At 61.7% G+C, this 115,343-nt stretch carries 79 protein-coding genes and 1 tRNA gene (1 of these 80 running past the window's edge); 31 read left to right on the plus strand and 49 right to left on the minus strand.

Annotation, left to right across the window (positions count from 1 at the left end; genetic code table 11):
* Positions 1–82: 82 nt before the first annotated feature.
* Complete coding sequence (locus tag HX783_RS26795) at positions 83–1,717, minus strand: methyl-accepting chemotaxis protein (protein WP_177018868.1); 1,635 nt, start codon at positions 1,715–1,717, stop codon at positions 83–85.
* Between the two features lie 225 nt (positions 1,718–1,942).
* On the opposite strand from HX783_RS26795, the gene HX783_RS26800 reads away from it, so the two are divergent.
* The 3 genes from HX783_RS26800 (at position 1,943) to HX783_RS26810 (ending at position 4,559) form a co-directional block, all read left to right on the plus strand.
* A complete protein-coding gene (locus tag HX783_RS26800; protein WP_177018869.1) occupies positions 1,943–2,773 on the plus strand; it encodes an undecaprenyl-diphosphate phosphatase in 831 nt (276 codons plus the stop codon).
* The gene (locus HX783_RS26805) at positions 2,770–3,153 is read left to right on the plus strand and encodes a DUF1294 domain-containing protein (RefSeq protein ID WP_177018870.1); all 384 of its coding nucleotides are present in this window, start codon (positions 2,770–2,772) and stop codon (positions 3,151–3,153) included. The genes HX783_RS26800 and HX783_RS26805 overlap by 4 nt, the downstream gene beginning before the upstream one ends.
* A gap of 119 nt (positions 3,154–3,272) precedes the next feature.
* A complete protein-coding gene (locus HX783_RS26810; protein WP_177018871.1) occupies positions 3,273–4,559 on the plus strand; it encodes an amidase in 1,287 nt (428 codons plus the stop codon).
* 5 nt (positions 4,560–4,564) lie between these two features.
* Here HX783_RS26810 and HX783_RS26815 read toward each other — a convergent pair whose 3' ends face one another.
* The 3 genes from HX783_RS26815 to HX783_RS26825 form a co-directional block, all read right to left on the minus strand.
* Positions 4,565–4,912 carry an MmcQ/YjbR family DNA-binding protein gene (locus tag HX783_RS26815; protein ID WP_177018956.1) on the minus strand — a complete coding sequence of 116 codons (348 nt, stop codon included), beginning with the start codon at positions 4,910–4,912 and terminating at the stop codon, positions 4,565–4,567.
* A gap of 2 nt (positions 4,913–4,914) precedes the next feature.
* Positions 4,915–5,823: a LysR substrate-binding domain-containing protein gene (locus HX783_RS26820; protein ID WP_159956832.1), complete on the minus strand. Its 909-nt coding sequence runs from the start codon at positions 5,821–5,823 to the stop codon at positions 4,915–4,917.
* 185 nt (positions 5,824–6,008) lie between these two features.
* Positions 6,009–7,388 carry an NAD-dependent succinate-semialdehyde dehydrogenase gene (locus tag HX783_RS26825; RefSeq protein ID WP_177018872.1) on the minus strand — a complete coding sequence of 460 codons (1,380 nt, stop codon included), beginning with the start codon at positions 7,386–7,388 and terminating at the stop codon, positions 6,009–6,011.
* A 158-nt stretch (positions 7,389–7,546) separates the two neighbouring features.
* On the opposite strand from HX783_RS26825, the gene HX783_RS26830 reads away from it, so the two are divergent.
* The gene (locus HX783_RS26830) at positions 7,547–8,473 is read left to right on the plus strand and encodes an AraC family transcriptional regulator (protein WP_177018873.1); all 927 of its coding nucleotides are present in this window, start codon (positions 7,547–7,549) and stop codon (positions 8,471–8,473) included.
* Positions 8,474–8,516: 43 nt separating this feature from the next.
* Here the strand turns inward: HX783_RS26830 and HX783_RS26835 are convergent, their stop codons facing one another.
* A complete protein-coding gene (locus HX783_RS26835; protein WP_177018874.1) occupies positions 8,517–9,689 on the minus strand; it encodes an MFS transporter in 1,173 nt (390 codons plus the stop codon).
* A 234-nt stretch (positions 9,690–9,923) separates the two neighbouring features.
* Here HX783_RS26835 and HX783_RS26840 point away from each other — a divergent pair, with 234 nt between their 5' ends.
* Positions 9,924–10,535 (plus strand): FMN-dependent NADH-azoreductase, encoded by a 612-nt coding sequence (locus tag HX783_RS26840; RefSeq protein WP_177018875.1) that lies wholly within the window; start codon positions 9,924–9,926, stop codon positions 10,533–10,535.
* A 241-nt stretch (positions 10,536–10,776) separates the two neighbouring features.
* Positions 10,777–11,814: a dienelactone hydrolase gene (locus HX783_RS26845; protein WP_159956822.1), complete on the plus strand. Its 1,038-nt coding sequence runs from the start codon at positions 10,777–10,779 to the stop codon at positions 11,812–11,814.
* Here HX783_RS26845 and HX783_RS26850 read toward each other — a convergent pair.
* The 3 genes from HX783_RS26850 to HX783_RS26860 form a co-directional block, all read right to left on the minus strand.
* Positions 11,808–12,983 carry an MFS transporter gene (locus tag HX783_RS26850; protein ID WP_177018876.1) on the minus strand — a complete coding sequence of 392 codons (1,176 nt, stop codon included), beginning with the start codon at positions 12,981–12,983 and terminating at the stop codon, positions 11,808–11,810. The two genes, HX783_RS26845 and HX783_RS26850, sit on opposite strands and share 7 nt — an antisense overlap.
* A 261-nt stretch (positions 12,984–13,244) precedes the next feature.
* A complete protein-coding gene (locus tag HX783_RS26855; protein WP_106577981.1) occupies positions 13,245–14,831 on the minus strand; it encodes an ABC-F family ATPase in 1,587 nt (528 codons plus the stop codon).
* A 142-nt stretch (positions 14,832–14,973) separates the two neighbouring features.
* Positions 14,974–16,212 carry an MFS transporter gene (locus HX783_RS26860; protein ID WP_159961471.1) on the minus strand — a complete coding sequence of 413 codons (1,239 nt, stop codon included), beginning with the start codon at positions 16,210–16,212 and terminating at the stop codon, positions 14,974–14,976.
* A 239-nt stretch (positions 16,213–16,451) separates the two neighbouring features.
* Here HX783_RS26860 and HX783_RS26865 point away from each other — a divergent pair, with 239 nt between their 5' ends.
* A complete protein-coding gene (locus HX783_RS26865; RefSeq protein WP_177018877.1) occupies positions 16,452–17,930 on the plus strand; it encodes a M10 family metallopeptidase C-terminal domain-containing protein in 1,479 nt (492 codons plus the stop codon).
* A gap of 119 nt (positions 17,931–18,049) precedes the next feature.
* Here the strand turns inward: HX783_RS26865 and HX783_RS26870 are convergent, their stop codons facing one another.
* Positions 18,050–18,436, minus strand: a complete 387-nt coding sequence (locus HX783_RS26870; RefSeq protein ID WP_177018878.1) for a TIGR03067 domain-containing protein — start codon at positions 18,434–18,436, stop codon at positions 18,050–18,052.
* 290 nt (positions 18,437–18,726) lie between these two features.
* On the opposite strand from HX783_RS26870, the gene lpxO reads away from it, so the two are divergent.
* Positions 18,727–19,626: a lipid A hydroxylase LpxO gene (gene lpxO / locus HX783_RS26875; RefSeq protein WP_159956812.1), complete on the plus strand. Its 900-nt coding sequence runs from the start codon at positions 18,727–18,729 to the stop codon at positions 19,624–19,626.
* A gap of 18 nt (positions 19,627–19,644) precedes the next feature.
* Here lpxO and ligD read toward each other — a convergent pair whose 3' ends face one another.
* Both ligD and HX783_RS26885 read right to left on the minus strand, forming a co-directional pair.
* Positions 19,645–22,119, minus strand: a complete 2,475-nt coding sequence (ligD, locus tag HX783_RS26880; RefSeq protein WP_177018879.1) for a DNA ligase D — start codon at positions 22,117–22,119, stop codon at positions 19,645–19,647.
* 24 nt (positions 22,120–22,143) lie between these two features.
* A complete protein-coding gene (locus HX783_RS26885) occupies positions 22,144–22,995 on the minus strand; it encodes a Ku protein (RefSeq protein WP_177018880.1) in 852 nt (283 codons plus the stop codon).
* Between the two features lie 184 nt (positions 22,996–23,179).
* Here HX783_RS26885 and HX783_RS26890 point away from each other — a divergent pair, with 184 nt between their 5' ends.
* Together HX783_RS26890 and HX783_RS26895 are read left to right on the plus strand one after the other, a co-directional pair.
* The gene (locus HX783_RS26890; protein ID WP_177018881.1) at positions 23,180–23,494 is read left to right on the plus strand and encodes a hypothetical protein; all 315 of its coding nucleotides are present in this window, start codon (positions 23,180–23,182) and stop codon (positions 23,492–23,494) included.
* A gap of 12 nt (positions 23,495–23,506) precedes the next feature.
* A complete protein-coding gene (locus HX783_RS26895) occupies positions 23,507–24,664 on the plus strand; it encodes a PQQ-dependent sugar dehydrogenase (protein WP_177018882.1) in 1,158 nt (385 codons plus the stop codon).
* A 126-nt stretch (positions 24,665–24,790) separates the two neighbouring features.
* Here HX783_RS26895 and HX783_RS26900 read toward each other — a convergent pair whose 3' ends face one another.
* Together HX783_RS26900 and HX783_RS26905 are read right to left on the minus strand one after the other, a co-directional pair.
* Positions 24,791–25,270 (minus strand): nuclear transport factor 2 family protein, encoded by a 480-nt coding sequence (locus HX783_RS26900; protein ID WP_159956804.1) that lies wholly within the window; start codon positions 25,268–25,270, stop codon positions 24,791–24,793.
* Between the two features lie 53 nt (positions 25,271–25,323).
* Entirely contained in the window at positions 25,324–25,887 is a 564-nt protein-coding gene (locus HX783_RS26905) for a TetR/AcrR family transcriptional regulator (protein WP_177018883.1), read from the minus strand.
* A 124-nt stretch (positions 25,888–26,011) separates the two neighbouring features.
* Here HX783_RS26905 and pssA point away from each other — a divergent pair, with 124 nt between their 5' ends.
* The 3 genes from pssA (at position 26,012) to HX783_RS26920 (ending at position 34,998) form a co-directional block, all read left to right on the plus strand.
* Positions 26,012–27,355, plus strand: coding sequence for a CDP-diacylglycerol--serine O-phosphatidyltransferase (gene pssA / locus HX783_RS26910; RefSeq protein ID WP_177018884.1), 1,344 nt, complete (start codon positions 26,012–26,014; stop codon positions 27,353–27,355).
* A 149-nt stretch (positions 27,356–27,504) separates the two neighbouring features.
* Positions 27,505–30,984 (plus strand): hypothetical protein, encoded by a 3,480-nt coding sequence (locus HX783_RS26915; RefSeq protein WP_177018885.1) that lies wholly within the window; start codon positions 27,505–27,507, stop codon positions 30,982–30,984.
* A gap of 408 nt (positions 30,985–31,392) precedes the next feature.
* On the plus strand, positions 31,393–34,998 hold the full coding sequence (locus HX783_RS26920) for a hypothetical protein (protein ID WP_371317714.1): 3,606 nt from the start codon (positions 31,393–31,395) through the stop codon (positions 34,996–34,998).
* A 47-nt stretch (positions 34,999–35,045) separates the two neighbouring features.
* Here HX783_RS26920 and efeO (HX783_RS26925) read toward each other — a convergent pair whose 3' ends face one another.
* From efeO (HX783_RS26925) to efeU, 4 genes are read right to left on the minus strand one after another with little or no spacing between them, the layout of a single operon-like run.
* The gene (gene efeO / locus HX783_RS26925) at positions 35,046–35,864 is read right to left on the minus strand and encodes an iron uptake system protein EfeO (protein ID WP_177018886.1); all 819 of its coding nucleotides are present in this window, start codon (positions 35,862–35,864) and stop codon (positions 35,046–35,048) included.
* Positions 35,865–35,889: 25 nt separating this feature from the next.
* Positions 35,890–37,194, minus strand: a complete 1,305-nt coding sequence (gene efeB / locus HX783_RS26930; RefSeq protein WP_159956792.1) for an iron uptake transporter deferrochelatase/peroxidase subunit — start codon at positions 37,192–37,194, stop codon at positions 35,890–35,892.
* 14 nt (positions 37,195–37,208) lie between these two features.
* Positions 37,209–38,411 carry an iron uptake system protein EfeO gene (efeO, locus tag HX783_RS26935; protein WP_177018887.1) on the minus strand — a complete coding sequence of 401 codons (1,203 nt, stop codon included), beginning with the start codon at positions 38,409–38,411 and terminating at the stop codon, positions 37,209–37,211.
* A gap of 10 nt (positions 38,412–38,421) precedes the next feature.
* Positions 38,422–39,267 carry an iron uptake transporter permease EfeU gene (efeU, locus tag HX783_RS26940; protein WP_159956788.1) on the minus strand — a complete coding sequence of 282 codons (846 nt, stop codon included), beginning with the start codon at positions 39,265–39,267 and terminating at the stop codon, positions 38,422–38,424.
* 167 nt (positions 39,268–39,434) lie between these two features.
* Between efeU and HX783_RS26945 the strand changes: the two genes are divergently transcribed.
* The gene (locus tag HX783_RS26945; RefSeq protein ID WP_177018888.1) at positions 39,435–40,445 is read left to right on the plus strand and encodes an AraC family transcriptional regulator; all 1,011 of its coding nucleotides are present in this window, start codon (positions 39,435–39,437) and stop codon (positions 40,443–40,445) included.
* A 97-nt stretch (positions 40,446–40,542) separates the two neighbouring features.
* Here HX783_RS26945 and HX783_RS26950 read toward each other — a convergent pair whose 3' ends face one another.
* On the minus strand, positions 40,543–41,445 hold the full coding sequence (locus HX783_RS26950; protein WP_177018889.1) for a lipase family protein: 903 nt from the start codon (positions 41,443–41,445) through the stop codon (positions 40,543–40,545).
* A 366-nt stretch (positions 41,446–41,811) separates the two neighbouring features.
* Between HX783_RS26950 and HX783_RS26955 the strand changes: the two genes are divergently transcribed.
* Positions 41,812–42,759, plus strand: coding sequence for a hypothetical protein (locus HX783_RS26955; protein WP_177018890.1), 948 nt, complete (start codon positions 41,812–41,814; stop codon positions 42,757–42,759).
* Positions 42,749–43,126, plus strand: coding sequence for a hypothetical protein (locus tag HX783_RS26960; protein WP_159956780.1), 378 nt, complete (start codon positions 42,749–42,751; stop codon positions 43,124–43,126). Before HX783_RS26955 ends, HX783_RS26960 begins: the two co-directional genes overlap by 11 nt.
* Before the next feature lie 115 nt (positions 43,127–43,241).
* On the opposite strand, the gene HX783_RS26965 is transcribed toward HX783_RS26960, so the two are convergent.
* The 18 genes from HX783_RS26965 to HX783_RS27050 form a co-directional block, all read right to left on the minus strand.
* The gene (locus HX783_RS26965) at positions 43,242–44,657 is read right to left on the minus strand and encodes an efflux transporter outer membrane subunit (protein ID WP_159956778.1); all 1,416 of its coding nucleotides are present in this window, start codon (positions 44,655–44,657) and stop codon (positions 43,242–43,244) included.
* Entirely contained in the window at positions 44,654–47,833 is a 3,180-nt protein-coding gene (locus HX783_RS26970; RefSeq protein ID WP_177018891.1) for an efflux RND transporter permease subunit, read from the minus strand. Before HX783_RS26970 ends, HX783_RS26965 begins: the two co-directional genes overlap by 4 nt.
* A gap of 15 nt (positions 47,834–47,848) precedes the next feature.
* Positions 47,849–49,090 carry a multidrug efflux RND transporter periplasmic adaptor subunit MexE gene (mexE, locus tag HX783_RS26975; protein ID WP_177018892.1) on the minus strand — a complete coding sequence of 414 codons (1,242 nt, stop codon included), beginning with the start codon at positions 49,088–49,090 and terminating at the stop codon, positions 47,849–47,851.
* A 208-nt stretch (positions 49,091–49,298) separates the two neighbouring features.
* Positions 49,299–50,642, minus strand: a complete 1,344-nt coding sequence (locus HX783_RS26980) for a TolC family outer membrane protein (RefSeq protein ID WP_177018893.1) — start codon at positions 50,640–50,642, stop codon at positions 49,299–49,301.
* Between the two features lie 21 nt (positions 50,643–50,663).
* Complete coding sequence (locus HX783_RS26985; RefSeq protein ID WP_177018894.1) at positions 50,664–52,181, minus strand: DHA2 family efflux MFS transporter permease subunit; 1,518 nt, start codon at positions 52,179–52,181, stop codon at positions 50,664–50,666.
* A complete protein-coding gene (locus tag HX783_RS26990) occupies positions 52,178–53,245 on the minus strand; it encodes an HlyD family secretion protein (RefSeq protein WP_177018895.1) in 1,068 nt (355 codons plus the stop codon). The genes HX783_RS26985 and HX783_RS26990 overlap by 4 nt, the downstream gene beginning before the upstream one ends.
* Positions 53,246–53,272: 27 nt before the next feature.
* Complete coding sequence (locus tag HX783_RS26995) at positions 53,273–54,079, minus strand: DUF3050 domain-containing protein (protein ID WP_177018896.1); 807 nt, start codon at positions 54,077–54,079, stop codon at positions 53,273–53,275.
* Between the two features lie 61 nt (positions 54,080–54,140).
* Complete coding sequence (locus HX783_RS27000) at positions 54,141–55,094, minus strand: fatty acid desaturase (protein ID WP_177018897.1); 954 nt, start codon at positions 55,092–55,094, stop codon at positions 54,141–54,143.
* 10 nt (positions 55,095–55,104) lie between these two features.
* Positions 55,105–55,932 carry an SDR family oxidoreductase gene (locus tag HX783_RS27005; protein ID WP_177018898.1) on the minus strand — a complete coding sequence of 276 codons (828 nt, stop codon included), beginning with the start codon at positions 55,930–55,932 and terminating at the stop codon, positions 55,105–55,107.
* Positions 55,929–57,071, minus strand: a complete 1,143-nt coding sequence (locus HX783_RS27010; protein WP_177018899.1) for an acyl-CoA dehydrogenase — start codon at positions 57,069–57,071, stop codon at positions 55,929–55,931. The genes HX783_RS27005 and HX783_RS27010 overlap by 4 nt, the downstream gene beginning before the upstream one ends.
* A complete protein-coding gene (locus tag HX783_RS27015) occupies positions 57,068–57,517 on the minus strand; it encodes a type II toxin-antitoxin system RatA family toxin (RefSeq protein ID WP_177018900.1) in 450 nt (149 codons plus the stop codon). The genes HX783_RS27010 and HX783_RS27015 overlap by 4 nt, the downstream gene beginning before the upstream one ends.
* 16 nt (positions 57,518–57,533) lie before the next feature.
* Positions 57,534–58,793 carry an aspartate aminotransferase family protein gene (locus HX783_RS27020; protein ID WP_177018901.1) on the minus strand — a complete coding sequence of 420 codons (1,260 nt, stop codon included), beginning with the start codon at positions 58,791–58,793 and terminating at the stop codon, positions 57,534–57,536.
* A complete protein-coding gene (locus HX783_RS27025) occupies positions 58,790–59,854 on the minus strand; it encodes an SDR family oxidoreductase (protein WP_177018902.1) in 1,065 nt (354 codons plus the stop codon). The genes HX783_RS27020 and HX783_RS27025 overlap by 4 nt, the downstream gene beginning before the upstream one ends.
* A 181-nt stretch (positions 59,855–60,035) precedes the next feature.
* Positions 60,036–60,764, minus strand: a complete 729-nt coding sequence (locus HX783_RS27030) for an AraC family transcriptional regulator (protein WP_177018903.1) — start codon at positions 60,762–60,764, stop codon at positions 60,036–60,038.
* Between the two features lie 84 nt (positions 60,765–60,848).
* Complete coding sequence (locus HX783_RS27035) at positions 60,849–62,246, minus strand: isochorismate synthase (protein ID WP_177018904.1); 1,398 nt, start codon at positions 62,244–62,246, stop codon at positions 60,849–60,851.
* A complete protein-coding gene (locus HX783_RS27040; RefSeq protein WP_159956748.1) occupies positions 62,243–62,548 on the minus strand; it encodes an isochorismate lyase in 306 nt (101 codons plus the stop codon). Before HX783_RS27040 ends, HX783_RS27035 begins: the two co-directional genes overlap by 4 nt.
* Positions 62,548–63,303, minus strand: a complete 756-nt coding sequence (locus tag HX783_RS27045) for a thioesterase II family protein (protein WP_371317715.1) — start codon at positions 63,301–63,303, stop codon at positions 62,548–62,550. Before HX783_RS27045 ends, HX783_RS27040 begins: the two co-directional genes overlap by 1 nt.
* Complete coding sequence (locus HX783_RS27050; protein ID WP_177018905.1) at positions 63,300–64,955, minus strand: (2,3-dihydroxybenzoyl)adenylate synthase; 1,656 nt, start codon at positions 64,953–64,955, stop codon at positions 63,300–63,302. The genes HX783_RS27045 and HX783_RS27050 overlap by 4 nt, the downstream gene beginning before the upstream one ends.
* A gap of 223 nt (positions 64,956–65,178) precedes the next feature.
* Between HX783_RS27050 and HX783_RS27055 the strand changes: the two genes are divergently transcribed.
* The 12 genes from HX783_RS27055 to HX783_RS27115 all read left to right on the plus strand — a co-directional run bounded on the left by HX783_RS27055 (position 65,179) and on the right by HX783_RS27115 (position 100,917).
* Positions 65,179–66,072 (plus strand): helix-turn-helix transcriptional regulator, encoded by an 894-nt coding sequence (locus HX783_RS27055; protein WP_159956744.1) that lies wholly within the window; start codon positions 65,179–65,181, stop codon positions 66,070–66,072.
* Positions 66,073–66,227: 155 nt separating this feature from the next.
* Positions 66,228–70,496, plus strand: a complete 4,269-nt coding sequence (locus HX783_RS27060; RefSeq protein WP_177018906.1) for a non-ribosomal peptide synthetase — start codon at positions 66,228–66,230, stop codon at positions 70,494–70,496.
* Positions 70,493–75,847, plus strand: a complete 5,355-nt coding sequence (locus tag HX783_RS27065; RefSeq protein WP_177018907.1) for a non-ribosomal peptide synthetase — start codon at positions 70,493–70,495, stop codon at positions 75,845–75,847. The genes HX783_RS27060 and HX783_RS27065 overlap by 4 nt, the downstream gene beginning before the upstream one ends.
* Entirely contained in the window at positions 75,844–76,893 is a 1,050-nt protein-coding gene (locus tag HX783_RS27070) for a Gfo/Idh/MocA family oxidoreductase (protein ID WP_177018908.1), read from the plus strand. The genes HX783_RS27065 and HX783_RS27070 overlap by 4 nt, the downstream gene beginning before the upstream one ends.
* On the plus strand, positions 76,890–78,611 hold the full coding sequence (locus HX783_RS27075) for an ABC transporter ATP-binding protein (protein ID WP_177018909.1): 1,722 nt from the start codon (positions 76,890–76,892) through the stop codon (positions 78,609–78,611). The genes HX783_RS27070 and HX783_RS27075 overlap by 4 nt, the downstream gene beginning before the upstream one ends.
* Complete coding sequence (locus tag HX783_RS27080) at positions 78,608–80,293, plus strand: ABC transporter ATP-binding protein (RefSeq protein WP_177018910.1); 1,686 nt, start codon at positions 78,608–78,610, stop codon at positions 80,291–80,293. The genes HX783_RS27075 and HX783_RS27080 overlap by 4 nt, the downstream gene beginning before the upstream one ends.
* 102 nt (positions 80,294–80,395) lie before the next feature.
* A complete protein-coding gene (locus tag HX783_RS27085; RefSeq protein WP_256347328.1) occupies positions 80,396–82,534 on the plus strand; it encodes a TonB-dependent siderophore receptor in 2,139 nt (712 codons plus the stop codon).
* Positions 82,534–82,815 carry a hypothetical protein gene (locus HX783_RS27090; RefSeq protein WP_177018911.1) on the plus strand — a complete coding sequence of 94 codons (282 nt, stop codon included), beginning with the start codon at positions 82,534–82,536 and terminating at the stop codon, positions 82,813–82,815. The genes HX783_RS27085 and HX783_RS27090 overlap by 1 nt, the downstream gene beginning before the upstream one ends.
* Positions 82,794–84,293 carry a PepSY domain-containing protein gene (locus tag HX783_RS27095; protein ID WP_177018912.1) on the plus strand — a complete coding sequence of 500 codons (1,500 nt, stop codon included), beginning with the start codon at positions 82,794–82,796 and terminating at the stop codon, positions 84,291–84,293. Before HX783_RS27090 ends, HX783_RS27095 begins: the two co-directional genes overlap by 22 nt.
* A gap of 12 nt (positions 84,294–84,305) precedes the next feature.
* The gene (locus HX783_RS27100; RefSeq protein ID WP_177018913.1) at positions 84,306–85,532 is read left to right on the plus strand and encodes a RhtX/FptX family siderophore transporter; all 1,227 of its coding nucleotides are present in this window, start codon (positions 84,306–84,308) and stop codon (positions 85,530–85,532) included.
* A 374-nt stretch (positions 85,533–85,906) separates the two neighbouring features.
* Positions 85,907–100,411, plus strand: a complete 14,505-nt coding sequence (locus HX783_RS29825; protein ID WP_218175388.1) for a filamentous hemagglutinin N-terminal domain-containing protein — start codon at positions 85,907–85,909, stop codon at positions 100,409–100,411.
* Between the two features lie 2 nt (positions 100,412–100,413).
* Entirely contained in the window at positions 100,414–100,917 is a 504-nt protein-coding gene (locus tag HX783_RS27115; RefSeq protein ID WP_177018914.1) for a hypothetical protein, read from the plus strand.
* A gap of 485 nt (positions 100,918–101,402) precedes the next feature.
* On the opposite strand, the gene HX783_RS27120 is transcribed toward HX783_RS27115, so the two are convergent.
* A complete protein-coding gene (locus tag HX783_RS27120; protein WP_177018915.1) occupies positions 101,403–102,599 on the minus strand; it encodes an MFS transporter in 1,197 nt (398 codons plus the stop codon).
* A gap of 118 nt (positions 102,600–102,717) precedes the next feature.
* On the opposite strand from HX783_RS27120, the gene HX783_RS27125 reads away from it, so the two are divergent.
* Positions 102,718–103,626 (plus strand): LysR family transcriptional regulator, encoded by a 909-nt coding sequence (locus HX783_RS27125; protein ID WP_177018916.1) that lies wholly within the window; start codon positions 102,718–102,720, stop codon positions 103,624–103,626.
* A 116-nt stretch (positions 103,627–103,742) separates the two neighbouring features.
* Here the strand turns inward: HX783_RS27125 and HX783_RS27130 are convergent.
* Both HX783_RS27130 and HX783_RS27135 read right to left on the minus strand, forming a co-directional pair.
* A tRNA-Leu gene (locus HX783_RS27130) sits at positions 103,743–103,829 on the minus strand.
* Positions 103,830–104,238: 409 nt separating this feature from the next.
* Complete coding sequence (locus tag HX783_RS27135; protein WP_159956728.1) at positions 104,239–104,520, minus strand: hypothetical protein; 282 nt, start codon at positions 104,518–104,520, stop codon at positions 104,239–104,241.
* A 182-nt stretch (positions 104,521–104,702) separates the two neighbouring features.
* On the opposite strand from HX783_RS27135, the gene HX783_RS27140 reads away from it, so the two are divergent.
* Positions 104,703–105,161 (plus strand): GFA family protein, encoded by a 459-nt coding sequence (locus tag HX783_RS27140; protein WP_177018917.1) that lies wholly within the window; start codon positions 104,703–104,705, stop codon positions 105,159–105,161.
* A 2-nt stretch (positions 105,162–105,163) separates the two neighbouring features.
* On the opposite strand, the gene HX783_RS27145 is transcribed toward HX783_RS27140, so the two are convergent.
* Entirely contained in the window at positions 105,164–105,691 is a 528-nt protein-coding gene (locus HX783_RS27145) for a DinB family protein (RefSeq protein ID WP_177018918.1), read from the minus strand.
* A gap of 125 nt (positions 105,692–105,816) precedes the next feature.
* Between HX783_RS27145 and HX783_RS27150 the strand changes: the two genes are divergently transcribed.
* Complete coding sequence (locus tag HX783_RS27150; RefSeq protein WP_177018919.1) at positions 105,817–106,527, plus strand: tellurite resistance TerB family protein; 711 nt, start codon at positions 105,817–105,819, stop codon at positions 106,525–106,527.
* 143 nt (positions 106,528–106,670) lie between these two features.
* Here the strand turns inward: HX783_RS27150 and HX783_RS27155 are convergent, their stop codons facing one another.
* From HX783_RS27155 to HX783_RS27195, 9 genes are all read right to left on the minus strand, one after another.
* Complete coding sequence (locus HX783_RS27155) at positions 106,671–107,492, minus strand: hypothetical protein (RefSeq protein WP_177018920.1); 822 nt, start codon at positions 107,490–107,492, stop codon at positions 106,671–106,673.
* Positions 107,493–107,510: 18 nt separating this feature from the next.
* Entirely contained in the window at positions 107,511–107,858 is a 348-nt protein-coding gene (locus HX783_RS27160; RefSeq protein WP_159956718.1) for a DUF2493 domain-containing protein, read from the minus strand.
* 64 nt (positions 107,859–107,922) lie between these two features.
* On the minus strand, positions 107,923–110,637 hold the full coding sequence (gene mgtA, locus HX783_RS27165; RefSeq protein ID WP_177018921.1) for a magnesium-translocating P-type ATPase: 2,715 nt from the start codon (positions 110,635–110,637) through the stop codon (positions 107,923–107,925).
* Positions 110,638–110,872: 235 nt separating this feature from the next.
* Positions 110,873–111,166 carry a hypothetical protein gene (locus tag HX783_RS27170; protein ID WP_177018922.1) on the minus strand — a complete coding sequence of 98 codons (294 nt, stop codon included), beginning with the start codon at positions 111,164–111,166 and terminating at the stop codon, positions 110,873–110,875.
* Positions 111,167–111,482: 316 nt separating this feature from the next.
* Positions 111,483–112,094: a LysE family transporter gene (locus HX783_RS27175; RefSeq protein WP_177018923.1), complete on the minus strand. Its 612-nt coding sequence runs from the start codon at positions 112,092–112,094 to the stop codon at positions 111,483–111,485.
* Positions 112,095–112,166: 72 nt separating this feature from the next.
* The gene (locus HX783_RS27180; protein ID WP_177018924.1) at positions 112,167–112,958 is read right to left on the minus strand and encodes an AraC family transcriptional regulator; all 792 of its coding nucleotides are present in this window, start codon (positions 112,956–112,958) and stop codon (positions 112,167–112,169) included.
* Positions 112,959–113,008: 50 nt separating this feature from the next.
* Complete coding sequence (gene arsH, locus HX783_RS27185; protein ID WP_177018925.1) at positions 113,009–113,695, minus strand: arsenical resistance protein ArsH; 687 nt, start codon at positions 113,693–113,695, stop codon at positions 113,009–113,011.
* A gap of 12 nt (positions 113,696–113,707) precedes the next feature.
* Positions 113,708–114,178 (minus strand): arsenate reductase ArsC, encoded by a 471-nt coding sequence (locus HX783_RS27190; protein WP_177018926.1) that lies wholly within the window; start codon positions 114,176–114,178, stop codon positions 113,708–113,710.
* Between the two features lie 11 nt (positions 114,179–114,189).
* Positions 114,190–115,343 carry the 3' portion of an arsenic transporter gene (locus HX783_RS27195; protein ID WP_177018927.1) on the minus strand. 130 nt of this gene lie beyond the right edge of the window, so only the last 1,154 of its 1,284 coding nucleotides appear in the window; its start codon lies off the right edge, out of view; it ends in the stop codon at positions 114,190–114,192.

Consider the following 115,343-nt stretch of genomic DNA (forward strand, 5'->3'; position numbering starts at 1 on the left):
CCGCCGTAAGGGCGGAACCCTAAGCCGCCGTTACCGCAGCAACGGATATGTACTCAACCCCATCTAAAAAACCAGCCCCCAGCTAAACCTTAAACTGACGCAGCAACCCACCCAACTGCTCACTCAATCCACGCAAATGCTCACTCGCCACGCTTGACTGCTCCGCCGCCAACGCAGTGCTGTGAGACAGCCCGGCCGCCTGGGTGACGTTCTGGTTGATGTCCTCCACCACATGCGCCTGCTGCAAGGTCGCGCTGGCAATCGACGCATTCAGCCCGTTGAGGTTACGCAGCGCCTGCCCAATGGCAGTCAGGCTCGCACCGGCCTGGCCGGCCTGTTCAATCGTCAGTTGCGAGGCGCTATGGCTGTCGCTAATCACCTTGACCGCCGCCTCCGAGTGCCCTTGCAGACGCTCAATCATCACCTGGATCTCAGCGGTGGATTTCTGCGTACGCTGAGCCAGCAATCGCACCTCATCGGCAACCACAGCAAAACCACGCCCCTGTTCACCGGCGCGCGCAGCTTCAATCGCGGCGTTAAGCGCCAGCAGGTTAGTCTGGTCGGCAATCGAGCGAATCACCTCCAGCACACCACCAATCTGCGTGCTTTCGCTGGACAGGGTGCGGATCACTTCCACGGCCTGGCTGATGGTGCTGGAGAGCTGGTCGATCTGCTGCAAGCTGCCGTCGATATTCACCTGGCCCTGCTGCGCCTGGGCCTGGGCATCGCGCATTTCGCTGGCGGCGTGTTCGGCGTTTTTCGCCACGTCCTGCACGCCGTAGGTCACTTCATTGATCGCCGTCGCCACCAGCTCCATCTGCTGCGACTGTTGCTGGCTGCGGTCATGGGCCTGGCTGGCGTTGGTGCCCAGCTCCGTCGACGACTGGCCCAAGGCGTTGGCGCACACTTGCAGTTGGCCGACCACCTGACGCAGCTTGGCGGTAAAACTGTTGAAGTGCTGCGACAGCTGGGTGACTTCGTCACGCCCGTGGGTGTCAAGGCTGCGCGTCAGGTCGCTTTCGCCGCTGGCGATATTGGCCATGGCATTCACCGCCGCCTGCAACGGGTGCACGATGCTGCGGGCGATCAACAGGACCAGCACGGCCATCACCAGCGCAATGCCCAGGCCGATCAGCGAGGCGTTCCACACCTGGCCTTTGAACTCGGCCTGCACGTCATCCACGTACACGCCGGAGCCGATGATCCAGCCCCAGGGTTCGAACAGTTGGATGTAGGAGGTTTTCTCCACCGGCGCTTCGGCACCCGGCTTGGGCCAGCGATAGTTGACGATGCCGGCGCCCTTGGCCTTGGCCAGGATCACGAACTCGTTGAATACCGCAAAACCGTCCGGGTCACGAATCGCCGAGAGGTTCTGGCCATCGAGCTTGGGGTTGGCCGCGTGCATGATCATCACGGGCGTCAGATCGTTGATCCAGAAATAATCGTCGTGGTCGTAGCGCAGGCCACGCACGGCGCTGAGGGCCTGCTTTTGCGCGACTTCGCGGGTCAGCACGCCGGTTTTCTCGAGGTTCTGGTAATAGGCCAGCACGCCACTGGCGGTCTGCACCACGTGTTGGGTCTGCAGGCGCTTGGCCTGGTAGAGGTCGCCATGGATCTGCTTGAGCATCAACAGCCCCAAGGTCAGCAGCATCAACACGGCGACTATCAGGATCAGCCACAGACGGCGGCTGATCGACATGTTGCGCAAACTGTTCATCGTCCTGTCACTCCCTGCTTTTTATAATTGTGTGCCGCATCGACAATTCCGGCTTGTCTGATAGGCTTTCGGCCTGTAATCGAAAAACCTTAGTACTCCCTGATTTTTCACGAAATTTTTGCAGGCCGATGGTGAAAATCAGCCGCGGAAATTGAGTGCGCTTGCGTCAGTGAACATTAAAAAGACAGTCAAGGCATGCCACAGCGCGTGACCTTTGGGGGAAGCATGGATTTTTGGACCGCCATACAGGCATTGATTCTTGGCGTTGTGGAGGGGCTGACCGAGTTCCTGCCGATTTCCAGCACCGGCCACCAGATCATCGTTGCCGACTTGATCGGCTTCGGCGGCGAACGTTTTGAAGCGTTTAACATCATCATTCAATTGGGCGCGATCCTGGCCGTGGTCTGGGAGTTTCGGCGCAAGATTCTCGACGTGGTCATCGGCTTGCCGACCCAGCGCAATGCCCAGCGTTTCACCGTCAACCTGATGATCGCGGTGCTGCCGGCCATTGTGCTGGGGGTGATTTTTGCCGACCTGATCAAACATTACCTGTTCAACCCGATCACCGTGGCCACCGCGCTGGTGGTAGGCGGGGTCATCATGTTGTGGGCCGAACGTCGGCAACATGCGGTGCACGCGCAAAGCGTGGACGAGATCACTTGGAAAGACGCGCTGAAGGTCGGCCTGGCCCAATGCCTGGCGATGATCCCAGGCACCTCGCGCTCCGGCGCCACCATCATCGGCGGCCTGTTGTTCGGCCTGTCACGCAAGACCGCCACCGAATTTTCGTTCTTCCTGGCCATGCCCACCATGGTCGGCGCGGCCGTGTATTCGGGCTTCAAGTACCGTCACCTGTTCCAGCCGGATGACCTGCCGGTGTTTGCCATCGGCTTTGTCACCTCGTTTATCTTCGCGATGATTGCGGTCAAGGCCTTGCTCAAGTTCATCGCCAGCCACAGCTATGCGGCGTTTGCCTGGTATCGCATCGCCTTCGGCCTGGTGATCCTGGCGACCTGGCAGTTCGGCTGGATCGACTGGTCGGCGGTCAAGCCGTGAACATTCAGCACCCGCGCCTGAAGGCGCTGATCTTTGTCTTGCTGTGCGCCGCGCCGCTGCTGGGGGCGGCACTGGTGTGGCAGCGCGGTGAGACGGTGATTCCGCTGGCGGCTTATGGCGTGGTCAGCGTGGTGGCGTTTTTCCTGTACTGGGGCGACAAGCGCAAGGCGCAATCAGACGGCCCGCGCGTGCGCGAAAACATCCTCCACGCCGTCGAGCTGGCGGGCGGCTGGCCGGGGGCGTTGATCGCCCAGCAAGTGTTCCGGCACAAGACGCGCAAAGTGTCGTACCAAGTGCTGTTCTGGGTGATTGTGTTGCTGCACGAGGTGTTCTGGCTGGATCAGTTGTTCCTCGGCGGCACGTTGCTGTCGGTGATTTAGGGAAGGGGTAAGGGATATTCTCTCCAACTTTGCGGGAGGCCCCCGGCCCAACCTTCGATATGAACTCGCGACACGCTGGCGGTATGCTTGCGTCACTTGAATACATTGGAACAGCACGGATGTCTTTATCGGATTCATTGCTACGCCATTCAGCCACTGAGCTTGCGGCACTGATTCAACAGCGCAAGCTCACCTCCACCGGGATTGTTACCACCTACCTTGCCCGTATCGAGGCGCTCAACCCATCGATCAACGCGTTGGTGCAAGTGTGCGCCGAGACCGCGCTGGCCGGGGCATGGGCGGCAGACCGGGCAATCGCTCAAGGTGAGTATGGCGGTGTGCTGCAAGGCGTTCCCTTTACCGTCAAAGATGTCATCGATACCCAGGGCGTGGTGTCGGCGGCGGGGTTGACCGACCGGGCCGGTTTTATACCGGAGCAGGACGCCGTGGTGGTGACGCGGATGAAGGCCGCTGGCGCCATCTTGCTTGGCAAAAGCAACTGCCCGCCGGGCGGCGGCGGCGGGGTTACAGACAACCCGGTTTATGGCGCCACAGGTAACCCACACGCGCTGTCCCATAGCCCCGGAGGCAGCAGTGGTGGCGAAGCGGCCGCGATTGGCGCGAGCCTTTCGCCCTTGGGGCTGGGCAGTGATTCGGGTGGCAGCTTGCGTGTACCGGCGCATTTTTGCGGTGTTTGTACGCTCAAGCCCACCAGCGGCCGCGTACCCAATACGGGTGTTTTCGATCATCCGGGCGGGTTGAGTGACTGTCGCAGCCAGATTGGCCCGATGGCCCGGCATGTTGAAGACCTGGCCTTGGCGCTCCAGGTAATCGCCGGCGAGGATGGTCAGGACGCCGGGGTGATTCCAATGCCACTGCGCGCTGTGGAGGCTCAAGCACTTAACGGATTGCGGGTCGCTTGGTACAGCGACGGCGGCATTGCGCCCGTTGACCCGATAACCCAAGCGACGCTGCAAGTCGCTGCCGAACTGTTGGAGCGCGCGGGAGCCGTTCTCCGTCCAGCGTTCCCGGCGGCATTAAGCCGTTCGCGCGACATCACCGAACGCTATTGGGCAATGAGCAAGGGCTCCGGGGCGCAGTCGATCAAACTGCTGTCAGACTGGGATCAATTTCGCTCTGCGATGCTGGGCTTCATGGCCGACTACGACCTTATCCTGTGCCCGGTTGACGCCGCGCCCGCGCCACGCCTGGGAGAGCCAAGGCCGGGGCTGTTCAGTCACACCTTGCCGTACAGCCTGACGGGTTGGCCCTGTGTGGTGGTGCGTGCGGGCACGGATGCGACGGGGTTGCCGGTTGGTGTGCAGATCGTCGCGCGACCGTGGCACGAGCATTTAGCGCTGGCGGCGGCGATGGCCATTGAGCGCGCCCTGCCTTTCACTCGATAGAGGTGTCAGTCCAGTTTCAGCCCCACCTGCGTGCGCTTGGGCAGCTTGCTCACCACCAACTGGTGCGAGCGTTGCAACAGCCCCCGCAGTTCCTCGGCGCCCAGCGGGTAGGGCGTGTTCATGATGACCCACTGCGCGCGCGCCAGGTATGGCGCCGGGTGAATGCCGGGGCGGTCCACATGGCCGAGGAACAACTCTTTGTCGACCTTGAACGCCAACGACTCGCCCCGCAGGTTCTGCAGGGCGAACATCTTGTTGCCGGCAATCGAGAAGACGCGCACGCCGCCCCATTTATAGTCTTCCCGCGCGCCGGGCAGGCTCAGGCAGTAGGCGGCGACTTGGGCTTCAGTCATGTTCATAGCAAGCGGTCTCCGCAGCCCTTGAAGGCTTCTTCCAGGTAGTCGATCCAGGCTCGAATGGCCGGCAGCACGCCGCGCCGGTGCGGGTAGACTGCCTGCAACCAGCCTCCCGGCGATGACCATTGCGGCAGCAGTTGCACCAACTGGCCGCTGGCCAATTCTGCTTCGCAATACATCATCGGCAGCACGGTAAAGCCCAGGCCTTTCATGGCGCAGGCCTTGCGCACGATGAAGTCGTCGATGCCCAGGCGGGCTTCCAGTGCCAGGTCTTCGCTCTTGCCTTGTGGGTCGATCAGGCGCAGGTGCACCAGGCGGTCGGCTTCCAGGGCGCCAAGCACCGGCAGTTGCTTGAGGTCGTCGAGGGTGTTGATGTGCCGCTCGCGGATGAATTCCGGGCTGGCCACCAGGAGGGTCTGCGCCTGGCGCAGGCGCTTGGTCACCAGCAACGGGTCTTCATCGCCCGACTCGCGCACTCGCAAGGCCACGTCGATGCCCTCGGCGACCAGGTCGACACGGCGGTTGACCAAGGTCATCTCCAACTGCACCAGTGGGTGAGCGGCGAGAAACCCCGCGACCATGTCCGGCAGCATGTGCTGGGCCATGCCCACCGGGCAGCTGACCCGCAGTCGCCCGCGTGGTTCGCTGGACATGCTGGCCACGGCCTCGTCGGCCATTTCCGCTTCCAGCAGCATGGCCTGGCAATGGCGCAAATAGCGCTCGCCGACGGCGGTCAGGGTCAATTGGCGTGTGGTGCGTTGCAACAGGCGTGCGCCGAGGCGTTCTTCCAGCTCGGCAATACGGCGTGACAGCCGCGACTTGGGAATCCCCAGCAGCCGGCCCGCCGCCGCAAAGCCGCCGGCTTCGACGACTTTGGCGAAATAGTAGAGGTCATTGAGGTCTTGCATGGGCAACCTATTGTCCTGTCAGTGGGACGAATCATCCGCGTCTGGCGAGGGCAAATCCACTAAAAATAGTGGCGGCCTTTGTGGCGAGGGAGCTTGCTCCCGCTGGGGTGCGTAGCGCCCCCCAAAAAGCGGGAGCGCTGCGCACTCCAGCGCAAGCAAGCTTGCTCGCCACAAGGGGCAAGTTTCTAAAGGTGCGCGCCGGCCATCAGCACATACTTCACATGCACGTACTCTTCGATCCCGTAATAGCTGCCTTCGCGGCCATAACCGGACTGCTTGATGCCGCCAAACGGAATCGACGCAGTGCCCACCGAACCCGAGTTGAGAATCACCATGCCGGCCTCCAGCTGGCGCGACAGGCGCAACGAGCGCCCCAGTGCGCTGGTGTAGGCGTAGGCAACCAGGCCGAACTCGGTCTGGTTGGCGCGGGCAATCACTTCCTGTTCATCCTTGAACGAATAAATGGCGAACACCGGGCCGAAAATTTCTTCGGTGGCCAGCGGTGAGTCGTCCTGCAAACCGGTCAATACGGTCGGCTCGTAGAACAGCCCACCTCTGGCGTGGGGCTTGCCGCCCATCAGCACCTTGGCGCCCGCTGCCCTGGCGTCTTCGACCAGGCGCACGACTTTGTCGAAGCCCAGTTGATTGACCAGCGGCCCGACCACAAAGTCTTCGCGCAGGCCTTGATCCACGTCGATCTTGGCGACGGCGGCCTTCACGCGTTTGATGAAATCTTCGAGGATACTGTGCTGCACAAAGATGCGGTTCGGCGAGATGCACACCTGGCCGGAGTTGCGCAGCTTGGCGCTGACCAAGCCCTTGACCGCCTCATCGAGGTTGGCGTCCTGGAACACGATAAACGGCGCGTTGCCGCCCAGCTCCAGGGTCATTTTCTTGAGGGTGGCCGCGCATTGCGCCGCGAGCAATTTGCCGACGCCGGTGGAGCCGGTAAAAGTGATTTTGCGAATGCGTGGGTCACCGGTGAAGATCAGGCCGATCTCCTTGGGGTCGCCGACCACCACTTCCAGCACGCCGGGTTCGATACCGGCCTTGCGTGCGTATTCCAGCAGCTTCAAGGCGGTCAGCGGCGTGTCTTCGGCAGGCTTGATCACCATGGTGCAGCCGGCTGCCAGGGCCGTGGCGACTTTGCGCGTGATCATCATGAAGGGGAAGTTCCACGGCGTGATCGCCGCGACCGGGCCGACGGCTTCCTTGGTCACCACCACGTTGGCGTTGCGGTCGTGGGTGGGAATGGTGTCGCCATACACGCGCTTGGCTTCTTCGGCGTACCACTCGATAAAGCCCAGGCCGTAGTCGATTTCGCCGCGGGCTTCGGTCAGGCACTTGCCGTTTTCGCGGCACAGCAGTTCGGCGAAGGCTTCCTTGTCGGCCTTCACCGCGTCGTGCCAGCGGCGCAGGATCTCGCTGCGCTCCCTGGCCAGCCTGGAGGACCATGCAGGGAAGGCCGCGCAGGTGCGGTCGACCGCCGCCTTGACCTCGGCTGAGGTGTTCTTGGCAACGCGGCCGATTTCTTCGCCGGTGGCGGGGTTGTAGACGATAAGCATGAGGCAATCTCCGGGGGCTGAATGGGCTGTTTCAGGCTACGGAAACGGGCTTCGCGAGCGAATATCCATTCCAATGTGCTGATTGCCTATTCCTATGAGCGCGTAGCCACGGCGACGTTTGCGCAGTAACGTGCGGTTTTCCCCAGGAGCCTTGCAGCATGGGACGCACGCAACGAATCATCGAGTTGATGGGCAGCTTGGCGCCTGTCGAAGGCTATAACCTGACCGCGCTGGACGACGTGCGCTTCCTGCGTTCGAATCGGCCTTTGCACCGGGTGCCGGTGCTCTACGACCCAGGCATTGTGATTGTCTGCCAGGGGCGCAAGCGCGGTTACCTGGGCGACGAGATTTACCTGTATGACGCCCAGCACTACCTGGTGGTGTCAGTGCCGGTGCCATTCACCATGGAGACCGAGGCCACCGAAGAAGAACCCATGCTGGCGGTGTACCTGCGACTGGATTTCACCCTGGCGGCCGAGTTGATGCTGGCATTGGACGACTTCCCGGCGTCTGTCGAGGCCAAGCCTCGCGGCATGTATTCATCGCCCATGGATGACAAGCTCAGTGAGTCGCTGCTGCGTTTTCTGGAGGCCATGAATACGCCGATGGAGGCGCACATCCTCGGCCCGTCGCTGGTGCGCGAGATGTACTACCGCATCATCACGGGCGAGCAGGGCGGTTCGATGCGCGCCGCGCTCAACCGCCAGGGCCAGTTCGGCAAGGTAGCGCGGGCGATCCGCAAGATTCATGGGTGTTACCACCAGCACCTGGACGTGGAGGCGCTGGCGGCGGAAGCGATGATGAGCGTGCCGAGTTTTCATGCGCACTTTCGCACGGTTACCGACACCTCACCGATGCAATACCTCAAGTCCACGCGCCTGCACCAGGCGCGCTTGTTGATGCTGCGCAACGACATCACCGCCGCCACGGCGTGTGCCCAGGTCGGCTATGAAAGCGCCTCGCAGTTCAGCCGGGAATTCAAGCGTTTCTTCGGGCGTACACCACAGGAAGAGATCCAGTGGATGAAACGCACGTACGCGTTGCCGGCGCCTACGTCGGCGTCGATTTATGTGTCGTCGCATTGATTGCGAGGAGCCCGCTAGACACAACAGGCCCGCTGCCACAGGGTTACTCTCGTGCTTTGAACAGGGTCAGCAGCAATGCCGCCCCGGCAAACGCCGCACCGGTCAGCGCCTGGCCTTGCCAGCCGTAATGCTCCGAAGCGAACGCCCCGGCGGCCGAACCCAAGGCGCCGCCGATAAAGTAGACCACCATGAACACCGTATTCAGGCGGCTGGTGGCTGACGGTTCCAGCGCCAATACGCGGGTCTGGTTGGCCAACTGGTTGGTGCGGTTGCCGAGGTCGAGAAAGGTCGCCGCGATCAGGATCGGCCACCACCAGCCGCTGAGGCCCAGGGTGTAGATCAGCACAAACGCCACCAGCACCGTGGCGATGCCGGCGCGCTCCAGCAAACGCCCATGGCGCCGAGTTTGTTGGCCGATGGTCGATGCGCAGAGGATGCCGACGATGGCCGACAGGCCCAGCAGCCCCGCCTGGGCGCTGGAAAACCCATACGGCGGCAGCGCCAACAAGGCCGCCATCGAGCCCCAGAACACATTCAACGCGCCGAACACCAACGCACCTTTGATGGCCGATTGGCGCAAGGTCGGGTACTGGCGGGCCAGGCCCCACAGGGATTTGAGCAAGGCGCCATACGCCAGTTTGCTGGTCGAGATCGACACCGGCATGCGCGTCAGGATCGCCATGAACAGCAGCACATCCAGCGCCGCCGCCACGGCAAACATGCCGCGCCAGCCCAGCCAGCCGCTGACCACGCCGCTGACGGTGCGGGCCAGCAAACCACCGGCCGACAAACCGCTGACCATCAAGCCGAGCACCGCGCCTTTCTGTTCAACGGTACTCAGGTCCGAAGCGGCGGGGATGATCACCTGCGCACTGATACCCGACAGCCCCAGCAGCACGCTCGCCACCAGCAGCCAGGCATACGACGGCGCCGTGGCCGAGGCCAACAGAGCAAAGAAGTTGATGCACAGCACGGCCAGGATCAGCGTGCGCCGGCTGATGCGGTCGCCCAGCGGCACGAACAGCAGCAGGCCGCTGGCGTAGCCCAATTGCGTGAGCATCGCGATTTGCCCGACATGCGCGGTGGATACCTCGAAGGTGTTGGCAATCAGCGGCAGCATGGCTTGGTTGTAGTAAATCGTGGCGACCGAAAACCCGCAGCAGATGGCGAGGATAAGGGTCAGCCCCTTGGTGAGGGCGGGCGTGTGTGGGTGCATGGCGTGGCCGCTGGCTGTAGGAACTGCCGGCGAGAATGAAGTGAAGCGTGGGGGAAATCCAGTGCGGCAGAGGATTGGGCAATACGCGTGTTGGATCGGGTTTTCGCCCATTTGTAGATTGTCCTGCTGGCAGGACGAAAAATCACATATGAGCTGTCTAATCGGCTATTGGCTTCATGTGTAGGATTAACCTCACTCGGTCGCCTCATCGCGATCCTCACTTGGAGATTCCGCATGAAACTGTTGCATATCGATTCCAGCATCCTCGGCGACAACTCGGCTTCGCGTCAGCTCAGCGCTGGTGTGGTCAAGGCCTGGCAAGCGGCGCAGCCGGGTGTGGAAGTGACTTACCGTGACCTGGCAAGCGAAGGCATCAGCCACTTTTCCGGCCTGACCCTGGGCGCCCTGGGCACCGCTGCCGAATTGCGCGACGCTGTGCAACAGCACGAGGCTGAACTCAGCGCTTCGTCGCTGGCCGAATTCATCGCGGCCGACGCCGTAGTCATTGGCGCGCCGATGTACAACTTCTCGGTGCCTTCGCAGCTCAAGGCCTGGATCGACCGCATCGCCGTAGCCGGCCAGACGTTCCGTTACACCGAAGCCGGCCCTGAAGGCCTGTGCGGTGGCAAGAAACTGATCATCGTGTCCACTGCCGGCGGCCTGCACGCCGGCCAGGCAAGCAACGTCGGCCATGAAGACTATTTGAAGCTGGTGTTTGGCTTCCTGGGCATCACCGACATCGAGTTCGTCCGCGCCCAAGGCCTGGCCTACGGTGAAGAAGTGCGCAGCAAAGCCCTGAGCGACGCCAACGTGGTCATCAACGAACAATTGTTCGCCGCCGCGTAAGGCTTGTGTAAATTTCGCCATTGCCCGGTTCCAATCTGAAACCGGGCGCCTAAACTCTGTATTGTGGTCGCCTGAAAACGACCGGAGTACGGAGTTTTTTCGTTTGCCCGCTGTCACTACCTTGGCCCAGGTTATGCACGTATGGGTTTATCAACCGGTGCGAGCGCCTTGAACCATGGACTTTTCATATAGACATGCCGCTGGTGTTGAACGTAGCCGCGCAGCAAAGGTGGACATCCCCATGATGCGTCTTTGTGCTGTTTTGGTTCTCTCCCTGCTCGGCGGCCTGATTTCAGTGCACGCCGCCCCAGCGCCGCACCCGCATTGGAGTGTGGGCTTCCATCGCATGACCTTTCTCGACCCGCTGGATTCACAGCCGATGAAGGCCATCGCGTTTTATCCGTCGACCGACGATGAGCACAGCACCCAGCTGGGCCCCTATCACGTCGCCGCCAGCGAAGATTCCAAAGTCGCCATTGGCCGCTTTCCGATGTTGATGCTGTCCCACGGCAACACCGGCACACCGCTGGCCCTGCACGATTTGGCGACGTCCCTGGCGCGCAAGGGGTTTGTGGTGGTGGCGGTGCTGCACCCTGGCGACAACTACAAGGATCACAGCCGCCTGGGCACCGTGAGCAACCTGTACGGGCGGCCGATCCAGATCTCCGAAGCCATCACCGCCACCCTCGGCGACCCGATGCTGTCACCGTTCGTCAACGTTAATCAGGTGGGCGTGATCGGTTACTCGGCCGGTGGCGAAACCGCGTTGATCCTGGCCGGCGCCAAGCCGGACTTTGACCGCCTGCGTCGCTATTGCCAGGAGCGTCCGGAAGACCGCGATGCCTGCACCACCAAAGGTGAGCTGGTGGTCGACCGTGACGACCTGCAACCCCAGGCCGACCCGCGTATTCATTCGTTGATGCTGATGGCGCCGTTGAGCTTGATGTTCGGCCGCCACACCCTGGCCGATGTGCATGTGCCGGTGCTGCTGTACAGCGGCGATGGCGACAAATTGGTCGCCGTGGACAAGAACGCCGCCGCCCTGGCGCGCAAACTGCCAGAGCCACCGGACTTCAAACTGTTGGCGGGGGCAGGGCACTTCGTGTTCATGGCGCCGTGTGACAGCGACCAATTGGTGGCGATGCCCGCTATTTGCACCGACGCCGACGGTGTTGACCGTGAAGGCATCCACCGCGACCTGATTTCAGAGGCGGGGCGCTTCTTCTCCCACACCCTGGGCCAATCGACCCGTGCCGGTTTACAGACCGCCGATCAGTAAGCGCGGCGCTTGAGCAGCACGGTCAGGGCCAGCGCCGTGACCGACAGCAGCGCGGCGCAAAAGAAGATCCAGCCGTAGCCCAGGTTCAGCGCTACGGCGCCCATCAATGGCCCGGCGATCGCCAGGGCCAGATCAAAAAACACCGCATACGCACTCAACCCGGCGCCACGGCTGCTATTGGGTACCTGTTTGATGGCCTCGACGCCCAGCGCCGGGTACACCAGCGACAAGCCGAACCCGGTCAGCCCGGCGCCAATCAAGGCCACGCCTGTTGAGGGCGCCAGCCACAGCAGCGTCAGGCCCAGGGTTTCGATGGTCATGCAGGCAATCGCGGCAGTGAACCCGCCAAAACGGCTGATGGCCGAGATAAACACCAGGCGCGACAGGATAAAACACAGGCCAAACACCGTGAGGCAGTACGCCGCGCCGGCCCAGCCGCGATTGAGGTAATACAGGGTGATGAAGGTGGTCAGCGTGCCGTAGCCAATCGACGCCAGGCACAGGCTGGTGCCAAACGGCGCGATACGCCCGAACACCGCCCAAAACGGCAGCCGCTCGCCGCGTACCACCGGCACCGAGGGCTTATTGCGGATCAGTACCAGGCCCAACGCCGCCAACACGGTGAGGGCGATGCCGAGGCTGGTGTAGCCATAGTCGGCGACCATCACCACGCCCAGCGGCGCGCCGATGGCGATGGCGCCGTAGGAGGCGATGCCGTTCCACGAAATCGAGCGCGCCGTGTGCTCGGCGCCGACCGCGCCCATGCACCAGCTGATGGTGCCCACGCCGATCAAGCCTTGGGCCACACCCAGCAGCAGCCGGCCGATGATCAGGATACCCAGGCTCAAGGCGGGCAGGCTTTCGAACAAGGTGGCGAAAAACGTCAGCACGCCACTGACCAGAATACCGGCCAGGCCCAGCACGATGGCGCGCTTGGTGCCGACGTTGTCGGACATACGCCCGGCCATTGGGCGGCTGAGCAGGGTGGCCAGGTACTGCGAACCGATGGTGACCCCGGCGACCACGGCGCTGAAGCCCAGCTGCTCATGCACATAGCCTGGAATGACCGCAATCGGCAGGCCGATGCAGATGAAAGCGATGAAGGTGTAGAAGACGATGGAGACGATCTGCAGGGTGATCGACAGGGAACTGGGGGCGGCGGCAGGCATGGTCACTCGTTCGCGGGCGGGCGGTGACGGCATGATGGCAAGGGCGTGGGGGAAAAGGAAGCAGGCTAACTAGTTTGTTTGATCAGCGAGCAGGCTTGATGTGGCAGGGGGGTTGTTGTGGCGAGCAGGCTTGCCCTGCGTTGGGCTGCGCAGCAGCCCCAATAAAAAACACCGCGTTCTGCCAGGCAAAACGCGGTGTTTGATTTCAGGGCCGCTTCGCCGCCCAACGCAGGGCAAGCCTGCTCGCCACAGTGGCGTTACTTAGAACACCACGCCTTGGCTACGCAGGTAGTCGTCATAGGTGCCGCTGAAGTCGATCACGCCGTTGGCGCTCAACTCGATGATGCGGGTGGCCAGGGACGATACGAACTCGCGGTCGTGGCTGACGAAGATCAGCGTGCCCGGGTAGTTTTCCAGCGCCAGGTTCAGCGCTTCGATGGATTCCATATCCAAGTGGTTGGTCGGTTCGTCCATGATCAGCACGTTCGGCTTTTGCAGGATCAGCTTGCCGAACAGCATGCGGCCTTGCTCACCGCCGGAGATAACCTTGACCGACTTGAGGATCTCGTCGTTGGAGAACAGCATGCGGCCCAATGTGCCGCGAATCATCTGTTCGCCCTGAGTCCACTGACCCATCCAGTCGAACAGCGTGACGTCGTCTTCGAAGTCGTGCGCGTGGTCCTGAGCGTAGTAGCCCAGTTCGGCGGCGTCGGTCCACTTGATGCTGCCGGCGTCCGGGGTCAATTCATTGACCAGGGTGCGCAGCAGGGTGGTCTTGCCGATACCGTTCGGGCCGATGATCGCAACACGCTCGCCGGCTTCAACCTGGAAGCTGAAGTCTTTGAACAGTGGCTTGCCGTCGAAACCCTTGGCCATTTTTTCGACCATCACTGCCTGGCGGTGCAGCTTCTTGTTCTGATCGAAACGGATGAACGGGCTCACGCGGCTCGAAGGCTTGACCTCGGCCAGCTGGATCTTGTCGATCGCCTTGGCACGGGAGGTGGCCTGCTTGGCTTTCGAGGCGTTGGCCGAGAAGCGGCTGACGAACGATTGCAATTCGGAGATCTGCGCCTTCTTCTTGGCGTTGTCCGACAGCAGTTGCTCGCGGGACTGGGTCGCCACGGTCATGTACTCGTCGTAGTTGCCCGGGAACAGGCGCAGCTCGCCGTAGTCCAGGTCAGCCATGTGGGTGCACACGCTGTTCAGGAAGTGACGGTCGTGAGAGATGATGATCATCAGGCTGGAACGCTGGGTCAGGATGTTTTCCAGCCAGCGAATGGTGTTGATGTCCAAGTGGTTGGTCGGTTCGTCGAGCAACAGCACTTCAGGGTCGGAGAACAGCGCCTGGGCCAGCAACACCCGCAGTTTCCAGCCTGGGGAGACTTCGCTCATCGGGCCGAAGTGCTGTTCCAGGGGAATGCCCAGGCCCAGCAGCAGCTCACCGGCGCGGGATTCGGCAGTGTAGCCGTCCATTTCGGCGAATTCGGTTTCCAGCTCGGCCACGGCCATGCCGTCGTCTTCGCTCATTTCCGGCAGCGAGTAGATGCGGTCGCGTTCAGCCTTGACCTTCCACAGCTCTTCGTGGCCCATGATCACGGTGTCGAGCACGGTGAATTCTTCGTAGGCGAACTGGTCCTGGCGCAGCTTACCCAGGCGTACGTTCGGCTCCAGCATGACCTGGCCGCCGGACGGATCGAGGTCGCCGCCAAGGATTTTCATGAAGGTCGACTTGCCGCAACCGTTGGCACCGATCAAACCATAACGGTTGCCGGCGCCGAATTTGACCGAGACATTCTCGAAGAGCGGCTTGGCGCCGAACTGCATGGTGATGTTAGCTGTGGAGATCAATTACTTTACCTATCAATGGGTTGCGAGCGTGGCGGCAGGAGCCTTCAGGCATGCGTCAACAGCGACATCAAGGCGCGAAACCCGGTCGCTGAGCAGAAAATTTTGGATGTGTGTTGGAATTTGGCGCGCATTGTCGCATATGTCAGGTGACAGTTGTAATGCGTGCGAACGATGGTTTTGCCAATGTCTCCGGCATGGCCAGCCATAACAGCGCCAAAGCCAGCGCCGCAACGGCGGCCAGGGTCAGGAATGCCGCGTTGTAACCGGCCTGTTGCACCACGAATCCGGCCAGGCTGGTGCTCAGCGCCGCGCCCAGGCCAAACACCGTGGACAGTGCGCCCAGGCTGACGTTGAAGCGGCCCGTGCCTTGGGTCAGGTCCTTGACGATCACCGGGAACAGCGCGCCGAAAATCCCTGCGCCGATGCCGTCAAGCATCTGCACGGCCACCAGCCAATAAGGGTCGCTGGACAAGGTGTACAACACGCCGCGCAGCGGCAAAATCATGAAGCCGGCCAGCAACAGTGGTTTGCGCCCCCATACGTCGGCTTTGCTGCCCACCAGCCAGGCCATCGGCACCATCACCAATTGCGCCGCGACAATGCATGCCGAGGTCAGCGGCGTGGCCATTTGCAGGTTGATCTGCGAGAGCTTCTGGCTGACCAGCGGCAGCATCGCGGCATTCGCCAAGTGGAACAGCGCGCAGCAGATGGCGAACAGCAGCAGCGGGCGGTTGGCCAGCAGCACTTTCACGCCGGAAGGTTGTTCATGCTCACTGCTGTGAGCCGGGTCGAAGCCGCGCGCGACTTCGTGGTCAATCGCCGAGGCCGACACACAACTGACCGCGACGATACTGGCCAGCGCCATAAACGCCATCAGGTAAAACACCACCACCGGGCCGAACAGGTAGGCCAGGCCGCCCGCCAGCAGCGCGGCCACGGCGTTGCCGGCGTGGTTGAAGGTTTCATTGCGCCCGGTGCGGCGGGTGAAGGCGCGCGGCCCGGTTATCCCAAGAGAGATGGCCGAAATCGCCGGGGCAAACACCGACGCGGCGACAGCACTGGCCGCCTGTGTCACGGCCACCCAACTGAATGAGCTGACAAACGGCAGCACCAGGCAACTGACGGTTACCAGGATGGCGGCCACCGCTATCACCGCACGCTTGCTGCGCGTGCGGTCGATCAATGCGCCCGCCGGGCCTTGGGTGAGCAACGCGGCGATACCGGCCAGAGTCATGACCACGCCGATGCTGGCCGGGTCCCATTTGTGCACGGCCAGCAGGTAGATCGCCAAATAAGGGCCGAGGCCGTCACGCACATCCGCCAGGAAGAAATTCAGGCTGTCCAGGGACAAGGTATTGCGCAGGTCGGAGTGATTAGCCACGGCGATATCTTCGGCAAGGGTGTCCAGGGGCTGAACACTCATTGGCTTAGTGACCTGCGGGCCTGGCTGGAAGTTTCGCGCCCCGGAAGGTTTCATCCGAGCGGTATGCATCTAGGCCTACGTCTGCGGTCTACCCGTCCGACACTGCGTGCTGATAACGCTGATAAATTCCTGGCTTGATTCGTGGAAGGCTGTTCCTCCCTTCCACAATCTCTGCGGAATCACAGGAGTATCCAGTCATGGCGCAAATCAAACCGGCACTGCCTTCCACGGGGTACGAGGTGGTCCAACGTGTTCTCGACGATAGTCAGCGCGGCGGTGGGAAAACATCGGAATACGGTGATCCTTCTCTGAACGGCGCAGAGGTTGCTCAACGGCTAAACCGATATGGTAAACACTGGCCCGACAGCAATCACAATGGCAAGACTGAGCTGACTTTTGAGTTTTCCACCTCGATGCCACCGGCGTCAGACGAAAACCAGGAAGAAATGGGCGAATACAAGGTCGAGCGAACCGTACCCTTAACCCTGGGGCAGAAAGCGTTTGTCGGGAAGGTGCACCAGGAGTATGCCGATGTCGCTAATGTTACGTTCACTGAAAAAACCGCTGGCGCCAGTGAGGGGCATCTGACCTACAGAGGCTACAGCACCGGCGACCAAGTCAGTGAGTTCGCTGGGTTTGCTCACATGCCGGAACCGAAGGATCCTGCGCAGGGTACGGTTTGGATGCGCCATCTGGATCAGACGACCAAATTCGGCAACTGGGCGGATGATGACAAACGTCAAATCAGCGACGAAAAGTGGCGTTCGACGCTGATTCATGAGGTGGGTCATGGCCTTGGCCTGGGGCATTCGCACGCAGAGGGCGAGGAAGAGCTTGAACCTTATTATTATGCGGAAGATACGAAAAACTACACGGTCATGAGCTACAACGTACCCTTGCTGAGTGAGGCTGGAGAGACTGTCTATCCAGCCAGTCTGATGATGGACGATATGGCGGCAATTCAATCAGCCTACGGCGCCAATTACGCCACTCGTAACGGTGATACGACCTACGGTTTTAACTCCAATACCGAGCGCGATCAATACAGCCTGAAGTCGGCCGAAGACAAGCCGCTATTTGCAGTGTGGGACGGCGGCGGTTGGGACTCGCTCGACTTTTCCGAATTCAGCCAAAACCAGACGATAAATCTTAATGCGGGTTCCTCTTCTGACGTAGGGGGGTTAATAGGAAACGTCAGCATCGCCAAGGGTGTGACCATCGAAGAGGCCAAAGGCGGCAAAGGTGAGAATACTCTGATCGGCAATAACGCCTTCAATGTTCTGCGGGGCGGCCCGAGCAACGATATCCTGTTTGGCGGCAGTGGCGGGGCACAGATGTGGGGCGGCAAGGGTGCAAACACCTTTGTCTTTGATACCAGCTCCAGCGGTAAAGCGAACTGGGTGATGGATTTTGTCAGCGGCAAAGACAAGCTCGATTTCTCTGGCTTGCGCCAGCAGTTGGGCCCTCTGAACTTTGTGTCCACGCTGCCGCATGACCACAGTAAAGCGCAAGATCCGCTCAGCCCGACGTTTATCACCCGCCCGGGTGATGTGTTGGTGACCTACGACGCAGCCTTTCAGCGAACGCACTTCAGGATGGATACCACGGGGAATGGCAAAATGGACATGCACATTGATGTGCAAGGAAGAGTTGCTCGCGAAGATATCGTCGTATAAAAAAAAAGCCCGCCAGGAGAGGCGGGCCAAATGATTCACTGGAGTAGGTAGGCCTTACCCTATAGGCCAGAAAGTGAAGGCCGTGTGAAAACCGTGTCGCACATTCGGATGCGCGCGGCTCAGCCCCTGCGTACAAACGTGCGCATGGTTTGCCCAGGCCCGGTGCTGAACACCGTCGGGCGGGGCATACCCGCATCGGCGGCAATAAACACAAAATCATCGCCTTCAAGGCGGTAGCTGGCGGGCAATGGCTTGCCGGCGTCTTCGCCTATCGCGTCAACCCAGGTAATGCTCTTGGGCGTGGTGGTGCTGTCGAGGGTAAATCGACCGGCGAGCAGCAACTCGTCGTCTGTCGTGCGCACTTCAAAGCAGTCGCCGGTGATGGTGGTCAGGGCGCCCGGTGCGCTGTGGGCATCAACCGGGTTGAGTACGCCGCTGTCTTCGAGCGCGGTTTGCTCCCAACTGCCTTGAAGTGCCTGGTAATCGCTGTTTGAAAGGAATGACATACAAAATCCATTTTGCTGAAGGAAAGTTCTTGCAGTGCAGCATGGCGCGCCTGGCAAGACAAGTGCGGGTGTTGATCCAGCACAATGAGTGGACAGCTTTTCACAATTCTTAGTTAACCTTTGGTTACAAACTGTGGCTAAATAACTGCCAATGGTCATGAACCGGTGCTCCCATCGCCGGTCGTGCCGCGTATTTGTGAATTGTGATTTCAGGTGCTGCTTATTCAATCCTCGGCCGTTGTGGGCACGCAGGAGCAGCCTGTTCTCTCTACTGACGTGTGACGAATCCCTTGAAACTCATCATTGTTGCTCTCTACGTTGCCTCCATCGCGTATGTTCACCTGCGTGGTCGGGTGCGACACAAGCTGGGTCGCCAGCTTAGCGACCACTCGACGTTCCTGGCGCCGATCAACTGTTTTCTCTACTTGTTCTCCAGGCAGCCAAGCCGCCCGTTCCTGTCGCCTGCCGACTTTCCGGACCTGAGCCCACTGCAGGAACACTGGGAGGAAATCCGCCAGGAAGGCCAGAACCTGATGCGCATGGGCGAGATCAAGCGCTCGGAGCAGTACAACGATGTGGGTTTCAACTCGTTCTTCAAGTCAGGCTGGAAGCGCTTTTACCTCAAGTGGTACGGCGACAGCCACCCGTCGGCGATGAAGCTCTGCCCGCGTACCACCGAGCTGGTGCAAAGCATCGGCTCGATCAAGGCGGCGATGTTCGCCGAGTTGCCACCGGGCTCCAAGCTGGTGCGCCACCGCGACCCGTACGCGGGTTCCTACCGTTATCACTTGGGCCTGGACACGCCTAACGATCCTGGCTGCTATATCAATGTGGATGGCGAAAGTTACTACTGGCGCGACGGCGAGCCGGTGATGTTTGATGAGACATACATTCACTACGCGGAAAACACCACGCAGCAGAACCGCATCATCCTGTTCTGCGATATCGAACGGCCGATGAAGTACCGCTGGGCGGCGGCGTTCAACCGCTGGTTCAGCCGTAACGTGATGGCCGCGGCGGGGTCGCCGAACGATGATGGCGACAAGACCGGCGGCCTGAACCGTGCGTTTACCCGCCTGTACAAGATCCGCCTGCGTGGCAAGGAGCTGAAAAAGCGCAATCGTGCACGTTACTACCTGGAAAAGTGGGCGATTTTTGCAGGTTTGGCGCTGATCTTCATCCTCATCTAAAGCCCGCTTGGGCGCGACTTACTGCGGTGGTGTCGCGCCCAGCTTGTCCCACATCTTCTTGCTGATCTTCTGCCGGTTGGCATAACCGGCCCACGGGTCGCCTTTCAACGTGTCCAAACGCTCGTGCAAGTTGGCGACTGTCCACTGCTGCGCGCCGCGCAAGCCTTTTAATTCCTCCCGACTGACCGGCACTGACACCGGCAGGCCAGGTCGCGCCCGTACCGAGTAGGCCGCCACCGTGCTCGCGCCTCGGGCGTTACGCAGGTAGTCGATAAAGATCTTGCCCACGCGGTTCTTGGGGCCGGAAGTGGCGGTAAAACGTTCGGGCAACTGCACGGCCATGAATTGCGCGATGGCTTTGGCGAACGCCTTCACCGTGTCCCAGTCATCCCGGCGCGCCAAGGGCACGACCAGGTGCAGACCTTTGCCGCCGCTGGTTTTTACGAACGCCTCCAGGCCCAACTCGTCGAGCACCGACAACGTCAGTTGCGCCGCCTCCAGCATGGCTTTCCACGGCAGCGCCGGGTCCGGGTCGAGGTCGAGCACAAACAGGTCGGGCGTTTCGATTTTGTCCGAGGTCGCGCCCCAGGTGTGCAACTCGACGGTGCCCATCTGCACGGCGCCGATCAACGCTTTGCTGGTGTCGATCTCCAGCAGGCGCGCATGGCCCGGGTCCAGTGCCTGGTCCAACTGCTTGATATGGGGAATGGCCAGGTGCTCAGAATGCTTTTGGAAGAACTGTTCGCCTTCAATGCCTTCCGGCGCGCGCAGCAGCGACACAGGCCGGTGGCGCAGAAACGGCAGAAGCCACGCGCTGATGCTGGCGTAGAAGTCGGCCAGTTGCTGTTTTTGCGTGCCGCTTTGTGCGTCGATCACCCGGTCCGGGTGGGTGATGGTCACGCCGCTGCCGGCCTTTTTCGCGGGCGCCGGCTGTGTGACGGATTTGGCTTTGCGCGGCAGCTCATGAATGATCTGCGCCACCGGTTTGTCGGTGCGCAGCGCAATAAATGAGGCCTGGCGCACCACGCCTTCACGGGTCCATTCGGCGAAATTCACTTCACCCACCAGCTTCGGTTCAACCCAGTGCACGCCGCGCGCCTGGGTGCTGGTCAGTGGTTTTTGCAGCGGCGAGGTCTTGCGTTCCAGGGGCGTGAGTTGCGCGTAGATGTTCTTCAGCGCCGCCTGATCAAAGCCGGTGCCGACGCGCCCGGCATACACCAGCCCGGAATCGTCATTTACCGCCAGCAGCAGCGCGCCAAAGCCACTGCGCGAACCTTGCGGGCGTGTGTAGCCGACAATCACGAACTCTTGACGCAAACGACATTTGAGCTTGATCCAGTCGGCATTGCGACTGGACACATAGTGGCTGCCGACGCGTTTGCCGATCACGCCTTCCAGCGCCAGGTCGCAGGCACTTTCGAAGATGTCACGCTGGTTGGCGGCGAAGGCTTCGGAGAAACGCAGCAATTTACTGCGGCTACCCGACAACGCCGCTTTGAGCGCGGCGCGGCGCTCCTCCACGGGGGTTTTGCGTTGATCCTGGCCGTCGAGAAACGGCGCATCGAACAGGTAATACACGATATCCAGGCTGCGGCCGATATCGAAGGCATTTTGCAGCGCCTGAAAGTCCGGCAAGCCATCTCCGTTAAGGCTGACCACTTCGCCGTCGAGCCAGCTGTCTTTGAGCTTGAGCGCCTGCAGGGCCTTGACCTGGCGCGGCAGGCGGTCGGTCCAGTCATGGCCGTTGCGCGTGAACAGGCGCACTTCACCGTCGCGAATACGCGCGAGCATGCGGTAGCCGTCGAATTTGATTTCGTACTGCCAGTCGCCGTCGGGGGCGCGGTCGACCAGGGTCGCCAGTTGCGGCGTGAGCTGGTCGGGGAGGGCAGTTGGGGTTTTCTGGCGTTTCGCGGGCTTTTTCGGTTTGCCGACCGAAGCGTCGCTGAGCACGCTTTTGGGCTGGTCCTGGACAATATCGTAATCGCTCGCGGGCCGGGCTTGCTGATCCTTTTCCTTGATCAGTAACCACTGTTCCTTATCGCCGCTGCCCTTCAGGCGCGTGCGCACCAAGGCCCAGTCGCCGGAAAGTTTTTCGCCGACCAAGGTGAATTTGAGTTTGCCGGCCGCATAGGCCTTGTGCGGGTCGTCATGGGGTTGCCAGACGCCACGGTCCCACACGATCACATCGCCGGCGCCGTATTGCCCGGCAGGAATGCTGCCCTCGAAGTTGCCATAACTGAGCGGATGATCTTCCACGTGCACGGCCAGGCGTTTCTGGGTCGGGTCCAGGCTTGGGCCTTTGGGCACGGCCCAGCTTTTGAGTACGCCGTCGAGTTCCAGGCGAAAGTCATAGTGCAGGTTGCGCGCGTCGTGCTTTTGAATCACGAAGGACAATGCCGAGGCTTTGCGTTTGCCGGCAGGCGCGCTGCCGGCGGGCTCGGCGGTGATCTCGAAGTCGCGTTTGCGGTTGTATTCGCTCAGGGGCTTTGCCATGTCGATCTCCAGCAAATGGCAGGCTCAAGAGGCCTTTTTGGTGGACTTTTTCGCCGCAGGCTTTTTCGTCGTGCTTTTAGTTGCGGGCTTGCCGGCCAGGCTGCGTTTGAGCAGCTCGGTGAGGTCGATGACGTCCGCCGATTTGCGCTCCTCGCTGCCTTCCTGGCTTTCCACATCTTCGATTTTGCCGGCCTTGGCCTTTTTCGCCACCAGCGCCATGATCTTCTCCCGGAAACTGTCGCGGTACTCGTCGGGCTGCCAGTCGGCGCTCATGTCTTCGACCAGGCGCTTGGCCATGTCCAGCTCGCCTTTGGCCAGGCTGGGTTTGGTCACGTCGGTACCCAGTTCAAGCTCGTCGAGGCTGCGCACTTCGGCGGGCCAGCGCAGCATCACCAATACCAGGGCTGAATCAAGCGGCATTAACGCGGCCAAGTGCTGCTTGGTGTGCAGCACCACATTGGCCAGCGCGACCTTGGCGGTTTTTTTCAGGGTTTCGCGCAGCAGCGCGTAGACCTTGCCGCCGCGTTTGTCCGGCGCCAGGAAGTAGGGCGTATCGATATTTTGCAGCGGGATCTGGTCGGCGGCGACAAAGGCGATGATTTCGATGGTCTGGGTCGACTTGGGGTGAGCAGAGCGAATTTCGTCTTCGCTCAGCACCACGTAGCGGCCTTTCTCGAAGGCCACGCCCTTGACGATGTTCTCTTTGGTGACTTCCTTGCCGGTGGTCTTATTGATGCGCTTGTAGCCCACTGGGTCCATGCTGCGTTTGTCCAGCCAGTCGAAATCAACGCCTTGAGAGGACGTGGCCGACACCAGCGATACCGGGATATGGACCAAGCCGAAACTGATGGCGCCTTTCCAGATTGCCCTTGGCATAGCTGCGATTCCTTGAGAAGAGACTGTGTGCTGGTGACTCGCAGGCGTGCGCAAAAGTTTCGATGGGCAGATGCGCGGACAGATCGTGTTACACCTGATGAGAAAGTATTTAGTGTCGAAAGCCGAACCCAAGGCGTAGCGTGTTATCGAAAGCTCGTACAACTCGCCCCAGAGAGGCTTTGTGATGAACAGCTGTGTGCGTTACCTCACCGTACTCGCGTTGGGCCTGGCACTTGCGCCATTGGCCCAGGCGCAGAACCTGCCCGGCACCTACGACACCAACAACAGCCCTATTTATCGGGCCAACCCCAACAGCATGCAGGGCACACAGCCCAATGCACCGGCTGGCCGCGGTATTCAAACCGGGCCGACCAGCCCCGCGCCGACCGTCGAAAACGGCGGCATCGGCAATCGCTATCCCACGCGCAACGCCGCGCCGAGCCGCCCTGCGACCGACACCAAAGCACCCACTTACGATGCCAACGGCAATCGCCGGTAAGGATTCTGTCTTATGTTTCTACGCAAAACCCTGCTAGCCGCTATTTGCGCAACCACGCTACTGCCACTCGTTGCGGCGCACGCCGCCGATGCCCAGCAATTCCCCAGTGAACAAGGCAGCATCACTGCCACCCCGATCGCCAAAGGTCTGGATCACCCTTGGGCGGTGGCGTTTCTGCCGGACAAACAAGGCTTCCTGGTGACCGAACGCCCAGGCCACCTGCGTTTTGTCAGCCCGGACGGCAAGCTCTCCGCACCACTGACCGGCGTGCCGCAGGTGTGGGCCAAAGGGCAGGGCGGTTTGCTCGATGTGGTGCTGTCGCCCGATTTCAAAGAGGACCGCATGGTCTACCTGTCGTACGCCGAAGGCGGCGGCGAGGGTGGCAAAGCCGGCACCGCCGTCGGGCGTGGGCGCTTGGCCGATGACTTGAGTGGTTTGAAGGACTTCAAGGTGATCCTGCGCCAGGAGCCCAAGCTCTCCACCGGCAATCACTTTGGCTCGCGCCTGGCCTTCGACCGTGACGGCTACCTGTTCGTGACCCTGGGTGAAAACAACGACCGCCCGACGGCCCAGGACCTGGACAAGCTGCAAGGCAAGGTGGTGCGCATCTTCCCGGACGGCCGTGTGCCGGATGACAACCCCTTCGTCGGCCAGCAGGGCGTACGCCCCGAGATCTGGTCCTACGGCCAGCGCAACCCGCAGGGGCTGGCGCTTAACCCGTGGAGCGGCACGATTTGGGAGAACGAACATGGGCCGCGTGGCGGCGATGAAATCAATATCATCGAGCGCGGCAAGAACTACGGCTGGCCGCTGGCGACCCATGGCATCAATTATTCGCTGACGCCGATTCCCGAGGCCAAGGGCAAGACGGTGGAAGGCACCGTACCGCCGCATCACGTGTGGGAGAAATCCCCGGGCATCAGCGGCATGGCGTTTTATGACGCCGACCGCTTCAAGGCATGGCAGCACAACCTGTTTATCGGCGCGTTGGCCAGCCAGGAGTTGATTCGCCTGCAGTTCGATGGCGACAAGGTGATTCATGAAGAGCGCTTGCTGGGAGGCTTGAAAGCGCGGATTCGCGATGTGCGGCAGGGGCCGGATGGCTTTTTGTACGTGCTGACCGATGAAGATAACGGCGTGTTGTATCGGGTGGGGTTGAATCAGGATTAAGCCGTGACAACAATCTAATGTGGGAGCGGGCTTGCTCGCGAAGGCGGCGGATCAGCCAATATATCGGTTGACTGACACACCGCATTCGCGAGCAAGCCCGCTCCCACATTTTGAATTGCGTGAGATTCAGAGACCCAGTTCAGACAGCCCCGGATGATCATCCGGGCGCCGCCCCAGCGGCCAGTGGAACTTGCGCTCGCTTTCCTTGATCGGCAGGTCGTTGATGCAGGCAAAACGGTTAGCCATCAAGCCATTCTCATCGAACTCCCAGTTCTCATTGCCGTAGGAGCGAAACCAGTTGCCGGAATCGTCATGCCATTCATAGGCATAACGCACGGCGATGCGGTTACCGGTGAATGCCCACAACTCCTTGATCAACCGATAGTCCAGCTCTTTGGCCCATTTACGGGTCAGAAACCCCTTGGCCTCTTCCCGGTTATGCGCAAACTCGGCGCGGTTGCGCCACTGCGTGTCCAGCGTATACGCCAGGGACACGCGTTGCGGGTCGCGGGAGTTCCAGCCATCTTCGGCCAGGCGAACTTTCTCGATGGCCGACTCGCGAGTAAACGGTGGCAGGGGCGGGCGTACTTCTGCGTTAGATGACATGGAGCAACTCCTGAAAGAATTAAGGCTTATCTAAGGTTGCGTGGCCTGTGCGTTCAAAGCGCCAATAAGGTTCGCGCCATGCATTGCGCATTATCCGCAGCGGTTGAATCGCCCATCACCAGGGCAACGGTAATGGCGCCATCGATCAGGATCAGCAGGTGCGCGGCCTGCTGTTCGGGTTCGGGGGTGCCATGTGCTTTACACAGTTCGAGCGCGTACTCGAACAGTTTCTGTTTATGCGCCTTGGCCAACAGGCGCACCGGGTTGTGCGGGTCGCCGGTTTCGCCGCTGGTGTTGATAAACGCGCAGCCGCGAAAGTCCGCCGAGCCAAACCAGGCCTTGAGGGCGCTGAACAGTGCGAGCAGGCGCTCACCACTGCCTTCGCTGCGCTCCACTTCGCTGCGCAGCCACTGCATCCATCGCGCGTCGCGGCGTTGCAGGGCAGCAATCACCAACTCATCTTTATTGGCGAAGTAGCGGTAAATACTTTTGCGCGACACGCCGGCAGTTTTCACCAGTAAGTCCATGCCGGTGGCGGCGATGCCATGCCGGTAGATCAACTTTTCGGTGACGTCGAGGATAATATCGCGGGTGTCATTGCTGGTGATTTCGTTCATGTTGCGTACAGTAGAATGATCGTTCTCCTTGGTCAATTAACTTTTTCCATCCAGGCCGACGAGACCTGAGCAGCCCCATGGTGTAAGCTCGGGGCCTCTTCGGATTCGACCCATTGCGAGCCTTATGCCGTCGTTCTTCAAACGCTCCCTGTTACCCAAACTGCGCGGTTTTCCACTGTCTCCCGAGGCCATCGAGGTGCTGTCCGGCGCCGCTGAGTTTCGTCGTTGCCTGCTGGAGAAAATCCCCCAGGCCACGCGGCGTATCTACATCGTTGCGCTGTACCTGCAGGAGGACGAAGCGGGCCAGGAGATCTACGACGCCTTGCACGCCGCCAAGGCGGCGCGGCCCGAGCTGGATATCGTGGTGGTGGTTGACTCGTTGCGCGCGCAGCGCGGCTTGATCGGTGCCGGCAAGCAGCCGGGTAACAGCGCCTGGTATCAGGCAATGACCCAAGCCCACGCCAGCGAAGTGCCGGTGTACGGCGTGCCGGTGCAAACCCGCGAGCTGTTCGGCGTGCTGCACCTCAAGGGCTTTGTGATCGACGACAGCGTGCTGTACAGCGGCGCCAGCCTGAACAACGTGTACCTGCACAAGTTCGACAAGTACCGCTACGACCGTTATCACTTGATCCATAGCCAAGCGCTGGCGGATTCAATGCAGCACCTGGTGGAGCACGGCCTGGTCACCTCCAAGGCGGTGCATCGACTGGACCTGCCGAACCCGCCCACCACGCGCAGCTTGCGCAATGACATCGGCGACCTGCGCAGCCGCCTCAAGCACGCCGCCTACGACACCACCACCGGGCTGTTGCCCAATGGGCATATGTCGGTGAGCCCATTGCTCGGCGTCGGCAAGAACAACCCGCTGAACCGGGTGATCCTGGAGCTGATTGCCAGTGCCCAGCATCAACTGACCATCTGCACGCCGTACTTCAACCTGCCGCTGCCGGTGACCCGGGAAATCAACCGCGCGCTGGCACGTGGCGTGAAGGTCGACATTGTCGTCGGCGACAAGACCGCCAACGACTTCTACATCCCGCCCAGCGAGCCGTTCAAGGTGATCGCGGCGTTGCCCTATTTGTATGAAATCAGCCTGCGCCGCTTCGCCAAGCGCCATCAGCCGATGATCGAAAGCGGCCAGCTGAACCTGCACCTGTGGCGCGACGGCGACAACACCTATCACCTCAAAGGCATGTGGGTCGACCAGCGCTACACCTTGCTCACCGGCAACAACCTCAACCCGCGCGCGTTCCGACTCGACCTGGAAAACGCCTTGCTGATCGATGACCCGCAAGGCCAGTGGCTGGCACCACGGCGCACCGAGCTGGCGCAGATTTTCGAGCACACCACGCGCATCGAGCGTTACCAGCAATTGCAGACATTGGTGGATTACCCGGCAGCGGTCGGCAAGTTCCTGCGACGGGTCAGTCGGGTGCGCATTGAGCGGTTGCTTTACCGAATTCTGTAAAGCACAGATTTCGTACGAATAACCGTCCGACAACCTTCACAGATTAGCGAGTTTGCCGGGTTTCATGGCGGGCTCAGGTTCGTACAGTTCCTCTCGACAGTTCTTAGGGACAAGAACTCTTACCACTCATTGGTACAGAGGAACTAGAAATGTCGAATATCTCGCCAAGCCATCAGGCCCCTAGGTTCACGCCAGCGTTACTGGCGTTCTCTCCCATTCCCGTCGCCAATCCTGCACCCGATACGGTTGTTCGCAGCAAGCGCAGCCTGGCAACTCAGGCATCCGACGGGCAGCCCTTTAACTGGACGCTCCAACCCTTGGCCACGCCCACGGCTGAGGCGTCGTCAAGCGCCGACCGCTTGCTGCAGACGGCGCTGGCTGGCTCGCCTTTGCGCAGCGCGGCAGACAGAAAAGTGCAGGTCCCACCCAACGCCACTGTGTTCCCGCTTTTCGACGCCTACCGGAGCGCGATCAATACGCCAGAAATTCAAGCCTGGTTGCGCAGCAAAGGCATTGCGCCGTCGACGTTGGTGGTCAAACACGGCTCGGTCAGTGGTAGCGTAACCCGTGACGGTGTGTCCAGCATTCAAACATTTACCACCGGCGATGCATCCGGTTGGTGGCAAGTCAGTGCAAGGCTACGTGCCGCTGCGCAGGCGCTTGACCCTGACGACCACGGCTTGCCGTACGTCAACGATGACAGCGATAGTTTTTCGCGCGACGCACTCCTGCGCTGGTATGGCGTGAAACCACCTGCCGACGCGAGTGACGTAAGCCGGGTCCAGCATGAGTTATCGACGCTCGACGGGTCCACGCTGGCGCCCCTCAAAAAGGCTGAGCTTGAGGGCCGGGCGCAAACGGCCCGGCGCGCCATCGGGGCTTTGGATGAGCGTGCGCACCTGGCTGATATCCTCAAACAACATCTCGCAGGCAAGCCAGACGACGAGCCGGTGGCGCTGGACGGCCTGGAAGTGCAGGTCAGCAGTACCTCGACGCTGGCGCGCAACGTCAACGGCAAGGTTGCGCTCGACGCCGCCCTGCAGTCCCATGGGCAGCCGCTGCCCAAGACCGTGGGTGAGTTGCGTAACGCCATCCGTTGGCTCACGGCCGCATTGCCGCCGCCGCCGGCCCAGGGCAACTATTCCCATCTGTTAGCGTACACCTGGGCACCCGGAAAACTGTCTGCCGCCGATAAGGCCGCTGTGGCTCACCTGAGCCATGACGACGATGATAATGATGAAGGCGAGTCGAGCGGGCTCAACCTCCTGCGTTTGCTCGGTGTTGATGGCATCCTGGGTGCAAACACCCCTGAAGCATTGCGTTCTCAAGCAGATGATTTTCTCGAGCGGATACTTCGAAACCCTGAGGCGTTGTTTTGGGGCGATCTTCTTGCCCAGGATCGGGATTTTCTTGGCGAGAACGGTACGTCACAGTTGTCGGACGCTGAGCGTGCGCAATGGATAATCGCCGCCATCAAGCTGCAGTTTGATCCTGACGCTCCTGGGCGCAAGGGTTCTATCGCCGGCTATGACCTCTATCAGCCTGGCAACAGCGGGCGAACCCTGGCCGAGGTGCGTAGGGATGTCGAAAACCACCTCAAGCAAAAAAATCCACTGCTCGATCCCAGGGCCGCGCCATTGGTGGCCCATCTATTTCTGGCGAGCGCGGCGCCGGAGTTTCTGGTGCCCGGCACGCCAGCGACCCTGCGCATAGGCTCCACCGAGTGGGCGGATTTGCGCCTTGCCGTCACCTTGGCCGAGCGCCAGGGCGGCGCGGGCTGTTCGCGCTCCATGAGTTATCAGGAAATCATCGCCCTCAGTCGGTTGGATCCGCGCACCCCGGAAGAAGCGGCGGTGCTGGACAACTATGGGGTCGACGTCTTGCTCGATTGGGGCCTGATGCGCGGGCTCTACGCCAAGCCGGCGGACGACCGCTACACACCCGAGCACTATCAGCAAGCCGCTGCAGCCTTCAACGCCGAACGCGAGCAAATGCTGCAAGCCCTCGAGCTATTGAGCGCAGCGATGCCGACCCGAGAAGACCTGGCGATCGCAAACCTGCAAAAAGAGTTTCCAGGCCTTGGCGCCAAGCAGATAAAAGCCTTGAGGGTGTTCATCGCCGACCCGCAAACACGTCGAAAAATGAGTCATCTGGAGCCGAAGATGCGTTCTTTGGTCGAGACGTACATGACCGGCGACCTGACCCAGGATCGCTGGATGCTGTTGGGCCCCGGGGAGGACGCGCCGCAACCTGCCCGCAAGAAAACCCCGTATGCGCCTGAGCCCAAACTGAGCCCGGCCCAACAAGCGGCTGTTGATGCAAACGTTCAGGCGTTGAATGCCAAGATCGCCAACTTGCCGGATGTGCAGGCCCAGGTACCCGTTGAAGTCGACCGCTACCTGGCCAATCTCATGCAGGGGTTGAGCAGCACCACGGCACGAATGATTGCGAACCTGTCATTGCCTGTTCGTCAGGCCCTGCAGTATGGCGAGGTCAAACTGTTCGCCCTGCGCGAGCAAACCGATGAAGTCCTCGTACTGGACGAAACGCCCGGTCACGTCGAAGCGCGGCGAGGGCGCAAAGGTACGTTGGTAGAGTGCACATTCCAGGGCGTGACGCGTTTTCTTGAAGTGTTTGCGGACAAGTTTCTGATCGTTGAACGTGACGACTTGGTCGCGCCGTTAACGCTGGGGGGCACGCTTGAGGATCATAGGAAAACCTATGGCCCCTGGGCGCCATCGGACGTACATAAACTGATTGGCAGGGAACAGCCCTATGATTTCAACGCCTACAGTTCCGACGCCAAGCCTGCGCCTGGGGTGACATCCAAGGGCATCATTATCGACCAATTGGGCGACGCACTGCCCGCCGATCCATCTGTGGCGCAAGGTGACGGCGCTGTTCCAGTCCCCAACAGTTTTTCCTCGGAGCGAACGCAGGCGATCGTCAGGCGCATCATGTACGGCAACTTCGTCCATCACCGTGACACGGTAGTAAAGCTCGCCCAGGGCGAGTTGAAGCTGGAGCAACGGCGCGAAATGTTGCGGCAAAACGACCGCATATTGCTCGGCATGATCCCCTTTGTCGGGGCAATCATTGAGCTGGCCAAGGGCAACATTGTTGAGGGTACGCGAGGGCTGATCCTCGATACTGTCGGCGCTTTTATAGGCGGCGCAGGGTCAGCCACAGGGGCTTTGATCAAATCCACAAAAGTCGTTGCGCCTTTCGGTGCCAAGGCTTTTCGTGTTCTGGAAAAGGGCATCGTCGTCGTCAGTGGTTTTTTGAATCCGCTGGATGGCGCGGCGGACCTGCTGCACGGCGCTGCTAGAGGTGTCATCGCGGTGCCCAAACTGCTGAACAAGGCACCGAGGCCCTTGCTGTTGAGCACGCTGGGAGCCGTGGAGGAAAAGTTGCGCCTGTGCCTTGGCGTGCACAGCGGGTTGTTGAACCGTTCGCCGGCCGCTCATGGCGGTAGCAGGCAGCCCCCGACTCAGGCGGTGAACAACCATTCGGTAGCGGTTGACGCAGTGCCGGTCGATGACAAGTTGTATGCGGCCAACCCCCGCAACGGCTTGCCCCTCGGTACGCCGCTGGACGGGGTTCAACTGCTGGGCGCAAAGGCGGCGTAGGAACATGCCCCGCGCCCCCTTGGGGCGCGGGGTGCCGGCTGCTTTAGCTCGGATAATTTCCCTCGATACATTGAGAAACCCCCTACGCCTTAACTTGGCGTTTCTTAATATTTTCGTAATTGACTGTTTTTACGGACAAAAACTCTCATCACTCCAACCGGAAGAGAGACATTTGCAATGTTGCCAATCCCTGCGAACGGTAATGTCACGTTTTTTGGTCAGCCTTTAAGTCCCCGAGTACCGCAACCGCCCCAGCACCGCCCTGATGAACCTGCCGCGTCCACGGCTCCTGCTGTCAACCCGCGTCCCGATCGCTCCCAACCTTTCAATTCCCCATCGCTGCGTCAGCTGCGGCTCCAGGATCAGGCCGGCCGGCCCAAACGTGATACCGCCGCTCAAGGCACAGACGTGCCCGCCACCCGTCAAAAAGAAAGGCGCCGCTACCCCGCCAGGGCCGACGCTGAAAAGGCCGATACCAAGCTGCAGAAAAACCTGGTCCAGTGGCTGAAAACCGGCAAGCCGAACGAAAACGTCATTCCTCAAAAGTCATCCGTTGCGCCTTTCATCGCTATGTACAACCAGGCGCTGAATGAGCCCTCTGTACAAGCCTGGTTCAGCGCTCAAGGGTTGATACCCGCAACCATACGGGTATTCAGCGATTGCGTGGTGGGCACGGTGATGCGCGAGGGTAAAGCAATCATCCAGCGTTTTTCTACCACCGATGGCTCCGGCTGGGGGCAGGTCAGCCACACGATCAATGCGCTGCAAAAAGTGCTGTCGCCGAGTGATCTGGGGCTTCCCGGCACCCCGGATTTCGCTTCAATCGGGCGCGATGTGTTATTGGATTTTTACGGCGTAAAACCACCCCTGAATGAAAAGGCCGCGCCGAAATTGGCCAAGCATCTTAGACAGGAGGGCTGGCCCACGATTGCCCAAACGGCACGCGACGGTTGGGAGGGCCAGTTCAACGCGCTGCTCCAGCATCGTCACGATAGCGCCGTACGCACGCGTCTGGTCGAACAGTTTCAATCGCAGTTCACGACTGAACCCAATGAATACGTGATTGAGCTGGATAATCAGGCCGTCGCCATTGAGCCTGGGTCCAGCCTTGATCGGCGCAGTCATAAAGCACGCCAGTTGTTTCTCGAATTCCTGGCGTCTCCCACATTCCAGGCCTTTGTGAAGAAAGCCGGTTTTGAGCTTCCCGGCAGCGAATTCAGGATGAGCGAATTCAGGCTGTCGGAGGGCGAACTGCAGATGCGCAATCTCGCCGGTGAATGGGTTTCCCTTCAGAACGCGTTCGACGATGAGGTCGAGCGCGCGTCCAGAGTCGACGACCCCCAAGGGCATGCCGCCCGCAAGATGAATGCGGATTTCGACCAGTTGGTGAAAATGAGCGAAAAAACCGGCAATGCGCTGTACAACACGCGCACTTATGACGCGCGTCAGACCCTGGCGTTTTATACACCTGACACGCCGAAAACCGTCGGCCAGTTACGCGCAACCCTGGGATGGCTCGGCAATCAATTGCCAGCCCCTGCGCTGGCAGGTGACTACGCCAGCATGACGCCTTACGGGGAAGATCAGGGAGGCCTGACGGAGCAGGCCCTACAAGCGCTGAAAGGCCAGTCGGCGCAGGTCATGACTGCCTTCAAGGACTTTTCCAGGGCGCCCTCGGGGTTTCAGTCCTACCCGGACCCGGACCGTCAGCTGGCTGAATTTTTTGATTCGCCGCAGGCCGTCGCGCTCGCCGAGCACATCGCCAAGTCCCTCAAGCTGTTTGCCGTGGCCGATGGTCAGGCGCTGCCTAGGGCCGAGCGCCATCAACTGTTGGCCACAGCACTCAAGCTCAATGTGGATGCGCCTGTGCCAGGCCTTCCAGGGAACGTGGCCGGTTACTCGCTGTATCAGCCGGACAATATGGGCCGTACGCTTAAAGAGGTACGACAGAGTGTCGAGCAGCATTTGGAGGGCAAAGGCGTCGACGCTAAGGTCTCGGCCCTGATGGCCCACCTGTTTATGGCTCAGTCGGCACCCGAGATGCTGGTCAAGAGAGACCCGGCCATCGCCGCCGATGCTGCGCAGGCGTTCAATCAGGACCCGGAAAACATCAAGGTCGGCTCCACCGGCTGGATGAACCTGCGCCTGGGGTGTGCAATCGCGGGCGATTCGCGCGTGAATTTTACGCAAGCGCTGGCGCTGGCACGCCAGGACATTACCGGGCCTGAACAGGAAGCGTTGCTCAAGGAGCTGGGCGTGCAGTCACTGTTGGACTGGGGGGTGATGTCGGGGATATTTCCCGCGAGTTCAGATGGCAAATACTCGCCGGGTGACTACGAGGCCGCGGCGACAGCCTTTACCACGCGTGAAAACCAGACGCGTGAGGCTTTTGCCACGTTAATGAGCGAGCCGCCCACCCAGGCAAGCCTGCTGGTCGAACAACTGGCGATACTGTTCCCGGAAATGACCCAGGAGGAAATTCGCAACATCACGCTGGATGGCTACCCCCCGACAAGCATTGCTGCGGCTGCTTTCGAGAAAAGGTCATATAACCTCAAATCGAAAAAGTTGATCGACGTGATTCTGATGAATCAAAGCGAAAATAAGCCGGCGCTGGGCACACTTGAGAAATGGACGGACGGCGCGTTTATACACCCCAAAGTGTCTCTTGCCGAGTTCAGAGAGCGCATCAAGCAATTACCCAGGATCGAGCCGTTGGTGGCGCCAGCTGTCGACACGTACATCGCGGCCACCCGAGCAGCCCAGGCCACCGCATTGAAGCTGATGTTCACGCAATTGACCCTCGAGCAGCGCATGGCGTTGGAGCGATCGCCGCAAATCGAGTGCTTTACCTTAAGGGCGCCGACTGGCGACGATTTGAAGCAGGATAACGGGCCCGAATCGAACGTTGCAAAAAACGAAGGCAGGCATGGCGTCCTGATACGTTACGAAACCGGTCAGGCCAAGCCTAAATATGGTTACTGGGGGATTTACCCCAACTCAATGACGATGGGCGAGATAAAAGGCTTGCCCGATGATTTGAAACTGGGTGGCGAGATACGCGATGGCACTAAACCCCATGTCAAAATTCCTGTAGTAAACCTGACCATTAATGAGGTCGCTACCCAATTCCACCGAGGCACCGTACTGCCCATTGATTTCGAGGCCTTTCACAAGGGAGTGGCCCCGCGCCCCGGCGTATCGTCGGAGGTGATCGTTGAAAAGCTTGGGGAGCCGTTGAAGCGGCCTGCGGCGCATACTCACCATCGCATTCCCAACACCTTTACGTCTTCCATAACTTCCCAGTTAGTGGACCGGTTGCTGGAGCATAGTTTTGATGACAATCGCGCGGGTCGGATTGCATTCGCCAACGAACCGTCAGACCTGCACAAACGGACTTATCCCTTCAAGCCGGGCAAATATTTTACCGCCGAAAATGCCCGCATGTTACTCAACCTTATCCCGTTCGTGGGGGCGATTGCCGACTTGGTGGAGGGCAATACATTGGCGGGCGTCAAGGGCTTGCTGATAGATATTGGATCTTTTCTCATCACCGGTGGGCTGGCTGGCGCAAAGACGTTTGCGAAGGGCCTGACAATGCTGGTGCCTTTCAGCAGCAAGCCATTCACCCTGGCTGGGCTCAAAGGTGGGGCATCCTTTATTCGCGGGCTGTTCAACCCCTTGGAAAACATCCCTGACTTGATGCGCACGGTGCCGCGTGGCCTTAAGGGGGCGAGTAAAGTCGCCAACAACGTTCGGGTTCGCCTGGGTTCAAATATTTACGTGCCGCCGAAAATCTTCGAACAGTGGCGCTGGACTGCAGGCGCGTGGGATACATCGTTTTCAGGAGGGGCACGCACAATTAACCAGTTCCCGGGCGCCCGCAAAGGTTTCAGCGGGACCAAGGAGGTCGTAGCGGTGCAGAAACATGGCTCGTGGTACGCGATCAACCCGGCAAGCCAGCAACCGGATCGCACGCCATTGGAGCACTTCAAACCCCAACCGGCTGCTTGATCCCCGGCACTCGGCCGCTTAGTGCGGCCGAATGCCAGGGCGTTGCATCAGTTCAAGCCCAACTTGCCACGCAGGGTCGACAGGTCTTCAGCCAAGGTGTTGACCGGGCCTACCAGGGCCTTACGGTCGTTTTCCTTCACTTTGTCGTAAGTCTCAAAGCCGCCATCCTTGGTCTTGTACTTGGCCAGGATTTTGTCCACGGCGGCGAAGTTCTTGTCGACTTTAGCCAGGAAGGCCTTGTCTTGTTTCTCGATCTGGCCACGGAACAGGTCGACGATTTTCTTCGCGCCGTCGATGTTGCCCTGGAAGTCATACAGGTCAGTGTGGCTGTAGCGGTCTTCTTCACCGGAGATCTTGGTGGCGGCAACTTCTTCCAGCAGCGCGGCGGCGCCGCCGACGACTTTTTCTGGCGGGAAGGTCAGGCCGTCAACCCGGGTTTTCAGGTCGTTGACGTCGGTATTGAGCTTGGCGGTCAGGGTTTCCAGGCCTTTGGTGGTGTTCTGCGAGAACAGCACGTACTCGATGCGGTGGAAGCCGGTGAAGTCTTCGGCGGTCACGCCTTTTTCGTGGTCGTCGACGCGCGAGTCGATGGAGGCGTCGAGGTCGCTGAACAGCTCGGCGATCGGCTCAATGGACTCATAGTGCACGCGGGTCGGCGCGTAGAGCTTCTTGGCGGTGGCCAGGTCGCCTTTGTTGATCGCATCGGTGAACGCCTGGGTCTGGGTGACCAGCTCACCGATTTCTTCGGTGACGTAGATCTTGTAGTCCGACACCGGGCCTACCAGGTCCAGCGGCGCGGTAGCGGCGAACGCTGCCAGCGGCGAAAGGGTCATTAACAACGACAACGCGATAGTCGACTTCTTCATGGGACGTTTTCCGCTCTGGTTTGTTTTAAGTGTTGGCAGTGGTTTGAGGGTGCGTTGCAGCGAGCAGCGTGCGCCCAATGAAATCCTTGGGCCCGGTGACCCCCGGCAAGGTGAAGAAGTACCCGCCGCCGACCGGCTTGAGGTATTCCTCCAGGGGCTCGCCGTTGAGCCGGGTTTGCACGCTGATAAAGCCTTTCTCCAGGTCAGCCTGGTAGCAGATGAACAACAGCCCCATGTCCAGCTGACCGTTTTTGTTGACGCCGTTGGAGTAGTTGAACGGCCGACGCAGGATCAGGTTGGCCTGAGTCTGCGGGGTGCGCGGGTTGGCCAGGCGGATGTGCGCATCGAGCTTGGTCAACTTGCCTTCCGGGTCCTTGCTGTAATCGGGCACCTGGGTTTCTTTGTCGCCATCCATCGGTGCGCCAGTGGGTTTGACGCGCCCGATGATGCTTTCCTGCTCTTGCAGCGGGGTACGGTCCCAGCGCTCGACGAAGTTGCGGATGATGCGCACGGCCTGGTAGCTGCCATTGGCGGCCCACGCCGGTTCGTCGCTGCCCGGTTGTACCCACACAATCTGGTCCATGGCCTTGTCGTCGTTGGAGTTCGGGTTGGCCGAACCGTCACGAAAACCGAGGAAATTACGCGCGCTCTGCGCCGGCTCGCCAGGTTTGGCGGGTGCTTGCGGCGGCACGCTGCCTTCCTGTTTCCAACGCACCAGCAGCAGGTCCGGCAGGTTTTTCACGATGTCGCGCAGGGCGTGGATATTGGTGTCCGGGGTGTTCGAACTGAACTGCAGGCTCAGGTCGCCGTGGCACTGCGCCGGCTCCAGCGCGTCGTTGGGGAAGCCGACCATGCGGCTCAGGCGCTTGGGCTTGACGGCGGTGAGGCCGAAGCGCTCATCGAACAGTGACTCGCCGACGGAGACGGTGATGGTCAGGTTATCCGGGGTGACCACCGGGCCGAGAATTCCGGAATCGGTGGGCGGCAGTTTCGGGTCGACTTGCGGCACGGTGCCGCCGGTCATCAGGAACGCGATGCGCTCGTTCAGGGTGCGGAACAGGCGCTCCAGGTCTTCACGGTCGCTGGCGAGTACGTCAAATGCGACGACCATGCCGCAGGCCGGGCGCGGGGTGACGATACCAGTCTGGTGTTTGCCGAAAAAGTCGTGGTGGTCCTGGGTCTTGTCACTGCGCGGTGCGGTAGTGACTTGCTCGGCCGCAGCGGCCATGGCCGGGCAGGTCAGGGTACTGCCGGCAATCGCGGCGCCGGTGGCCGCCATGCCCAGCAGGACGCGGCGGCGGGTTGCAGAAAACTGTTCTGAATCACTCATGTAGTAGGTCGTCTTCACTGCAGGCCGGAAAGGCCAAGGGCGGGGTCGATTCCATCGAGTGCAACGGCCAGAGCCTTGGCCTTGTCGGCGATCTGCTTGCGCTGATCGGCCGTGACGCTGTCGTAGCGGCTGTACTGGCCGTCGACTTTCAAACCATTGAGCTGGGTATCGAAGGCGGCGAGGGCGCTGTCGATTTTCGGCAGCAGGTCTGCTGCGGATTTGGTCAGCAGCGGACGCATCAGCTCGACGACTTTGTGGGCGGCTTCCAGGTTGGCGGCAAAGCCATTCAAGTCGATATGGCTGTAGCGTTCCTCTTCACCGCTGGCGGCGCGAACATCCGCCAGGCTGTTGAGGTTGCGTACCACAATGCTCACCAGTTGCTCCGGTGGCAGTGACTGCGCGAGCAACTGTTGCTTGAGCGTGGTGACATCGGTGACCAGGCGCTGGGCAATCGGGTTCAGGCCTTCCAGGCTGTGTTGCTGGAACAGGCTGTATTCGAGGCGGTGGAAGCCGCTGAAGGCTGGGTCCTGCTCGCGTTTTTCGAAGTAATCGGCGCGGGCGTTGATCGCGTTATCCAGCTCGGCCAGGCGTTGCGACGCCGGCGCCAGACGCTGGTAGGCCTCACGGGCCGGCACATACAGCGCCTGCGCCTGGGCCAGGTCGCCGGCTTCAATGGCTTGCTGCAGGGCCGTCACGGCCTTGACCAGTGCGCTGCCTTGGCCGCTCAGGTACACGCGAAACTCCGACAGCGGGCCGATAAACGCCACCATCGACGGCTTGGCCTTGGCCTGGGCGTCGGACTCAGCCGTCGGCGTGACATGCAACGTGCCGAGCGGGTTGCTCAGCAGCCCGCAGGTGATTGCATAGTCGCCGGGCAACAGGTTGGCGTTGATCACCTGGCTCAAACCCGGCGCGATGTTTTCGCGCTCTTCGATCACCAGCACGCCGTCGAGGATTTCCCATTCCACCGCGCGGTCGGAGCGGTTGATGATGCGGAAACTCGCGCGCCCGGCAGGTACCGTAATTTCGTTGGGCTCACAGGCGTGACCATGGATCGTCACGGCGATTTCATTGTGGTTGGTCTGGCGCTTGGCGGCGGCCAATTGCGAGGCGTAATAGAACAGCGCACCGGCGCCGATCATCACGACCACCGAGCCCGCCACCGCCCAGCGCAAGGCGCGGGAAGGCGGAGCCGGTTGAGGGTTTGGGTTGGACAAGGGACGGTCCTTACTGGCTGGAAACGGAAGAGGTGTTGGCGACAGGCTTGGGTGGGGCCGACGGCAGGAAGAACATCACCAGTGCCACCACCAGGTAAATCAGGTAAGCGCCCAGGGTGCTGACAGTCGGCGCATCCTGATAGCCGAACATCCCGGCCAGCACCGAGCCCAACGGGCCATCCATCGGCAGCGTCGCGCTGAAATCGAACAACACGGTTTGCAGGTGGTTCCACACCCCGGCTTCATGCAGGGCTTGGACCGAGTTGGCGAGAATGCCGGCGGCCACCACCAGGATGAACAGGCCGGTCCAGCGGAAAAACGCGCCCAGGTTCAGGCGCATGCTGCCGGTGTAGATCAGGAAACCGACAATGATCGCCAGGATAAGGCCGAGCAGGGCGCCAATCGGCGCGCCGGGGCCTTCGCTCTGCTGGAACACCGCGAGCAGGAAAAACACGGTCTCCAGGCCTTCGCGGGCGACGGCGAAAAACACCATGGCGATCAGCGCGATCACCTGGTGCCTGGAGCCGGCCAACGCGTGGTCGAGGGATTCGTGCAGGGCATGCTTGATGGAACGCGCGACTTTGCGCATCCAGAACACCATGGAACTGAGAATGCCGACGGCCACCAGGCCGACCACGCCTTCGAACAGCTCCTGTTGTTTTTGCGGGAATTCGGCGCTGACCAGCTCCAGGCCGCCGCCCACCAGCAAGGCCAGGGCAGCGGCGAGGAATACGCCGATCCATACGGCGGGCATCCACTGGCCGCGGCCGGTCTGTTGCAGGTAACTGGCGATGATGCCAACGATCAATGCTGCTTCAATGCCTTCGCGCAGCATGATTAGAAAGGGAACGAGCATTCGGCACCGCATCAAGACTGGATAGGATGCTAATTTGTAACATAATGATACTCATTACTAAACAGGCAATGTTGACCTTTGCTGAACTGCGGCTGAACGGTGGTGGCGAATCGCAACCGCCCTTATGATGCACCCTATCTTTTGCAGCATTGAATAGCCCGATTCCCATGGCGGAAAAAGACACCATCTCTATCCATCTTGTGCGCGAAGCCTTGCTGCAAAGCTGCGCGCCCGGCGCGGCCACGGTGGAGGCGTTGAGCAAGGTCGGGATAGACCCGGCGTTGCTCGACCAGCCCGACGCCCGCGTGCCCGCAACGGCCTATGCACGCCTGTGGCGCTTGCTGGCGCGGCGCATGGACGACGAGTTTTTTGGCATGGACCCGCGCGCACTCAAGTCCGGCAGCCTGGCGTTCCTGTGCCGCACCGCGATGGCGCAACCAAGCCTGGGCGCCAGCCTGGAAACCGGCCTGGGTTTTCTGTCGTTGATGCTGGAGCAGATGCCCGCTCAACTGGTGCGCCAGCAAAGCCTGGCGGAAATCGTTTTGCTCGAACCCGAACCTAAACGCGCGTTTACCTATTTCACCTATTGGATGATCGTCCACGGCGTTGCCTGCTGGCTGGCGGGGCGGCGTATCCCGATCCTGGCCATCGAACTACGTTGTTCGGAACCGGACTTCTGTGACGATTACCGGGTGATGTTTTCCGACAACCTGCGCTTTGACCGGCCGCGCACCCGCATGATTTTTTCCGCCGACTGCCTGGACCTGCCGATCAAGCGCAGCCCGGAAGAACTCAAGCGCTTTCTCGCGCATGCGCCGGCCAACATCCTGGTCAAGTACCGCGACCCTGACAGCCTCGCCACGCGCATCAAACACGACCTGCGCCAGATGTCGCCCGACCTGTGGCCCGAAACCGACGGCCTGGCGGCCAGCCTGTGTATTTCCGCCTCGACCCTGCGTCGCCGCCTGGCAGATGAGGGCCAGACCTATCAAGGGCTCAAGGACAGCGTGCGCAAGGAACTGGCGATTGTCTGGCTGGCCGAAGCGAATATCAGCTTTGCCGAAATTGCCGCGCGGCTGGGGTTTGCCGATGCCAGTTCGTTCTACAAGGCATTTCGCAAGTGGTCCGGGTCCAATCCCGGGCATTACCGTAGTTTGATTCTTAACGAGGCAAGTTGAAGCGTAGGTTTCTGTGGGAGCTGGCTTGCCTGCGATGGCATCGGCGGGGTGCCTGATAGTGCAAGGTGCGTGCATCGCAGGCCCGCCAGCGCACCCATCAACCCGTGGCGGGCAGCACACACAATGCGCAGTGCCGGTCATCGGGTGTACAAGCCGGGTCGGCCATGGCTTGCTTGTAAGCCGACGGATCAAGCAGCGCGGTGTAGCAAATCAGATGGTGATTACACAGCGGGTTGTCCTGAACCGCAAAACTTGAACAATCGGCGGGGATTGTCTTGGCCTGCTGCAGCGCGTAGTAGACAGAGAAATGCAGCACGTCACACTTCGGTACGGTCGGTACAACGTCGCGTGCGTAATTGAACAGGTCGTAGTTGCTGACCTGCGTTTCGAAGAACTCCACAAATGTTTTGTTGCCGGTCTTGGGTGAGGCGAACAGGCAGGCGCTCGCCTTGCAGCCTTGCAGGTTGAGGTCGAGGGTAAGGTAGGTTGCCAGCGCCGATCCCAGGCTATGCCCCAACACCATCGGCGGATTTGCCGCCGTCAGCTGGCGGATGCCAAGCGCCAGCGGCACCGGCGGTGCACCGTCCAGGCCATGGAACTGCATCGTGCTGTAGATTTCCCAAAAGCCCTGATCCACCAGGCCTGCTTTCGGGTTGGGGTGGCTCATCATCAGGAAGTCGAGGTCGTCGCCCCATTCCTGCGCACCGTCCGTGCCGCGTATCGCCACCACACACTGGTCCTGGCCCTCGACGGTACGCTGGGCCACATAGCCGTAGCAGACTTGGCTGCGCTGATCGTCAGAGGCGCCGATCATCGTCGAGCGCAATCCAAGGCCAGACACCCAAATGTCATCTGAACCTGAAATGAACCCAACCACATTCCATCCCGCTTCGTTGATGCGTGGGTCGATCTGCGGCGGGATCTGATGCGGGTTGATGTCGCACATGTCCCAGGCATACATCACCAGTAATGCGTAGGGTGCAGCAGTCATTCGATCCATCGGAGGCTCCTTGTGAAGTCATCACTGTGAATGATTGAAGCATACCCACGGTATTAAGCTTGGCGCACGCGGCATAAAAAAAGCCCCGCGCCCGAATGGGGCGTGGGGCTAAAAATTGGCTGGAAGCGACCAACCCAGGGAGCTCTTTACATCACAAGTAGGCTTTGAGCTGTAAGTATTGAAAGAAATAGGCTGCTACTGAGTAGTCTGTTTCCCAAAGTAAGAAATGCCGTCAAATCTACTCGGCGGCAGCAGGACATATAAAAAATAGCTCTCTATATTTCGACGCCATCTCCGTTCGATCAGGAATGCATGGATGGCACGGTATCGCTACGCAACGTTGTTTAAATTGCTGAGGGGCTTCTGATGCCTCAGCCTTATGCGTTTATCAACGACCGGCAACAGACTTCGGTAGAACTCAAGGCCAGCCTGCGCTTGGGTAAACACGCCGAAACCAAGTTCGATGTCCTTAATGCCCATATACGCAATGTTGTGGTGTTGCCAGGGCAACTGGTGATCATGGGGGATGATTCCACTGCCGCCTGTACGCTGGAAGAATCCCGCCTGATGCAAGCCGCCTGGACAATACGGCATGAGCTAATGGCCGAAGGTGGGGATGCCTTTGTACTGCACAACTATGACCTGCTACAAAAAATACTCGGTTATGCGTCACTTGGGATCGGCTCAGCCGGTGATGCCTGGAGTCGACACCTGCAAGACATTGGTAAAACGCTTGAAGAGATTGATGCCTTGCACAAACAATCCCTGCGACAGGGCGGCGGCGTAGTGCGGGACGACTTCCTGGCTCGCCGCCAAACGCTGTTCGCTAAGCTGGAGGCGCAGATGCGCGGGTTCGCCCGTTATGGCACGGGTTTGCGCCAGGAAAGTTCGATCAAGAAAATGTTGGGTATTTCCACTCGCAGTTATCTGCATACAGGGGAAATCGGTCGCTATGCCGAGAGGATTTCGCACATTGCCAGGACGGCAAAAGTGCTTAAGGCGGGAACGCCGTTAGGGATTGCGTTGAGCACGACGTCCACTGCTCTTGAGATCAAGGAAGCGTGCTCGACGGGGAGGGAAGAGCAATGCACGAAGGCGAAATATGTGGAAGTGAGCAAGCTGGGTGGAAGCGTTTTAGGCGGTCTAGGAGGTGGTGCGATTGGATCAGGTTTGTGTCTTGCCATATTGGCGCCCACTACCGGTCCGGGCTCACTGGCTTGTCTATTGATCGGTGGTGCAGCGGGGGGCTTAGCAGTAGGAGAACTTGGAGGGCGTGGTGGACAAATGGTGGGTGAAACACTCTATGAATATTGAAGAATTCCTAAGCCCACATTTCATTTTATCGTTGGGGTTAGCTTTGTTTTTTTCGCTCACTGTTGTCCTGGTGATCTACGCTTTTTTGGCCTATCGCCGACTGGAATACATGGAGCACCTTCTGAATAAATGCAGTTTTATTGCCTTCCACTCACGGTTTTGGGATAACTCGCCGCGCGGAAGAATGATGCGGCTCAATGCGGTTGCAGTTGTCGTGTTATTGCCGAAACGGTTTCTAAAGCGCGGTCTCATTGACTGGCAGCAAGTTCAGGAATTTCCTCGCGTTTTTAAAAGACTTTTCCAAGGCATGTTCTTCGTCGGCCTGTTTTTCTTCGTTTGCGGCGCCTTTATCTGGCTACGTCAATGAAGTACTGCTCGGCAACAAGCCGTTCCTCAACCGCCAAACAAAAAAAGCCCCGCGACCGAATGGACCGCGGGGCTAAAAATTGGCTGGATGCGACCAACCAAAGGAGCTCTTTACATCACTTGCTGCTGGCGACGACCGTGTCCGGCTGCCAGCCGCCACCGAGGGCCTTGTAGATCGCGACAATCCCGCGATACAAGTCCACTTCGGCCTGGGCCTGGGAGTCTTCAGCGGCCAGACGCTCACGTTGCGCGTCGAGCAGCACGAGGAAATCCACCGTGCCTTCGCGATAACGGATCGCCGCCAGGTCGGCAGCCGCGCGACTTGACTCACTTTGACGGATCAGCGAGACCAGGCGCTGCTGGCGTTTGCCGTAATCACTGAAAGCATTTTCCGATTCTTCCAGCGCAAGCAGCACTTGCTGCTCGTAGGTTGCCAGGGCGCCATCGGCCTCGGCATTCGCCCCGCGCAAGCGTGCACGCACACTGCCCAAGTCAAATGCAGCCCAGGTAATGCTTGGGCCCAGGGACCAGGCATTCGCTGCAGCCGAACCGATTTGCGAACCGCGCCCGGCGGTAAAGCCGAGGAAGCCGCTGAGGCTGACCCGCGGGAACAGGTCGGCCTTGGCCACGCCGATACGCGCGGTGGCGGCGGCCAGCTTGCGTTCGGCGCTGAGGATGTCCGGGCGACGTTGCAGCAGTTGCCCTGGGTCGCCGATTGGCAACGCCTTGGCAATCGCCGGCAGGTCTTTGGGGCTCAGGTCCACGGTCAGCTTGTCGGGGCGCTGGCCGAGGAGGGTGGCGATGCGGTTGCGCTCGCGCACTTGCTCGGCTTGCAGTTGCGGCACGCTGGCTTCAACGGCGGCCAGGCGCGCATCGGCGCGTTCCACATCGAGCTGATCGCCGACGCCGGCATCCCGCAGGCTGACGGTGATGGTGCGCGATTCCTGCTGGTTCTTCAGGTTGTCCAGGGCGATACGTTCACGCAATTGCGCACCGCGCAGTTGACCGTAGGCGTCCACCAGTTCGGCAATCATGGTGACTTGCAGTTGGTACAGGTCGGCTTCGGCGACCTGTTGGTCAGCGTCGCTGGCTTCCAGGTTGCGGCGGATACGCCCGAACAAATCCACTTCCCAGGCCATGTCCAGGCCCAGGTCGTAGCGTTCGCTGTTGACGCGCTTGGTGGTCTGGCCGGGAATCTGGCCTTTGCCCACGTCGCTGCTGGCCCGGCTGGTCACCACCGGCATGATGTCGTTGGCGGCGTCATCGCGAATCGCACGCGCCGCACGCAGACGGGCAAAAGCGACGCGCAAGTCACGGTTACCGTTCAACGACTGGGTCACCAGTTGGTTGAGGGTCGGGTCCTCGAACTGCTGCCACCAGATGCCTTCGTATTTGGCATGGTCATAACTTTTGGTGTCGGCGGCGGCCGTGATGTTGGCCGCCTCCAGCTTCTCGGTTTTGTAGTCCGGGCCCACGGCACAGGCGCTCAGCGCCAATACCAGCAAGCTCGGCAGGAATACTTTCACGCTCATTGCTGTGTCTCCAGCTTCAAGGCCTTGGCCGCTTTTCGCGCTTCGCCGCGCTCCACATAGCGACGGATCAGTACGTAGAACACCGGCGTCAGCAACAGACCGAAGAAGGTCACGCCGATCATCCCGGAGAACACCGCCACACCCATCGCATGGCGCATCTCGGCACCGGCACCGCTGGACAACACCAGTGGCACCACACCCATGATGAAGGCGAACGAGGTCATCAGGATCGGCCGCAGACGCAGACGGCAGGCTTCCAGTACCGCAGCCAGCGGATCGAGGCCTTCCTGCTGTTTGTCCTTGGCGAACTCGACAATCAGAATCGCGTTCTTGCAAGCCAGGCCCACCAGTACGATCAAGCCAATCTGGGTGAAGATGTTGTTGTCGCCGCCCGAGATAATCACCCCGGTAATGGCCGACAGCAGCGTCATCGGTACGATCAGAATCACCGCCAGTGGCAGGCTCCAGCTTTCGTATTGGGCGGCCAGTACCAGGAACGCCAGCAGTACGCAGAGCGGGAACACGAACAGCGCAGTGTTGCCCGAGAGGATTTGCTGATAGGTCAGGTCGGTCCACTCGTAGGTCATGCCGTTGGGCAGTTCTTCTTTCAACAGTTTTTCAATCGCCGCCTGAGCCTGGCCGGAGCTGTAGCCCGGTGCAGCGTTGCCGTTGATTTCAGCGGTGATAAAGCCGTTGTAGTGCATCACGCGGTCCGGGCCCGAGGTGTCGCTGACCTTGATAAAGGTCGCCAACGGGATCATCTCGCCTTTGTTGTTACGCACTTTCAACTGGCCGATCTGGTCTTCATCCTGGCGGAACTGTTGCTCGGCCTGCACGTTGACCTGGTAAGTACGCCCGAAGCGGTTGAAGTCGTTGGCATACAACGAACCCAGGTAGATCTGCAGGGTGTCGAAGATGTCGCTGACGGCCACGCCGTGGGTCTTGGCTTTTTCGCGGTCGATGGCAGCGTCAACCTGCGGCACGTTGACCGTGTAGCTGGTGAACAGGCCAAACAGCTCCGGCGTGGTGCGGCTCTTGGTGATGATGTTCTGCACTTCTTTGTACAGCTCGTCATAACCCAGGTTGCCACGGTCTTCGATCTGCAGGCGGAACCCGCCAATCGTACCCAGGCCCTGTACCGGCGGCGGTGGGAAGATCGCCATGTAGGCTTCTTCGATGCTGCTGTACTTGCCGTTCAGTGCACCGGCAATCGCACCGGCGGACATGCTTGGGTCTTTACGCTCATCGAATGGCTTCAAGGTCACGAACACGATGCCGCTGTTCGGGCTGTTGGTGAAACCGTTGATCGACAGGCCCGGGAAGGCTACGGCACTTTCCACGCCTGGCTGTTTCAGCGCGATGTCGGACATGCGCTTGATCACGTCTTCAGTGCGGTCCAGGCTTGCGGCGTCGGGCAATTGCGCGAAGGCCACCAGGTATTGCTTGTCCTGGGCCGGTACGAAACCGGTCGGCGTGTGGGCAAAGCCCAGCCAGGTCAGGACCATCAGGCCGGCGTACAGGAACAGCGCGATACCACTGCCGCGAATCACCCGGCGTACGGTGCCGACATAGCCATGGCTGGCTTTCTCGAAGAAGCGGTTGAATGGACGGAACAACCAGCCACCCAAGAGTTTGTCGAGCACCTTGGAGAAGCGATCCTTCGGCGCGTCATGGCTGCGCAGCAACACGGCGGCCAGCGCAGGCGACAAGGTCAGCGAGTTGAAGGCCGAGATCACCGTGGAAATCGCAATGGTCAAGGCGAACTGCTTATAGAACTGCCCGGTCAAGCCACTGATAAAGGCCGCTGGGATGAACACCGCACACAGCACCAACGCGGTGGCGATGATCGGGCCGGTCACTTCGCTCATGGCCTTTTCAGTGGCCGGGAACGGTTCCAGCCCCAACTCGATGTTCCGCTCGACGTTCTCCACCACCACGATGGCGTCGTCCACCACGATACCGATGGCCAGTACCAAACCGAACAGCGACAAGGCGTTGAGCGAGAAGCCAAACAGGTGCATCACCGCAAACGTACCGATCAACGATACCGGCACCGCCACCAACGGAATGATCGAGGCGCGCCAGGTTTGCAGGAACAGGATCACCACCAGCACCACGAGGATCAGTGCTTCGAACAGGGTGTGAACCACCGCTTCGATGGAGCCACGCACGAAGATAGTCGGGTCATAGACGATGCTGTAGTCCATGCCTTGCGGGAAGCTCTGTTTCAGCTCTTCCATCTTGCCGCGCACTTCGTTGGAAATCTCGATGGCGTTGGAGCCTGGGCGCTGGAAGATCGGGATCGCCACCGCCGGCTGGTTGTTCAGCAACGAGCGCAGGGCGTATTGGCTGGAACCCAGCTCAACCCGTGCGATGTCTTTGAGGCGCGTGATTTCACCGTTTTCGCCGGAGCGAATGATGATGTTCTCGAACTCTTCTTCAGTGACCAGACGGCCCTGAGTGTTCACCGACAGCTGGAAGCTGGTGGCATTCGGAGCAGGTTGCGCACCCAGGGCACCGGCGGCCACTTGGCGGTTCTGCTCGCGGATCGCATTGACCACATCGGTGGCGGTCAGGTTGCGCGAAGCGGTTTTGTTCGGGTCCAGCCACACACGCAGGGAGTAGTCGCCCATGCCGAACAGCTGCACGTCACCCACACCGCCCAAACGTGCCAGCTCATCCTTCACATTGAGCAAGGCGTAGTTGGACAGGTAGAGCATGTCGTAACGCTGATCCGGGGAGGTCAAGTGCACCACCATGGTCAGGTCGGGAGAGGCCTTGTCCACGGTGATACCGATGCGCGTCACTTCCTCAGGCAGTTTTGGCTGAGTCCGGGTCACACGGTTTTGCACCTGCACCTGCGCGTTGTCCAGGTCGGTGCCCAGAGCGAAGGTGATGGTCAGGGTCAGCTTGCCGTCGGCGGTCGACTGCGAGGACATGTACAGCATGTTCTCGACGCCGGTGATCGCTTGCTCCAGCGGCGCGGCCACGGTTTCACCGATGACTTTAGGGTTGGCGCCCGGGAAGTTGGCGCGTACCACCACGGTGGGCGGCACGACTTCCGGGTATTCGCTGATCGGCAACTGGAACAGCGAGATCGCGCCGGCGATCAGGATCAACAGCGACAGCACCGCTGCGAAGATCGGCCGCGAAATGAAGAACTTGGAAAAATTCATCTTGAGTTGTATCCCTTAACCGCGTGGAGTCGCGACGCTGGCAACTTTGGGCGCGGCTTTATCCGGCGCCACTTGCTCCAGGTTGCTGGCTTCAAGCGCTTGTCGTTGTTGTGCCAAGGCGGCGAGGGTTTCCTTGCTGGCCATCGGGATGGTTTCCGGCGCAACCGGCGAGCCTGGGCGAATGCGCTGCAGGCCCTTCACGACGATGGTGTCGTCCTTGTTCAAACCGCTGCGCACAATGCGCAAGCCTTCGATCTTCGGCCCAAGCTCCACCGAGCGATACGCCGGCTTGTCGCCGTCCATCACCAGCACGAACTTCTTGCCCAGGTCAGTGCCGACGGCTTCATCGTTGATCAGCACGGCGGAGTAGGTGCCGCTGCCGACCAGCTTCAAGCGCGCATACAAGCCAGGCGTGTATTCGCCCTTGCTGTTATCGAACACGGCGCGACCACGGATGGTGCCGGTGGCCGGGTTGACCTGGTTGTCGACAAAGTTCATCTGGCCCAGGTGCGGGTTGCCGGTTTCGTTGGACAGGCCCAGGTACACCGGGGTGGTTGCGCCGCGACGGCCTTCGCGCGCCAGTTGGGTGTACTTGAGGTACACGCGCTCATCGGCGTCGAAGTAGGCGTAGACCTTGTCGGTGGAGACCACGCTGGTCAGCGCGGTGACGTCGGCGGTGACTAGGTTGCCGGCGGTGATTTCCGCACGGCTTACGCGGCCACTTATAGGCGAGGTCACGCGGGTAAAGCTCAGGTTCAACTTGGCCAGGTCCAGCTGCGCCTGAATGCCGGCAACAGCGGCGCGGGCTTCCTGGGCGGCGGTGGTGCGCGAGTCGGCCAGTTCGGCGGAGATCGCATTGCTCTGACGCAGGCGGTCGCCACGTTGCGCTTCGTTATCGCTACGGGTGGCGGCGGCTTTGGTTTGGGCCAGCTGGGCTTCGAGGCGGCGCACTTCAGCCTGGAACGGGCGGGGGTCGATCTGGAACAGCACGTCGCCTTTCTTCACCAAGGCGCCTTCGGTGAAGGCCACCTGGTCGATCTGGCCGGACACGCGCGGACGAATCTGCACGGTTTCCGGGGCTTCCAGGCGGCCGGTGAATTCATCCCACTCGTTGACCGGTTGTTCAAGCACCTTGGCCACGCTGATTTTCGCAGGGGGCATGGCGGCCGCTTGTTCCGGGGTCTTGCCGCATGCGCTCATCACCACCACGGCCAAGATCGCCAAGGGGAAGCGCAAATGTTTGAGTGACTGTTCCATGAGGTGCATCCGCCAATGTATTTGAGATGGGCGGATCATGCGCGGCGAGGTGCTATGTCACGAATCGAATGAAACAAAGGTAACTATCATTCGGAATGATATAAGCGCGGGATTAGCCCTCTAGGATGCGGGTTTCGTTAGGGAGCTATCAATAGGAGTGATGACAAAAGACTGTTGCGCGGGCTGCAAGGAACGCCCGCGCGGTTTTTCAGTCCAGCAGGCGGCTGACCTCACGCAAGCGCACGTCATTCAAGTTGCCGGTGGAGGCCAGCAGGTTAAGTTGCGCCATCAGGATCGCATAACGCTGCTGCGCCACACGCTGCTGAGTGTCGGTGACTTTCTGCTGGGCATCCAGCACGTCGGTGTTGATGCGTGAGCCGGCTTCAAAGCCGTGGGTGACCGACGCGAGGTTGACCTGGCTGGATTTGAGCGCCTGCTTGAGCGCCTGGTACTGGCTCATGCCACTGGTGACTTGCAGGTACGCCTGGCGCGCCATCAGCCCAGCGTTGCGGCGTGCGTCTTCGACCTCATCCTGAGCCTTGCTCTGCAGCGCGTGGGCTTCACGCACGCGGCTGCTTGTGCGGCCACCGCCATACAGCGGCACGCTGAGTTTGACCCCGACCACCGTCTGGTTATAGCGGTTTTCCGGCAGCGTGACGTCGTACACATCGCCGCCCACCGAGGCGAAGCGGCCGTGGGCGGCGATCAAGTCGAGGGTCGGCAAGTGGCCGGCCTGTTCCTTGTCAATGTCCATTTCGGCCAGGCGCTGGGCGATCTGCGCGCGCTGCACGGCGAGGTTGCCTTGCTGCGCGGTATTGGCCCAATCGCCGATGGCAGCGGGCACCGGGGCGCTGAACTGCGGCTCCTTGCCCGACCACGGGCGCGCCTGGGCGGCGGTCAATTGGGTGAGGGCTTCGGTGGCGATATCCAGCGCGCCGCGTGCGGCAATCTGCTCGGCAAACGCCTGGTCGTACTTGGCTTGCACCTGTTCGAGCGCGTTGGCAGTGGTGGCGCCGTCGGCGAGCAAGCGCCGGCTGCGGTCCTGGCTTTCCCGCAGGGTTTGCAGTTGCTGGGTGCGGGTGTTCAACAGTTCCTGGTTGAGCAACACATCAAAGTAGGCGCGGGCCACGCGCAGCATCAAGTCCTGGCGCGCTTGTTCGGTCTGCACCTCGCTGGCGCTGATCAGCAGTTTGCTCTGGTCATGGGCGATCACGTTCTGCCAGCGCAACAGCGGCTGAGTGAGCACCACGGCGTAGGCGTTGGTGTTGTTGCGGTTGCGGTGGTAATCGTTGGAATCCTCGGCATCGACCCAGGCCGCGCCGCCGGTGACGGACAGGTCCGGCAACAGGTTGGCGCGGCTTTGCGGTTCTTTTTCCGCCGTGGCCAACTGCTGGGCCTGGGCGGCGGCGAACTTCATGTCGTGGCTCAGTGCTTTCTGGTACAGCTGGTACAAGTCCTCTGCCGACGCGAGGGCCGGGCAGCAGGCGAGGGCGAGCCCACACAGTGAGGTGAGCAAGGGGGTGTGTGTCAGATGCAGCCCTGGAATACGCAAGGGTAGGTCTCCACAAAAAAATTATCGGCTGAGGGTGCTTCTGCGCATCATCAGCACCATGGGTATGCCGATGGCCATGACCGCGCCCAAGGTGCCGAACAGCATGCTGAAGGCGAGCATTTGCGCCTGTTCGCGCGCTTGCAGGTAAGGCATCAAGGCCAACGCTTGTTGATGGCTGGCCAGGCCCAGGGACAGGAACAGCGGGTTGGATTCCACGCCGCCCCAGCCATTGGCGATCAGGCTCGATTCGGTCACGTGCTCGGAGAGCAAGCGATAGCGTTCCCACGAGAACCGCGTGAGCAAGGTGGCAGCGATGGCAATGCCGACGCTGCCGCCCAGCTGGCGCATCAGGTTGAGCACGCCCGAGGCGCCGGAGATCAACGTCAGCGGCAGCCGACGCATGGCCAGGTTGGTCAGCGGCACGAAGATCATGCCCAGGCCCAGCCCGCGAATCACCAGTGGCCAGTACAGCGTGTCCGGGTTGCTGTCGAGGGTGAACTGGGTGTGCAGGAACATCGCGTAGCAGTACATGACGATGCCCAAGGTCACGAACACGCGCTCGTCGATCTTGTTTTCCTGGGACAGCTTGCCGATCACCAAGGTGCTGATGGCGCTGGCCACCGCGCCGGGGAAAATCACCAGCCCGCTCTGGTAGGCGCTTTGCGCCAACAACGTCTGCAAGAACAGCGGCACCATGAATAAGGTGCTGTACAGCCCGAAACCCACGCAAAACGCGCAGATGCAGCCCATCAGGAACTCGCGGTTGTGAAACAGCGCAACGTTGACGATTGGGTTGACCGCTCGCCGTTCCCACCAGAAAAACCCCACCAGGCTGAAGCTGCTGAGCAACAGGCAGGCGACCGTCCAGTTGGATTCCATCCAGTCCCAATGCTCGCCGCGCTCCAGCAGGATCTGCAGGCTGCCAACCCCCAGGGCCAACAGGCAGAAGCCGCTGTAGTCGACACTGCTGGGTTTTTGCTCGTTGACCGAATCGCCGATGCACAACCAGCACAGCAACAGCGCCACGGCGCCGATGGGCACGTTGATCAAAAAGATCCAATGCCATGACAAGGTGTCGATCAGGTAGCCACCGACAGTCGGCCCCAAGGTCGGCCCCATCATCACGCCGACGCCGTACAGCGCCATGCCGCTGCTGACCTTTTCCTTGGGGAACACGTCGTAGATGATCGCCTGGGAAATCCCCAGCAAGCCGCCGCCCGCCAGGCCTTGCAGCACGCGAAAGGCCACCAGTTGCCACAGCTCGGCGGAAAACGCGCAGCCCACCGACGCCAGCACAAACACCGCTGTGGAGACCAGGTAGTAGCGGCGCCGCCCAAACCAGGCGGACAACCAGCCGCTGACCGGCAGGATCACCACGTTGGCCACCACGTAACCGGTGGAGACCCACGAGATCTCATCCACCGACGCCCCATAGGTGCCCATCAGGCTTGGAATGGCGACGTTGACGATGGTCACGTCGAGCAACTCCATCATCGATACCAGCGTCACCGTGAACGCAATCAGGTACGGCGACCTCATAACGTCTGGCTGCCGCTGCGTGGCGTGGCGACTTCGACGAAGGCGCTCATGCCGGGGCTCAACAAGGGCTTGTAGTCAGCCGGCACGTCGGTGAGGGCGATCCGCACCTGGACGCGTTGCACTACCTTGGTGAAGTTGCCCGTGGCGTTTTCCTGCGGCAGCAACGAGAACTTCGCCCCGGTGGCCGGTGCCAGGCTTTCGACCACGCCGTCGAAGGCCTGGCCGGGGAACGCGTCCACGGTGACCTTGGCGTGCTGGCCGACGCGCACGCGGCCGACTTGGGTTTCCTTGAAGTTGGCGGTAATCCACAGCGGCTCGGTAGCGATCAGGCTCAGGAGCTTCTGGCCGGCGACCACGAACTGGCCGGGCTCCACCTCTTTTTTCGACACAATGCTGCGCACCGGCGCGGTCTGGCGGGCGTCGTGCAGCTTGATCCGGGCCTGCTCCAACTCGGCTTGCGCCGCCGCGATGCGGTAGTCCTGCACCTTGAGTTCGGCCTTGTTGGCCAAAGTGCTTTGCGCCGCCGCCTGGGCGTTACTGCGTGCGGCTTCCTGGGCATGGCTCAGCGCGTCGAAACGCGCCTTGGCCAGTTCCAGGTCCTGGGTGCTCAACACACCTTGGGCGCCGAGGCGACGGGCGCGCTGGTAGTCATTGCGCGCCTGCTCAAGGTTGGCGCTCGATTGTGCCAGGGCCGCCTGCGCGGCCTGGCGCATGGCCACCGCCCCGAGGATCTGGCTGTCCAGCGCCCCCGGGCTGCCGCTGCGCCCGGCGGCGGCTAGCAGGGCTTGCCATTGTGCTTCGCGCTGCTGCACCTGGTATTGGTATTCGCTGTCGCGTATCTGAAACAGCAAGTCGCCGCTTTCCACGGTGACGTTGTCCATCACCGGCACGCTCATCACCACGCCTGACAGCTTGGCCCGCACCGGAATAATCACCCCATCGAGCTCCGCGTTGTCGGTGCTGACGTACGCGCTGGAGTACTGCCAGCGCTGCCAGCCGAGCAGCAGCAAACCCCCGACCACGACAGTGCACAGTGTGAGTTTGATTAGCTTGCCTTTGGTCATGTCTTGCTCCCTGTGTTCATGCGCGGCTCAGAAACTGTGTGCAACCCGGCGCACAGGGCGCTCCGTGGCGTGTTGGGCTTTCTCCTGGAGGAAATGGTGCACGCCGTCCCACAGGTCGATGCGGGAGTTGATCGCGGTCTTGGCGCTGTCGATCATGTGTTGGTGTTGCTCGGGCGTGGTGACGATTTCGCCGATGATGCGTTTGGCGGCCGGGCCATGCTCGTCGCCGTCCATTTCGATGTGGCGCTTGAGGTAATAGGTGAGCATCGGCACTTCGGTCTCACTCACCGACCACTGCGAGAGCAGGCGCCCGAACATGTCGGGAATGATGTCTTCGCGGCCAAAAAAGAAGTACGCCAGCACCGCTTCGGTAGAGCCGTGTTGGGCGACATCGAGGGTCTGGCACATGAACACTTTGGCCGCCAGCGGGATCTCGCGGTCGTTGAGCGCCTTGGCCAGCGGCACCTTGGCCTGGATCGCGGCGAGGAAGCGGCGGAATACCGAGCTGTCGGCGCCGATTTCATCCATGGCGGTGAGGTACAGGTCCAGGTGGCTGATAAACCCGCCGCTGGGGTGTTCGTCGGTTTCTTCACCCACCACGATTTCATTGATCAAGCGCGCAGCGGTGATATGCACCGGCGGCACCCACGGCAGCTCGACGCAGGTGAGGTCGCGCTGGATGCGCTTGAGCAAGGTCATGAAATCCCACACGGCGAACACGTGGAATTCCATCAAGGTGCGCACGTCTTCAACGGTGCGGATGTTGGCAAACAGCGGGTGGCCGAATAACTGCGCGCGTTCGGCTTCAATGTGGCTATCAATTTCAAACGGCATACATGCTCCTGCAGCCTGAGGGTTCAGGCGGTCAATCCATTGGGAAATTTAGGGTGTGTGTTCAGTCGTTCACCGTGTCTCCACGGTAAGGGTGGCGGCGGGTGGCGTATTTGAAGGACGCAACGAAGTTTTTTTCCAGCAGGTGCTGCCGGTCGGCGTACCAGCCGGCGTCCAGCAGTTGCCGGTGCACCTTGGGCAGGCGCCAGCACGGCACGGCAGGGTAAAAGTGATGCTCCAGGTGAAAGTTCGCGCCGGCATGCATCAAGGTGCACAGGCGCGACGTGCGCGAACGCGCGGGCGGCTGTTCATCGTCTGCGCTGAAGGCATGTTCCTGGTAGGCATTAAAGGCCGACACCAGAAACGCCACCGCCAGGCTCAGGCCAAACCCCAGCAGCAACCCGTCGACCTGCCACAAGGCCAGCGCGTACACACCGAGCCAACCCAGCTGGCAGGCGATATTGCAGCGCGCCAAGTGTTGAACCTGCGCCGCGCTCAAGGGCAGCGGCGAGGGGCTGGTCAGCGGGCCGAACGCCAGGCGCAAGGTGGCTTGCAGGTAGTTCGAGGTGGCGAGCAAACGTGACAGCGCGATGCGGCTCAGCAAGGTGCGATAGCGCGAGAAATGCCGGTAATCCGGGTCGTTTGCGCTGTTGCTGAAGCGGTGGTGCTGCCAGTGGTCGACGAAGTAACCGGTCACGCAGAACCCCGGCAGCATCGAACTGGTGAATATGCCCAGGTAACAGCTGTGCATCGGGTTACGGCTCAGGTTGAAGTGAAAGCCTTCATGCCCAAGGATCGCTTGCAGAAACATCCCGTATCCGGCCATCACCCAGAGTGGCGCGCACAGCAGCACCACCCACAGGCTGGACGCGGAGTTCGCCACCCACACAAACAGCGCGAGTGGCAGCAGGTAGAGGCACAGGGCGTAACCGATGATCAACAAGGACTCGCCCGTGTGCGCTTTGAACAACGCGCGGTCGAGGCGAACCTGGGGCTTGGCGTGCAGTTGTCTGGCCATTGGTTGCGCGTTACTCGATCAGTTCAGGTTTGAGCGCCAGGTGCCCACCGCGTGTCAGCGTGCGCAGGCGCAAGGCGATAAAGGCGTCGACCACACTCGGCGCAATGCGCGCGGTGTACATGGCCAGGGTGCCCATGAACGTCAGGCCACGGTTGCGCAGGCCGTCTTTGCGGCAGGCGCGCACCAGGCCGTCGGCGGCGGCATCGAGCTTTTCTTCCAGCGACAGCAGGGTCTTGTCGCCCCACATGAAGGTCACCAGGCGCTTGACCGACAGGCCCACGCGCTGGGCGGGCAAATGGATCGCGGTGTCGATGAACCCCGGGTACACCGTGACCACATCGAGCTGCCCGCGATACTGCATGCGCAGCACGTCGGAATACGCACTCAGCGCGCGTTTGCTGGCGGCATACGCGGCCACATACGGCGCATTGACCAGGGCGAACAGCGACGACACATTCACCACCTTGCCGCGTTTGCGCAGCAGCCCCGGCAAGAAGCCGGCGACCAGTTGCCAGGGCGCGAACAGGTTTACGTCCACCGCGCGGGTGACTTCGTCCGTCACGCCGGTTTCGCCACGCTCCAGGGTCAGGGTGCCGGCGTTATTGACCAGAATGTCGATGTCACCGAAGTCAGTGCTGATGGCAGTGATCACCTGGGCCAACGCCCTGCGGTCACACAGGTCGACTTGATAAAACCCGTCGAGCAGCCCCAGTTCCTGCGGTTCCAGGATGTCCAGGCCGATCACCGTGGCGCCTTGCCCCTTGAGCTTGTGCGCGGTGGCATGGCCCAGGCCACGTGCACAGCCGCTGATGACAATGGTTTTTCCGAGCAGGTTCATGGTTTCACTCCGGCGATGCTGAAGGTGGATTGGGACAAGTAGCAGTCGAGGTTGGTCGCCATCGAGATCTTCGCCGGCGGGTGAAATTGCAGGCCACGGCAGGCCATCAACCAATTCGAACTCTGGTTGCTGGTGATAAACGCCATGCCCCCGAGCATCGCGTGGGCTTCGTCCGACAGCTGGTTGAGCAGTTGTTCGATGCCATAACGCACCAGCAACAGGCGGGCGAGCACGGTGTGCAGGTCGTGTGGGTTGCGTTCCACATCCAGCGCCGCGCCTTCCAGGGCGGTGATCGCCAATTGCAGGTGGGCGGCCAGGTCGACGCGGTGATGGGCAGTCCAGCGCGCGGCGTCGGTCACGGTTTCGATCAGACCGGCACAGGTCCCCACGTAGGATGCGCAAATCAACAGCTCGAACCAGATGAAACCCACGGTTTGCACATCGCCCAGCAGGTGCTTGTAACCGGCGGAAAACACCATGCGCTCCGGCACGAACACTTCGTTGAGGCGCACTTCGATGCTTTCGGCGGCGGCCAGCGCGCTGTTTTGCCAGAACGGTGCCCGGCTGATGCCCGGCGCATTCGCGGGAATCAGCGCCACCATCAACTCTTCGCCGTCCACGCCTTGGCGGGAGTAGCTGGCGGTGAGCAAGTCCATCGACTGGCCGAGGCAGCAAGGCTTTTTGCTGCCGCTGAGCAGCACGCCTTCCGGGGTCTGTACTGCCTGCATGTTCGAGTCGAGGATGCCGGCGCCCGTGTTGCCCTCGGCAAAGCCCGAGGACAGCAACAAGCGGTTCTGCGCCACGGCGGCCAGCAACAGGCCTTCGGCGCCGCCGCCGTTTTGGGTCAGCGCCAACAGGCTGGCCACCGAGAATTGGTGCATGGTGCTGGCCACGGCCAGCGATGGCGAGCGCGCGCCCAGGGCGATCTGCACATGCACCGCATCGAGGATGCCCGCGCCCAGGCCGCCGCCGGCGCGGTTGACCAACAGCCCGACCGGGCCGTGTTGCTTGAACAGGGCGACGACGTCGCTGTGCGATGCTTCACGTTCGGCAAAGGCAATGTCCGCCAGGCGCGCGTCAAAACCTGGGGCGTAGTTGTGCAGCACCGCACGTGAGCGGTTCAACAGAGACAGGGTCATGGCTGGGGCCTCACATAGCTTGTGGGAAACAACCCGGTGATGATCGAGTTAATGTTGTCGTGAATGGCGGTCTTGGCCACGGGGTCGAGCATGTCGGCGAGCATCGGCAGGCCCAGGTCAAAGCGTGACTTGAAGGTGATAATCGCGTCCTTGCCGTCCGGCAGCACTTGCCAGGTGCCCGAGAAATGGTCGACATCGCCGGCCAGTTGTTCGAAGTGGATCTCTCGGGTCTCGGCGTTGAACGTATCGCGCTCTTGCCACTTGAGAATGCCGCTGTGGAAGTTGACTTCCCAGGAGGTGAACGACACCTGGTCGCTGACCTTGTTGATGGTGATATTGCGCACCGATTCGCACAGCTCGACGTAGTTGCTGAAGTCGCTGATCACGGCAAAGACTTCATCAGCGCAGGCGTGTGGAATGTGCGCCTGGATATTGACTTCCTGCATGGGGTAACTCCAAAAATCAAAGGGTGGAAACTGAAGTGGTGAGCGCCTGGGCGAACCCCTCGATCAACCAGTTGCAGTCCTGGGCGTTCAGCAGCGGCGACGGCGTCAGCCGCACGACCCGGTGATCATTGAGCGAGTGGCAAACGATGATTTGCTGCTCGATCAGCGCCATGACCATGTTTGCGGCAATCGAGGCGTCGCTGAACTCGAAGCCCAGCAGCAAGCCCGCGCTGCGCAGCTTCACGCACTCGGCCAGGCCCATCTGTTGCAGCAACGCGCTGAAACGCGCGTGCAGGTCCTGGCCCATCAGCCGGGCACGCTGCACCAGGTCTTCCTGCACCATCACTTGCAATGTGGCCTGCACCGCCGCCATGGCCAGCGGGTTGGCGCCAAAGGTCGAGGTGTGCACCGTGGGGTTGCGGTTGAACGGCGCATAGACCGCCGCGCTGGCAACCATGGCGCTTACCGGTACGCAGCCACCGGACAGGCTTTTGCCCACCAGCATGATGTCGGGCACCACTTGCTCCTGGTCACAGGCCCACCAATGGCCGGTGCGGCCCAGGCCGGACTGGATTTCATCGATGATCAGCAGCGCGCCGTATTGGTTGCACAGCTCGCGGACACGCGTCAGGTAACCGGGCGGTGGCAGGATCACGCCGGCTTCGGCCTGGATCGGCTCGAGAATCACGCAGGCTTTGTCCGGCGACGCCAGCAGTTGCTGTTCCAGCGCATCACTGTCGCCGAAGGGCACGAACGCGCTTTCACTGAGCAGGCCACTGAACGGCTCGCGGTAGCTTTCGCGGCCGGTCACGGCCAAGGCGCCGAGGGTCTTGCCGTGGAAACCGCCAAGCGTCGACAGCGTGCGACGGCAGCCGTTAAGGCGCGCCAGTTTCAACCCGGCTTCAGTGGCTTCGGCGCCCGAGTTGCAAAAGAACACATAGTCCAGGTTGCCGGGGCAGCGGGCGGCCAGGGCCTGAGCGGCCAAGGCCTGTTGCGGGTTGAGCAACAATTTGCTGGCCAGTGCGTTCTGCTGCAGCTGCCGGGTCACGGCTTCCACCACGACCGGGTGGCCGTGGCCGAGGAAGAACACCCCATAGCCGCCGGCATCCAGGTACTGGCGCCCTCTGTTGTCATAGATGTAGACGCCCTGGCTGGACTGCTCGATGGGCAGGTTCATCAGCGAGGCCAGGCGGGCGTAGCCCGAATTCACATGCTGGCGGAAATACTGGTCAATCTGTTCGGCGTCGCTTGCGGGTTCGATAAGTAGCGGGTTCATGCCACGGAGGCCTCAGCGAAGGGCGGCGCCGGCTGTTTGAGCATCCGCGTCAGGGCACCCAGCTTGGGCGCCAGGTGGTTGAGCGACAGCAGCAATTCGCGGCTGACATCCCGTGCGTTGAACGCCGCTTCGCCGAGCAACTCGGGCAACGAGGTAGGCAGCGGTGTGCGCAGGCACGCATAGCGGCACAGTTGATTGGCGCGGCCCAGGGCGGCCTGGATATTGCCGGTCAGCGCCGGCAGAAACACCGGGCGGATCAGGCGTTCATAAATATCCGGCGCCATGCAGCGTGGTCGCGTGAACGCTTTGCCCTGGGCTTCCATGGATTGGCACATCAGGTCCAGCAGGCCGGTCAGGTCCAGGGCCTGCGGGCCGCTGGTGAGGAAGTAGTCCTTGCCGATCAAACGCTGGCGCAAGGCATTGGCAATCGCCCGTGCGGCGACGTCGCGAGCGATCAGGTCGATATAGCCGGCAGGCGGGCAGGGCACGATCGGCAGCACGCCCGACATCATCAGGCCCATGGTCATGTGAAAACCCTGGAAGTTGGGCATAAGCCCACTGCCCGAATCGCCGATGATGATCGAGGGGCGAAAGATCGACACGTCAATGCCGGCCGAGCGCACCAGGGTTTCGGCCTGACGCTTGGCCACTTCGTACGGGGTTTGTGCCTGCACGCCTTCGTAGTAGTCGCAGGGGTGAGTGAAGGCGGTGCTGATGTGGTAAAGCGGCACTTTGGCCTGCTGGACAAAGCTCACGACGTTCTCGGTGCCGAGGTAATTCACCGAGAAAATCTGGTCGACATCGCCATCCATACGGGTGACGGCCGCAGCGTGAATCACCCAGTCGACGCGCTTGAGCAGCGCTTCATAATCGGCGGCGTCCAAGCCTAGCCGAGGGCGGCAGATATCGCCTTTGAGGACTTCGACCTGCGGGTGGCGAATGCGACTTTTACGCGCCAGGCAGACCAGGTGAAAGTCCTGCGCCAGGCACTCGATCAGGGACTCACCGAGCACACCTGATCCTCCCGTGAGAAGGACGGTTAATTTTTGCGGTTCTGACATGTAGGACGCTTCCTGCGGACTCATCGAAAGAATTAACGTTGCGTTTCGCCGAATCCCAGGCACGGATGCCCCTGGCGAACACTCTGTATTCACATGCGGTGGCGTTGAAGTGCTTTGGGGGAAGGCAATCAGCGCTTAACGTTTCAGCGAATAAGATTCGATCGATATTGGCGTTTTGACATCACTGCGTCTTGAACGAAACGCTTGTCTTGCGCAAAACCTTGGCAGCGGTGCGGGGCGTCATGCCAAACATGCGGCGCATCATGCGCGCCAGGTGGGCCTGGTCGGAGAAGCCGCCATCGGCAGCGGCGTCCGACAAGCTGGCGCCAGCCGCCAGGGACTTGGAGGCGCGCTCGAGTTTGTTCCAGATGATCCATTGCGACAGCGAAACGCCCATCTGGTGCGTGGCCACGCAGCGCAAGCGCGGGCTCGACAGGCCGACCGCGTTGGCGGCGCGGCTGACGGAACCAGGACCGTCGCGGTCCTGGCGCAGGAGGTTCAAGGCCTTGTACAGGCGCTGATCGATGGGCGGCGTCATTGCCAGCAACCGCGCGAGCGCCTCGACAAACTGCGCCAGGGAGGTGGTGCGGCGGAAACACTCAAGCATTTCCTCACTGGCCAGGGCGATGCCATTGTGATGAAGCAAGGCTTTGAGGTCGCGGCCCAGTGGCGTGTCGGGGTTGATGTAGACAAAGGCCACCGGGTGAATGTCGGCCACCGCGCGGTGCTCGACGTTGGGACCGATGATCACCCCGGCCGCGCGGATCAGCTGGCCGGGCAATTCCAGCTTCACGGGTTGGTGCACGCCGATGCACAGCTGAATGGCGACATGGGAGTGGGCAGTATTTTGATCCGCGCGGCCAATGTAGCCCGCCCATGAATCACCAAAGGTAACGCTGCCGTCCCACATGTAAGGTCTTCCTGACTCAGAGGGTGAGTGTTGCGTGTGCAGGGTAGGCCTGCACAGGTCTGGATTCAAGCACCGGGCGTGCCGTCACCGCTGTAGCGCCGCGCGCATCCCCGCCAGCTTGATGCAGGTTTCGTCGTATTCGCTGGCAGGGTCGGAGTGTTCGACGATGCCGCAGCCGGCGAACAGCCGGGCCTGGTTAGCGTTTAACAGCGCACTGCGCAGGCCGACGATAAATTCGCCATTGCCGTGGGCGTCCAGCCAACCCAGCGGCGCCGCGTACCAGCCACGATCAAAGCCTTCGAACTGGCGAATATGCGCCAATGCCTGCTGGCGTTCGTGGCCGCCCACGGCGGGCGTTGGGTGCAGAATCGAGACCATCTTGAGCAAACTGCAGCCTGGCTGCAGCGGGCCTTCGATCAACGTCGCCAGGTGCTGCACGCGGCTCAGGCGCTTGATATGCGGCGTGGGCGGCATGTGCAGCGCCTGCACCCAGGGCGCGAGGTCGCGTTGAATGATCTGCACCACCACCGCGTGTTCGTGCCGGTTCTTTTCGCAGTCGAGCAGGGCCTGCGCCAGTTGCGCATCCTGTTCAGGGTTGGGGTCGCGACGCGCAGTGCCGGCCAGCGCCAGGGTTTGCAGGCGGCCGTTGTGCAGCTTGGCCAGGCGTTCGGGCGAGGCACCGATAAAGCACGCCTGATCACGTCGGAAGGCAAACAGGTAGGCGCTGGGGTCGTTGCTCGCCAGCGCGCTCAACGTGCGCCCGGCACTCACGGGCTGGGTGTATTCGCTGAGCACTTCGCGCGCCAGCACCACCTTTTTCAACGGGGTGTCGCGCAGCACGTCCAGGGCGTGGGCGATTTTGCTTTCCCAGCAGGCACGCGGCAGGCCTTGGTCACGGATGTGTTGCAGTGCCACGCTCGGGCGCGGGCCGGACACGTAGCGGTCCATCAGCGCGTTCCATTGGTTCAACACGTGCTCGCAGCGCTGTTGCGCCTTATCGCCGGGCGCGATCCGTTGCTGGCACAGCAGCCAGCAACTCTCGGCATCGCGCACCAGCAGCAGCGTCATCAACAGTAGTGACGCATCGCCAAAACCTTGCCAGGCGCCGCTGGCCTTGACCTCAGGATCAAACCGGAAGCCGCCGCAGACCGTCGGCGCCAATGGGCCGTGGCTGACCGCGTGTTCCAGCCAACGCTGCCATTGCGCGTCCACCGCGGCAAAACGCTGCGCGCCAACGCCGCTGAGTTCGGCGGCCACGCCCCAGCCGAACAGGCTTTTGTGGTCTTCCGGCGCGCGCCAGAACAGGCACTCGGCGCTCGGTTGGTCGACGCTGCAAAACAGCTCCAGCAGGTCCAGCGGGGCGAGTTCAATCGAGTAGCTGGCCAACACCGCTTCGCCGTGTTCGACGGCCCGCTCGCGCGCCTGTTCAAACACCGCCGCCAGGCCTTGGGCATGGGCCTCCAACGAAGGAAAGGCCCTCATGCTGGCGTTCTCGTTGCGCGCCAATGCAGCACTTGCTGGCCGATGTACCAATGGATGATCTGGGCGAACAGGGTTTCCATAAAGTGCGGGTCCAGGCCGGCGTGTTCGGCCCATTCGCGGCGTTGCGGCAGCATCTGCGCCACGCGCTCGGGCGCGGCGATGCTGCTTTCGGTCGGTTTGAAGCGCGCAGCGGCTTTGACGTAAGCCATGCGTTGACGCATGAGTTCGATGATCTGGTGGTCCAGTGAATCGATGGCGTGACGGATGTCCGGCAGGCCATCACAGGCGTCGGGTGTTTTCATCAACAGGTTTCCTTGGGGGCAAGCGTAAGGGTCAGCAGCGTGGCGGCGATGGCGTCGAGCAGCGCCTGGCGCTGCTCGATCAGGTAAAAGTGTTCGCCGGGCCAGCGCTGCAGGTGCAGTGGCTGGTGGCTGGCGGCTTGCCAGGCCAGGGCTTCATCCAGTTCGATTTCCGGGTCGTGTTCGGGGTAGAACACCTCGATGCGGCTGTTCAGTGGCCGCGGTTGTGGGCAGGCGTAGGTTTCAACGATGCGGTAGTCATTGCGCAGGCCAGGCAGGAACAGTTCGCACAGCGCCGGGTCGTCCAGCAGCGGGTTGGGCCGGTCGGACAAGCGTCGCACGTCGTCGAGCAAGGCCGCGTCCGGCCCCAGGTGCAACTGCCCGCCGCGCTGGCGATGCGGCGCCGGGTGGGCGGACACGAACAGATGGTCGACGGCGATTGCGCGCTGCTCCAGGCGCGCGGCCACTTCATAGGCCACCACCGCGCCGAGGCTATGGCCGAACAATGCCAGCGGCCGGTCGGCGTAATCCGCCAGCGCGTGGGCGGCGCCGTCGGCGAGGCGCTGCATGTCGGTCAGGCAGGGCTCGCTGAAGCGGTCTTCGCGGCCCGGGTACTGGATGGCCAACAGGTCGATATCGGCGGGCAGGGCATTGACCCAGTCGCGAAAGAAGCTCGCACTGCCGCCGGCATGCGCGAAACACACCAGGCGCCAGCGCGGCATAGGCGTCAGCCGGTAAGCGCGTACCCAACGGTTCACGAGGCGGCCCGCTGCAGCCAGGCCTGGCGCAAGCGTTCGCGCAAGTCCTTGCGGCTGACTTTGCCCACCCCGGTGTGCGGGAAGTGCGCAACAAACTCGATGCGGTCCGGCACCTTGAACGCCGCCAAACCCTGGCCGCGCAAATGCTGCTTGAGCGCAAACGCCGACGGCGCCGGGTCACGGGCGACGATAAACGCGCAGGTGGATTCGCCAAGCACCGCGTCCGGCATCGCCACCAGCGCCGCGTCGTGCACTTGGGGATGGCTGATCAGCAGATTTTCCACTTCTTCAGCGGCGACCTTTTCACCACCACGGTTGATCTGGTCCTTGTCGCGGCCTTCAACCACCAGGTAACCGTCGCGGGTACGTCGCACCCGGTCACCGCTGCAATAAAAGCCGTCGGCAGTGAACGCCTTGGCATTGTGTTCGGGCAGGCGGTAGTAGCCGCGAATGGTGTACGGCCCACGCACTTGCAGCTCGCCGACTTCGCCGTCAGGCACCGGCTGGCCGTGTTCATCGACAATGCGTAGCTCATCGTCGGCACTCAGCGGGCGGCCCTGGGTATGCAGCAGCAGATCCGCGTGGTCATCCAGGCGGGTAAAACACAGCAAACCCTCGGCCATGCCCAGTACTTGTTGCAAGGTGCAGCCCAGTGTCGGTGTGACACGCGCGGCTGCGGTGCTGAGCAGTTTTGCGCCGCCCACCTGCAGCAGGCGCAGGCTCGACAGGTCGGCCTGGCGCTGGGCCTGGGCGTCCAGCCACAGCATCGCCAGCGGCGGCACCAGCGCGGTAACGGTGACGCGTTGTTCGCTGATCAATGCAAAGCAGGTTTCAGGGTCAGCGCGGCGCGTACACACCACGCGCCCACCGGCCAACAAGGTGCCGATAACACCTGGGCAGCACAGCGTGAAGTTATGCGCCATGGGCAGCGCGGTGAGGTACACCGTGTGTGCATCCAGGCCGCACACCGCGCTGCTGGCGCGCACGTTATAGAGGTATTCGGCATGGCGACGCGGGATCAGCTTGGGCGTGCCAGTGGTGCCGCCCGACAGTTGGAAACACGCCACTGCGTCAGCGTGACCGGCGTCCTGCTCCAATGGCTCACTGTTGTACAACGCCTTCAGCGCGGTGAATTCCTCGGCATCGCCGTCGATCACCACCTGGCGCAGGTGTGGATTGGCTTCGGCCAACTGGCGCGCCATCTGGCGGCAATCGAAACCGTCGAGCTGGTCACAGCCGATGTAGGTCGAGGCCTGGGCAAAGCTGCAAAAGCCGCCGATCTCGTGTTGACGGTGAGCGGGCAGGGCGAGGATCGGCCGCGCACCGAGCCGGAACAACGCAAAGCACACTTCGATAAACGCGCTGCCGTTGGGCAAATGCACCACCACGTTATCGCCCGCCGCAACACCCAGGGCACGCAAGCCACCGGCGAGGTGCCGGCAACGCTGCACCAGGTTGCGGTAGTTGAGGTGCAACGGGCCGTCGGTGATGGCGATCGCCGATGGGCTGCGTGCGGCAACCGCATCCAGCGCCTGGGCGAAAGTCTGGTCTTGCCAGTAACCGGCCTGGCGGTAGCGTTCGGCGAACGCGGCGGGCCAGTCGGGCTCGTCGCCACAGGTGTCTGAATCGCGTACGCAGGTGTGCAATGACATGGAATCCCCTATTTGTAGAAATAATTGGCTACAAATGCCCAAATGAGATCTATTATCATTGTCCTTCGCCGAGCGCTTCTCAACGCCAAGGCTTTCGGACCTGTGACTTTTTCATTAGATGAAATACACAGCGGCTTTAAACAGGGAGGTTTACGGTTTAAAAGCCTCCTCCTCATTCAGGTCAGGCCCCGCGTAATGGCCTTAAGGATCAAGGGAAAACCCAATGACTATTACGATCATCGCCCCCAGCCACCAAGAGACGCAGGCCGAACCCAAGGGCAATCAACCCGGCACGGTTTACCTGGAACCGCACATGACGCTGGTCACCGGCACGCTGTGGTCAGAGAGTGAGAATTGGGTCGAAGACCCGCTGGAGCGCGGCCTCAAGCTGATCCTGGTGCAGAGTGGCGAGCTTTCGTGCCGCATCCCCGGGCACAGCGAGCAATCGATCAAGGGCCCCAGCCTGTGCACCATCGTCAATGACGGCGAGTTCACCTCGTCGCAGATCTACGGCACCTCCACGCCGCTGCGTTACACCATCGTGCAATTGGACCTCGAATCCCTCGACCGTCACCTGGGCATGGCCCCGCGCAAACTGTTGGCCAGCAGCGGCGGCGACCCGTACATGATGGTGCGCCCGGCGCCGCGCGCGATGCAGGCGCTGGCCACACAGATTGCGACCTGCCCGATGCAGGGCCCGAGCCGCTCGTTGTATTTGGGCGGCAAGGCGTTGGAATTGACCGCGTTGAGCGCGCAGTTCCTGCTCGGTGAGCGCGGGCAGCCGGAGCAAAAGCTGCGCATCACCTCTTCGGACGTAGAGCGTGTACACGCCGCGCGCGACCGCCTGGTGCGTTCGCTGCTGGAGCCGCCAAGCCTGAATGCGCTGGCCAGCCACGTCGGCATGAGCCCGCGCAAACTCACGGCGGGGTTTCGCAAGGTCTTCGGCACCAGCGTGTTCGGCTATTTGCACGAGCATCGCCTTAACGAAGCCCACCGCATGCTCAGCGACGAGGAAAGCAACGTCTCCACTGTCGCTTATGGCGTGGGCTTCAGCCCGGCGCATTTCTCCATCGCCTTCCGTAAACGCTACGGCGTATCGCCCAGCGAAATCCGCTGAGGGCAGGGGTGTGTCTCTGAATCGAATGAAAAGGCCCGTGCATCTAAAGCCCTGAGCGCTTTCTGAAAACCTGCTTGCGATAGAGTTCCAATTGAGAATGGCTTCCATCTTGGTGAGCCAGGGACTTTATCTAGACGGGTCACAGGAAGCTTTTCATGAGCGAGCTGACAACAGCAGACACCTCCTTATTGCGCACATGGCTGATCGAACACCTCGCCCAGTTGCTGGGCGCCACCGTGGCGGAAATCGACAGCCTGGGCGATGAGGAAAACCTCCTCGGTTGCGGGTTGGATTCCATCCGCCTGATGTACCTGCAGGAGCGTTTGCGCAGCCACGGCTTGCACCTCGACTTTGCTCAGCTCAGTGCGCAGCCGTGCCTGGCAGCCTGGCTGGGCTTACTGCACGGCCAGGTCCCGCAGCACGTGGTGACCGACGCAGCGCCGATGGTTGCGCCGGATGACAGCTTCGAACTCAGCGCTGTGCAGCAGGCGTACTGGCTGGGGCGCGGGCCGGACGAAGTGCTGGGCAATATCAGTTGCCATGCGTGGCTGGAATTCGACTGCCAGGGCATCGACCCGCAACGCCTGGAAGCGGCGGTGAAGTGTGTGCAGGCGCGCCACCCGATGTTGCGCGCCAGTTTCAATGAAGGCCGCCAGCGGATTCTTGCGGCCACCGACCTGCCGGTGTTCGATCATCAGGATTGGCGCCAGCACTCGCAAGCCGCCGCGCAAGAGGCCTGGCGCGCATTGCGTGACTGGCGCTCGCATGAATGCCTGGCGGTCGAAGCCGGGCAGGTGATGCTGGTCGGCCTGGTGCAGTTGCCCGGTGGCCGTGACCGCGTGTGGCTGAGTGTCGACCTGCTGGCGGTTGATGTGGAAAGCCTGCGCCTGTTGATGGCGCAACTCGGCCAGGCCTATCAGGCACCGGCCACGCTTGCGCCGCCGCCTGCTGTGCACTTTGCCGACTACCTGAGCCGCCGTCGTCAACGCCGCGCCGACGCGTATGAGCGTGACCGTCAGCACTGGTGCCAGCGCCTGGCGCAGTTGCCGGACGGCCCGACGCTGCCGCTGGCCTGCGCGCCCGAGTCGATTCGCACGCCACGCTTCAGCCGCCAGGCCTTCGTGCTCAGCCCAGCCGAAGCCGAACGCCTGCAACGCCAGGCGACCGCCCACGGGCTGACCTTGCCCAGCGTGTTCGCCACGGCTTTCAACGCAGTCTTGGCGCGTTGGAGCGAGCAGCCGAATTTCCTCCTTAACGTGCCGCTGTTCGACCGCCACGATGACCAGCAGGCCATTGACCAGGTGATCGCCGACTTCACCACCTTGCTGCTGGTGGCCTGCGAAGACGCGCCGCAGTTGCCCTTTGCCGAAGGCGCCCGGCGTTTCCAGCGTGACCTGCACGCGACCATCGACCACGCCGCGTTTCCCGCGCTGGAAGTGCTGCGCGAAGCCCGTCGCCAGGGCCATCCGCGCTCGGCGCCGGTGGTGTTTTCCTGCAACCTGAGTGACGCAAGTTTTGTACCCGCGAGCTTTCGCGAGGTGTTCGGCGACCTGCACGACATGCTCTCGCAAACCCCGCAAGTGTGGCTCGATCACCAGCTGTACCGGGTCGAAGACGGCGTGCTGCTGGCCTGGGACAGCATCGCCGAGCTGTTCCCGCAGGGCGTGCTGGAGGCCATGTTCAGTGCCTATATCGAACTGGTGCAACGCCTCGCCGACAGTGACTGGAACCAGCCACAGCCGGTGTTGCTGCCGCTGGCCCAGCAAGCGCAGCGCGACCGCCAGAACAGCGTGCCGTCGCTGGCTGCGGGGCGTGGTTTGCTCGACGACTTTTTCCGCCAAAGCACCCAACAGCCCGACGCGGTGGCGTTGATCTGTGGCACCCAACAGTGGACGTATGCGGCACTCGCCAACCAAGCCCTGCGCGTGGCTGCTGGCTTGCTGGAGGCCGGAATGCGCCCCGGCGAAGCCGTGGAAGTCTGCCTGCCGCGCGGGCCTGGGCAGGTTGCCGCGGTGTTAGGCGTACTCGCGGCCGGTGGCTGCTACGTGCCGGTGGACACCGCCCAACCGCACGCACGGCGCAGCCTGATCGAGTCGGCGGCGGGCATCAGCCGCGTGATCGCCGAGCAGCCGCCGGCGGATCCTGCATTGCAATGGCTTGATCCGACCCAACTGGAACACTGCGCGCCATTGGCGGCAGCGAAAAAAAGCTCGCCACACGCCAGTGCGTACGTGATCTACACCTCCGGCTCAACCGGCATTCCCAAAGGCGTTGAGGTCAGCCACGCGGCGGCGATCAATACCATTGACGCGCTGCAAGCCGAGCTGCACGTCACGCCGGATGATTGCCTGCTGGCGGTCTCGGCGCTGGATTTCGACCTGTCGGTCTATGACCTGTTCGGTGTGCTGGGGCAGGGCGCGCGCCTGGTGTTGTTGCAGCCTGAAGAAACCCGCGACGCCATGAGCTGGGCGCAACTGATCCGCCAGCACCGCGTGAGCCTGTGGAATTCGGCCCCGGCATTGCTGGAAATGGCCTTGGGCATCGGCGCAGAACAGTGTCAGTACCAAAGCCTTCGAGCGGTGTTGCTGTCGGGCGACTGGATCGCCCTGGACCTCGCCGCGCGCCTGCGTCGCCACGCCACGTCAGCCTGCCGGGTGTATGGCCTGGGCGGCGCGACCGAGGCGGGTATCTGGTCGAACCTGCAACTTATCGATGCGGTGCCCGAGCATTGGCCGTCGATTCCCTATGGCAAGCCGTTGGCCGGCCAGGCCTATCGAGTAGTCGACGCCTGCGGGCGGGATGTACCGGACCAGGTAATCGGCCAACTGCTGATCGGCGGCGCGAGCCTGGCCCGCGGTTATCGCAATGATCCTGTGCTCACCGCCCAGCGTTTTCGCAGTGATGAGCGCGGGCGCTGGTATCACACCGGCGATCGCGGGCGCTTCTGGCAGGACGGCACGTTGGAGTTCCTCGGGCGCATGGACCAGCAGGTCAAGGTGCGCGGGCAGCGTATCGAACTCGGCGAAATCGAGGCGGCGCTGACGGCGCATCCGCTGATCGACAACGCCTGTGCAGCCGTACTGAATGGCAGCCTGGGCGCGGCCGTGGTGTTCAAGTCGTTGGAGGCTCCGGTGCCGGTTGTGCCAGCCGCGTCGATGCTCGATGACAGCCTGGCAGCCGAAAGCCGCGTCACCGCCGAGCTGCTGCAACGCCTGTTGCAAGACCCGCCGCCCACGCCGTTGCTTGACACCTGGCGCGAGTGGCTGGGCAGTTATGTCGAGTCCATCAGCCTTCATGATGCATTGGCGCAATTGGGCTGGCGCGAAGCCGATCTGCACAGCATGGTCGGTGCCTTGCAGGTGCTGCTGCGCACGGAGGGCGGCACCTCGCAAGTGTTGTTTGACCCGTTGCTGGCGCCACAGGCCATGGCGCTCAACCTGCCCGCAGGCCGCCAAGTGCTGGACGCCATGAACCGCGCGCTGCAACACAGCGGTACAGCGCTGAACGTCGCCGTGCTGGATGTGCGCGGCGGGCAGTTGCTCGACCAGTGGCTGAACCACGTGAGTTCACGCGACCTGCAACTGACCCTGTTCGAGACCAGCCCCGGCCTGCTCGCCGCCAGTGTGGGCAAGCGCCAGCGCGTGGCGGGCCAACTGCTGGTGGACGGCGTGCTGCCCGCTGAGCACTGGTCCCGGTACGACGTGGTGATCAGCTTCGCGGCCCTGCACAGCTACGCGCAGCCGTCCGACGGCCTGAGCCTGGCCCAGGCGCTGCTCAAACCCCAAGGCCGTTTGATACTGGCTGACGTGCTGCGTGACTCGCCGTTGCGGCTGGTCAGTGCGGCGCTGCTGGACGGGCGCACACCGCTGCTGCCGAGTGCCGACGCAGTCGTGCGCTTACTCGGTGAAAGCGGCTTCAACCACCTGGAATGCCTGTGGCAAAACCCTGCGATGCTGTTGGTGAGTGCCCAGGCTGCCGACGAAGCCTTGAGCAGTGAACGCCTCAACCACTGGCTGCAACAACGCCTGCCGCAGGCGATGCGCCCCGAACATCTGTGGTGCGTGCCGCGCTTTGCCTTGAACGCCAACGGCAAGATCGACCGCACGCGCCTGCAAGCCAGCCTCGGCGACGCGTTGCAATGCAGCCAACCCTGCTGCGACGAAGACGCGGAACTGAGCCCCGAACTGCAGGCGCTGGCGACCTGTTGGGAAACTGTGCTGGGCCGCTCGGTGCACAGCGCCCAAGCGAGTTTCTTCAGCCTCGGCGGCGACAGCCTATTGGCCACGCGCTTGCTGGCCAATGTACGTGAACAGCTGGGCGTGAGCCTGCGCATGGGCGACTTCTACCTGCAACCGACCCTCGCCGGCATGGCCGCGCTGCTGGTGCGTAACACCGATGTGGCGATCGAGGAGGGCGTGTTATGAGCCTGGATGATTTGCTGCACATCTGCCGTGAACGCCAGATTGAACTCTGGGCCACCGAGGGCAAGCTGCATTTTCGTGCCCCCGAAGGCGCGTTGGACTCAGCCCTGGCCGAACGCATTCGTGCCCAGCGCGAGGCACTGATGGTGCACCTCTCGCCCCAGGATTGGCGCGCGCAGCCGGAACAGGCGCTGCAGCCCTTCGCCCTCAGCGCGGTGCAGGGCGCCTACGTGCTGGGGCGTAACCCGGCGTTCGACTACGGCGGCAACGCCTGTCACTTGTATGTCGAATACCCGTGGCCGGCGAATGTCGACACCGCGCAACTGACCCAGGCCTGGAACGCCTTGGTGCAACGCCACCCGATGCTGCGCGCGGTGGTGCAGGACAACAGCCGCCAATGCGTGCAAGCCCAGGTGCCCTGGCAATCGCTGCCGGTGCATGACCTGCGTGAGGCCACGCCCGAGGCATTCGACGCTCACCTGCAGGCGTTGCGCACACGCCTGGACCATGCCTGCCATGCCCTTGATCAATGGCCGATCCTGCTGCCCGAAGTGAGCCTGGGCCGCGAGCAGGCGATTTTGCATTGCTCGGTGGATTTCACCTTGCTCGACTACGCCAGCCTGCAACTGTTGCTGGTCGAACTGACCCAGCGTTACCTCGAACCGACGCGCCATTGGCCCGCGCTTGAAGCGATCTTCCGCGACTACCTTGAGCACGAACGCAGCGCGCGCAACAGCGCCGCCTGGCACAGCGACAAAGCCTGGTGGCTGGCCCGCCTGGACAGCCTGCCGGGGCGCCCGGACCTGCCGCTGAGTGAGCACGCCGGTTTGGGCTCCACGCGTTTCCAGCACCACCATGGCGTGTTGAGCAGCGCGCAATGGAACGCGCTGTGTTCCCTCGCCAGCGCCCAGGGCCTGAGCGCAGCGGGCGTGACCCTGGCCGCCTTTGCCGAAGTCATCGGGCGTTGGAGCCAAAGCCCGGACTTTTGCCTGAATCTCACCGTGCTCAACCGGCCGAACCTGCACCCGCAGCTGGGCCAGGTGATCGGTGACTTCACCGCCTTGAGCCTGCTCGCCGTGCACGGCGCCGACGGTGCGAGTTTTGTCCAGCGCGCGCGGCGTATCGGTGCGCAGCTGTTCGATGACCTCGACCACAGCCGCTTTACCGGCGTTGAGGTGTTGCGTGAACTGGCCCGGCTGCAAGGGCGTGGCGCCGACCTGATGCCGGTGGTGTTCACCAGTGGCATCGGCAGCGTCGAACGCTTGCTCGGCGATGCCGGGCGCTTGTTGCAACCGCCCAGCTACATGATCAGCCAGACCCCGCAGGTGTGGATCGACTGCCAGGTCAGCGACCAGTACGGCGGTTTGCAGATTGGCTGGGACGTGCGCGTCGGCGTGCTGCCCGACGGCATGGCCGCGCAGATGTTCGATGCCTACGTCGACCTGCTGCAACGCCTGGCCGCCGACCCGCAGGTGTGGCAGGCGCGTGGCGATATCGTGTTGCCGGCGCAACGGGCCAATCCACAGGTCGAGGCGGTTGCCCCGGCGCGCAATATCGCCGCCGGTTTCGCTCAACAGACACTGTGCACGCCCGACGCCGTGGTGATCAGCGACCGCGATGGCCGCTACAGTTATCGCCAGGTCGCCCAACACGCCGCCGCCGTGCGCGCAGCCCTTGAAGCGCTCGGCGTTGCACGCGGCGAGCGGGTAGCGGTGATGCTGCCCAAAAGCGCCTGGCAATTGATGGCGGTGCTGGGTATTACCCAAATGGGCGCGGCCTATGTGCCGGTGGACATTCGCCAGCCGGCCCTGCGCCGTGAAGCGATCCTGCGTGATGCCCGGATTGCCGCCGTGGTCACCCTGCAAGCGCAGGCATTGCCGGATACGCTTGAGCTGCCGCGCGTTGCCATCGACAGCCTCTACGCCGACCCGCATTGGCCAACCCGCGAGCCGCTGGCGGTGGCCGCCGAGGAACTGGCCTACATCATCTACACCTCCGGTTCCACCGGCACGCCCAAGGGCGTAATGCTCAGCCACGGCGCGGTGGTCAATACCCTCGATGACATCAACCAGCGTTACGCAGTCAACGCCGACGACTGTGTACTGGGCCTGGCGGAATTGAGTTTCGACCTGTCGGTGTACGACTTTTTCGGCGCCACTGCTGTCGGCGCGCAGGTGGTGCTGCCTGATCCGGAGCGCGGCGCCGACCCTTCGCACTGGGCGCAATTGATGCTGGAACACAGCATCACGCTGTGGAACTCAGTGCCCGCCCAAGGGCAGATGCTGGTGGACTACCTGGAGACCGAACCGGCGGCGATGCCGGGGCCGCGTTGCGTGATGTGGTCGGGAGACTGGATTCCCACCACGTTGCCCACGCGCTGGTGGCAACGCTGGCCCGACAGCCAGTTGTTCAGCCTGGGCGGCGCCACTGAAGCAGCGATCTGGTCGGTGGAGCATCCGATTCGCCCGCCGGATACGGCGTTGCCGAGCATTCCCTATGGCCGCGCCCTCAAGCACCAGACCCTGGAAGTGCTCGACAGCCTAGGCCGCCAATGCCCGGTGGGCGTGCGCGGTGAGATTCATATCGGCGGCCTCGGCCTGGCCCTGGGCTACGCCGAAGACCCGCAACGCAGCGCCGAGCGGTTTATCACCCATGCCAGCGGGCGCCGCCTGTACCGCACCGGCGACCAGGGACGCTACCTGAGCGAAGACGGTTTGATCGAGTTTCTGGGGCGCCAGGATGATCAGGTGAAGATTCGCGGCCACCGTATCGAACTGGCGGAAATCGACGCCGCGTGGCTGGCCCATCCGCAGCTGGCCGCGAGCACCACGGTATTGCTCGGCGAGTGTCACGAGCGCTCGCTGTGCAGCTTCGTGACGTTGCAAACCCACGCGCCGGACCCGCAGCGTGTGCGCGACGAACTGCGTGAAGTCACGGCCCAGGCGCGCCACAGCCTTGCGCAGGCGGATTTTGGCGAGCGTGCCGACATCGAAGCGGCACTCGCCGCGTTGGACCATGCGGCAGATGCGTCGCTGCTGCACTGGCTGGCGGGCAGCGGTTTGCTGAACCCAGGGCAAGCCATCGCATTCGCGCCGCTGTGCGCCGCGTTGAACCTCGCACCCGGCCAGCATCGCCTGCTGCGACACTGGCTGGCGTTGCTGGTCGACAGTGGCCACCTGCAAGTCGACGGTGACGGCTGGCGCTGCCTGGCAACAGACTTCGATCAAGATCATGCATGGTCACAGTTTGCCCGGCTGGCGCCGCCAGGCCTGTGGCCGGTGGAACTGGTGGATTACCTGCGCGACAGTGCGACCCGTTTGCCCGAGCAACTCGACGGGCGCCTGAGCCCGGCGAGCCTGATGTTCCCGCAAGGTTCGGCGCATATCGCCGAAGCCATGTACAGCCGTGGCCTGCACGCCCAGGTGCTGCACCGGGCGATGGCTGAGGCTGTTAGCGCGATTGTGTCGCGCCAGGGCCAACGCCGCTGGCGCATCCTCGAAGTGGGCGCCGGCACTGGCGCGGCGAGTGCGTTGATCATCCCGGCGCTGGCGCCATTGGTGGCCGCCGGGGTGCAGATCGACTATGTGTTTTCCGACGTGTCGAGTTACTTCCTCAACGCGGCGCGCGAGCGTTTTGCGGCGTACCCGTGGGTGCGCTTCATGCCGTTCGACATGAACAAACCGGCCTGCGAACAAGGCTTGCCGGCCGGCTCACTGGACCTGCTGCTGAGCTCCGGCGCCTTGAACAATGCGTTGGATACGCCGCGCCTGCTCGCCGGTCTGCGCCAATTGCTGCAGGCCGATGCCTGGCTGGTGGTGCAGGAACTGACGCGTGAACACCGCGAAATCAGTATCAGCCAAAGCCTGATGATGGAAACGCCCGAGGATGTGCGCGCCAGCAACCACCAGCTGTTTGTGCACACCGATCAATGGCTGGCGTGGCTCAACAGTGAGGCGGGCGATCAGGCTGAATCGTTGGCGGGTGCCGACAGCGTGTTGAACCTGCTGGGTTATGACGTGCTGGTCGCACGCCTGAAAACCGATCGGCCATTGCTGAGTTCAGAGGCCTTGCTGGCCTTTATTGCCGAGCGGGTGCCGCGTTATATGGTGCCGGCGCAAGTGCGGGTACTTGACCGCTTGCCGGTCACGGCCAATGGCAAGATCGACCGCCGCGCGCTCACCACGCAGGCGGAGCAACGCCAATTGCAACCGGTGCACCGCGCAAACACCGATGTGGCGGATGAACTGGTGCAGCGCTTGATCGCGCAGTGGGAGCGCGTACTGGATTGCAGCGGGTTGTCGGCGGATCAGGACTTCTTTGCCGCCGGTGGCGACTCGCTGTTGATCGCGCAGTTAATCGCCGGCCTGCGCGAGCACGAACCCTTGGCCCAGGCGCAACCTTTCGACCGCTTGCTGCGCTGGGCCCTCAGCCAACCGACGCCCCATGGCCTGGCCCAGCGCTTGCGCAGCGAGTCGAGCAGCGAGCCCAGCCATGCAACACCGGTGGCGGCGCCCGCGCTGGATACGCGCCGCGCGCCACTGGGCGGGCGCGTGCGCGTGGATGCGTTGACGCAACTGATCGGCGGCGAGGGCACCGCGCGCGTGCTGGTGCACGAAGGGCTCGGCACGCTGTTGCCGTATCGCGGGCTGATCGCTGAATTGGCCGGCAATGGTCCGTTACTGGAGCGGGCTCCGTTGCTGGGGCTGGCGGTGCACAACAGCGACGACTACCTGAGCGTGCCCGCGGAGCATGTCAACGCAACCCTCGGCAAACGCTACGCGCAAGCCCTATGGGACAGCGGCCGACGCAGCTTCGACTTGCTGGGTTACTGCTCCGGCGGGCTGGTGGCCCTGGAATTGGCCAAGGCCCTGCTGCAATTGGGCGCCGAGGTGCGTCAGCTGGACATCGTCTCCAGCTACCGCATTCCGTATGTCGTCGACGATGAAGTGCTGATGCTCTACAGCTTTGCCGCCACCTTGGGGCTCGACGGTGAAGCGCTCGGTCTGCCGACGGCTGAGCAGCTGCAAGCGTCAGCGGCCCTCAACCTGGATGTGGCGTTACTCAAATCCCGTGTACTGGCGGCGGCCCAGGGCATTGCCGATGAACAGCTGTATCGGGTGTTCGCCCATTCCGTGCACGCCAGTCACTACAGCGATGGCGCGCCGTATGTGGGGGCCATCCGCCTGTTTGTACCGAGTGTCGCCAACCCGCTGATCCCCGATCACCAGGCCAGTTTGCAGGCGTGGTGGCAGGCCGCATCGCTGGCGCCACTGACTGTGCACACCCTGCGTGGCAATCACTTCGACTGCTTGAACGCCGGGCTGAGTGATTATTTGCTGGAGAAACGCCCATGACATTGCCATTGAAAACCTTGGTGGTCGGCTCGCGCTTTGGCCTGTTCTATGCGGCCGGTGTTGCCGCCGTCGAGCAGCTGGAATTGGTCGGCGTGCTGGGGCAGGGCAGTCGTCGTTCCCAGGCCTTGGCGCGCTACCTGGAAGTGCCGAGTTTGCAAGCGCTGGAACAGGTGCCTGCCGATACGCGCCTGGCGTGCGTCGCGGTGGGCGGTGCGGCACGCGGCGAGCAGGGCCCGGCCTTGGCGCAGGCGCTGATGGAACGCGGCATTGACGTGCTGATCGAGCACCCGCTGCTGCCCCAGGAGCTGCATGAACTGCTGCGCACCGCGAACCGCCTGCAACGGCGCTGCCTGCTCAACAGCTTCTACCCGCAACTGCCCTGCGTGGCGCGGTTTATCGCGCTGGCGCGGCAACTGCATCGCCAACAGGGCATTCGCCATATCGACGCCCAGTGCGCGGTACAAGTCAGCTACGCAACGCTGGACGTGCTGGCGGCGCTGTTGGAAGCGGTGGGGCCGTGGTCGCTGGACAGCGTGGCGCCGGCGCTGTCGGCCTGGCGCGATATCAGCCTGGTGATGGCGCAGGTGCCGGTGTCGCTGCGTGTGCTCAACGAGCTGGCGGCCAATGATGACGGGCGCATGCAGATGCTGCTGCGCATCAGCATCGCCACCGACAGCGGCACACTGCTGTTGGCATCGCCCCACGGCCCGCTGTTGTGGCTGCCCGCTGTGCGCGCGCCGGTGGAGGATGCCGACGGCGTGTTTGACCTATTCGGGCCGCTGGCGAGTGAGCCCTTGCCGTGCGCCGAAGTGCTGGAAGCTGCCGCGTCGGATTGGGCCCAGGTGTACCGCAAGGTCTGGCCGACTGCAGCGGCGAATGCCTTGCAACCGTTGATTACCGGTGTGGGGCTGGCGCGCTTGCAGCAGCGCAGCGTGGAGGTCGTCGGGCTGTGGCAACAGGTCACGGCCGCACTGGGGTTTCCGCAGCAGCCACCCGTGACGTTGCCTGCGGCCAGCCTGGCCCAGGCTTTGGAGGCCGCTCGATGAGCCAGCTGAGTGAAATGCTGCGCCCGTTTCGTCGGCGCCTGGGGTTGGCGATTGGGTTGCAGGCGGTTGCCGGGATCTGTTCGTTGCTGCCGCTGATTGCCCTCGCGCAATTGGCCGACAGCCTGCGCCAGGCACCGCCGCTGGCGCCTTCGGCCATGGCCTGGGTGGCGCTGGCGGTGGGCGCATCGGCGCTGTGGTTGTGTGGCCAAACCTTGGCGCTGCACCTCACCCATCAGGTGGATGCCGACCTGTGCGACCGCTTGCGCGTGCGCCTGGCCGAGCATCTGCAACGCCTGCCGTTGGGTTGGTTTGCACGGTTGGGGCCCGACGGCGTGACCCGTTATGCCGAGCAGGATGTACGGGCGCTGCACCAGTTGGTCGGGCATGCGCCGACGGATCTGGTCAACCTGCTGCTGATTCCCCTGGCCACCTTCGCGTACCTGCTGTGGAGCCACAGCGCCCTGGCGCTGTGGTGCCTGTTGCCATTGGCCGTGGGAGTGCTCGGCTATTGGCGTTTGGGCTCGGCGCATTATCGCGACGATGTCGAGCAGCGCAACGGTGCGATCCAGCGCCTGTTCAGCGACTACAGCGAATTCGCCGGCAACCTTGGCCTGGTGCGGCAATTCCCGGACGCGGGTATTCATCGCAACGTGCAGGAGGCGGTGCAGCAGTTTGATCAGCGCTTCAGCCATTGGGTGAGCCGCGCCGGGCACCTCGCGGCCTTGATCCAGGTGCTGCTGAGTGCCCCGTGGCTGTTGGCCTGGGTGGTTATCGGCGCGTTGTGGGTCGGTGACGTCGGGGCTGCGCAGATCTGCGCGTTTTTGCTGCTGGTGCGCGCCATGGCGGCGCCTGTTCTGGCCATGGGGCACGGCTTCGATGCGTTGAACAACGCGCGTGAAAGTGCCCGGCGTTTGCAGGCGGTACTGAACACGCCGCCGCTGGCCGAACCCGACGCGCCGCACGCGCCTCGGGACGCCAGCGTGGAGATGCTCGAGGTGAATTTCTCCCACGCTGACGTGCCGATACTCAGGTCAATCAACCTGCGCCTGGAGCCCGGCACCACGACTGCGCTGGTAGGGCCGTCGGGTGCGGGCAAAAGCACCCTGGCCGGGTTGATTGCGCGCTTTATGGACGTGGACAGCGGGCAAGTCCGCGTGGGCGGGGTGGATGTGCGCCAGATCGCCAGCCGTGAGTTGCAGCAGCAGTTGGCACTGGTGTTCCAGCAGGCTGGCGCGTTGCGCCTGTCGTTGGCGCAGAACATCGCGCTGTATCAACCCGAGGCCAGTGAAGCGCAAATCCGCGCCGCCGCCAAAGCGGCCTGCCTGGACAGCTGGATCATGGGCTTGCCCAAGGGCTACGCCAGCGTAGTCGATGAGGATGTGCGGCTGTCCGGCGGTGAAGTGCAGCGCCTGGCGATTGCCCGCGCGCTGCTGTCGCGTGCGCCGATCATGTTGCTCGACGAGCCGACGTCCGCCACCGACCCGCAAACCGAACGCGCACTGCGTGCCGCCTTGCAGGACGACGCGGTCGGACGCACGCGGCTGATCGTCGCCCATCGTCTGCACAGCATCCGCCATGCCGAGCAGATCCTGGTGTTGTGTGAAGGGCGCATCGTGCAGCGCGGGCGGCATGCCGAGTTGTTGGCCGTGGACGGCGTGTACCGGCAACTGTGGAACGAGCAAACCTCGAACGCTGAACAACTGGAGCCTGTGTCATGAGTTTTTTTTCGCCGTTACGGCATTTGCCCGAGTTGGCCCGGCGCGCACTGCGCGGGGCGTTGGTGTGGATGCTGCTGGCCGCCGTACTCGATGGTTTGGCGGGCCTGGCCCTGGTGCCGTTGATTCTGGCCTGGTTCGAAGGCTCGCCACTGCAGTCGAGCGTGCTGCTGTTGCTGGGGCTGACGCTGCTGCAAGTGGTGGTCAGTTACGTCGCGCAGCGACGCGGTTACCTGGCCGGTGCGGGGTTGGCGGCGGGCCTGGTCGCGCAGTTGGTGCAGCACCTGCCGCGCTTGCCGTTGACCCGCCGTGGCCAGCTTGAAGGGCTGGTGCGCGGGCCGGTGTTTAACAGCATGGGCATTCCCGCGCATTTGCTGGCGCCGCTGATGACGGCGCTGGTGACGCCGACGGTGGTGGTGCTCGGGCTGTTCTTCATTGAACCGCGCCTGGCGTTGGTGTTGGCGTTGGCGTATCTGCCGCTGTTCGGCCTGTTGCGTTGGGCCGGGCGGCGCAGCCTGGGCCTGGAGCAACAACGCCAGGCCGTGGATCGCCACGCCGCGCAGTTGTTGCAGACTTTCGCGCAACAGCAGGCGTTGATTCGCAGCGCCGGCGACGCCAGCCAGGGCCAGTTGGCACTGCGCCAGGCCTTGCATGAGCAACACCAGGCAACGCGCCGCCTCAATCGCCGTGCCTTGCCCGCAGGCCTGGGGTTTGCCACGGCGGTGCAGATGGTGTTTTCGCTGGTGCTGGCCGGTGGCGTGTTCGCAGTGGCGACGGGGCATTTGCCCGGTGCGCTGCTGGTGGCGGTGCTGGTGTTGCTGGTGCGCTTTATCGAGCCGCTGTCGCAACTGGCTTACCTGGATCAGGCCTTGCGCATGGCGTGGCACGCGCTGTCGCAAGTGCTGGCGGTGTTGGCGGCGCCGACCTTGCACAGCCCGCAGCCCGGAGAACAGCCGCAGGATGCGAGCCTGCATGGGCACGGCTTGAACAGCTTCGGCGAGGGTGGCGAACACCTGCTCAAGGACCTGGACGTGCAATGCGCGCCCGGCACGTTTACGGCGATTGTCGGCCCCTCGGGCGCGGGCAAAAGCACCTTGCTGGCGCTGCTCGGCCGGGGCATGGACCCGCAGACCGGCGAAGTACGCCTCGGCCATGTCGACATTCGCCAGTTAAGCGAACACACCCTGGCCCAGCACATGACCCAGGTGTTTCAGGACAGCGGCCTGTTTGCCGGCAGCCTGTTGTGGAACGTGAGCATGGCGCGGCCACACGCCACGCCCGCGCAATTGCAGCACGCGGCGCGGGAAGCGGCACTGGATGATGTGCTCACCAGCCTGCCGGACGGCTGGCACAGTGAAGTGGGACCGGGCGGCGCCTTGCTCTCCGGCGGCCAGCGCCAGCGCGTAGGCCTGGCGCGTGCGCTGTTGTCGCCGGCACCGATCCTGCTGCTCGACGAACCCACCGCCAGCCTTGATGCGCACAGTGAAGCACGGGTCAATCGCAGCCTGCAGGCACTGCACGGCAAGCGCACGTTGGTATTGGTGTCGCACAACCCGACGCTGGTGCGCGACGCCGACCAGATCCTGGTGCTGGAAGACGGCAGCGTGAGCGGCTGCGGCAGTCATGAGCATTTGCTGGCGACACATCCGTGGTATGCGCGGTTTGCTGAGCAACAACACGGGTGATGGAGTGCCGGGCATCAATTGAAAAAGTCCCTAAATCGAAAAGTCGGCTGCTTCGTTTAAACGATACTAATGCGAATTATTATCGATAAATGGGGCGGGGCAATGTCACACCGGGGAGCAACACAGGCGGGGCGGGGGTTCAAACGTAACGGCGCACAGTGGGGGATTGTGCTGGTATTGGGCTTGAGCCCATTGGCACAGGCGCTGGCCGCCGTGCAGTTGGGCAATGTCGAGATTGCCGGCGAGGACACTTCCGGCGATGTGACGTCGCCGGGCGTGACCACCCTCGGCAAGCTGCCGCTCAAGCTGCGGGAGACCCCGCAGTCGGTGAGCGTGATCGATCACGAGCGTATCGAGCAGCAAAACCTGTTCAGCCTCGATGAAGTCATGCAGCAGGCCACCGGTGTGACGGTGCAACCCTTCCAACTGCTGACCACCGCGTATTACGTGCGTGGCTTCAAGATCAACTCTTTTGAACTCGACGGCGTGCCGGCGATGCTCGGTGAGACGGCCGGCTCGCCGCAGGACATGGCGGTGTACGAGCGCGTCGAGATCCTGCGCGGTTCCAACGGTTTGCTGCACGGCAGCGGCAACCCGGCGGCCACGGTCAACCTGGTGCGCAAGCGCCCGCAAAAGGAATTTACCGCCAGCACCACCCTCAGCGGCGGCAGTTGGGACCGCTACCGGGGCGAAGTCGATGTGGGCGGGCCGCTGACGCCCACCGGCAATGTGCGCGGGCGAATGGTGGCGGCGTATGAAGACCGCGACTATTTCTACGACGTCGGCAAGCAAGACACGCAGTTGCTTTATGGCGTCACCGAGTTCGACCTCAGCCCCGACACGCTGCTGACCTTGGGCGCGCAGTACCAGACCATCGACCAAGTCACCAACATGGCCGGCGTGCCGATGGCCAAGGACGGTTCGAGCCTGAACCTGCCGCGCTCCACCTACCTGGATGTGGATTGGGACCGCTTCAAGTGGACCACACGCCGGGTGTTCGGCTCCCTGGAGCAGCAACTCGATCACGACTGGAAAGCCAAGGTTGCCGCCGAGTATCAAGACGCCGACTCCAGCCTGCGCTATGCCGGGGCCTACGGCGCCATCGACCCGCTGACCGGTGACGGTGGGCATTTGATGGGCGCGGCGTATAAATTCAACAGCACCCAGAAGAGCGTGGATGCGTCGGTCAATGGGCCGTATTCGCTGTTCGGGCGCAGCCATGAATTACTCCTGGGCACCAACTACAGCCAGGGCGAAACCGAGCAACGCACGGCGCAATTCACCACGCCGCTGAATGTGCCGGTGAATGTGTACCGCTGGGACCCGAGCAGCGTGCCCAAGCCGGGCATCGGCGCTTACACCTCGCCGGGCTCGACCACCACCACGTCCAAGGGCGTCTACGCGCTGACCCGCTACAAACTGCTCGACCCGTTGACCCTGGTGATCGGCGGCCGCGCCAGTTGGTGGGACCAGGACGCACCGACTAGCCACTTCACACCCGGCCGGGAAATTACGCCGTATGGCGGCCTGATCTGGGACTTCGCGCAGAACTGGTCGTGGTACGCCAGCTACGCCGAGGTGTATCAGCCGCAAACCGGGCAAACCTGGAGTGGTAACCCGCTCAAGCCGGTGGAGGGCAAAACCTACGAAACCGGGATCAAGGGCGAGTTGGTTGATGGCCGCTTGAATGTGTCGTTGGCGGTGTTCCGCATTGACCTGGAAAACAACCCGCAGGTCGACCCCGAACACCCGAGCGCGGGGCCAAATACCTATTACATCAGCGGCGGCAAGGTGCGCAGCCAGGGCTTCGAGCTGGAAAGCACCGGCTACATCACGCCGCAGTGGAACGTCTCTGCGGGCTACACCTACACCACCACCGAATACCTCAAGGACACCAACAACGCCTCCGGCGAGCGTTATGCCGAATTCACGCCACGCCACATGGCGCGGGTCTGGACCCAGTACGAACTGCCGTTGCAGGAACATCGCTGGAGCGTCGGCGCCGGTGTGCAGGCGCAAAGTGATTACTCCACGCAATCCGGCGCGGTGACCCTGGAGCAGGGCGGCTATGCCTTGCTCAATGCGCGGGTCGCCTACCGCATCGACGACCATTGGACGGCCTCGGTCAACGGCAACAACCTGGCGGACCGCAAGTACTACCAGAGCCTGTCCAACGTCAATTGGAACAACCGCTACGGCGAGCCGCGCAGCCTCAACATGACCTTGCGAGGCACGTTCTGATGGCCACGCCGGCCCTCGGCCCCTGGCCGCTGCGCATCGGCCTGGCGCTGGCGGGCAGCCTGCTCAGCAGCCTGCAACTAGCGGTGCTGCTCGCGCGGCATTATCCGTGGGGCGGCGGGCTGGAGCGGCTGTATGCCGGGGTGTTCCTTGGCCTTGGGTTTCTGGTGACGGTGCTGCTGTGGTCTTTGCTGGCGCCGGACCGCAAGCGCGTGGTGTACCGCTCCAGCGCCTGGCTGCTGCTGTTTACACCGTGGTTGTTATGGGATGGGCATTGGTCATGATGGGCGCACCGAGGGCGCTGGTGCAGCGCGTGCATGCCGGGGTCGGCGGCGTGTTTGGCGTGGTGCTGTTTGTGATCCTGCTGAGCGGCGCGTGGAGCATGGCCCATGAAGATTTGCGCGCCTGGTTTCGCGGCCCGTCGGCGCTGGCGCAAGGGCCGGCATTGCCGCTGTCGCAGTGGCTGGGAATCGCCCGTGAACAGGGCTTGGCCCTGGGTGAGTTGCGTATCCGCCTGCCGGACAGCAGCCACTCGGTGGTTGAGCTGTGCGGGTCGCCCACCGACTGCAGCGGCGCACTGGACCCGGCCAATGGTCGTGAACTGGCGTCGGGCGATGCGGCCGACATCCTCTTCAACCTGCACAAAAGCCTGTTTATCGGCTTCCCCGGACGGGTGCTGATCAGCCTGCTCGGCGTGGTGTTGTTGCTGATGATTTGGGCCGGTAGCGCGCTGCACAGCGGGCGCCTGCAAGACCTCAAGCGCCTGCGTCGAGACCGTGGCGCGCGAGTGTTTGCCCACGACTTGCACACCTTGATCGGCCGCTGGTGCGGGCCGTGGCTGCTGTTGTTCGGCGTGACCGGCGCGTTGTCTGGCCTCGGTGCGTTGGGCACGCTGGGCCTGGCTGGGCAAGCGTTTCCCGGTGCGCCGCAACAGGCCTTTATGCAGTTGCTGGGTGCGCCGCCGCCCATCAGCCTGCAGGCAGGTACGAGGCAGGTTGATCTCGATCAGTTGCTACACCGGGACGCCATTGCTCACCCGGGTTTCTCTGCGCAAAACGTCGCCTTGCACCACTGGGGCGAGCCGGGCGCCTGGGTTGAAGTCAGCGGTATCCAGCAAGGCTTGCCCAGCACCGCCGTATTCGAACGCCACGCTTATCGCGCCAGTGACGGCGAAGCCGTGGGCACCCGCAGCGCCGGTGGGCGCGGCGTGTGGTTGCAGGCATTTATTGCGGTGCAGCCGCTGCACTTTGCCGACTACCGCTGGGTGCCTTATGCCGGGCCGCTGTTGCGCGCGGTGCATTTCGCCATGGCCTTGGCGGCGGCGGTGTTGGTGCTCAGCGGTTTGTACCTGTGGCTGGAGCGCCGCCGCCTGAAGGCTGGCGCCGGTTGGCAGGTGCTGTTGCGCCTGGTGGTGGGTGGAGGCGGCGGCTTGCTGGCGGCCACTGCTGTGTTGCTGTGCGCCGGGGCGCTGGGGGTCGGCAACCTGGCGTGGTGGTTCTGGGGCAGTTGGTTCGCCAGCCTGTTGCTTGTGTGTGCCATGCCGCCGCGCCGTCAACCGTTGCACCTGTTGTTGGCCGTGGCCGGCCTGGCCTTCGTCGCGGCGGCTGTGCTGCACCTGGCGGGGAGCTTCAGGCACGGCAGCTTAGCGCTATGGCCTGTCGATCTTGTGTTGTTGCTGTGCGGCGCCAGTGCCTTGTGGGCGCTGCGCCGATTGATTTCTTTTACGCGTGCGGCACGGGCTGCCGCCGCCAATGTTGTCTGAGGGGATATTCGTATGTTGGAGCTGCTGAAACATTGGCGCATGGTGCTGACCTTCGCCCTGTTGTACCTGTCCCAAGGCATTTGCTTCGGCATCGCCATGGACGCCTTGCCGACCCTGCTGCGCCATGACGGCGCCGCGCTCCACGCACTGGCGTTCCTGCCCTTGGTGGGGCTGCCGTGGGTGATCAAATTCATTTGGGCGCCGCAGGTCGATAACCATTGGAGCCCACGGCTGGGACGGCGGCGCAGTTGGATCATTCCGATGCAGATGCTGGTGCTGCTGTGCATCGCCACCCTGGCAACCATCGGCCTGAGCGTGGACACCGCCGGCGTGGCTGTCGGCCTGCTGATAGTGGCGTCGCTGGCCAGTGCCACGCAGGACATCGCCACCGACGGCATGGCCGCCGAGTACTTCGCCGACAGCATGCTTGCGCGGATCAATGCGATTCAGGTGGGTGGCACCATGGTCGGCTTTTTTGTCGGCGGCGCCGGCACCTTGCTGCTCAGCGGCTACCTGGGGCAAACCACAGCATTCACGCTGCTGGCACTGGTGCCGTTGCTGAGCTTGGTGTGCGTGGGCTGGTTGCACGTGGCACCGGCCAAACCCAAACAGCCGGATGTGTCGCATGCCTCGTTGTGGCGGTTTATCAAACGGCCGAAGGCGCTGTCGCTGGTGCTGCTGGCGTTGCTGTCGGCGATGACCTCGGTCTCGGGGTTCGGCTTGTCCAAACTGTTCCTGAATGACGCCGGCTGGTCCTTGCAAGCGATTGGGCAGTTGGGAATAAGCGGTGGTGTGGTCACCATCGTGCTCGGCTGCGGCGGCGGCGCGTGGTTGATCCGTGTGCTGGGCCTGTGGCCGACCTTCATGCTGGCGGTCGGCATGGCCGGCGTGGCCGCAATGACCTGGTTGATGCAAGCCAGCGGCCTGCTGGCCACGCACACCGCGCTGATCTGGCTGGCGGTGGGCCTGGGCTCGTTTGCCACCGGCGCCACCTCGGTGGTGATCATGACGGCGTCCATGGCCTTCGCCGCTCAAAGTGATCAGGCCGGTACGGACATGACTGCGGTGCAGAGCACGCGTGATCTGGGCGAGATGCTGTCTTCGACTTTGCTGGTTGGGTTGACGGCACAGGCGGGGTATAGCGGTGGGTTTTTGGCCGGGATCGTCATGGCGACGTTGGCGTTGTGGGTGGCGTTGAACCTGTCGCGGCAGAGGACGGCAGAAAGCCTGGCGAGCTGAATTTTATTAACTAATTGATATATATGGAGATAGTTCAGCCTGCCCGAAAACCGTGTGTATTGGGTTCGATACAAAGCCGTACATTTAATTGACGCCATCAAAACGCCACCCTAAGATCGCCCAAAAACTAATGGCACAAAGCCATGTAGAGGGATCTGGAAATGTGGCGTTTTTTTTTTCGGGCCAGTCTGGGCCTGCTCTCCGCTTTTCTTTGCCTGAGCCCTGCCGGGCTCGCGCACGCGGCATCCCCGGCGATGCGCCTTGCACCTCCTTTGGAACGACCGGGCGCCCTTACGGAATGTGAAGCGCCGATCAAATTCCGCCTGGCTTTCTTTCTTTAAATTTTTGACCGCCCTTGGGCATCGAGACACGACATGGATGTTCGTCAGTTCGCCTTCCTCGCGCGCCAGCCTTCTGCTGCCGTAAAAAGCCGTTCCCACTTCCTGGGGCTGCCTAAACGTGGGTTAGCATTGATCCTGGCCAACGCCATGTTCTGGCAGCCATTGCTGGCCCAGGCGGATGGCATCGTGGTGAGCGCACCGGGCACGGGCCTGGCGCAAGCGGGCAATGGCGTGCCCATCGTCAACATCGCCGCGCCGAACGCCAACGGGCTGTCGCACAACCAATTCCATGACTACAACGTCGGTGCCAACGGCGTCATTCTCAATAACGCCACTGGGCGTACTCAGTCGACTCAGTTGGGCGGGATCATCGTCGGCAACCCGAATTTCCAGGGCACCGCCGCCAATATCATCCTCAATGAAGTCAACGGCGGCAGCCCCAGCCAACTGCGCGGCTACACCGAAGTGGCGGGGCAGTCGGCGCATGTGATCGTCGCCAACTCGTATGGCATCAGCTGTAACGGCTGCGGCTTTATCAACACCCCGCAAGCCACGCTCACCACCGGTAAAGCGGTGATCGAAAACGGCCAGATCAATCGCTACCAAGTCGACCGAGGCAACGTCGCCATTGAAGGCGCCGGCTTGAATGCCAGCAACGTCGACCAGTTCGAAATCATCACCCGCGCCACCACCATCAACGCGCAGATCCAGGCAAAAAAACTCACCATCGTCGCCGGTCGCAACGACGTCGACGCCCGCACCTTGAATGCCACAGCGCGTGCGGCGGATGGCAGCCAGGCGCCGGATCTGGCGATTGACTCGTCGGCACTCGGCGGCATGTATGTGGGCGCGGTGAAGCTGGTGGGCACCGAAGCCGGTGTGGGTGTGCGGCTGTCGGGTGACATGGTCGCCGGTGGCGATATCCAAATCGATGCCGCTGGCAATGTAGTCATGGGCCAAACCTCGGCCGGTACGGCCGTTAACGTCAAGGCGCAGAGTGTCGAGGCCAAAGGCGCGGTCTACGCCGGTACGGATTTGTCGATCAAAACCCAGGGCGCACTGACTAACCAACAAACCCTCGCCGCTAAAGACAGCATCACGCTGGACGCTGGTGGCCGGGTGACCAACAACGGCATTATCGAAGCGGGCGTCAACGCCGATAACAGCCGCAACACCCAAGGCGACGTGCGCCTGAATGCGCAGTCCCTCGACAACACCGGCAAGACCGTGATCGCCAGCCGCGACCTCAGCGTCAACACCGGCGAACTCGCCAATCAGGGCGGTACGCTGAGCGCCCAACGCGATGCGCAACTGACCGCCACTCAGATCGACAACCAGAACCAAGGCCGCATCCTCAGCGCCGGCAGCCTCGCCATCAACGCCGACCAACTGCTCAACAGCCAAGGCGGCCTCGTCACCAGCACCGGCAACCTCACGGCAGGCATCGGCCAACTGATCAACCGCAACGGCGAGCTGTCGAGCCAGGCGCAGGTCACGCTGCAACTGGCGGCGTTGGATAACGTTGCCGGTCTTGTGTCGGCGGGACAGTCGTTGAGCCTGAATGCCACGGGTTTAGTGAATAACCAGAGCGGCCGGATTGCCGCGCGTCAGGCGCTGCAGGTGGTTTCCGACAGCCTGGATAATCGCAGTGGCGAGCTTGTGGCTACCGATATCGGCTTGGTAACCGGCACGCTGGACAATGGCGGCGGCAGGCTGCAAGGCGACCGTACGCTGGCGATCTCCAGCGGCGCACTGAGCAACAGGGGCGGTACGTTGGCTGCCGGCATCCGGTTGGACGCCACCACAGCCAGTTTGGATAACACCGATGGCAAGCTGACCAGCGACGGCACGTTGACCGCGATTGTCGCCGGGCAGTTGCTCAACCAGACCGGCCTATTTGCCGCCAAGGGCGATGCACGCCTCACCCTCGGCAGCCTTGATAACCGCCAGGGCAATCTCGCCGCCAACACCCTCAACCTGCAAGTGAATGGCCCGCTCAACAACAGCCACGGCACCCTGCGCGGTGAAGCCCGGCTGGATTTGACGGCTGGCCAGGTCGATAACAGCACGGGCGGGCGCATCAGCGCCGGCACAACGCTGAATGCCAGCGTAGCAAGCCTTGATCAGCACGAGGATGGCCGGCTCTTTGGCCAAGGCGATGTCAGCCTCGACCTCAATGGCGGGCACCTCAACAACCGGGGCGGCCTGATCAATGCGCCGGGCCAATTGCTGTTGAGCAACCTCAACAGCGTCGATAACCAGGGCGGCGAAATCTCCAGCAGCCAAGCCTTTACCCTGGCCGCCGACACCCTGAACAACCGCAACGCCAAGCTGTTGAGTGAGCAGGCACTGACCCTGCGCATCGCCCAGGCGCTCGACAATACCCAAGGCCTGGTCTCGGCCAAAGCCCTGGATATGCATGCCGGCAGCCTGAACAACAATGGCGGCACACTCAGCGCCGGTGACGGCCTGCTTGCGCAAATCGACGCCGCGCTGGATAACCGCAACGGCAAAGTGTTGGCCCGCACCGCATCGGTCAACAGCGCGTCCTTGGACAATCGCCAAGGCCTGCTGCAAGGCGACGCCACGCTCAACCTCAACAGCCTGGGCCTGCTCGATAACCGCCAAGGCACGCTGTTCGCCGGCCAAACGTTTGACCTCACCGCCGGCAGCCTGGACAACAGCGGCGGCAAGCTGACCAGCGACGGCCGCCTGACTGCACTGATCAGCGCGCAATTGCTCAACCAAACCGGCCTGTTAAGTGCAGTGGGCCAGCTGCAAATCAGCGCCGCCAGCCTCGACAACAGCGCCAAGGGCAACCTCTACAGCCAGGCGGGCGTGAGCCTCGACCTGAACCACGGCCACCTGAATAACCAGGGCGGCTTGATCCACGCGCCGGGTGCGTTGCTGCTGAGCAACCTCAACAGCGTTGATAACAGCGGTGGGGAAATCTCCAGTGCCCAGGCGCTGGATTTCAGCGCTGCGAGCCTCGACAACCGCAGCGGCAAATTGCTCAGTGAGCAAGGGTTATTGGTGCGTATTGATCAGGTGTTGGAAAACACCAGGGGCTTGATCGCCGCCACAGGCCTCGACCTGCGGGCCAACAGCCTGGTCAACGCCGAAGGCGAGCTTAAAATTCGCGATGACGCGAAGGTGATGGTCACCACCGCGCTGGATAATCGCCAAGGCAAAATTGCTGGTGCGACTACCCGCGTGAACAGTGTGACCCTGGACAATAGCCAAGGCCTGCTCCAGGGCGACAGCCTGCTGACCGTTACCAATGCCGGGATTGCGATCAACCGGGGTGGTCGTTTTATCAGCGGCCAGCGGCTGAATGTGAACGTCGGCCAGTTCGACAATCAGGGCGGTGAAGTGTCCAGCGTCAGCGACTTGACCTTCATCGCCAGCCAGCTCGATAACAGCAACGGCGGTCGTTTGCTGGCCAATGGCGCGGTGCAACTGACCCTCGATAACCTGAACAACAAACAAGGCACCGTGCGCGGCGATGGCAACCTCACGCTGCAGGCCGCCACGCTGACCAACGACGGTGGCCGCATCAGCAGTGGCGCGGCGCAACTGTTGGCCCTCACGGGGGCCGTCAGCAACCGCAACGGCGAATTGCTCAGCGCGATGGCGCTGACCCTCAATAGCGCCAGCCTCGACAACCGTGGCGGCAAACTGATGGGCGACGGCGCCGTGCGCGTCACCACCGGCACCTTGAACAACCAGTACAGCGGGCGCCTCACCAGTGCTGAGCGCCTCGAGCTGACAGCGGGGCAGGTGGATAACGGTTTTGACGGCCATATCGCCAGCAACCAGGCGCTGACCGCCAATGTCACCGGGCTTGATCAGCGCAATGGCGGCGAGCTTTACAGCCTCACCGACCTGACGTTGGACATGCACCAGGGCCAGCTCAATAACGCTGGCGGCCTGATTCATGCGCCCGGTCAGCTGCTGCTTAACAACCTGTCGACGGTCGCCAACCAGAACGGCGAAATCTCCAGCGAAAACGCCTTCACGCTGGCTGCAACCAGCCTGGATAACAGCAATGGCCAGGTGCTCAGCGATCAGGCAGTGAGCCTCAAGATCGACCAGGCGCTGACCAACGTCAAAGGCCTGATTACGGCTGCCGCGCTCAACGTTGAAGCGGCTCGGTTGAATAACCTCAACGGCCAGGTCATGGGCGACAACAGCCTTGATCTGAGCACTTCAGGCGCAGTGCTCAACAGTGGCGGCACCTTGGGCAGCGGCCAGCGTGTGACGGTGACGGCGGCCAGCCTCGACAACAGCCAATCCGGCAGCCTGGTGAGCGATGGCAGTCTCGCGGTCAAGGTCGACGGCTTACTGGATAACCAAGCCAACGGCAGCCTGTTGTCCAAAGGCGTTATGGATATCCAGGCCGGTAGCGTGGACAACCGCGCAGGCCGCCTGTCCGGGCAGAACCTGCTGACCTTGCGCAGCGCCAGCCTGGATAACCGTGGTGGGGCCGTGCGTGCCAATCAGAACCTCGACCTGCAAGTCGGCCAGGTAGACAACCGCAACGGTGTGCTCAACAGCAAGCAGGCGCTGACAATCACCGGCCAAACCCTGACCAATCAGGGTGGCCTGGCCAGCGCTATCGGGCCGGTGCACTTGAGCCTGGACAGTATCGATAACACTAAGGGCAGGATTGCCAGCCAGGATGATCTTGACGCCAGCGTCGGCGTGTTGAACCAGCAGGGCGGCGAGCTGGTTGCCCAGGGCAACCTGACCCTTACCGCAGACACTGTCGACAACCGCGACAAAGGCCTGATCGCCGCGACAAAAGCGCTGAAACTCAAGGTTGGCAGTATCGACAACCGTGCAGGTGAAATCTCCAGCCAGCAGAATCTCGACCTGAGCGGCCAGCGTCTCGATAACACGGGCGGCAAGCTGCTGGCCGGGACTGCGCTGGAACTGGCGATGGCGCAGGTGATCAACCAGGCCAAAGGCTTGGTCTTTGCCCAGGACACCCACCTTATCGGCGCCAGCCTGGACAATACGGATGGTACCGTGGGTGCCCAGCGCTCGCTGGTGCTGCAACTGTCGGCGGGGCTGGACAACACGCGCGGCAAGCTCACCAGCGAAGGCCTGCTGGACCTGGCTGCCCAGCGTATCGATAACAGCGGTGGCAGCCTTTCCAGTGCCGGTCCGCTGGCCATCAACAGCGCCACGGATTTGATCAATACAGGCGGCACCGTCGAGAGCGCACAAAGCCTCAAGCTGGTCAGCGCCAGCCTCGATAACGCCAACGGCCTGATCAAAAGCCAGGGCGCCGCAACGTTCACTACCGGTGTGCTTAAAAACGCTGTCGACGGGCGTGTCACCAGTGGCGAGAGCCTTGATCTTACGGCCACCCAAGTCACCAACAGCGGGCATATCGGCAGCGTCGGTGTACTGAATGCCAACCTCACCGGGCTCACCCAACTGGGCGGCGCCGAGCTGTTGAGCACCACGCAACTGACCCTCGACTTGCACAACGGCGAACTGGTCAATGCCGGGTTGATCAACGCACCGATCCTGGTGCTGAACAACCTCGCCAGCCTCAACAACCAGCACGGTGAGATCTCCAGTCAGAACGCCTTCACCCTGGCGGCTAAAAACCTCGACAACAGCAACGGCAAGCTGATCAGCAACCAGGCACTGACCTTGCGCGTTGAACAGGTGCTGGCCAACGTCAAAGGCCAGGTCAGCGCCGCCAGCCTCAATTCGCGTAGCGCTCAACTGAACAACGCCGATGGCTTGCTCAGCGGTCGCGGTGGTGTGGACATCAGCGCGACTGAGTCGATGGATAACCAGCGCGGCAGTTTGATTGCCGACGGAGCCTTGCTGTTGACCAGCGCGGCACTGAATAACCGTGGCGGTGAGATTGCCGGCAAGGCCCACGTCACGGTTAACGCAGCCAGCGTGGATAACCAGAACGGCAAGCTGATCAGCACCGACGCCCTGGAGTTGAGCGCTGCCACGCTGGACAACCGCAACGGTCTGGTAGGCGCGACAAAAGCGCTGAAACTCGACGTGGGTAGCATCGACAACCGCGCCGGCGAGCTGACCGGCAACGCCGACGTGAGTATCACCGGCCAGCAGTTGAACAACAGCGACAAAGGCAGCGTGTTTGCCGGCGGCGCCTTGAGCCTGGCGGTTGAGCAACTCATCAACCGCACTCTCGGCGAATTGAACGGCCAGCGCCTGACCCTCACCGGCACCTCACTGGATAACAGTGGCGGCAAGCTGCTCAGCCAACAACCGCTGGTGCTGGAACTGGCGGGCGACCTGGACAACAGCCAAGGCGTGCTGAGCAGCGAAGACACGCTGAGCGTCAAAGCGCGCAGCCTCAACAACAGCAAGGGCAGCGTTTCCAGCGCCCAAGGCTTGAGCGTCGTCGTCACCGACAGCGTGAACAACCAGGACGGCACGTTGCTCACCGACGGCAATCTGCAAGTGCGCAGCGCGAGCGTCGACAACCAGCAGGGCACACTCAGCGGTAAAGGCGTGGTCTCCGTGACCACGGGTGCACTGAATAACCTGGGCGGGCGCCTTAACAGCGGCGACACCCTGGCGTTGACCACCGGGCAGTTGAACAACGGCGGCAGCATCGGCGGCGAGAAGGGCGTGATCGCCAGCGTTACCGGGCTGGACCAGCGAGGTGGCAAGCTGTTCAGCAACGCCGGCTTGAGCCTGGACCTGAACAACGGCGGCTTGAACAACGCAGGTGGTTTGATCAACGCCAAAGGCCCGTTGCTGCTCAATAACCTCACAACCGTCAACAACCAGAACGGCGAAATTTCCAGCGGCGAGGCGTTTACCCTGGCCGCGCAAACCCTGGATAACAGCAACGGCAAACTGCTCAGCAACCAAGGCCTGACGCTGCGTATCAACCAGGCCCTGACGAATCTCAAAGGCCTGATCGGCGCTGCCAGCCTGGAGGCTCGCGCGGCGAGCGTGGACAACCGTGGCGGCACCTTGACCAGCCGCAGCGGCCTGCAACTGACCAGCGACGGCCTGCTGAACAACGCTGACCAAGGCTTGATCAGCGCAACCCAAGCGTTGACGGTGCACAGCGCTGACCTGAATAACCAGAAAGGCAGCGTGCTCGGCGGCGCCGTCACGCTCAACGCGATGGCCCTGGACAACAGCGCCGGCGGCCTGATCAATAGCCAGAGCAGCTTGAACCTGACCGCCGCCAGCCTTAATACCGGCAGCGCGGGCGAAGTCTCGGCCAAAGGTGTGTTGAGCATCGGCGTGAACGGCCTGACGGTCGCGGGCGGGCGGATTGTCGGTGAGCAGGGCGTGGCCCTCGACCTCAACAACAGCGACCTGGATAACCGTAATGGCCTGATTCTCGCCAACGGCCCGCTGACCCTGAACAACCTGCGCGACCTCAACAATCAGGGCGGCGAAATTTCCAGCCAGCAAAGCTTTTCGCTGGCGGCGCGCAGCCTGGACAACAGCGCCGGCAAGCTGATCAGCAGCCAGGCGTTGACCCTCAACGCCGCGAGCCTGGTTAACAGCGCAAACGGCTTGATGTCCGGCTGGCAAGGCCTGAACGTCAACGGTGGCAGCCTCGACAACCGCGCCCACGGTACGTTGTCCAGCCGCAATGGCGCGATTGATGTGCGCCTGACCGGCGCGCTGCAAAACAACACCGACGGCGCGCTCGTCAGCCAGGGGCGGCTGGATATCCGTGCGGCCAGCCTGGATAACCGTGGCAAGGGCGTGATTTCCAGCGGTGGCGCGCAGAACCTGACAGTCAGCGGGGCGCTGGTGAACGGCGACGGCGGTTTGATCGACAGCGGTACCACGCTGGACCTGCAAGCGGCGACCCTGGCCAACCAGTCCAGCATCACCGCGCAACAGGCACTGACCTTCACCGGTACGGATCTGAGCAACAACGGCGGCACCCTGGCGAGTAACGGTCGCTTGACCCTGGACCTGCTCGGCAACCTCAACAACAGCGGCGGCAAACTCGCCAGCGCCGGGCCGTTGCTGTTGCAACGGGCCAACCAGGTCTACAACGACGCCGATGGCCAGATTGTCAGCCAAGGCCTTTTGACGCTGTTCACCGGCGGCCTGAATAACAGCGGGCGCGGCACCATCGCCGGCAAGGAACGCGTAGCAATCACCAGCACCGGCGCGGTGCAAAACCAAACCGACGGCTTGATCTACAGCCAGGACGCTGACGTGCAGTTGAGCGCGGCCAGCCTCAATAACGCCAATGGCTCGGTGCAAGGCCAGAGCGGCCTGGGCTTGAGTGTTAACGGCGACATCGACAACAGCGCCGGCAAACTCGTCGCGCAAACCGGTGACCTCAACGTCAAGGCCGGCAACCTGGACAACCGTGGCGGCACGCTCGCCAGCCTCAAGGGGTTGTTGGATGCGCAACTGGCAGGTGCTTTGAATAACCTGGGTGGCACCACCCAAGGCCAGCGCCTGAACCTGCTCGCCAGCAGCCTCAATAACCAAAGCGGCCGCGTGGCTGCGCAGACGGGCGACCTATGGGTCAACGCCAATAATTTCACCAACACCAACGGCGCCGTGTACGCCAAGGGCGTGTTGAAAGTAGGCGCTCAAAGCCTGGATAACACGGCCGGGCAGATGGCCGGTGGCGCGATTGACCTGAGTAGCAACGCTGCGCTGACCAATCGCAATGGCGTGATCGAGAGCGACAGCACGCTGAGCATCACGGCCAGCAGCCTCGATAACGGCGGCGGCAAACTGCGTGCACTGGGCCGTGACGGCAAGACGCAGTTCCAGATCGGCAGTGTGTTCGATAACCGCAGCGGCGTGGTGGAAACCGCCAATACCGACCTGACCCTGGCCGCCAACAGCTTCCAGAACAGCGACGGCCGTTTGCTGCACCTGGGCGACGGCAACTTCGATATTTCCCTGCCGAACGTCACCGGCGCCGGTGGCAGCATCGTCACCCGTGGCGGCTTGACCCTCAACGCCGACACCTGGAACAACAGCAGCGTGATCCAGGCCGGCCGGCTGAACGTTAACGTCAATAATTTTACCCAGTCAGAGACCGGGCAACTCTTGGCGTCGACGCGCCTGGAAGGCAAGGGCGGCAATTGGACCAACAACGGGCTGATCGCCAGCGACGGCAGCATGGCCTTGCAATTGACCGGCGCGTATCAGGGCAACGGCAAGGTCAGCAGCGTCGGCGCCTTGGACATGTCGGCGGCGCAATTGAGCCTCACTGAAGCGGCCAGCATCGCTGCCGGTGGTATCACCAACGTCACCGTTGGTGGGCAGTTGACCAACCGTGGACGGTTAACCTCCAACAGCGCGTTGAACATCAACGCGGTTGGCGTCAGCAACTTCGGCACTTTGGCCAGCGGACAAAACCTGCTGATCAATGCGCAAACCCTGACCAATGATCGCGTGCGCGTGGGTGCAGGTTCAGCGCTGATCAGCGGCGGCGACATGAAGCTGCAGGTGGGTACGCTGACCAATAGCTACAGCGATATTTACAGCCTCGGCGGGGTCGAGGTGGGTGGGTACAACGGCGCTGAGCGTGCGGCGCGGGTGGATAACCTGTCGGGGCGGATTGAGTCGACGGGGGATATGTCGCTGAAGGCGGCGGTTGTGAACAACAAGATGGAGAGTTTTAGTGTTAAGGCGACCAATGTGGTGTCTGCCTCGATTGGGGTGAGGTGCCTTGACTGCAGCTATGCGGGACAGAATGGCGTTTTCACGTCCCATCTGGTCTGGCAGCAAAACTTTAATGTCGAAGCCACGGGCGAGCAGGTGGCGGCCTCGCTCGTATCGGGCAAAAAGCTGAATGTGCAGGGTGATCAGTTTGAGAACTTTAACTCCAGTGTTTCTGCCGTCAGCGATATCAACATTGCCGTTAATGATTTTAAGAATACCGCCAGTGCACTGGGCGGTTATCAAAGTCTCAAATATATAACGATGCGTCCCAGCGTCGGCCTGTGGAGCCGGATATTCAATTACAACGCCACCAACGATCCGACCTATGACAGAAATATCCATTTCTGGAATGCGGCTGAACAAGAAACCATTGTCGGGCTTAAACAACCCACTGATCGCAACCAAACTATCGCGACCTATAAATTGAATTTTGGGCCAAAGGGCGGTTTTGGGGCTACTGTTCCTAAAGCTTACTTCATACCCGGTGTGACCGTGCAGGCACCGGCAGAAATCCTGAATGCCACTCCGTTTGCGGAAAAAATTATCGCCTCGCCTGGAAGTACTTTTATAGCTTCGACTATTCAAGCTGGCGGTAACGTTGCGATCAACGCCGCGAACAAAATCACCAACGGCGTCGAGCGCTCCTTCACCACAACCGCTGCCGGCGCGTCGCGCAATACCAATACCCAGGTTGCAGGAACGGGCAACACCACTGTCATCAACCTCAACCGTCAACTGCCTCCGGACCTGGCTCAGCAGCAGGTCAACCCCGTGACGTTACGCGGCTTCAGCTTGCCCAGCGGCCAAAACGGACTGTTTCGTCTGAGTCAGGATGGCGCCAGTGCCCAGCCTGCGGGCCAAGGGCATTCCGGCTCGCAAAGTTGGACGATGGGCGGGGCGGATATCGATTTGGCCCAACGTGAAAAACCACTGCCGGAAAGCCAGGGCCGAACCCTTCAGTTGGGCGGCGCGGCTCAGGTGGCGGCAGACACCCACCAGGTCGTGGTCGCCGCCCGTGAAGCCAACGGCATCAACGTCCAGGCCCGCACCGTCGATGCATCCGGTGTCGGTAATGCAGACACCGGCATCGTCTTGCCGGGCCGCACCGATAGCACACGCGTTGATGGCATTAGTGCTGGAAACTCAACGGGGGCGCCCGCCGTCATCGGTGGCGGACTGAACCCCGCGGACAGGGACCCGCGAAACCTGGTAACAGCGCCAGGGAATGTGCCAGGCCTGAACGTGCCAGGCGTGTCCAACGCTGACCGCGATACCCGCGTAGGCGCCAATCAGGTCGGTGGTTTGAACCTGCCTGGCCTGACCCCGCTGGCCTCCACCACGCCGGTTTCTTCAGGGGCAAGCGGCCAAACCCTCAACCGGGTGCAAGGCTTGCCGGGCAGCAAGGCGGTGTCGCAGCCGCACAAATACTTGATCGAAACCAACCCGGTACTCACTGACCTCAAGCAATTCATGAGCTCGGACTACCTGCTCGCAGGCCTGGGCTACAACCCGGATGAAAGCGCCAAGCGCTTGGGCGATGGCCTCTACGAACAACGGCTGATCCAGCAAGCGATTGTCGAGCGCACCGGGCAACGCTTTATCGACGGCCAGACCTCGGACGAGGCGGTGTTCCGTTACTTGATGGATAACGCCATCCGCAGCAAACAGACCCTCGACTTGTCGGTGGGTGTGGCGCTGACGGGGCAGCAAGTCGCTGCGCTGACCCACGACATCGTCTGGCTGGAAGAGCATGAGGTCAATGGTGAAAAAGTCCTGGTGCCGGTGGTGTACCTGGCCCAGGCCGACAACCGCCTGGCACCGAATGGCGCGCTGATCGCGGGCCAGGATGTGAGCTTGATCGCCGGTAAAAACCTGGAAAACGCCGGCACATTGCGCGCCAGCAACAACCTGTCGGCGGTGGCGGGCAACGACTTGGTCAACAGTGGTTTGATCGAAGCCGGCAAACGCGTGGACCTGCTGGCGGGCAATAACATCGTCAACAAAGCCGGCGGCATTATTGCCGGGCGCGATGTGTCGATGACGGCGGTCAATGGCGACGTGATCAACGAACGCAGCATTACCAGCGCGGGTTACAACGTTGACTACTCGAAAAAAACCAGCTTCTCGAAGAACACCGATTACATCGACAGCGCCGCCCGTATCGAGGCGGCCAACGACCTCAGCATCCGCGCCGGTCGCGACGTCACCAGCGCCGGCGGTGTGCTTCAGAGCGGTAATGACACCACCATCGTTGCAGGGCGCGACGTAAACCTGATTGCCGCGCAGCAGCACGACACCCTGAATGGCGGTAAGCGTAATCGCGCTGAAGAAATTACCCAAAACGGTTCCAGTGTCGAGGCCGGGCGTGACCTGAAAGTCAGCGCAGGGCGAGACTTCACCGCAATCGCCAGCGAAATCGACGCCAAGCGCGACATCGCGATGAGCGCAGGCGGCGATATGTACTTTGCCTCAGGCGCTGACGAGCAGCACTCCTACTCCAAGACCTCGAGCACCAAGCGCCAGGAGGATCACGTCAGCCAGGTCGCCACCACCGTGGCAGCCGGGCGTGATGTGACCTTGAGTGCGGGCAAAGACCTGGCGTTGATCGCCAGTCGTATCAGCGCAGGGGATGAAGCCTATCTGGTCGCAGGCAATAACCTTGGGCTGCTTTCTGCCGAAAACAGCGACTATTCGCTGTACGACATGAAGCGCGGAGGCGGCTTCGGTTCAGGCAAAACCCAGCGCGATGAAGTGACTAAAGTCAAAAACATCGGCAGCGAAATCAAGACCGGTGGTGATCTCACCATTCAGAGCCTGGGTGACCAGAAGTACCAGGTTGCCAAGTTGGAAAGTGGCGAAGACCTGACGATTGTCAGTGGTGGGGCGGTGACTTTCGAGGGGATGAAGGACCTTCATCAGGAAAGTCATGAGAAGAGCAAAAGCAGTTTTGCCTGGACCAGTGCGAAGGGGCAGGGCAATACCGATGAGACCCTCAGGCAAACCCAGATGGCCGCCAAGGGCGACATCATTATCAAGGCGGTTGACGGTCTGCATATCGACCTCAAGCAGGTCAATCAGCAGACCGTCAGCCAGGCTATTGATGCGATGGTGGCGGCTGATCCTCAGCTGGCGTGGCTGAAGGAAGCTGAGAAGCGCGGGGATGTTGATTGGAAGCTGATTAAAGAAACGCACGACTCATTTAAGTACAGCAACTCCAGCATTGGGCAGGGCGCGATGCTGGCGATCATTATCGTGGTGTCTGTATTGACGGCGGGTGCCGCGAGTGGAGCTATTGGGACTATGGCGGGGGCCGGTGCTCAGGCCGGGAGCGGTGCGGCACTGGCAGCAGGAGGCAGCAGTGCGATGATGAGTGCGGGCACTGCGGTGGGCCTTGCATCTGCGGGTTGGGCTAATGCTGCGTTATCGGTCGGACTGGCCTCATTAGCGAGCACGGGTACAGTCAGTCTCATCAACAACAAGGGTAATCTGGGCGCAGCCTTAGGTGACACTTTTAGCTCAGACAGCCTAAAAAACGCAGCGATAGGTGGCTTGACTGCGGGTGCACTGCGCTATGCCGATACGACTTTTCTCAAGCTTTCAACAGGTGCGGTTGATGGTGGATCTCGTATATTCACCACCGGTCCCGTGCAAAATCCTGGCTACTCCGAGCAGATGCTAACTTGGCAGAACGCGGGTGATACGGCGCTAAGGAGTGGGGCACACGCAGTAATCAGTAGCGGCATTTCCACTGCCATCAATGGCGGGAGTTTCGGTAAGAACCTCGGGAATGCTCTATTGAGTGAAGGGATGGATCTGGCTGCTGCCGCAGGAAACCGAGGTGTTGGGGACTTAGCCAAACAGTTGCAAGTCGATTCCGGAACGGCTTCGACCATGTTGCTCCACGCTACGTTAGGCGGTCTGATATCGGTGGCTAAGGGGCAGGACTTTATGAGTGGCGCAATCGCCGGTGGTGTGGCCGAGGGACTCACACCGATTGCGAACGCGCTGCTAGCCCAATATGCGAGCGATCAATTTGCTGCAGATGACTTGAGTGAGCAGGGCAGTCAGAAAAAAATTGCAACGGCTCAGATCATTGGACTCTTGTCAGCGTCCTTAGCAGGCGGAGATCCTGCCACTGGCAGCATGATTGGCGGGTATGGAGAGAAATATAATTTACAAATCCATGCATTGGAGATTTTTGCAGAGGCCTTTGCTCGCAATCATCAGGGATCCCCCAAGGGTGACCCGGAAAAATTCAACGGCGCTCTAGATCCGACCGCAGGATTTGATGATCCAAGTGGCCCCGGGAGTACGTCTTCCAATAATCCTTTTAGTCAGTCAGCATTGTGGGCCGCGGCAATCGCAGGCGGAGTTGCAGGTAGACTGGGCGCTTCACTTGGAGGGGCTTTTGCTGAGCTTTCTCCTATATTCGGCCCGCTACTGAGCGAAATTGGCGAGGGCGCAGCAGGGGGAATACGAGCAGGCGGGTCGGGTGCGACTGATGCAGGGCTCGGCGCGGGAAGAGCAACAGGGACAGTTGGAGAGCTTACCGAAGGGGGGGCATCTAGAGGGCTATCGCAAGGCGTAAAAATAGATGCCAACGAACTTAAGTTAACCAAGACAGTTGAAAACCATCTTACGGATATCAATAAAGCTGGAGACTTGGTAAGACCCTACGGTGACAATAGGATGCTGATGCAAGAAATTATCAATGCAAAGCCACCTACTCTAGACCCAAGAGGTGTTCCAGGTGCACTGAGATGGGATGTACCTGGCATAATGAATGGAAGCAAGGGCGCATATGAGTTGGTAATAGATCCCAACACGAAAACGGTTCTCCATTTCTTGTTTAAAAGTGGTGCTTGATCATGCAACGCATAATGTTTGCAACAAAGAAATCTCAAAATCACTTGGTCGGTGAGCTTTTATATAGAAACGCGGAGTACTCAATTGACTTTCTGCCGACCTCAAAAAGTGAAATAGCTAGCGCCTCGGGCCAGCTCGGACGCTCCTCCTTAACTATGGGGACGCTGCAACTCGAAGTCAGCATTGAAACGGGTAGGGTGCTGTACCCATGGGGATTGTTTCCGCTCATGCACTGCAAGCAAACAAAACTAACGATGAGGCCTTTGATCAATGGCGAGATTTATGTCGATATCACCCAATTAGTGTTGGCGTCAGGGGTCGCGTATGCGATCCCGGGTGCTGATCAGTGGGAGTTACTCCGAGATTTGGATACGGGTTGGATCTGCGTTGGAAATGCAGATATGAGTGAAAATGTAGTATTGATAGAGTTTTCAACTGATGCCGTGATGTCTTTCAAAGAAGAAAAGTTTATCGCTTTGTGGCTTCATCCATCTATGGAAACATGAGCAGTGCGAACAGCTTGAGATTCCGAGCATTTACTTTAGCCCTTGCGCAGAGAGCAGCGGTCGTTCATACAAACCATGTGGATGACTTGGCGCTATGTTTTCGATGACCCTTTACTCCGAAGGGAGCGATAGTTTTACCTGGAAGTGAAGAGATCCATGAAGATTTCCCGGGTAATATTAAAACTCAGCTTTACCGAATCCCGCTGCAGCGAACCCAAACCGCCGCTTAAAGTGCATCGAAAACCGCGACAACGCCCGATACCCGCACACTTCCGCAATCTGCGCCCCCCCAGGTGCGTGGTCTGCAATAGCATCATCGCGTGGTGCATGCGGATCTCCGTCAGCAACTTGCTGAAATTAATCCCTTCATCCGCCAGTCGACGGCGCAACGTCGCCTCACTGACTACTAACTCATAGCCAGCGAGTGCGGCGGTGCAGGGTTGTACGAGCGCTTTGGCGAGCAGTCCAGGCGCTCACTTATGGGCTTACTTCAGTTCTTCAGGGTCTGAAAGAGCAACCCCCAACCCGTAAAACAACCCACCGGCGATGATAAACAGCCCCAACATGTAGAAAATGTAGTGAGCCGGCTGCGTCGCCAGCACGATTCCACACAGCACTGGCCCTAACGCAGCGCCGACGTTGCTCAAGTTCTGCGCCGCGTAATACATCCCTCTCAGATGACTGGGTGCAATGTTGTCGATAAACATGTATTCGGCTGGGAAGACGATGATTTCGCCCAGGGTAAAAATCGCCATGGACGCCATCCATACCATCAACGTGGTCGACAGGGCGAAGCCGCCGAGCCCGACGATAAACAGGCTGAGCCCGCCGGCCAGCCACAGGTTCAGGTGTCGACGGGAAATCCGCTTGCCAATGCTGTATTGCAGGCTGATCACCATCAGGGCATTGGTCGCCACCACGCTGCTGATAATTCGATAGGCCGCGTGGGGCGTGGTGGTCACCATCAAATACTGCGAGAGGTAAGCGGTGAACTGGCCGAATACCACCGCACTCAAGACCCCGCCGAGGGTGAAGCACACCAGGCGGTAATCGCGCAGCAGCAGTGTGCCGACGGCGAGGAATGGCGCGGGTTTATGCTGTGCGTCGCCAGCCGCCAGGCCTCGGTCGCCCCACACGAAGTAGACAAAAAAGAACCCGGCACCCAGCCCCGCCGAGAGCAAAAACGGCAGGCTGATGTCGAGGGCGGCCACGCCTGCGCCGAGAAACGGGCCGACGGCATAGCCGATATTGGTCAGCGTGTATTTGATCGAAAACACTTCGCTGCGCTGGTCCACAGGCAGCAGGCTGCCAAACCCGGCCTTCACGGTGATATCGATGACCGCATACGCCAGGTTGATCGACACCAGGCACAGGTAGAACAGCCACAGCGTGGAGGCGCCATACGCGCCGAGAAACCCCAGCGAGAACACGCCGCAGCAGGTGAGGATTAGCCGGTAACTGGAGATTCGGTCGACCAGAAAGCCGCCATACAGGCTCAACAGCGAGCCGATGATCAGCGTGCTGCCGATCACCAGGCCGATATCGGCAATGCTCAAGCCAAAGTTGCCGGACAAGTAAATCACCAAATAGGGCAGGGTGATTGCGCGCGCGAGGGTTAATACCAGTGACGCAGACAGCAGCAGGTTAAGGGTGGCGGGGTAGGTTTTCAGCGTGGCGAGCATTCGGGCCTCATCGTCCATTCATAAGGTGCAAGTCACACAGCTTACTGGTGAGGTGAATTCTGATTTAGGATGCTTTCTATCGAATGAAAGGAACTGAATTCATGAATAAGGAACGTCAATGTTTGCCTCCGAACGCTTGAAGGGTATCGATGTGTTTGTCTGCGTCGCGGAGTGCGGCAGCTTCGCGGCGGCGGCCGAGAAGATGCACCTGACGGCCTCTGCCATCAGTAAAAGCATCGCCAGGCTGGAAAAACGCCTGGGCGTGCGACTGTTTCAACGTACGACGCGCAGATTGGCGCTGACCGACACGGGCACGGCGTTCCTGCGCACCTGCAGCGGGGTGTTGGCCGACCTTGAAGAAGCCGAGTTGTCACTGCACAGCGAAAGCACTGAGCCCCGTGGGCGAGTGCGCATTGATTTGCCGGGCGCATTCGGACGCGCGCAGGTATTGCCGATCCTACTGGCATGGCTGAAGGACTATCCATTGGTGATACCGCACATCACCTTCTCTGACGGCCTCATCGAGCCGTTTCAGGCTGGCGTTGACATCGTGGTGCGTATTGGTCGTGCGGATGCCTGGCCGGAGACGGTTGGGCACAGGCTGCTCACGCGCGAGCGGCATGTGTTTTGCGCATCGCCTGCGTACCTGGCTCGCCATGGCACGCCGTTGTCGGAGGGCGACCTTGAACAGCATCAGTGCATTGCGTATGGCTGGGTTGATGGGCGCATCAGCCACTGGCGCTACACCGGTGAGCAGGGCGAGGCGCTGCGCAGGCCAGTCGCGCCGCAGCTGGTGGTGGGCAATGGTGAAGGGCTGGTGATGGCCGCGCTGGCAGACTGCGGCATCGTCCAATTGCCCTCGTGGCTGATCGAGCAGCAGCTGCAGCAAGGGACATTGGTGGAAGTGCTGCCGCACCTGGCGACTGAAGGGTTTGAGATCACCTTGGCCTGGGTTAAAAGTCGCCAGGCGTCGCCCAAGCTACGCGTGGTGCTTGAGGCGTTGGAGGGACTCGGTGCATTTGAATGATTCGGGGGACGTACTATCGCCTGGCGAGCGCCGGAACAACCGAGCAAATGGAGAGTTGCGGCGCGCAAAAAGATAAGGGCCTGCATGAGGTTAATCATGCAAGCCCTTGATATCTATGGTGCCCGAAGCCGGAATCGAACCGGCACGCCCTTACGAGCGGGGGATTTTAAGTCCCATGCGTCTACCAGTTTCGCCATTCGGGCGGCAGCGCGGTGCAGCAGGGTTGGGAATATATAGACCCAGGCGCTTGGATGCAAGGTGAAAGCATGAGTTTGTCGCATTCATTAAAATCCGAAAAATCTCGCAGGATCAGTGATCTACATGGGGAACCTGCCGCCGTGGCGAGGTTTTTGATACGGGGTGAAACGCTCCTGCCAGGAACTGACGCGGGTGTGAAATAGAGTGCGGTTTCACTTTCAAGCCAGGCCCCGTTATGAAATTTGCCTCTGTCCGTCCTGGAGTTTCAAGTGTTGGATGTGGCGGCTGTTGCGAGCCGGGTCAGCAGCACGAACGTGGTGATGCCCGCGACGAAGATGCCGTGGGGTAATACGTCCGCGCTGCTCCAGGATCCCGATGAGAACCTGGTGAATATCTTTTCAAAAGCCGAATAGCTCAGACAAACGCCTGCCCGCTGAACCCGCGTGGCAAACGCTGCAACCCAGGGAGGTCGGTGAGGCGTTGTGTCCACGCACTGCGCCAGTCGATGGCGGTGTGGGTCTTGGTTTTGCGCGCAGAGCGGCGAGCGGCATTGCGCTGGGTGCGGCGCGCTTCTTTATAGGCTTCGGTATTGCGGCAGGTACGGCATTTGACTCGGTTCAGCTCGGTGCTGGAGGTGAGGTTGGTGCCGTGGTGGCCGCAGGCCAAATGGCCGGCGACCTTGAAGTGAGTGACCATGTAAGCGTCTCCTTCTTATGGGGGTACGCGCCTCCAACAGCAGCGGTGGCGCGCGAGCAGGGCGGGGCAATTAACCCCGGCGCCTTATGGTTACGACCCCAGGCGCGGCGCAGCGTTCGGTTTTGCCCCCACGCGGGTTCACGCTACCCTGTGCGACTACAAGCATAAAAAAGGAATCAATGATGAGCCTCGAAACCCTGCCGTTGGAAGGCAGTTGCCGCTGTAACCGGGTGCGTTTCAGTGTCAGCCTGCCGCCGGTGATCACCATGGCGTGCCATTGCAACGGCTGCCAGAAAATGACCTCCAGCGCGTTCTCCCTCAGCGTCCTGATTCCCGCCAGTGGCTTCACCGTCACCCAGGGCTGCCCGGTGATTGGCGGTTTGCACGGCGTGGACCGTCATTATTGCTGCCCGCACTGCATGAGCTGGCTGTTTACGCGCCCCCATGGCATCGACGAGTTCGTCAATGTGCGCGCAACCTTGCTGGATAACGCCCACGACTACGTGCCGTTCATGGAAACCTGGACCAGCGAAAAGCTGCCGTGGGCCTCCACGCCCGCCGTCGAAAGTTTCGCGCAATTACCCGAGCCGCAAGACTTTGCGCGCTTGATGCAGGCCTACGCCGCGTTCAACGCGCGCTGAACTCAGTCGATCAGCGCCAGCAGGTCGGTATCGCCCACATCCACGCCCGCCTGGGTCAGCAACGTGGTTGCCTGGCCCCGGTGGTGGGTCTGGTGGTTGAAGAAATGCACCAGCAGGCCGAAGAACGGCTTGTTGTTCGCGACACCGCGCATGTTCTGGTAGCTGAGGTGATGATCCAGGTCGGGCTCGCGCAGGCTCTGGGCCCAGTCGATGATGAGTTGATCCAGCCAGGCGCGATGGGCCGACAGCTCGCGGATGTCGGCAAACGCCAGTTGCTTGAGGTCGACGGGGGTGGTGATAGCGCTTAAGGGTGCCAGCGCCGAAAAGCCTGCCGGGTGCTGGGCAAAGCGCTTGAGCCAGACGGTATCACCGAGCGCCAGGTGATTGAGGGTGCCGAGAATCGAGCCGAAGAACGCCTGGCGGTCCGCCGCCAGTTCGGCGTCTGTCAGCGTGCCGGCGGCGGCGTAGACCTTGCGGTTCATCCACTGGTTGTAGTTGGCCATCAACGCGATGTGTTCAATGCGGTTCACGTGTGCTCTCTCTTAACGGCGCGATGTCGCCATCATAAAGCGTGCCCGCCCGGCGGTCATGGTGTTCCCACGGCAGCGGGCTATGGTTGTTGAACGCCATTATTGCGCCCTGGGAGGGTGAAACCATGAATACCAGCGATCTACTCGAACAGCTGTTGCGCGCCGGGCAGCAAGGCGGCGCGGCTTCAGGCGGTGGCTTGGGCGGGCTGCTCGGCGGCTTATTGAAAGGCACCAGCAGCGGCAACGCCTCGGCGGGCGGCGGTTTGGGTGGGTTACTGGGCGGCCTCGGCGGTTTGTTGGGCGGCGCACCCAGCGGTGGTACGACGCAGGCGCGCTCCGGTGGGATGAACTACGCGGCGCTGGCCTCGTTGGGGATGGCGGCGTTTCAGGCGTATCAGGCCTGGCAACGCCAGCAGGCAACCGCGCCGCAGCAAGCCATCCAGACGGTGGATCAGTTGGACGGCGCCGAAGCGCAAGCCCATAGCCACGCATTGTTGCGTGGGCTAATCGCAGCGGCCAAGGCGGATGGCAACATCGATGCGCAGGAGCAGCAGATGATCTCCGCCGAGATCGGCCGCCACACCGATGACCCGCAGTTGCAGCAGTGGTTAGACGCCGAGGCCGCCAAGCCCCTGAATGCGGCGGATTTTGCCGAGTATGCAAGCGACCCGGCGGTGGCGTCGGAGATCTACCTGGCCAGCGTGCTACTGGTGAACGACCAACAGATAGCAGAGCGCAATTACTTGGATGCCCTGGCAGAACAGTTGCAGATCGATCCACAGCTGCAACTGCATTTGGAGCAGCAGGCTAGGCGAAGCACCACAACAGCGACCTGATGTAATGAGATCCAAATGTGGGAGCGGGCTTGCTCGCGAATGCAGTGGGCCAGTGACAAATGAGCTGACTGACCCAACGCATTCGCGAGCAAGCCCGCTCCCACAGGTTGTCCGAGGCGTTCTTTTGATCCACACCACTCAAACTAGAAACGCACCGTAGCCCCTGTGGTCAGCCACTGGTTCCGTTCGCCGCTCAGGCTTTGCCCAACCACCACATCCACATCGACCAGTTTGCCCACATGAAAGCTCGGCCCGGCCTGCCAGGCCTGGTCGCCGCCTTCCTGGCCGTAGCGCTCACCGATCAGCGTCAACGCGTCCGCCAGTTGATACTCGAACCCGGTCCCCCACGTCAGCCGATGATTCTGCTCACCGCCGTTATAGGCATGTGTCCAGCCACCATTGACGTTCAGGCGCAGCGCTTCGACGGGTTGCCAGGTCAACGGCACATTCAGATCCGCGCCGTCGAACGCATGTTGGCGGTCCAACGCAAAATGCGACGTAGCCGACACCGCCATTTGCAGCCCCAGGTCATCCCGCGACCATACCTGGGCCTTTACCTGCGGGCTGACCTGGGTTTCAGCGTCGCCTGCCTGGCTGGCACGCGACAGCGCGGCGCTCCACTGCACTGACGGCAATGCACTGAAGGTGCAGGCCGGGTTCAATGTCTCGTTATGGACATTGCCTTGATGCCGATCGGCCGTGTACCAGGCGTCCACATTGCATTCTCCAGGGGCGTTGACGGCGCCGTCGTCGACTACATAAGCGCCACCGGCCGCGTGGGCCTTGGATAACAGCGCGATGAACAAGATAAGGCCCAGGGTCACGCCGATAAACGTCAGGTTACGTTGCAGTGCGCGGCGCTTGGCCGGTGGCAGCAGCAACAGGGTATGGCGAGCGCCGCGATAGTGACGGGCACGGTATTTGGCAAACCCGTCCTGACGCAGAGGAGTGTGTTTTTTGTGCATGATGCACCTCGCTTGAATTCAGCTTTCTACGGTCAGCACCGAAATGCCGCTGGCTTTGGCCTGGCAGACCAACTCCGAGGTGTCGTCACCGCCCGGCAGGGCGATGACCACGTCGGGGCGGCTGTCAGACAGCATGAAATGGTTGCGCTGGCGTTCCGCCTGCTTGCCGTGGCGTTGCCAATTGGGCGGGTAGCGCACCACGTCGATGCCGATTTCCCGCGCCCATTCCTCAATGTCACTGCCGAGGAACTGGTTGCCGCCGTGAATCAATACCTGCATCGGGCGCAGGCGGTGGTAAGCGTCCAGCACTTGGCGGGACTTTTTGGTGTCGGCGTAATGACGACCTGCACAGATCAACACGCGCATAGTCAGAGTCCTTGTGTTGCACGGTGGCCGCCGGGCGACGACCACCGTTTTCAGAGGCGGGTGATCAGTACCACTGCTTGAAGCGGCGGATGTAGATCGTTTTCATCAGTTGGGCCACGCAGCAGTAGGCGAGCAGGGTGCCGACCAGCCATGGGAAGTACGCCAGCGGCAGCGGCTCCAGACCCACCAGGGTGCCCAGCGGCGAGAAGGGCACATAGATCCCCAGCCCGATGACGATGGCGGTCATCATCAACACCGGCCAGGCGGCCGTGCTCTGGAAGAACGGGATCTTGCGGGTACGCAACATGTGCACCACCAGGGTTTGCGAGAGCAGCCCTTCGATAAACCAGCCGGACTGGAACAGGGTCTGCATTTCCACACTGTTGGCGGAGAACACGTACCACATCAGCGCAAAGGTGGTGATGTCGAAGATCGACGAGGTCGGCCCGATCCAGATCATGAAGCGGCCGATGTTTTTCGCATCCCACTTACGCGGCTTGGCCAGGTATTCCTTGTCCATTTTGTCCCACGGCAAAGCCAGCTGGGAGATGTCGTACATCAGGTTTTGCAGCAGCAGGTGGATCGCCAGCATCGGCATGAACGGGATGAACGCACTGGCCACCAGCACCGAGAACACGTTGCCGAAGTTGGAGCTGGCGGTCATGTTCAGGTACTTCATGATATTGCCGAAGGTTTCGCGGCCCTTGAGCACGCCTTCTTCCAGCACCATCAGGCTCTTTTCCAGCAGGATGATGTCGGCCGACTCCTTGGCGATATCCGTGCCGCTGTCCACCGAGATACCCACGTCGGCATCGCGTAGCGCCGGTGCATCGTTGATGCCGTCGCCGAGGAAACCAACCGTGTGACCGTTGGCTTGCAGCGCCTTGAGCACGCGGGATTTCTGCAGCGGCGTCAGCTTGGCAAACACCGTACGCTCTTCCACGCGGCGCAGCAGGGTTGCGTCGTCCATGGCTTCGATTTCTACGCCGAGCAGCGGCTGGCCGGGTTCGAGGCCAACCTGGCGGCAGATTTTGCTGGTGACCACGGCGTTGTCGCCGGTCAGCACTTTCACGGCCACGCCGATTTGTTGCAGCGCAGCAATCGCCGGGCCTGCGGTTTCCTTCGGTGGATCCAGGAACGTCAGGAAGCCCTGGATCACCAGGTTGCGCTCATCGGCGGTGGTGTATTGCTGGCGTGCCAGTGCTTTAGGAATGTTGCGGGTGGCGACCACCAGCACACGGAAACCGTCCTCGTTGTAGTCGTTGGCCAGCGCCAGCAACTCATCACGGCGACGATCGTCCAGCGGCACCGCTGCGCCATCTTCCATCACATGGGTGGAAATGCTCAGCATCTCTTCCACGGCGCCTTTGCACACCAGCAACTGGTCGCCGGCGGCGTCCTTGACCACGATCGACAGGCGACGGCGCACGAAGTCGAAGGGCAACTCATCGACCTTGCTGTAGGCAAATGGCAGCTGGAACTTGGGGTTGTGTTCCGAGAACTGCACCACGGCCTGGTCCATCAGGTTTTTCATGCCGCTCTGGTGGTAGCTGTTGAGCCAGGCCAGGGACAGCACCGCATCATCACGTTGGCCGAAGGCGTTGACGTGGTGTTCGAGGATGATCTTGTCCTGGGTCAGGGTGCCGGTCTTGTCGGTGCACAGCACGTCCATCGAACCGAAGTTCTGGATCGCGTTCAGGCGCTTGACCACCACTTTGCGCTTGGCCATGGCGGTCGCGCCCTTGGCCAGGTTGGCGCTGACGATCATCGGCAGCATTTCCGGGGTCAGGCCCACGGCCACCGCCAGGGCAAACAGGAACGCATCGCCCCAATCGCCTTTGGAGAAGCCATTGAGCAGGAACACGATGGGCACCATCACCAACATGAAGCGAATCAGCAGCCAGCTGACGCTGTTCACCCCACGGTCGAACGCGGTCTGCACCCGCGAACCGACAATCGCCTTGGCCAGCGAGCCAAAGTAGGTGCGTGGCCCGGTAGCGACCACCACCGCTTTGGCGCGGCCGCTGACCACGTTGGTGCCCATGAAGCAGATGTTTGGCAGGTCCAGCAGGTTGCCTTGGTCGGCGGCCAGCGAGGACGCGGATTTCTGCGTGACGTCACCCAGCGTGTCGTACTTTTCCACCGGCAAGGCTTCGCCGGTCAGCACGGCCTGGCTGATAAACAGGTCGCGGGATTCGATCAGGCGGATATCGGCCGGGATCATATCGCCGGCCGACAACTGCACGATATCGCCGGCCACCAGGTCGCGCATCGGCACTTCGCGCAGCGTCGGCTGGGCGCCGACTTGCTCGCGGCGCAGCACAGTGGCGGTGGTGCGCACCATGGCCTTGAGCGCTTCGGCGGATTTGGCCGAGCGGTGTTCCTGCCAGAAGCGCAGCAAGCTGCTGAGCAGGACCATGGTCATGATGATGATGACTTTGGTCAGGTCAACTTCTTCACCGGCCTGCAACGGCAGCCAATAGTCGGTGACAAAGCTGATGCCGCCCAGGGTCAGCAATACGTAGATGAAGGGGTTGTTCAGCGCCTGCAGGAACTGGACGATGGCGTGAGGCGGCTTGTCATGAGCCACTTCGTTGTAGCCTTCACGTTGCAGGCGCGCCGAGGCGTCCAGTTCGGTCAGGCCGTCCTGGGTCGCTCGCACATTGGCAAGGGTGGCTTGCAGGCCGTTCTGGGCTTCACGGGCGGCACGCATCGACAGTTTGGTGTCGGTGGTGGTGCCATTTTTCTTGTGCAGAGGCGTGTTTTTTACGGCGCTCATTGTCTGTACTCCTGTCGCCAATTCTCGACAAAACATACCCGGTACTTACCTGAATACAGGCGAGCGAAAGCATGCCGAGCCGCGGACTTCGCGATCGGTTTAAATAAGGTGTTCACATAACTTCTACAGCGCCCGCCAGACGCGCGTTAGTTAACTAACGCGCAGCGGGCTACTACTGGACGTGTTCATAAAGAACTCCAGACTGTTAATCAGAAAGTTGCTGTTTCCAGCCGGTTTAAGCGGCGCGCAGGCTCAGGTAAACACCGAGCAGCACGCTGGCTTGAGCCAGGGTGGAAACCTGAGGTCTCTGCGGGTCTTGAGGGTCGGCGTGGTCCCAGTGCTGCAGCAGTTGACCGCTGTCAGGGCAGACACGCCAGTGCGCCAGCGGGGGCGCCGGACGCAGTTGGGAAGAGGGTGCAGCAAAGGCGGTGCGAGTAGGCGAAAAGCCCACAGGCTCGCGGCACAGCTTGGCACGCAGGGCTGCGGCTAGCGTACGTACATCGGGCAAAACAAGGAGTTGGAAGGTCATAACACACCTCGGGACCGGACGGGCGACCGGTGAGGCAGTTACGGTGGAGCATCAAGCTCTAGCGCAGCTTACCGGACCTGGAAGGCGAGTCCTGTCATATTCTGGGTTTGGCGCCCGATGCCCGCTAATGCGGTGCTCGGACAGCGACTAGATACTGTGTCCATTGGCTTCTTTTGTGAGGTTTAAAAAAGGCCCCAGTTGCGGGCACGGGCAATCTACTCAGACGGTTACAAAATGTCAACGCATGATTAATTAAATTAGCCCGTGTTCAGAGTTCATTCAGATAAGCGCGCAGCAACTTGCGAGGTATATAACTTCATATACCCTGTGCCGCCAGAACAGCCAGATAGATCAACACTACGCCACACGCACCGTAACTGATGCGCTGCCACAGCGGCGATGCGTTCTTGCGTAACAGATCGACCAACGCTGCAATCAGAAAACACGAGAGCACCGACGCCAACATGAACCCGGCAAAAAACATCAGGGTTTGCCCATGGCTCGGCGTTGCGCCAACGATGCCGGACAGGGCGCTGCCCAGCGCGCCCCAGTAGACGATGTTCTTCGGGTTAGCCAGGGAAATCGCCGCACCCACCGCCAGCGCGTTCTGCCCGGAGCTGGCCGGTGCGGTGTCCGTTGCGGGCAAGTGCCAGGCATCGAGCAAACTGCGCACGCCCAGCCAGGCCAGGTACAGCGCGCACACCACCGTCAGCGGCACGCGCACCGCGTCATGCTGGATCAGCAGGGCGATACCGGTGAGGCCAATGACTGCCCACACGGCGTCGCCCACCAGCGAGCCGACCTGTACCAGCAAGGCCGGGGTAAAGCCGTGCAGCAGGCCTCGGCGCAACGTCTCGGCCAGCACCGCGCCCGGGGAGAGGCAAAACACAAAACCGAATACCAATGCGTAAACGAAGATCGTCAACATGCTCGCTTTCCTTCAAATCAGGCGAACAGTGTGCTGGTGCGGCGTGCAGGCGTCTTGAACCAGATTGCGCTTTTAGCGCTTCAACACGCTTTGATAGCGGCCTGGCGTGATGCCATACGCGGCACGGAAATGTCGATTGAGGTGGCTCTGGTCGGCAAAGCCCAGCTCATGGGCGACGGCGCTGGCCGAGGCGCCGTTGCGCAACAGGCCTTTGGCGCGGCAGGTGCGCAGTTGCATGGCCCATTGCCTGGGGCTTAACCCGGTTTCTTTCTGAAAGGTACGCAACAGGTGGAATTTGGACAGGCCCAGTTCGTCGCCCAATTGCTCCAGAGGCGTTGACTGGTGCAACTGCGCGGCGAGCAATTCCTGCGCGCGGCTGATCAGGCTGGTGCCGGTTTTCGCCGCGCCGGGCAGGCGCACACCGCTGACGCCGACCACTTCACCCAGCAGCAAAACCAAAGCGTCTTCATTCAGTTCGCGCACCAACGCATCGCCGCTCAAAGCGCCTTTTACCGCCGCCGCCAGGCGCTGCGCCAGCTCCGGTTGAAAGCACAGCGAACGTTCAAATTCCACATGCGCCAGGCCTAGATCCGCCGCTAACTGAGCGGCCGTGATGTACAGGCTGACGAACTGCCAAGGCACGCCATCCGCCGCGCCGCCACCCTGAATCTGCCCGGGGTTGTATAAGGTAATGCTGCCGGGGCCGGCGTCGAATTCGCGGCGGTCGAGCCAGACTTTTTCCTCGCCCACGAGGTTTACGCCGATCACGCATTCATCATGGCTGTGGCGGGCAAAGGTCAGGCCGGTGCAGGTGGTGCTGCTGACTTCGTAATTGCCCAGCCAGGCGTGTTGCATGGCGCTCATCGCTATAACTCGGTTAGAGAGTGGGCATGAGCATACGCCGCCAGTGTGGCTCAGATCGACCGCTGATTGACGCGCTGTGAAAGTTCAGCGGCGCTTTCCTTGCGTTCCGAGTAGCGGTCGACCAGGTCCGGGCGATCGCGCAGCAACAGGGTGAACTTCACCAATTCTTCCATCACATCGACGACACGATCATAGAGCGCGGAAGGCTTCATGCGGTCCTGGTCATCGAACTCCATGAACGCCTTGGGCACCGAGGATTGATTGGGGATGGTGAACATGCGCATCCAACGCCCCAGTACGCGCAGTTGGTTAACCGTGTTGAACGATTGCGAACCGCCGGACACTTGCATTACCGCCAAGGTTTTGCCCTGCGTGGGCCGCACGGCGCCGAGGGCCAGTGGTACCCAGTCGAGTTGTGCCTTGAATACCGCCGACATCGAGCCGTGACGTTCCGGCGAGCACCACACCTGGCCTTCAGACCATTGCATCAGGTCCAGCAGCTCCTGAACCTTGGGGTGATCGTTGGGCGCATCGTCCGGCAGCGGCAGGCCGGACGGGTTGAAAACTCGCGTATCGGCACCGAAGTGACGCAACAGGCGCGCGGCTTCCTCTATCAGCAAGCGGCTGAATGAGCGCGCGCGCGTGGAGCCGTAAAGCAACAGAATGCGCGGCGGGTGCGGCGGTTCGGCAGGCATCGGGTTGACGAGCGTTGTGTCGAGATTGGGCAGGGTGGTCATGAGCGTCTCCGGCTACAACTGCGCGATGCGGTCGAGTTCAGCTTTCAATTCAGGCGGGCTGAGTTGAGCAAAGGGCAGGGCGAAAAACGCCTGGCAACGGGTGGCGATGATGTCGAGTGTGGCGTTAAACGCGGCGTCGACGCGGGCGTCGTCAGCGTGCAGTTCCGACGGGTCTTCCAACCCCCAGTGCGCTTTAACCGCTGGCCCGAAATACACCGGGCAGGCTTCCCCGGCCGCCTTGTCGCACACGGTGATGACCACGTCCGGCGGGCTGCCTTCAAAGGCATCATTGCCCTTGCTGTACAGCACTTCGGTGCTGATACCCGCCGCCTGCAGCGTGCTCAGGCTGCGCGGCAGCACCTGGCCCTTGGGGAAGCTGCCGGAGCTGATCGCTTCGAAGCCCTGCGGCGCCAAATGGTTGAATACCGCTTCGGACAAGATGCTGCGGCAGCTATTGGCGGTACACATAAACAGGACTTTCATGGCTATTACCTTCAAATGCTCAGGCGCAAAGCGAGTGCGGCCAGGGTGATCAACAGCACGGGCAAGGTCAGCACAATCCCGACCTTGAAGTAGTAACCCCAGGTGATGGTGATGCCTTTGCGCGCGAGGATATGCAGCCACAACAAGGTGGCCAGGCTGCCGATCGGGGTGATTTTCGGGCCCAGGTCGCTGCCGATGACGTTGGCGTAGATCATCGCGTCCTTGACCACGCCCACGGCATGGCTGGATTCGATGGACAGCGCGCCGATCAGCACCGTCGGCAAGTTGTTCATCGCCGACGACAGCAGCGCGGTCAGCACGCCGGTGCCCATGGCTGCGCCCCACACGCCGTAGGTGGCGAAGGTGTCGAGCCAGGTCGCCAGGTAGGTGGTCAAGCCCGCGTTACGCAGGCCGTAGACCACCAAGTACATGCCCAGGGAAAAGATCACGATTTGCCACGGGGCGTCTTTCAGCACTTTGCGCGTGGAGATTTTGTGGCCCTTGGCGGCAATCACCAGCAGGAGCACGGCGCACACGGCGGAAATCGCACTGATGGGAATGCCCAGCGGCTCCAGGGCGAAACAGCCGACCAACAAAATACCGAGCACCCACCAACCGGCGCGAAAGGTCGCACGGTCATGGATGGCGCTGGTCGGGTCATCCAGGTCTGCCGGGTCATAGGCCTGTGGAATGTCGCGGCGGAAGAACCACAGCAGCACTGCCAGGGTTGCTGCAACGCTGACGACGTTCACCGGCACCATCACCGCCGCGTACTCGTTGAAGCCGATCTTGAAATAATCCGCCGAGACGATGTTCACCAGGTTCGACACCACCAGCGGCAAGCTCGCCGTGTCGGCGATAAACCCCGCGCCCATCACGAAGGCCAGGGTCGCCGCCGGGGAAAAGCGCAGGGCCAGCAGCATCGACATCACGATGGGCGTGAGGATCAACGCCGCGCCGTCGTTGGCAAACAGTGCCGACACCAGCGCCCCGAGCAGCACCATATAGGCGAACAGGCGCCGGCCACGCCCTCGGCCCCAACGCGCCACATGCAACGCGGTCCAGGCGAAGAACCCGGCCTCATCGAGCAGCAGGCTGATGATGATCAGCGCAACAAAGGTGCCGGTGGCGTTCCAGATGATGTGCCACACCACCGGGATATCCG

Origin of the sequence: Pseudomonas sp. D2002, assembly GCF_013385735.1 — a bacterium.
GTDB lineage: Bacteria > Pseudomonadota > Gammaproteobacteria > Pseudomonadales > Pseudomonadaceae > Aquipseudomonas.

What these genes read in the sequence shown, in the direction of transcription:
- HX783_RS26795 (WP_177018868.1), bottom strand. Translation starts at nt 1,717, where the DNA reads ATGAACAGTTTGCGCAACATGTCGATCAGCCGCCGTCTGTGGCTGATC.
- HX783_RS26800 (WP_177018869.1), top strand. Translation starts at nt 1,943, where the DNA reads ATGGATTTTTGGACCGCCATACAGGCATTGATTCTTGGCGTTGTGGAG.
- HX783_RS26810 (WP_177018871.1), top strand. Translation starts at nt 3,273, where the DNA reads ATGTCTTTATCGGATTCATTGCTACGCCATTCAGCCACTGAGCTTGCG.
- HX783_RS26815 (WP_177018956.1), bottom strand. Translation starts at nt 4,912, where the DNA reads ATGACTGAAGCCCAAGTCGCCGCCTACTGCCTGAGCCTGCCCGGCGCG.
- HX783_RS26820 (WP_159956832.1), bottom strand. Translation starts at nt 5,823, where the DNA reads ATGCAAGACCTCAATGACCTCTACTATTTCGCCAAAGTCGTCGAAGCC.
- HX783_RS26825 (WP_177018872.1), bottom strand. Translation starts at nt 7,388, where the DNA reads ATGCTTATCGTCTACAACCCCGCCACCGGCGAAGAAATCGGCCGCGTT.
- HX783_RS26830 (WP_177018873.1), top strand. Translation starts at nt 7,547, where the DNA reads ATGGGACGCACGCAACGAATCATCGAGTTGATGGGCAGCTTGGCGCCT.
- HX783_RS26835 (WP_177018874.1), bottom strand. Translation starts at nt 9,689, where the DNA reads ATGCACCCACACACGCCCGCCCTCACCAAGGGGCTGACCCTTATCCTC.
- HX783_RS26840 (WP_177018875.1), top strand. Translation starts at nt 9,924, where the DNA reads ATGAAACTGTTGCATATCGATTCCAGCATCCTCGGCGACAACTCGGCT.
- HX783_RS26845 (WP_159956822.1), top strand. Translation starts at nt 10,777, where the DNA reads ATGATGCGTCTTTGTGCTGTTTTGGTTCTCTCCCTGCTCGGCGGCCTG.
- HX783_RS26850 (WP_177018876.1), bottom strand. Translation starts at nt 12,983, where the DNA reads ATGCCTGCCGCCGCCCCCAGTTCCCTGTCGATCACCCTGCAGATCGTC.
- HX783_RS26865 (WP_177018877.1), top strand. Translation starts at nt 16,452, where the DNA reads ATGGCGCAAATCAAACCGGCACTGCCTTCCACGGGGTACGAGGTGGTC.
- HX783_RS26870 (WP_177018878.1), bottom strand. Translation starts at nt 18,436, where the DNA reads ATGTCATTCCTTTCAAACAGCGATTACCAGGCACTTCAAGGCAGTTGG.
- ligD (WP_177018879.1), bottom strand. Translation starts at nt 22,119, where the DNA reads ATGGCAAAGCCCCTGAGCGAATACAACCGCAAACGCGACTTCGAGATC.
- HX783_RS26885 (WP_177018880.1), bottom strand. Translation starts at nt 22,995, where the DNA reads ATGCCAAGGGCAATCTGGAAAGGCGCCATCAGTTTCGGCTTGGTCCAT.
- HX783_RS26890 (WP_177018881.1), top strand. Translation starts at nt 23,180, where the DNA reads ATGAACAGCTGTGTGCGTTACCTCACCGTACTCGCGTTGGGCCTGGCA.
- HX783_RS26895 (WP_177018882.1), top strand. Translation starts at nt 23,507, where the DNA reads ATGTTTCTACGCAAAACCCTGCTAGCCGCTATTTGCGCAACCACGCTA.
- HX783_RS26900 (WP_159956804.1), bottom strand. Translation starts at nt 25,270, where the DNA reads ATGTCATCTAACGCAGAAGTACGCCCGCCCCTGCCACCGTTTACTCGC.
- HX783_RS26905 (WP_177018883.1), bottom strand. Translation starts at nt 25,887, where the DNA reads ATGAACGAAATCACCAGCAATGACACCCGCGATATTATCCTCGACGTC.
- pssA (WP_177018884.1), top strand. Translation starts at nt 26,012, where the DNA reads ATGCCGTCGTTCTTCAAACGCTCCCTGTTACCCAAACTGCGCGGTTTT.
- HX783_RS26915 (WP_177018885.1), top strand. Translation starts at nt 27,505, where the DNA reads ATGTCGAATATCTCGCCAAGCCATCAGGCCCCTAGGTTCACGCCAGCG.
- efeO (WP_177018886.1), bottom strand. Translation starts at nt 35,864, where the DNA reads ATGAAGAAGTCGACTATCGCGTTGTCGTTGTTAATGACCCTTTCGCCG.
- efeB (WP_159956792.1), bottom strand. Translation starts at nt 37,194, where the DNA reads ATGAGTGATTCAGAACAGTTTTCTGCAACCCGCCGCCGCGTCCTGCTG.
- efeU (WP_159956788.1), bottom strand. Translation starts at nt 39,267, where the DNA reads ATGCTCGTTCCCTTTCTAATCATGCTGCGCGAAGGCATTGAAGCAGCA.
- HX783_RS26945 (WP_177018888.1), top strand. Translation starts at nt 39,435, where the DNA reads ATGGCGGAAAAAGACACCATCTCTATCCATCTTGTGCGCGAAGCCTTG.
- HX783_RS26950 (WP_177018889.1), bottom strand. Translation starts at nt 41,445, where the DNA reads ATGGATCGAATGACTGCTGCACCCTACGCATTACTGGTGATGTATGCC.
- HX783_RS26955 (WP_177018890.1), top strand. Translation starts at nt 41,812, where the DNA reads ATGCCTCAGCCTTATGCGTTTATCAACGACCGGCAACAGACTTCGGTA.
- HX783_RS26960 (WP_159956780.1), top strand. Translation starts at nt 42,749, where the DNA reads ATGAATATTGAAGAATTCCTAAGCCCACATTTCATTTTATCGTTGGGG.
- HX783_RS26965 (WP_159956778.1), bottom strand. Translation starts at nt 44,657, where the DNA reads ATGAGCGTGAAAGTATTCCTGCCGAGCTTGCTGGTATTGGCGCTGAGC.
- HX783_RS26970 (WP_177018891.1), bottom strand. Translation starts at nt 47,833, where the DNA reads ATGAATTTTTCCAAGTTCTTCATTTCGCGGCCGATCTTCGCAGCGGTG.
- mexE (WP_177018892.1), bottom strand. Translation starts at nt 49,090, where the DNA reads ATGGAACAGTCACTCAAACATTTGCGCTTCCCCTTGGCGATCTTGGCC.
- HX783_RS26985 (WP_177018894.1), bottom strand. Translation starts at nt 52,181, where the DNA reads ATGAGGTCGCCGTACCTGATTGCGTTCACGGTGACGCTGGTATCGATG.
- HX783_RS26990 (WP_177018895.1), bottom strand. Translation starts at nt 53,245, where the DNA reads ATGACCAAAGGCAAGCTAATCAAACTCACACTGTGCACTGTCGTGGTC.
- HX783_RS26995 (WP_177018896.1), bottom strand. Translation starts at nt 54,079, where the DNA reads ATGCCGTTTGAAATTGATAGCCACATTGAAGCCGAACGCGCGCAGTTA.
- HX783_RS27000 (WP_177018897.1), bottom strand. Translation starts at nt 55,094, where the DNA reads ATGGCCAGACAACTGCACGCCAAGCCCCAGGTTCGCCTCGACCGCGCG.
- HX783_RS27005 (WP_177018898.1), bottom strand. Translation starts at nt 55,932, where the DNA reads ATGAACCTGCTCGGAAAAACCATTGTCATCAGCGGCTGTGCACGTGGC.
- HX783_RS27010 (WP_177018899.1), bottom strand. Translation starts at nt 57,071, where the DNA reads ATGACCCTGTCTCTGTTGAACCGCTCACGTGCGGTGCTGCACAACTAC.
- HX783_RS27015 (WP_177018900.1), bottom strand. Translation starts at nt 57,517, where the DNA reads ATGCAGGAAGTCAATATCCAGGCGCACATTCCACACGCCTGCGCTGAT.
- HX783_RS27020 (WP_177018901.1), bottom strand. Translation starts at nt 58,793, where the DNA reads ATGAACCCGCTACTTATCGAACCCGCAAGCGACGCCGAACAGATTGAC.
- HX783_RS27025 (WP_177018902.1), bottom strand. Translation starts at nt 59,854, where the DNA reads ATGTCAGAACCGCAAAAATTAACCGTCCTTCTCACGGGAGGATCAGGT.
- HX783_RS27030 (WP_177018903.1), bottom strand. Translation starts at nt 60,764, where the DNA reads ATGTGGGACGGCAGCGTTACCTTTGGTGATTCATGGGCGGGCTACATT.
- HX783_RS27035 (WP_177018904.1), bottom strand. Translation starts at nt 62,246, where the DNA reads ATGAGGGCCTTTCCTTCGTTGGAGGCCCATGCCCAAGGCCTGGCGGCG.
- HX783_RS27040 (WP_159956748.1), bottom strand. Translation starts at nt 62,548, where the DNA reads ATGAAAACACCCGACGCCTGTGATGGCCTGCCGGACATCCGTCACGCC.
- HX783_RS27050 (WP_177018905.1), bottom strand. Translation starts at nt 64,955, where the DNA reads ATGTCATTGCACACCTGCGTACGCGATTCAGACACCTGTGGCGACGAG.
- HX783_RS27055 (WP_159956744.1), top strand. Translation starts at nt 65,179, where the DNA reads ATGACTATTACGATCATCGCCCCCAGCCACCAAGAGACGCAGGCCGAA.
- HX783_RS27060 (WP_177018906.1), top strand. Translation starts at nt 66,228, where the DNA reads ATGAGCGAGCTGACAACAGCAGACACCTCCTTATTGCGCACATGGCTG.
- HX783_RS27065 (WP_177018907.1), top strand. Translation starts at nt 70,493, where the DNA reads ATGAGCCTGGATGATTTGCTGCACATCTGCCGTGAACGCCAGATTGAA.
- HX783_RS27070 (WP_177018908.1), top strand. Translation starts at nt 75,844, where the DNA reads ATGACATTGCCATTGAAAACCTTGGTGGTCGGCTCGCGCTTTGGCCTG.
- HX783_RS27075 (WP_177018909.1), top strand. Translation starts at nt 76,890, where the DNA reads ATGAGCCAGCTGAGTGAAATGCTGCGCCCGTTTCGTCGGCGCCTGGGG.
- HX783_RS27080 (WP_177018910.1), top strand. Translation starts at nt 78,608, where the DNA reads ATGAGTTTTTTTTCGCCGTTACGGCATTTGCCCGAGTTGGCCCGGCGC.
- HX783_RS27085 (WP_256347328.1), top strand. Translation starts at nt 80,396, where the DNA reads ATGTCACACCGGGGAGCAACACAGGCGGGGCGGGGGTTCAAACGTAAC.
- HX783_RS27090 (WP_177018911.1), top strand. Translation starts at nt 82,534, where the DNA reads ATGGCCACGCCGGCCCTCGGCCCCTGGCCGCTGCGCATCGGCCTGGCG.
- HX783_RS27095 (WP_177018912.1), top strand. Translation starts at nt 82,794, where the DNA reads ATGGGATGGGCATTGGTCATGATGGGCGCACCGAGGGCGCTGGTGCAG.
- HX783_RS27100 (WP_177018913.1), top strand. Translation starts at nt 84,306, where the DNA reads ATGTTGGAGCTGCTGAAACATTGGCGCATGGTGCTGACCTTCGCCCTG.
- HX783_RS29825 (WP_218175388.1), top strand. Translation starts at nt 85,907, where the DNA reads ATGGATGTTCGTCAGTTCGCCTTCCTCGCGCGCCAGCCTTCTGCTGCC.
- HX783_RS27115 (WP_177018914.1), top strand. Translation starts at nt 100,414, where the DNA reads ATGCAACGCATAATGTTTGCAACAAAGAAATCTCAAAATCACTTGGTC.
- HX783_RS27120 (WP_177018915.1), bottom strand. Translation starts at nt 102,599, where the DNA reads ATGCTCGCCACGCTGAAAACCTACCCCGCCACCCTTAACCTGCTGCTG.
- HX783_RS27125 (WP_177018916.1), top strand. Translation starts at nt 102,718, where the DNA reads ATGTTTGCCTCCGAACGCTTGAAGGGTATCGATGTGTTTGTCTGCGTC.
- HX783_RS27135 (WP_159956728.1), bottom strand. Translation starts at nt 104,520, where the DNA reads ATGGTCACTCACTTCAAGGTCGCCGGCCATTTGGCCTGCGGCCACCAC.
- HX783_RS27140 (WP_177018917.1), top strand. Translation starts at nt 104,703, where the DNA reads ATGAGCCTCGAAACCCTGCCGTTGGAAGGCAGTTGCCGCTGTAACCGG.
- HX783_RS27150 (WP_177018919.1), top strand. Translation starts at nt 105,817, where the DNA reads ATGAATACCAGCGATCTACTCGAACAGCTGTTGCGCGCCGGGCAGCAA.
- HX783_RS27155 (WP_177018920.1), bottom strand. Translation starts at nt 107,492, where the DNA reads ATGCACAAAAAACACACTCCTCTGCGTCAGGACGGGTTTGCCAAATAC.
- HX783_RS27160 (WP_159956718.1), bottom strand. Translation starts at nt 107,858, where the DNA reads ATGCGCGTGTTGATCTGTGCAGGTCGTCATTACGCCGACACCAAAAAG.
- mgtA (WP_177018921.1), bottom strand. Translation starts at nt 110,637, where the DNA reads ATGAGCGCCGTAAAAAACACGCCTCTGCACAAGAAAAATGGCACCACC.
- HX783_RS27170 (WP_177018922.1), bottom strand. Translation starts at nt 111,166, where the DNA reads ATGACCTTCCAACTCCTTGTTTTGCCCGATGTACGTACGCTAGCCGCA.
- HX783_RS27175 (WP_177018923.1), bottom strand. Translation starts at nt 112,094, where the DNA reads ATGTTGACGATCTTCGTTTACGCATTGGTATTCGGTTTTGTGTTTTGC.
- HX783_RS27180 (WP_177018924.1), bottom strand. Translation starts at nt 112,958, where the DNA reads ATGAGCGCCATGCAACACGCCTGGCTGGGCAATTACGAAGTCAGCAGC.
- arsH (WP_177018925.1), bottom strand. Translation starts at nt 113,695, where the DNA reads ATGACCACCCTGCCCAATCTCGACACAACGCTCGTCAACCCGATGCCT.
- HX783_RS27190 (WP_177018926.1), bottom strand. Translation starts at nt 114,178, where the DNA reads ATGAAAGTCCTGTTTATGTGTACCGCCAATAGCTGCCGCAGCATCTTG.